We start from the raw sequence: 115,343 nt of genomic DNA on the forward strand, positions 1-115,343 counted from the left end.
ACATGCGGAAGACTGTTTTATATCGAAGTGCGATTGCGTAGCGAATATCTTGATCCAATCGAGTATCGCTCATATCAAGCAGCATTTCATCTAGCTCCTTACGAAGAACGTAGTCAAGTTCCTTGCATTCTTTTTCGTTAAACAGCATTCCCAACATATGACCATACTCCCTTATCAGCAGATTATAAAGTACTTATATTTGCTCAACTATTGTTCCAATCTTTACCTGTTTTTAAACTCAACTGCTAAGGTTTCAAACTTACCCCGATTAATCTTTAGCTTCTCTTTAGGCTCTCCCCTTTGTTATGTTCAATTTTCAAGAAATATATAAATAATTGGCCATAATATTTTATTGTGACAATAAACGATAAGTTATGCCACTCTCAATTGCAGCTGCTATAAGCAGTAAGATGACAGACCATATAGACACCCTCAACGTTTGTTTCATAAATACATCCCACGACAGGCCAGTTTCTTTACGCTTTAGCCCTATGCTTGTACCTATAGTAGACATTATGTTGATTCCGAACTTCAATCCGAAAGCACAGGCGATAATCAAAACTGGCAATTCAATCACACCATGAGGCAGTAACCCTTTTACAACAACCTCATAGATACTTCTTCCTATATCTGTCTGCAAGTGTACTACGAACCCTAATACCATACCGTTCACAATCAAAAATATAAACGGTACGATTCCAAATACAGCCCCCATAAATATAACCAGCACACATTTAATTGCATTATTGAAAAAGATAAATACAAAAAAACTCCATTGTGGATGCTCAGAATTCTGCAAGCGCTGCGCTACTTCTCCCAGCCCCTTCATTTGTTGCGCCAGCATGGATTGAATAGTGCCTGTACTTAACCATCCCACTATAATACTTGTGCAGAAAAGAATTGCAGAGATAAAAATTAGCCGTCTTGTCGTGTGTAAATCGTGAAAAAAAGCTTTTAGTCCCATTTGATAATTCCTCCTATTAGTCCAATGGAATAATTGACAACCCCCGGCATAGCTTTAAGTAAACAAGCACTTCTAGGATGAAAGGAGCGTTATTAACCATGAATTCTTTTTTCTATGTATTAAACGGTAAAAAAATCAAACGATTCTTAATCGTAATGGCTGCAGCCGTCTTTACCGTTGGAGTCATTTATGTAGAAACCGATAATGTTACGGTTTTTTCCGAGGAAGCACCAACCGCTATTTATAGTGTACCCACGGACAAAAAGTTGATCGCTCTCACCTTTGATATTAGTTGGGGAGATAAGCGTACTGCCCCCATCTTAAAAGTCCTTGAGGATAAAAAAGTGACCAAGTCCACCTTTTTCCTTTCTGCCCCTTGGAGTAAAACACATCCAGAGCTTGTGAATCAGATTAAAGAAAGTGGATTTGAAATCGGCAGTCATGGCCATAAACATGAAAATTACAGTAGCTTAAGCGATGAAGATATTCGTAAGCAGATTTCAATTGCTCATACCACATTAACCGAACTGACGGGACAGTCCCCGAAGTTGATCCGTATGCCTAATGGCGACTTTGATAAAAGGGTCCTTCAGGTTGCCGGCACTTTAGGCTACAAAACCATTCAGTGGGATACAGATTCCCTGGATTGGAAAAACCCTGGTACTCAGGTCATAATCGACCGTGTTGTAAATAAAGCGCATCCTGGCGATATCGTCCTTCTGCATGCCAGTGATTCCTGTAAACAAACGCATGAAGCCTTGCCCGCCATTATCGACAAGTTGCGTGCACAGGGCTATGAATTCGTGACTGTATCTGAACTGCTTCAACAGGGTACAGTAAAAGGCAAAGAGGTACGCGATCAGGCACTGGGTCTTTAAGGAGTTATTTTACATCGTTCTCAGCTAAAAACCAAAAGCAAATCGACATATTTCTCCCCATTCATCCGCATACTATCCACATTCATGATGAAGGAGGAATACGGCCATGAATTGGACTCGTTTGCGATTTGTTAGCACGGTATGCGTACTGGGCGTTGCACTGAGTGGATGCGGCTCGGATCAGGGTTCTGCGCCCCCCCAGAACAGTTATAAAGAGATGAAAACGATGGTTGTCGATATCCTGAAAAGTGATGACGGAAAAAAAGCGGTAGAGGAAGCTTTAACTGGGGAAAACAGTTCATCCAAAGAAGGACAATCCGGTCAAAGCAGTGAAGAGGGTGGATCTGGTGGTGGGGCTGGTGGCAGCATGGGAATGAAGATGCTTATGCCCATGCAATCGGCTGAGCAGATGAAGATCGCAGTCAAAGATACTTTGATATCACCTGAATATAAAAAAGAAATCGAAAAGATTATGACTGATCCGCGTTTTGCCGGAGAATTTGCCAAAGCCATCAACAGCCAAAGCAAACAGCTTCATATGCAACTTATAAAAGACCCTTCTTATCAAAAATCAATTGAAGCAATGCTCAAGTCGCCAGAATTAACCAAAATGTATATGGACTTAACTAAAACCCCTGAATATCGCAAACAATCTATGACAGTCATGCATGATGCCATGCAAAATCCGATTTTCCGACTTGAGGTTATGAATTTACTCAAAACCGTCGTACAAGAGGAGCTTCAACCCAAGGTTGAGAAAAAAAGTGGTGAGCAAGGCGGTGCAGGCGGCGATAAGCAAGGTGGTGGGGGCGGCGAAGGTGGGGGCGAAGGAGAACAAGGAGGAAGCCAATAATAAAAAGGCTGGTTTAAAAACCAGCCTCAGATTGTCGAGAAACCCCGTCATTTTGAGACGTGGGTTTCTTTTTTACATCATAATGCTCTGGTCTCTGGAGAAGCAGGGGGGGTTACCCCTGTTTCTCCAGGCGATCTAGGTGGATCGCCATCTTCTTCATGTTCTGCACGGCTGCCGTCATAAGGGCTTGTTCCCTGACGTTTGGAAGACCGCGCAAACGGCAATAGCGAAACCCATGGAGCTCTTTGGCATCCGCGAAGCTTCGCTCAATCGTCTCTTTTCGTTTGCGGTACAGCTTTTTACCAGATGGGCTCAGCCGGTTGCTCCGTACCCACTCTTTGCTGTCTTCCCAGACATGCCGAGTCACCACTTTGCGGTGGTTTCGAGACTGGGTACACTGACTTAGCAGTGGGCAATGCTGGCACTGAGCTGGGTCAGAGGCATACTGCCGGTATCCCTTACGGTCCGTCGTTCGGTAGGGCAGTTCCTGTTGGGCTGGGCATCTATACGCATTGCGTTTGGCATCGTATTCAAACTTCCATTTCGGAAACAGTCCTTGTCTGGGATGGAATCTTCGGTGAGCAATCACGGCAAAAATCTTTCGGTTCTGCAAACCTCGGCAAATCGGCGTTGTTAAATAACCTGAATCTAGTGCAACAGCTTCTACTTGAAAACCAAAACGTTCTCTTTGGCGATCCAAACGGGACAAATAGGGGACAGAATCATGTACATTCCCTGGTGTCACATGCACGTCCGTAATCAGATTGTACTTCATATCCACCGTGCGGTGGTCCAGATAGAAGAAGCCTTCGGGCTTGCCATCACGGATCATATAGCCGCTGTCCGGGTCTGTTTTGCTCACTTTAATTTCTTTTTCTTCGTTCACTTCCTCTCGGGATTTTAAGGCTTTTTTCCGTGGTTTCTCCGGTCATCCTTCACCGCTTCGTTCAGCTCGTCCATATAGTCTTTAGTATTCTGCAACACTTGTTCTTTGATGTACTGGTGCCTGTTAGCATTGGCTTTGACGTGTGTGGAATCGGTGACGAGAACACGCCCACCCACCATTCGGTGAGAGATCGCCTGCAGCACAATTTCATCGAAGATATCTTGAAAGATCGTGGTGTCTTTAAAGCGAGTGCGACGATTCCAGCTAATCGTCGTATGGTCCGGAACTTTATCCGTTAAGCCCAACCCCAGAAACCAACGATAAGCTAGGTTCGTCTGAATTTCTCGCTCGAGTTGCCGTTCTGAGCGAATGCCATAGAAATAACCGAGAAAGATCATTTTAAACAATACGGTAGGATCAATGGCAGGACGCCCGTTGTCTGCACAATACAGTGGCCGAACTTTATCATCGATAAACGAAAAATCGATATACTTATCTACTTTGCGGAGCAAGTGATCTTGAGGAACCAGATCTTCGATGGAAACAAATTCGTAGGATTGTTGTTTTTCGCGGTTGGAACGTAGCATATCAACACCATCCCTTCTACAATAGTTACCTATATTATACAACATTAACGCGGTGTCGTCTTAAACAAAATTAACATAAAATAGGCTGTCGAGACTTTCTCGACAGCCTGAGGCTGGTTTAAAAACCAGCCTTTTTTCTTTATTTAGATTTCGTGTGCAAGATCATAATTTGAGCAGCAATATCATTGTAAATGGCTCCTGTCGCCGACTCGGATTTATATACTGATGGAGAAAAGTCGGCTTCTGACGGATGATTATCTGGAATACCCAGCGGAATTTGAGCAAGAAGTTTTGTATGAAGAGTGTCTGCCAGCATACCCCCTCCTCCTCGCCCAAAAACATAGTCCTTTTCTCCAGTGGAGGACACATAATAAGACATGTTCTCCACAACACCGATGACCTTATGATCCGTTTGAAGCGCCATTGCGCCTGCACGTGCAGCTACAAAAGCCGCCGTTGCATGTGGAGTAGTGACAATGATTTCTTCACTCTGCGGAATCATTTGATGTACGTCAAGCGCTACATCGCCAGTGCCTGGTGGTAAATCGAGAATCATATAGTCCAGTTTTCCCCATTCGACATCACTAAAAAACTGTCTGAGCATTCTCCCCAGCATGGGACCTCTCCAGATCACCGGGTTGTTCTCTCTGACAAAGAAGCCCATAGACATGATTTTGATACCAAATCGCTCCACTGGCTGAATGATACCCTCTTCGACAGAAGGCACATCCTCTACTCCAATCATATCCGGCACACTGAATCCATAGATATCCGCATCAATTAAACCCACACGCTTCCCATGTCTAGCTAAAGCAGCAGCCAAATTTACAGCTACTGTCGATTTTCCGACACCACCTTTTCCGCTTGCAATAGCAATAAACCGGACGCCAGATGCTGGGTTAAGCAGCTCATGTTCTTCCATACCGACAGCATGTCCTTTGGTCAAAACCGGGTCAGCGGCGTCCTCGGTATTCTCCCCAGCTTGAATTGCGGACTTTTCATGCTCAGATGCCTCACGAATACGAATATGGACGTGACTTAATCCCGCCTCTTCTAAAGTCTGCCGGATTTCCCGCTCCAGTTCTGCAAGCGTCTCTTCCTGGTTATTCAGACTAATAGCGGTCAAGGATACACGATCCTCTTTAACAACCACATCCCGAATAAAATGGAGATCGACTAGACGGCGTCCTGTATAAGGCTCCCGTACTTGTTGAAGTAACTCTATAACTTGCTCTCTTGATTGCATGATTTATCAGCACCTCTGCTTTGATGAATTTACGGAGTGGTAAACACTTACAGTATACCACTATCTGGCCTCAGGTGCTGGTGAGATCCCCTTTTCCCCGGCACAGTAACGCAAAATCCCCTTATATATGGACGCCGCCACCTGTCTTTGATAGTTCACGTCACTTAGTCGTCTGGCCTCCTCTGGATGGGACAAAAATCCGACTTCAACAAGGGCTGATGGCATTTTGAGAGCTTTCAATAAATAAACTGTGTTCACGGTCTTAGCCACTCTGTCCGTATTTTCCAAGTTACGTTTGATCTCTTCCTGAATTAAAGACGCCAAATTCTCGTTATCTGCATGGTTAGGTACGTAAAAGGTCTGGGCTCCACTCCAACGGCTCGACGGGATACTGTTCATATGAATACTTAGAAAGAGGTCTGCTTTCTGCTCCTCAATTATACGCACACGCTGCTTCAAATCCTCCGTTTTTCTTTTGGAATAACCTTTCGTTTCTTGCTGCGCCAGGTCACGGTCATCCTCACGTGTCATGACAACAACAGCACCTGCTTGCTGTAAATAATCCCGCAAATAAAAAGCGATTGCCAGATTAATATCCTTTTCAATAATCCCTTCTTTGCTAACCGCCCCTCCATCAGGCCCTCCGTGTCCAGCATCTATGGCAATTACTTTACCTGTAAGGGGTAAACTCCAATGGGTCCAAGCTCTCGAAGCAGGTATCTCATACAATGCCAGCGTAATAAATAGAACGGCGAGGCAACAGCCCAACAGCATTTTTTGCAACGTCCGATAGCGAATCCACAGTGTAACCTCGTTTTTACGATTATTTTTTTGCATAACAAAACGCCTCCGTCCTATACAGATACTAATAATCTATATGGGACGAGGCGTGTAGATAGTACAACTCAGGCATGAACAAATTCCTTCATACCTTCAATCAGCACTTGAGCAACTTCCGGTCGTGTAAATTCAGGTGGCGGGCAAACCCCAGAGCGCAACAATTCCCGTACCTTGGTGCCCGAGAGCGTTAAATGTTGCTCCTTGGGATGTGGGCATGTTTTACTTGAAGCCATGTTTCCACATCGGGTGCAATAAAAGCTGTGTTCAAAGAACAATGGAGTAATCCCCAGCTCTTCAGGTGTAAAGTGCCTGAAAATTTCCTGTGCCTCGTAGGTACCATAATAGTCTCCTACACCAGCATGATCCCTTCCAACAATAAAATGGGTGCAGCCATAGTTCTTTCGCACAATAGCATGAAAAATGGCCTCTCTAGGGCCCGCGTATCGCATGGCAGCAGGAAATACCCCCAGAAAAGTCCGATCAGCCGGATAATAATTGTCCAGCAGCACCAGATAGCTCTTCATACGCACATCTGCCGGAACGTCATCTGACTTGGTTTCACCAACGAGTGGGTTTAGAAACAATGCATCCACAATCTCCATCGCGCTTTTTTGGATGTACTCATGTGCTCGGTGTACCGGATTTCGTGTTTGAAAACCGACCACTGTTTTCCAGCCTTTTTCTGCAAAATAGTCGCGTGTCTGTGATGGTGTATAGTAAAACTCACTAAATTGTGTGGCCTCCGGCCGATTCAGCACTTGCACAGATCCACCAACATACGTAGCAGGTCGATCTAACAGTTTGTTTACGCCAGGATGAGCCGGGTCATCCGTCTTGAATACTCTTCTGGCTTCCTCAGCCTGATCTACCTGATAAATACTTTCAATATTAAGTACAGCATAAATGGTACCGTCTGTTTCCCCCACTAAAGCCACCTGCTGACCTAATTTCAATTCACTGGCTATACTTTCTGCAACTGCAAGAGTAATGGGAATACTCCAGACTGTACCATCGGCAAGACGCATATCTGTTACCACTGACCGATAGTCAGATTCATTCATAAACCCCGTCAAAGGAGAGAAAGCCCCCACTCCAATCAAATCCAGATCAGAAATGGTCCATGAGTTTACACGGATAGGAAACAAATCCTCTGCGGCCTGCAAAAGTGCTTTTTGCTTCGGTCCTGTAATGATTTTATCAACAAGTGTTCCGCCATGCGGAAGAATTGCAGTCATAATGCACTTCCCTTCTTCTTCATAAATATGACTCATAGCTACCTGAATATCATTTTATTGATGGAGCCCGCACTCCGTTTTCTCATTGCCAGACCAGCGACCTGCACGAGGATCTTCACCTGGTAGGACCTCACGGGTACATTGCTCACAACCGATACTGGGATAATTGCGGTCATGCAATGGATTATACAGCACTTCATGAGTGCGGATATAGTTCCATATATCCTCGGATGTCCAGCTTGCCAAGGGGTTAAATTTGACGAGTCCAAACTTTTCATCATACTCTATCTTTTTTGAATTCGCACGGGTAGGGGCCTGATCGCGGCGAATACCGGTAATCCATGCATCGTATTGCGACAAAATGCGTGTCAGCGGCTCAACTTTGCGTATACCACAACATGTGTTAGGATCTGTTTTCCACAGTTCCTCTCCATGTTTAGCCGCTTGCTCTTCGGGAGTAATTAAGGGAGAGACTCTAACAAAATCCAAGTTGTACCTGGCCTTCATCTGATCTCGCGTATCGTAAGTTTCTTGAAAATGAAAGTCGGTGTCCAAGTAAAAAATGTCGGTGGAAGGGCTAATTTTTTGAAGCATGTCTACTAGTACTACATCTTCTGCTCCGAAGCTACAAGCAAAGGTAAGATTGGGAAATGTAAGAACAGCATACTGGATAATTTCCTCTGGCGTAGCATCTTCCAGTTCAATTGCCTTGACTCTAATCAACGCTTCTTTCTCCAATAAATTCATTATCAATGCGCCTCCATATGAAGATTCATAAATAGTGTTACTCCAATACCGACTAAACTAATAAGATTAAATATAGTATAAAACTTTCTTAATCATTGTCAATCCAAGGCAAAATGTCCTGCTGCAAGCATTTATCCACCCAAACTTGTAGGAATGTTGTTCTGTCAGCATTCTTTAATGCTTTCTTGCGTATCCAACCAAGTTCATTGACTTTATATAAAATATTCTTATACCAACCATTTGGAATGGCCCATAGGCACATTGCGCGGCAGCATATCGGTAATGCTGAACAGCTTTGGGTTGCTTTGATCAAGCAAGAACCATCTGTAGAAGAAAGCAAGCATCGTTTCTGAATCTAAGATTATCGAAGGATGCTAACCGAGGAAAGTGAAAATAACTTTAGGTTTCAGAGCTCTTATTTTGCATTCCAAAGATGAAGTTGGTATGTGGACGAGGTTCAGATGAATTCAAAGGCAAAATAGCCTTTACTCAAATTTTTTTACCAGATGAAATACTATACTATTCTGGAGCTCTAGCGTCAGCGATGCCTTCATTCTGAAAATTACAAAAGAAATGACTGCACGCTGAACTCTTATTACACCTCTATTCAATCCTAAAGCGCTCGTAGCGGCAATTCCCGAGGAATTGATCACTGAACACAAGCAAGACTCTTATCGCTACTGGAAGCCTATTTAAAGCCTGTCATCAATGAGGGCGATTTTATGAGGGTAGACAGTCGGACAATACATTGTGCTCCCAGTTATAGTTTGAAGCGATTACTGAATAGACTATTTCCATTACCAGGTCATCGCCGTTGCAATTGCAGTAGCTAGGAAGGGGCAGTGCTAGGCTAAGGACCGTCGTTCTGCCCCGTGCACACAAATAAAAAGAGGTATTCCTTGCTGTATCCCTAGCTACGCACAAAACAGCTGTACAAGAGGCATAGACAGTGCCAGCCAGAACATATCAAGGAGGACTTCACATAAACAAGTGAAAGCAAAGTATCCCTCGTGAAACAGCAATTAGCAGAGAATATTAAAATGAGGCTATATTGAACAGCCGAACATTATATTTTTAGTCACAGGTTATACACATTACAGAATAAACTGCGTTGAAATTGCAAACTGTATTTGTGTATAACAATATCATCTTCAATTCGATCGTGGATAACTTTTCGTGTTCCGTGCATTTGCATGCGGTTATTTATGTATTCGCTGAAACATGCTGAAGCTTGTAATTTATAGAGTAGGTCTCCTTATCCACATGTGGATAAGGATCAGGAAATGACTAAATAAAAAAGAACCCTTTCCATAAGGAAAAGGTTCTTCTGTATTCGAAATATTAACGTTTCGAGAACTGTGGTGCACGACGAGCGGCTTTGAGACCGTATTTTTTACGTTCTTTCATACGTGGGTCACGAGTCAAGAAGCCTGCTTTTTTCAAAGCTGGACGGAATTCTGGATCTGCTTTCAACAGAGCACGGGAAATACCGTGACGAATTGCGCCGGCTTGACCAGAGATACCACCACCATGAGCAATAACGAGTACGTCATAGCTGCCAACTGTTTCTGTAAGGTTCAGTGGTTGTTTTACGATCAGTTTGAGAGTTTCCAAACCGAAATATTCATTAATATCACGCTTATTGATGACAATGCGTCCTTCACCCGGTACGAGACGAACACGAGCTACCGAATGTTTACGACGACCTGTCCCATAGTATTGTACTTGTGCCATGAAACTGTCCTCCCTTTTAATTATCCGCGAAGTTCGTAAACTTCAGGTTTTTGTGCTGCATGTGGATGCTCAGTGCCTCTGTAAGCTTTAAGTCTCAGCTTCATTTTCTCGCCTTGACGAGTTTTAGGAAGCATACCGTGAACAGCCAATTCCAACATACGCTCAGGCTTGTTCTTAACCATTTCTTGTGCAACCGTTACTTTCAGACCACCTGGATGCAGGGAGTGACGGTAGTATTTCTTGTTCTCCATTTTTTTACCGGTCAATACGATTTTTTCCGCATTGATTACAACAACAAAATCACCTGTGTCCACATGTGGTGTAAATTGTGGCTTGTGTTTGCCGCGAATCAACGCAGCCGCTTCGCTTGCCAGACGGCCGAGCGTTTTGCCTTCGGCATCAATGATGTGCCAGTTGCGCTCAACTTCATTTGGCTTCGCCATATACGTAGTACGCATGAAAAGTATCCTCCTTAAGTTCGTTAACAGAAATCATCATTTATCTTCGTTCGTTAAGTTGCTGCATTATTGATGGATTAGATGTTACTTTAAAGTGATTATCTTAATTGGGGCTGTGGGAAAGCCATTAAGAAAACACAACTTTTATATTACAGGATAACCATCAATTCCGCAAGAGTAAAATCAATGTTTTTTGATGTTTTCGTCGTACTCTACATTCCAGAGAGTTAAAGCGTGTCCGACGGCCGTAGGTCCAGCCTTTGAACGATTTTTCGCCTCCAAAATGGAAGGAATATCATCCGACGATTTTTTGCCTTCTCCCACTTCCAGCAAAGTCCCCATAATAATCCGAACCATGTGCTGCAAAAATCCGCTACCTGTAATATAAGTATGGATAATTCCCTGATCATCCGAGCCCGGACGTGAAAAGGAATGGTCTACTGTCATATAGGCTTCGTAAATAGTGCGAACATGATTCGTCTTTTGGGAACGTCGAGATGCGAACGAAGTATAATCAAAGGTGCCAACTAAATGAGCCAACCCTTCCTCCATCGCTCTTACATCCAGACTCGTTGGATGATGGGCCTGTGTACGACGGTGAAAGATGTCCGGAAACCGGTTCGCATTAATACTGTACCGATATGTCTTCCGCTTCGCCATGCGGCGTGCATGAAAGGACATTGGCACCTCTCTCGCATCCGTAACGATGATATCACGAGGCAACCAGGCATTAAGTGCCAGACACCAGCGCTGTATTGGAATCGGCGATTCAGTGTGAAAATTGAATACCTGCCCGTATGCATGTACACCTGCATCTGTACGGCCTGAGCCTGTAATTTTAAGACGCTCGCCCGTCAATGAGTAGATAGCATGTTCAAGGCAGTCCTGAATAGTGTTACCGTTAGGCTGCGTCTGAAAGCCATCATAGTGGGTTCCGTCATAGTTCACCTTCATGCACAAGTTCCGCATGCTTCTCACACCTTTATAGGGGTATTCTCTGGCCTTACAAGGAATAACCGAACATAACAAAGGAGAAGTCCCTCAAGGACTCCTCCAAGAGAAAAAAAGGGTTGTTCAGAATCAAGCCGATTCTGTCCACCCTTCCCTCATCTTCGCCTGTTTACGCGCGGTCAACCAATTCCAGATATACCATTGGAGCGGCGTCGCCACGACGAGGTCCCAATTTCAAGATACGAGTGTATCCACCTGGACGCTCAGTGTAACGTGTAGCCAATTCGCTAAACAGCTTTTGGATTGCATCCTGCTCACCATCCAAAGTTTCACGGCGAACGAACGCAGCCACTTGACGACGTGCGTGCAGATCTCCTTTTTTCGCTTTGGTGATCAGTTTTTCAGCAATAGAACGAACTTCTTTTGCTTTAGCCTCAGTAGTTTGGATACGCTCATACAAGAACAGATCGGTTACCAAATCACGAAACAAAGCTTTACGGGCACTGGAGTTACGGCCCAATTTTTGGTATGCCATGTAATTTCCCCTCCTTCACAAAAACGTTGCTGTACTATTCTTCCGTACGAAGTCCTAAACCAAGTTCCTCGAGCTTCTCTTGTACTTCTTCCAAAGATTTGCGACCCAAGTTACGGACCTTCATCATATCTTCTTCAGATTTAGTCGTGAGTTCTTGTACCGTATTGATACCAGCGCGCTTAAGGCAGTTATAGGAACGGACGGAGAGATCCAGCTCTTCGATCGTCATTTCAAGAACTTTTTCTTTCTTGTCTTCTTCTTTTTCAACCATAATTTCAGCATCTTTAGCCTCGTCCGTGAGACCCACGAACAACATCACATGCTCGGTCAAAATTTTGGCTCCAAGGCTCACTGCTTCCTCGGGACGAATACTTCCGTCAGTCCAAACCTCAAGTGTCAGCTTGTCATAATTCGTAACCTGGCCGACACGCGTATTTTCTACGCCGTAGTTCACGCGTGCAATCGGAGTGTAGATGGAGTCGACGGGAATGACGCCGATCGGCTGGTCATCACGTTTGTTCCGATCCTGCTTAACGTAACCGCGACCGCGATTGGCAAAAATACGCATGTGAAGTCTCGAACCCGGTCCGAGCGTAGCAATGTGAAGATCCGGATTAAGAATTTCCACATCACTATCCGCACGGATATCTCCTGCCGTTACAACTCCTTCGCCTTCCGCATCGATTTCGAGTACTTTCTCTTCATCCGAGTGGATTTTAAGCGATAAAGCTTTCAAGTTCAGAATGATCTCCGTTACGTCTTCCTTCACACCGGGAACCGTTGCAAACTCGTGCAGAACCCCATCGATTTGAACCGATGTGACTGCTGCCCCCGGTAACGAGGATAACAGAATACGGCGAAGCGAGTTTCCAAGCGTCGTACCGTATCCGCGTTCCAGCGGTTCTACTACGAATTTTCCATAGGTGCCATCATCATTGACGTCAACCGTCTCAATTTTCGGCTTTTCGATTTCTATCACTGCAATATCCCTCCTTCAAAACGTCGCTCCTATATGAAACATTCACCTTATCCATAGTCTATCATGCAGTATACCTAAACATCCATTCTTGGCAGTTTGTGCCGGATCTATACTACACGCAGAGGAGAAATCTCATTAGACGCGACGACGTTTTGGAGGACGGCATCCGTTATGAGGTACCGGAGTTACGTCTTTGATCAGGTTAACTTCCAAACCAGCAGCTTGCAAAGAGCGGATTGCTGCTTCGCGACCTGCACCAGGTCCTTTAACCATGACTTCGACAGTTTTCATGCCGTGTTCCATAGCAGCTTTAGCAGCAGTTTCTGCGGCCATTTGCGCTGCGAATGGAGTAGATTTACGGGAACCACGGAATCCCATGCCGCCTGAGCTGGCCCAAGAGATTGCGTTACCGTGTGGATCTGTGATCGTAACGATCGTGTTGTTGAACGTGGAACGGATGTGTGCCACGCCAGTCTCGATATTTTTACGGTCACGGCGTTTTGTACGTACAACTTTTTTCGGTTTAGCCATTGAATGTTATCCTCCCTTCTTATTTCTTTTTGTTCGCTACAGTCCGACGAGGACCTTTACGCGTACGAGCATTAGTTTTAGTACGTTGTCCGCGAACAGGCAACCCACGACGGTGACGAACACCACGGTAGCAGCCAATCTCAGTCAGACGTTTAATATTCAAGGAAATTTCACGACGCAGATCGCCTTCTACTTTAACTTCTTTGTCGATCGTTTCACGTAATTTGCTCACTTCATCTTCAGTCAAATCACGAACACGCGTGTTTGCACTGATGCCTGTTTCCTTCAAGATTTTCTGAGAAGTCGTTTTACCGATTCCGAAAATGTAAGTCAAGGCGATCTCAACGCGTTTGTCACGTGGCAAATCCACACCAGCTATACGAGCCATTTTACGCTACACCCCCTTCTATTAACCTTGTTTTTGTTTGTGTTTCGGATTTTCGCAAATAACCATTACATTCCCTTTGCGGCGAATGACTTTGCATTTTTCGCAAATAGGTTTTACAGAAGGTCTTACCTTCATGTTGATTACCTCCTCCAAGCTTTACCCTGGTAAAACTCGCTTCGTGAACATTCACATCGTTTTGCCGAGCAAAACAAGTTTTTTTAAATGATATACGTTTAATAAAAACCTGCATGAATTACTTGCGGTACGTTATACGGCCTTTGGTTAAATCGTAAGGCGATAACTGTACAACCACCTTGTCGCCTGTCAAAATACGGATAAAGTGCATCCGCAGCTTTCCGGAAACATGAGCAAGAATTTGATGACCGTTCTCCAGCTCTACCTTGAACGTAGCGTTCGGCAGTGGCTCGATTACCGTACCTTCAACCTCAATGACATCTTCTTTGGCCAAAGTCAGTCTCCTTTCTCTTCAGCTTGGTATTCGGACGAATCCAGGAAAGTTTTCACTGCATGGCGCAGCTTTCCATTCGTCACCCGACCGCTTTCGTTTAAACTGTTTACAATCTCGCTACTAATCTTTGGCTGAGGCACCAAATGAAGAACATTTTTCTTCTTCGCTTGATCAAACTTTCGTTTATCCCCATCCGCAATATATACAAACCTGCTATCTGCTACTGAAACGACAACCGCAATCTGTCCGGCACCTCTGCCTTTCAGAATCTTCACCAGCTGACCGATTTGCAGGTTTCCTTGCTGAATCATTCCAATCACCTACGCACTCAGTTTCGTGAAAATGTCCATGCCGCCCGTTTCGCACGTCACCGCTTGCTCGTTATGAGCACATGAGGTTACGTTCATCGTAACGACCGTCCAGTTGTCTTCCAGCGTCCCTACATGGTGAGAACCTATTTGAATCATAGATTCAATAGCCAGCACAATGCCGGTTTTCAGCCTCGGCCCCTGCTCAGGAATACCACGGTTTGGATTCTCAATATATTGCCGAATGGCATGCGACATTGTAAACTGGCGAGTTTTCGCGATGATATCGCCTTTGTTTAACTTGCGTTTGCCGGGAAATCCGTGCACCAGTTGTTCGTTGACTGAAGCGCAAATGCTAGCAGGAAAACCGTTATAACCTTTAAAAGACGGCACAGCTCCCTGACTGCGAATATACCGATCAGCTAAATGATCAAGTTCACCGGTCGTAATACCGGGCTCGATGTGTCCTGCCAAGAAATGATCCGTTTCCGTAACTATTCTCTCAGCTTTCCTCATAAAGCTTGATTCCGCCCCCGACTTGCAAATGATCATTACAGCTAACCCCGCAACAAGGACACGATATTTTGGGAAACCACATCAATATCCTGTTCTCCGTCGATATGACGCAGAAGATTCTGGTTCTCATAAAACGTGAGGAGTGGTGCTGTTTTATTACTATATTCGTCAAGTCGTGTTCTTACGCTATCTTCATTATCGTCAGGACGCTGATAGAGTTCCCCACCGTCTTTGTCGCAAATGCCTTCAACCTTAGGAGGATTAAAGACAATATGATAGCTAGTTCCGCAGGTTTTACAAACCCGCCGTCCTGTGATTCGTGCCAACAAGTTGTCACTATCCACTTTCAAGTTAATAACGTCATCTAGCTTCGTATTCAAACGACCCAAAATTTGATCCAAGGCTTCAGCCTGAGCCAAAGTTCTTGGAAAACCGTCCAGCAAGAACCCTTTCTTGCAATCTGGCTGTTGCAGCCGTTCTTCAACGATGCCGATTGTTACGTCATCCGGAACAAGTTCACCCTTGTCGATATATTCTTTAGCTTTAATGCCAATAGGTGTTCCCTGTTTCATCGCTAGGCGAAAAGCATCACCTGTCGAGATATGAGGAATGCCGAATTCCTTCACAATGACATCTGCTTGTGTACCTTTACCAGCCCCCGGAGGGCCCATGATCAAAATATTCACAATCTGTCACTCCTCAAGACGACCCCTACACAAGAAACAGCACAAAAGGTGCCGGTAAGCATGCGAACATCCTAAGCCGGTACCTATTGCCTATTTGTTGATGAAGCCTTTGTAATGGCGTTTGATCAGTTGGCTTTCGATTTGCTTCATTGTATCCAATGCTACACCAATGATGATGAGCAATGAAGTACCGCCAATTTGCACGGAACGAGGCAAGCCCGAAAGCGAACCGAAGAATACCGGCAAAACGGATATGACTGCCAGAAACAAAGCTCCTGTCATTGTCAAACGTGACATTACTCGTGTCAAGTATTTCTCCGTGGCTTTACCCGGACGAATTCCCGGAATATAACCGCCGTTTTTCTTCATATTGTCGGCCATTTGCTGCGGATTCATCTGTACAAAGGTATAGAAGAATGTGAAACCGATAATCATTACGACATACAAAACCATGCCCAGCGGCTTGTCATAATACAAGTAAGTGGTAACCCACTTAGCCCAAACATGATCTGCCCAGAAACTCGCAATAATTGTCGGGAATTGCAGCAATGATACCGCAAAGATTACCGGAATAACGCCTGCCGCATTAATTTTCATCGGAATATGCGTATTCTGGCCACCGTACATTTTGTTGCCAACTACACGTTTCGCGTATTGTACCGGGATTTTCCGAATACCTTGCTGGATGTAGATAACACCAACAATAATCAGAACAATCACCAGAGCAATTATAATTGCCTTCAGAATATTCATAAACAGCTGATCCGCCTGAATAAACTGAGATTCTACAACCGTCCGAATATGTCTTGGAATACCCGCCGCAATCCCTGCGAAGATAACAATAGAGATACCATTGCCGATTCCCTTTTCGGTAATTTGCTCACCGAGCCACATAAGGAACGTAGTTCCTGCTGTAAGCACAATGGCAATGACCAGATAATCTGCAAAAGTGGCTCCTGGAATCATCGCTGCACCGTACAGTCGATTAAAGCCAATCGACGTTCCGAATGCTTGAATCAGGCCAAGTATTACCGTACCATAACGCGTAATTTGAGCCAACTTCTTTTTACCATGCTCTCCTTGTTTAGCCCATTCCGCAAGTTTCGGAATCACGTCCATTGACAGCAACTGTACAATGATGGACGCTGTAATATATGGCATAATCCCGAGGGCAAAGATCGAAAACTGATACAATGCGCCCCCTGAGAAGGTGTTAAGGAGTCCAAACAACTCGCTTCCTGCTTGATCCTGAGAAGTAAAGACTTGCTTGTTCACGCCGGGAACCGGCACGAAGGAGCCAATACGATATACAAAGAGTATAAACAGGGTGAACAGGATTCGGGTTCTAAGATCCTCAACCCGCCATATATTTTTCAGGGTCTTGAACATTAGATCACCTCGGTTTTACCGCCGGCAGCTTCAATTTTCTCTACCGCAGATTGAGAGAACTTGTTCGCTTTAACTGTCAATTTCACAGTGATTTCACCGTTACCCAGAATTTTAATTCCGGATTTGGCGTTTTTCACAATGCCATTGTTCAGCAAAAACTCAGGGCTTACTTCTGTACCCGCTGCAAAACTGTTCAAATCTTCGATATTCAAAACCGCATACTCTTTACGAGTAGGATTTACGAAACCGCGTTTAGGCAAGCGACGATACAGTGGGTTTTGACCACCCTCGAAGCCCGGACGTACACCACCGCCGGAACGAGCGTTTTGACCTTTATGACCACGACCAGAAGTTTTACCCGTACCGCTACTAGGACCACGACCCAAACGTTTACGTTCTTTGCGGGAGCCTGGAGCTGGGGAAAGCTCATGTAACTTCATCGTTCGTTGCACCTCCTTGATTATTGTTAAAATACTTTATTACTTAAGCCTCAATTTCTTTAACAGAAACCAAATGGCTAACTTGATTAATCATCCCGCGAATAGCTGCATTGTCGGGTTGAACTACTTTATGGTTGATTTTACGCAAGCCGAGCGTTTTAACAGTCGTTCTCTGATTACCAGGACGGCCGATCAACGAACGAACGAGGGTAATTTCTAATTTCGCCATGATATTCCCTCCTTAGCCCAGCAGCTCTTCGATGGATTTGCCGCGCAATTTTGCAACTTCTTCAGCGCGTTTCAAACGGGACAAACCTTCCAAAGTCGCATTGACCATATTCATGGAATTCGAAGAACCCAAAGATTTTGTCAAGATATCACCTACACCAGCAAGTTCCAGTACAGCACGAACCGGACCGCCAGCGATAACTCCAGTACCTTCCGATGCCGGTTTCAACAGAACCCGGCCAGCACCGAACTTACCTGTAACAAGGTGAGGAATTGTTGTTCCTACGAGTGGAACGTGAACCAGGTTTTTCTTAGCATCTTCAATACCTTTGCGAATTGCATCAGGTACTTCGCCAGCTTTACCGATTCCAGCGCCTACCCAGCCGTTGCCGTCGCCCACTACTACCAGAGCACTGAAGCTGAAACGGCGTCCGCCTTTGACAACTTTAGCTACACGATTAATATTTACTACTCTTTCAGTCAGTTCCAAAGTATTCGGATCTACACGCAAGTCGTTAACCTCCTTTTGAGAAATGTCTTAGAATTCAAGGCCTGCTTCGCGAGCTGCATCAGCCAAAGCTTGAATCCGTCCATGATACAAGTATCCACCACGGTCAAATACGATGTTAGCATGACCTTTTTCTTTCGCACGTTTAGCAACGAGTTCGCCAACCTTACGAGCTGCTTCTACACTACCGCCGTTTTTGATTTCGCTGCTCAGTTCTTTATCCATAGTGGATGCAGATACCAATGTTACACCAGCTACATCATCAATCAGTTGTGCGTAGATATGCTTGGAAGAGCGGAATACGTTCAAACGAGGACGTACAGCCGTACCTTCGATTTTCTTACGTACACGCAGATGTCTTCTGACACGTGCTTTATTTTTATCTTGTTTTGTAATCATCTCAAGTTTTCACTCCCTTCAGTTTGCCTTTTAAAACTTTATACTAAGACGCACTGGGTAAAAAAGAAGTACGAAGTCCTTCCAGCAGAAAGACCGCACAAAGTCGGTAAGAAACTTATTTCTTCTTACCGGCTTTACCTTCTTTACGGATGATGCGCTCGCCTTCGTATTTAATCCCTTTACCTTTGTACGGTTCAGGTTCACGAACGGAACGAATTTTAGCAGCGTAGGCACCTACACGCTCTTTATCAATTCCGCGAACGATGATTTTAGTGTTCGAAGGAACTTCGAATTCGATGCCCGCTTCCGGTGTGATTTCAACCGGATGAGAATATCCAACGTTCAGAACGATTTTATCTCCGGATTTGCTTGCACGATATCCGACCCCAACCAGCTCCAGAGATTTTGAAAATCCTTCAGTTACACCACTTACCATGTTGCTGACAACGCTGCGGGTTGTTCCATGCAAAGAGCGGTGAAGTTTGTTGTCCGAAGGACGAACTACATTAATTTCATTGTTTTCCACAGTAACGGACATGTCTTTATGAAGCTCACGAGTCAATGTTCCTTTAGGACCTTTAACTGTGATCGCTGTGTTGTTCAAAGTCACGTCAACACCACTTGGTACTGTGATTGGTTTACGACCAATACGGGACATATCTGTTGCACCTCCTATCTTTTAAACGTTATCTTACCAAACGTAGCAAACAACTTCTCCGCCGGCTTTAGACTGACGTGCTTCTTTGTCGGTCATGATACCCTTGGATGTTGAAATGATTGCGATCCCGAGTCCACCCAGTACGCGTGGAATCTCATTGCTCTTCGTGTAAACGCGAAGACCTGGTTTACTGATTCTTTTCAAACCTGTGATAACACGCTCGTTGTTCGCACCGTATTTCAAGAAAATACGGATGATCCCTTGTTTGCTATCTTCAACAAATTCCGCATCACGAATGAATCCTTCACGTTTCAGGATGTCGGCGATTTGTTTTTTCATTGTAGATGCAGGCATTTCTACTGTTTCGTGACGAACTGTGTTCGCGTTACGAATACGAGTAAGCATATCTGCAATTGGATCAGACATAGTCATTGTGTATAAACCTCCTTCCCAAACAGGACTTTTTACCAGCTTGCTTTTTTCACGCCAGGAATCTGGCCTTTATAAGCTAATTCACGGAAGCAAATTCTGCAGATCTTAAACTTTTGCAGTACCGAATGTGGACGACCACAACGCTCGCAACGAGTGTAAGCACGAACTTTAAACTTTGGTGCGCGTTGTTGTTTGACTTTCATCGAAGTTTTTGCCACTTAGCCTGACACCTCCTAAATAGTTTCGGAGAACAGGGTGTCTTTAAAATCAGACGCCCGAAACGTTATGCCAACATTATTTTGCGAAAGGCATGCCCAGCTGAGTCAGAAGCTCACGGGACTCTTCGTCAGTTTTGGCAGTCGTTACGATAACGATGTCCATACCACGAACTTTATCAACTTGATCATACTCGATTTCCGGGAAGATCAACTGTTCTTTCAGACCAAGCGTGTAGTTACCACGTCCGTCGAAAGCTTTTGTTGATACACCATGGAAGTCACGTACGCGAGGAAGAGTAATGTTGAACAATTTGTCCAAGAAATAATACATACGCTCGCCACGAAGTGTTACCTTTACACCGATTGGCATGTTTTCACGCAATTTAAAACCTGCGATAGATTTTTTCGCGCGAGTGATTACTGGCTTTTGACCAGCGATCAGCTGCATGTCGTTGAGAGCTGAATCAAGCACTTTGGAGTTTTGGACTGCGTCGCCAACACCCATGTTGATTACAACTTTCTCGATTTTAGGCACTTGCATCACTGTTGTATAGTTGAACTTCTGCATCAAAGCAGGAGTGATTTCTTTCAAGAAACGTTCTTTCATTCTTGTTGTAGCCATGAATCATATACCTCCTTTCTTTAAAAAATAATTAGTCGATCACTTCGCCAGAACGTTTTGCAATGCGCACTTTTTTTCCGTTGTCCAAAACTTTGTAACCAACACGGGTTACTTTTCCGCTCTTCGGATCAATGTGCATAACGTTGGAAACGTGAATCGGAGCTTCTTTCTCGATGATGCCGCCTTGTGGATTCAGCTGATTAGGCTTTTGGTGTTTTTTAATCATGTTAACACCTTCCACAAGCACACGGTTTTGACGAGGGTAAGCAGCGATAACGCGACCTTTTTTACCTTTATCTTTACCTGTAATCACCAGAACAGTGTCGTCTTTTTTGACGTGCAGCTTGTTGTTATGGGATTCCAGAACTTTTTTCACTTTTGGCATTTCGTACACCTCCTACGGGCACATTTTAAGGTGAGTTTAGATCACTTCCGGAGCCAAGGAAACGATTTTCATGAAGTCCTTGTCACGAAGTTCGCGAGCAACTGGTCCGAAAATACGAGTACCACGTGGGCTCTTGTCTTCTTTAACGACCACTGCTGCGTTCTCGTCAAATCCGATGTAGGAACCGTCTTTACGGCGGATAGAACGTTTAGTACGAACAACAACCGCTCTTACTACATCACCCTTTTTGACAACGCCGCCTGGTGTTGCTTGTTTTACGGAACAAACGATCAGGTCACCAATTTGAGCTGTACGACGTCCCGTACCACCGAGCACACGGATACACATCAGTTCCTTCGCGCCGGAATTGTCAGCTACAGTCAAACGTGTAAATGGTTGAATCATTTATTTATCCTCCTTTCGGAAAAACTACACTACATTAGATTATAACAGCTTTTTCAACGATTTCGACCAGTCTCCAGTTTTTGTCTTTGGACAAAGGGCGAGTTTCCATGATTTTAACAGTATCACCGATTTGTGCAGTGTTGTTTTCATCATGAGCTTTGAATTTCTTAGTTACTTTAATGCGTTTATGGTAGAGATCATGTTTTTTGTAAGTTTCTACAGCAATCACAATCGTTTTATCCATTTTGTCGCTGACTACTTTACCGACTAATACTTTACGGGCATTACGTTCGCTCATTGTTGGCCTCCTTCCTAATTACAGGCGGATTTTCCACCCGGTCTGATATCTTAGCTAATCCCAAGTTCTCTTTCACGGATCACAGTTTTAGCACGAGCAATTTCCTTACGCACAGCGCCGATCCGAGTCGGGTTATCAAGCTGACCGGTAGCGAGTTGAAAACGAAGGTTAAAAAGTTCTTCTTTAAAACCGGAGATCTTTTGTTCGATTTCAGCAGTGGTTAGGTTGCGGAATTCACTAGCCTTCATTTGCTTCACCACCCAATTCTTCACGTTTCACAAACTTAGTTTTGATTGGCAGTTTGTGAGCGGCAAGACGCATTGCTTCACGAGCAATCTCTTCCGGAACACCAGCAAGTTCAAACATAATCTTGCCTGGTTTCACTACTGCAACCCATTTTTCTACGTTACCTTTACCACTACCCATACGAACCTCAAGAGGCTTCTGAGTAATTGGTTTATCAGGGAAAATTTTAATCCAAACCTTACCACCACGTTTGATGTAACGAGTCATCGCAATACGAGCAGCTTCGATTTGACGGTTAGTAATCCATGCAGGTTCAGTAGCTTGCAAACCGTACTCACCAAAGTTCAGTGTAGTACCGCCTTTTGCACGACCCTTCATATGACCACGTTGTTGTTTACGATGTTTTACGCGTTTTGGTACCAACATGATTAGTTGCCTCCTTCCTGAGGAGCTTGTTTCTTAGCTGGAGGAAGAACCTCTCCACGATAGATCCATACTTTTACGCCAAGACGGCCGTAAGTAGTATGAGCTTCCGCTGTACCATAGTCAATGTCGGCACGAAGCGTATGCAGTGGAACAGTTCCTTCGCTGTACCCTTCGGAACGAGCGATTTCGGCACCGCCAAGACGTCCGCCTACTTGAGTTTTAATTCCTTTTGCTCCGGAACGCATAGTTCTTTGAATCGCTTGTTTCAAAGCACGACGGAAAGAAACACGACGTTCCAATTGTTGTGCAATGCTTTCAGCAACCAAGATTGCGTCCAGTTCAGGATTTTTAATTTCAGAAATATTGATGTGCACCTTTTTACCGCCTGCGATTTTAGTAATTTCATTACGCAGATTTTCAACTTCGGAACCACCCTTACCGATAACCATACCTGGTTTCGCAGTGTGAATCGTTACATTGACACGGTTAGCTGCTCTCTCGATTTCAACACGGGATACAGCGGAGTCTTTCAATCTTTTTTTCAGATGTTCACGAATTCTAACGTCTTCCAGCAAAAGATCACCGAAATCTTTGCCTGCATACCATTTGGATTCCCAATCACGGATAATACCGATTCGGAGTCCGACGGGATTTACCTTTTGGCCCACACGTTTTCCCTCCTTATTTTTCAGATACCACCAGAGTAATATGACTGGTGCGTTTGTTAATACGGCTTGCACGACCCATTGCACGCGGGCGGAATCGTTTCATTGTAGGACCTTGGTTTACAAAAACCTGAGATACTACCAATTTATTTACGTCCAAAGAGTAGTTGTGATCTGCATTTGCAATCGCAGAATTCAACAATTTCTCAACGACTGGAGAAGCGGACTTTGGAGTGTGACGAAGAATTGCAATCGCCTCACCAACCTGCTTACCGCGAATCAAATCGATAACAAGTTTCACTTTGCGAGCAGAAATCCGTACGGATTTAGCATGTGCTTTTGCTTCCATTGAGTTTACCTCCTCTCAAACACTACGCTGTGTTGATTATCTTCTTGTTTTCTTATCGTCATCCGTATGGCCTTTGTACGTACGTGTTGGAGCAAATTCGCCCAATTTGTGTCCGACCATATCTTCCGTTACGTATACTGGCACGTGTTTACGGCCATCGTATACACCAAACGTATGTCCGATAAATTGCGGGAAAATCGTAGAGCGACGGGACCAAGTTTTGATTACCACTTTTTTCTCCGACTCGTTCAAAACCTCTACTTTTTTCAACAGGTAACCATCAATGAATGGTCCTTTTTTGAGACTGCGACCCATTTATGAATCCTCCCTTCGTTAAAACGTAGTCGTTCCTTAATATGTTAACGTGCGACTTAAGCGCACGTTTTATTACTTAGTACGACGACGAACGATGTACTTATCAGATGCTTTACCTTTTTTACGTGTCTTGTAACCAAGGGTTGGTTTACCCCATGGAGACATTGGAGATTTACGTCCGATTGGAGCGCGACCTTCACCACCACCGTGTGGGTGATCGTTAGGGTTCATTACAACACCGCGAACTTCAGGACGTTGTCCCAACCAGCGACTACGACCAGCTTTACCGATTTTCACCAGTTCATGGTCTTCGTTACCTACAGAACCGATTGTCGCGCGGCAAACTTTCAGAATGCGGCGAACTTCACCAGAAGTCAAACGAATTGTAACATACTTTTCTTCTTTACCAAGAAGTTGGGCTTCCGTACCAGCGGCACGAACGAGTTGGCCACCTTTACCCGGTTTCAATTCGATGTTGTGGATAACCGTACCTACTGGAATGTTTTCCAATGGCAAAGAGTTACCGATTTTAATATCGGAACCTGCACCGGATACCACTTCGTCTCCTACTTTCAGACCTTTAGGAGCGATGATGTAACGTTTTTCACCATCCACATAGTGGATAAGTGCGATGTTGGACGTACGGTTTGGATCATATTCGATCGTAGCAACGCGGCCCGGTATTCCATCTTTGTTACGTTTGAAGTCAATAATACGGTACTTACGTTTGTGTCCGCCGCCATGATGACGAACCGTAATTTTACCTTGGTTATTGCGTCCAGCTTGCTTGCTCAGAGGTGCCAGCAACGATTTCTCGGGCTGATTAGTTGTAATCTCCTCGAAAGTAGATACAGACATAGCACGTCTGGCCGGGGACGTTGGTTTATACTTTTTAATTGGCACTGAGTTTCCCTCCTTACTTTACAGTTTCAATTATACCGTTTCAAAAAACTCAAGCGGCTTACTGTCTTTGCTCAGCGTTACGAACGCTTTCTTCCACTCGCTCGTATAGCCGGAATGACGTCCGTAGCGTTTTGGTTTTGCAGGAACACGAAGCGTATTTACGTTACTTACTTTCACGTTAAAAATGGCTTCGATTGCTTTTTTAACTTCGACTTTGTTAGAACGAATGTCAACCTCGAAAACGTATTTCAAGTCATTCATCATACCAGCCGTACGTTCGGTGATAACCGGACGTTTGATAATATCACGAGGATCCTTCATTACGCGAGCACCTCCTCTACCTTCTGAACTGCTTCCTTCGTAATGATCAGTTTGTCGTGTCCGAGCACATCAAGAACATTAATGCCATCTGCGGCTACAAACTTCACACCAGGAATATTACGAGCGGACAGTGCTACATTATCATCATAGCTAGGAGCTACGATCAATGCTTTACGATCAGCTTTAAGGTTATTCAAAATGGCTGCGAATTCTTTCGTTTTAGGTCCGTTCAGTGTAAGAGCGTCCAATACGATAATTTCATTCTCAATCACTTTGGATGACAACGCCGATTTGATCGCCAGACGACGAACCTTCTTAGGCAATTTGTATGCATAGCTGCGTGGAGTCGGACCAAATACAGTACCGCCACCAACCCATTGCGGTGCACGGATCGAACCTTGACGAGCGCGGCCAGTACCTTTTTGTTTCCAAGGTTTACGTCCGCCACCACGTACTTCAGAACGTCCTTTTACTTTGTGAGTACCTTGACGCAGGGAAGCCAATTGCATAACAACAGCGTCATGAAGAACGTGCTTATTCGGCTCGATACCGAACACTGCGTCGTTCAATTCAATTTCACCAACTTGGCTGCCGCTAATATTAAATAGTGCTACTTTTGGCATTTCGTGTTCCTCCTTTCTTCAGTTGTTTATTTTTTCACCGTTTCTAATACTTTAACGAAGCTATTTTTAGGTCCTGGAATGGAACCTTTCACGAGCAACACATTACGTTCTGTATCGATCTTAACAACTTCAAGACGTTGGATAGTTACCGTTTCATGCCCCATGTGTCCTGGCAGGTGTTTACCTTTAGGAACGCGGTTAGCTTGAATGGAACCCATAGAACCTGGACCTCTGTGGTAACGCGAGCCGTGTGCCATTGGTCCGCGGCTTTGTCCCCAACGTTTGATAACGCCGGCAAAACCTTTACCTTTAGAAATACCTGTTACGTCAACGAACTCGCCTTCTGTGAAGACATCAGCCTTCAGTTCTTGGCCAACCTCGTACGCAGCAAGGTCGATGCCACGAAGTTCACGAACGTAGCGCTTAGGTGCAGTATTTGCTTTTTTCGCATGTCCTGCTTCAGGTTTGTTGGATCTTTTTTCTTTTTTATCAGAGAAACCGAGTTGGATAGCTTCGTATCCATCGTTTTCCAGATCTTTCTTTTGCAGAACAACACAAGGACCTGCTTCGATAACCGTAACAGCAAGTACGTTACCTTCAGGGGTAAACACTTGAGTCATTCCGAGTTTTTTTCCTAAGATACCTTTCATGTTGACACCTCATTTCTTTTCCTAATTACATATTACAATTTAATTTCGATATCTACACCGGACGGCAGGTCCAAGCGCATCAAGGCATCCACAGTTTGTGGAGTCGGGTTAACAATGTCGATCAAACGCTTGTGTGTGCGCATTTCGAACTGCTCCCGGGAATCCTTGTACTTGTGTACCGCACGGAGAATAGTAATGATTTGTTTTTCAGTTGGCAGCGGAATTGGCCCGGATACACCTGCGCCCGAACGTTTTGCTGTTTCAACAATTTTCTCAGCGGATTGATCAAGAATTCTATGATCGTAAGCTTTCAAACGGATACGAATTTTTTGCTTTGCCATTTTAGTCCCTCCTTCTATCGCCCAATTTGGTATCGGACATACTCCGTGAAAATTTTCCGACAGCCCTCCCATGGCAAAGGGGCCGGGTGTGTCAGTAACCTCTCACATCATCGCACAGTCACAAACAACATTAGTTATTATATCGAATAGTTCTGCCTATTGCAAGCAAAAACGAAAAAAACAATGCATCTTATTTTCAAAAGATACAATTGTGCTCGCAGCTCGCGATTTTTTCAAGAGAAAAGCCCCCGCACCAGGGCAGGGGCTCGTTAAGCTTCGTTCCAATACAACGTTACTCGTTCCAGTACACTGTTGCTCTATTTAAAGGCAAAAGCCTTCTTATTTGGAGATTGTTGCTACGGCACCAGCGCCAACTGTACGTCCGCCTTCACGAATAGAGAACTTAGTTCCTTCTTCGATAGCGATCGGGTTGATCAGTTGAACAGTAACCGTGATGTTATCACCAGGCATTACCATTTCGGAACCTTCTGGCAAAGTAATGATTCCAGTTACGTCAGTTGTACGGAAGTAGAACTGTGGACGGTAACCAGTGAAGAAAGGTTTGTGACGTCCGCCTTCTTCTTTAGTCAAAACGTAGATTTGAGCTGAAAATTCTGTATGTGGGTTAACAGAACCTGGTTTAGCCAATACTTGGCCGCGCTCGATTTGTGCACGATCTACACCGCGAAGCAGTGCGCCGATGTTGTCACCAGCTTGAGCGGAATCAAGCAATTTACGGAACATTTCTACGCCTGTTACTACGGATTTACGGGATTCTTCTTGAATACCGATGATTTCGATTTCGTCGCCCACTTTAACTGTACCACGCTCTACACGGCCTGTAGCAACTGTACCACGACCAGTGATGGAGAATACGTCCTCGACAGGCATAAGGAAAGGCTTGTCAGTGTCGCGTTCTGGAGTTGGGATGTAAGTGTCGATTGTTTCGAACATTTCAACGATTTTCTTAGCCCAGTCGCCATCTGGGTTTTGCAGTGCTTCACGAGCGGAACCACGAGTGATTGGAGTGTCGTCGCCTGGGAAGTCATACTCGCTCAGCAAGTCGCGAACTTCCATTTCAACCAATTCCAGCAACTCTTCGTCTTCAACCATGTCGCATTTGTTCAAGAATACAACGATATAAGGAACACCAACTTGGCGGGACAACAGGATGTGCTCGCGAGTTTGCGGCATTGGGCCGTCAGCTGCGGATACAACTAGAATCGCTCCGTCCATTTGTGCAGCGCCAGTGATCATGTTTTTAACATAGTCGGCGTGACCTGGGCAGTCAACGTGTGCATAGTGACGGTTAGGTGTTTCATACTCCACGTGTGCAGTGGAGATTGTGATACCGCGTTCGCGCTCTTCTGGAGCTTTATCGATTTGATCGAATGCTACAGCAGCACCACCGTAAGTTTTGGACAATACAGTTGTGATTGCAGCAGTCAAAGTAGTTTTACCATGATCGACGTGACCAATAGTACCGATATTAACGTGCGGTTTGTTACGCTCAAACTTAGCCTTTGCCATTTGAACAATTCCTCCTCAATAACTTGTATTATTTTAGGCTGCCGGATGCCCTTTTGGTAAAACCCAGAGCATACCGGTCAGCTGATACATTGTATTACTCGCCGCCTTTGGTTTTGGCAACGATTTCTTCAGCAATGCTCTTCGGAACTTCTTCATAATGAGAAAGTTCCATGGAGAACACACCGCGTCCTTGTGTACCGGAGCGAAGTGTAGTCGAGTATCCGAACATTTCGGACAAAGGCACCTTCGCACGAATGATTTGAGCTCCACTGCGGGAATCCATACCTTCAATCCGACCACGACGGGAGTTCAACATACCCATTACGTCACCCATATATTCCTCAGGAACCGTTACTTCAACTTTCATAATCGGCTCGAGCAATACTGGTTTACATTTGTCTTTCGCTGCTTTCAGCGCCATTGATCCGGCAATTTTAAATGCCATTTCATTGGAATCGACATCATGGTATGATCCGTCCACGATTGTAGCTTTAACGTCCACAAGCGGGAAGCCTGCGATAACGCCGTTTTTCATTTGTTCCTCAATACCAGCAAGAGCAGGAGCGATGTACTCTCTAGGAACAGAGCCGCCGACTACCTTACTTTCGAATTGACTACCAGTACCTGGCTCAAGCGGTTCGAACTCAACCCATACGTGACCATATTGACCACGACCACCGGACTGACGAACGAATTTACCTTCGACACGTGCTGGAGCACGGAACGTTTCACGGTAAGCAACCTGTGGTTTACCCACATTTGTTTCTACCTTGAACTCACGACGCATACGGTCAATGATGATGTCCAAGTGAAGCTCACCCATACCCGCCAAGATGGTTTGACCTGTTTCTTCGTTAGTATGAGCGCGAAGAGTCGGATCCTCTTCAGTCAACTTACCGAGAGCTACAGACATTTTATCTTGGTCAGCTTTGGTTTTAGGCTCAACCGCGATTTCGATAACCGGATCAGGGAAGTTCATGGACTCGAGAATAACAGGACTCTTCTCATCACACAGTGTATCACCTGTACCTGTATCTTTCAAACCTACGGCAGCCGCAATATCACCAGAGTAAACTACAGTGATTTCTTGACGACTGTTCGCATGCATTTGAAGAATACGTCCGATACGTTCGCGTTTACCTTTTGTTGCATTCAATACGTAAGAACCGGATTGAAGAACACCGGAGTATACGCGGAAGAATGTCAACTTACCAACGTAAGGATCCGTCATGATTTTGAATGCCAATGCGGAGAATGGCTCTTCATCGGAAGAGTGACGTTCAACTTCCGTACCGTCTTCCAAATGCCCTTGAATACTTGGCACATCAATAGGAGCCGGCAAATAGTCGAGAACAGCATCCAACATCAGCTGAACACCTTTATTGCGGTAAGAAGATCCACAGATAACTGGGAAGATTTTAACTTCTACAACACCTTTACGGAGAGCGGCTTTAATTTCGGCAACCGAAATTTCTTCGCCTTCCAGGTATTTCATTGTCAATTCTTCGTCCAGTTCAGCAACCTTCTCGATCAATTCATTACGAAGTTCTTCAACTTGATCTTTGAATTCCGCAGGAACTTCTACTTCTTCGATATCTTGACCAAGATCATCTTTGTACATATGAGCTTTTTGTTCAACGATATCGATAATACCAGTAAAATCATTTTCTGCGCCGATTGGCAATTGAATCGCAACTGCGTTCGCTTGAAGGCGATCACGCATGTCAGAGACAACATTCAGGAAGTCGGCACCAATGATATCCATTTTGTTTACATATGCGATCCGTGGAACGCCGTAGCGATCAGCCTGTCTCCATACGGTTTCGGACTGAGGCTCAACGCCTTCTTTCGCACTGAAAACACCAACTGCTCCGTCCAATACACGAAGGGAACGTTCAACTTCAACAGTGAAGTCAACGTGCCCCGGGGTGTCGATGATATTGACGCGATGACCTTTCCAGGCAGCGGTCGTCGCAGCGGAAGTAATCGTGATTCCGCGCTCTTGTTCTTGTTCCATCCAGTCCATTGTCGCAGCGCCTTCGTGAACTTCACCGATTTTGTGCGTACGGCCTGTGTAGAACAAGATCCGCTCTGTTGTTGTGGTTTTACCCGCGTCAATATGAGCCATGATCCCGATATTACGTGTATTTTTCAAGGAGAACTCTCTTGCCATGAAATGGGTCTCCCTTCAAAATTGAAGTTATTTTTTTGAGCTGAATCCTACCAACGATAGTGAGCAAACGCTTTGTTCGCTTCAGCCATTTTGTGCGTGTCTTCACGTTTTTTCACGGAAGCGCCTGTGTTGTTGGAAGCATCGATAATTTCAGCCGCCAAACGCTCTTCCATGGTTTTCTCACCGCGGTTGCGGGAGTAGTTTACGAGCCAACGTAATCCCAGGGACGTACGTCTTTCTGGTTTTACCTCGATTGGTACTTGGTAGTTGGCACCGCCGACACGGCGTGCTTTAACTTCCAGGACTGGCATGATATTCTTGATAGCTGCTTCAAAAACTTCCATCGGGTCATTCCCCGTACGTTCTTGGATAAGCTTGAACGCATTGTACAGAATGCTTTGAGCAACGCCTCGTTTTCCGTCGAGCATGATGCGATTGATCAAGCGGGTAACCAACTTGCTGTTGTATACCGGATCTGGCAACACGTCTCTTTTGGTAACTGGACCTTTGCGTGGCATGGATATCCCCCTTTCTTACATGTTAAACCGACATACGCGGTTTATATTCATTAGGATTTTTTAGCTTTAGGGCGTTTTGCGCCGTATTTGGAACGAGCTTGCATGCGGTTGTTTACGCCTGCAGTATCCAAAGCACCGCGAACGATATGGTAACGCACACCCGGAAGGTCTTTTACACGACCGCCGCGAATCAGCACTACGCTGTGTTCTTGAAGGTTATGTCCAATACCTGGAATGTAAGCAGTCACCTCTACACGGTTCGTCAAGCGAACACGAGCATATTTACGAAGTGCGGAGTTTGGTTTTTTCGGAGTCATAGTACCTACACGAGTGCACACTCCGCGTTTTTGCGGGGCACTGATGTCGGTAGCTTCACGTTTCAAGGCATTAAAACCTTTTTGCAAAGCCGGTGATTTCGATTTCTCGATTTTGGCTTGACGTCCTTTACGAACCAGTTGGTTAATAGTTGGCATGTTGGTTGCCACCCCCTTCCTCAATTTTTGCTGTTACTTTACAAACCTTATCTAAGCCCACAGACCCAGGCGGTTCATAAAAGAACAAATGAAAAGTCTTTGCCGCCAAGAATAACGATTCCTTAGACAAAAACGTTCCTTACCCTATTGTTTTACGATAGCAGCCATTGCGGCTCCCACTTCAATCCCACATGCAGCTCCGAGATTTTTCATTGTGTCTACGAGAGTCACTTTGACTCCTTGCTTGTTGCACAAAGCAATGATGTTGGAAGTGAGACGCTGATCTGCGTCTTCTGCCACATATACTTCTGAGGCAAAGCCCAATTCTACCATACGAATGGTTTGTTTGGTACCGATTTTGACATGAGCATCTTGCAGTCCCTGTTCTTTAGACATATCTCATTCCTCCGAAAAGACCCAATAGCATATAGGCTGCTCACGCACCTTTGCTATATTAGCATTGACTATAATTAATGTCAAGACAAATATAAACCATAATTCATTTAAACAGAATAACACGATTCATTTTTGAAAAAAGCACCGGAGCACCGTCTACTGCAGCTTTTATGCAAAGCTTATGTCAGCGGTGTTCCGGTAATCATACTATTTTTGTATTACTCTGCCGAAATTGGTTCGAGCTCCTCAGATGGAGGCTGCCCCTCTTCCGGCTGGGCAAATTTCACGCTACGGTAACGGTTCATACCTGTTCCCGCAGGAATCAATTTACCAATAATTACGTTCTCTTTCAGTCCAAGCAGCTGATCAACCTTGCCTTTAATAGCTGCATCAGTCAGGACACGAGTAGTTTCCTGGAAGGATGCTGCTGACAAGAAGGAGTCAGTTTCCAGAGATGCCTTGGTAATACCGAGCAGTACTGGCTTAGCTACCGCTGGTTCTTGGCCGCTGAGAATCGCTATCTTGTTCGCATTTTCATACTCATGGACATCAACAAAGGAGCCTGGAAGTAAGATTGTGTCGCCCGCATCAATGATACGGATTTTACGCAACATTTGACGAATCATAACTTCTACGTGCTTGTCGTTGATTTCTACGCCCTGGTTCCGGTATACGCGTTGAACTTCCTGAAGGATATAGTTCTGTACCCCGCGAATACCTTTAATACGCAGCATTTCTTTAGGATCAATTGAACCATCCGTCAGTTCGTCCCCAGCTTCAACAGTCATACCTTCGCTTACGCGCAGGCGGGAACCATACGTTACTGAGTATGTTTTCGTTTCAGCTTCACCCTGAATGTCGATCTCACGGCGGTCTTTACCTTCACGAACTTCTTTAACTGTACCGTCAATTTCACTAATCGTTGCCTGACCTTTAGGATTACGCGCTTCAAAAAGCTCCTGGATACGAGGCAAACCTTGTGTAATATCGTCACCCGCTACGCCGCCTGTGTGGAACGTACGCATAGTAAGCTGTGTTCCCGGCTCACCGATGGATTGTGCAGCGATGATACCAACTGCTTCACCAATCTCAACGTGTTTACCAGTCGCCAGATTGCGACCGTAACATTTCTTGCAGACGCCATGTTTAGCACGGCAACTTAATACAGAACGTATTTGAACTTTGTGTACGCCAGCTTTAACAATCGCTTCAGCTTTGTCGGAGTCAATCAATTCGTTACGTCTAGCCAAAATCTCGCCAGTCTCAGGATGACGTACCGTTTCAAAGCAATAGCGACCTTCCAGACGGTCATAGAGATCTTCAATTACTTCTTTACCATCCTGGATACGACTTACTGTGAAGCCTTTATCCGTTCCGCAGTCTTCTTCACGCACGATAACATCCTGTGCCACATCTACGAGACGACGAGTCAGGTAACCCGAGTCAGCCGTACGAAGGGCAGTATCCGCCAAACCTTTACGCGCTCCGTGAGTGGAGATGAAGTACTCGAGTACTGTCAGACCTTCACGGAAGTTTGATTTGATTGGGAGTTCGATAATACGTCCGGATGGATTCGCCATCAGACCACGCATACCGCCGAGCTGAGTAATCTGTGATTTGTTACCCCGCGCTTTGGAGTCCACCATCATCATGATGGAGTTGTAGCGATCCATGGACTTCATCAATACTTCAGTAATATCATCTTTCGCTTTAGACCAAATATCGATAATCCGGTCATAGCGTTCTTCATTCGTAATCAGACCACGACGGTACTGATTCGTTACAACTTGCGCTTTGTCTTCGGATCCCTTAAGAATCTCTTGTTTTTCCACCGGCACGATTACGTCCGATACAGCAACCGTTACCCCTGCACGAGTGGAATACGTAAAGCCAAGCTGCTTGATTTTATCCAGAATTACAGCTGTTTCTGTTGTATGGTAAGTCTCAAAACAACGGGCAATGATATTACCAAGGTAATCCTTGCCTACCCCGCTAGCTTGCGGAGCGTTTTGAATGGCTTCTGTAAGATTTACACCCTTCTCGTAAACAAAGAACTCCTCCGCAGTACCATAAAGCAGGTTCGCACGGGTAGCATCATTGATGTACGGGAAGCTTGCCGGGAAAATTTCATTAAAGATAATTTTACCAACCGTTGTGATCAACATCGCTTCCTGTTGTTTTTCCGTAAAGCTCGTTTTATTCAAAGCTTTAACCGGAATAGCTACACGAGCATGAAGTCCAGCTGTACCACGTTGGTAAGCCGATATAGCTTCATTCATGTTGCGAAGGATCATATTACTTCCTTCTTCTTCTTTGTTATCCATAGTCAGATAGAAAGAACCAAGAACCATATCCTGGGAAGGTGTAACAACTGGCTTGCCGTCTTTCGGATTCAAAATGTTGCCGGATGCCAGCATAAGCAAACGAGCTTCAGCTTGGGCTTCCGCAGACAACGGAACGTGAACAGCCATTTGGTCACCGTCAAAGTCGGCATTATATGCAGTACATACGAGCGGATGCAGACGAATCGCACGACCTTCAACCAAAATCGGTTCGAACGCCTGGATACCGAGTCTATGCAACGTAGGGGCACGGTTCAGAAGAACCGGATGCTCCTTGATTACTTCTTCCAGCACATCCCATACTTCTGCACTCACACGCTCTACTTTACGCTTCGCGCTCTTGATATTGTGCGCCAAACCTTTGTTCACCAGTTCTTTCATAACAAAAGGTTTGAACAGTTCCAGCGCCATTTCTTTTGGCAAACCGCATTGATACATTTTCAAGTACGGACCTACAACGATAACGGAACGACCAGAGTAGTCAACACGTTTTCCGAGCAAGTTTTGACGGAAACGTCCTTGTTTACCTTTCAGCATGTGGCTGAGGGATTTCAAAGGACGGTTACCTGGACCTGTAACAGGACGACCACGACGACCATTATCAATCAAGGCGTCAACAGCTTCCTGCAACATCCGTTTTTCATTTTGTACGATAATATCTGGCGCACCCAGATCTAACAGACGTTTCAGACGGTTATTACGGTTAATAACACGACGATACAAGTCGTTAAGGTCAGATGTAGCGAAACGACCACCATCCAACTGTACCATTGGACGAAGCTCAGGAGGAATAACAGGAAGTACGTCCATGATCATCCAATCCGGTTGGTTGCCTGAGTTACGGAAGGCCTCAATAACTTCAAGGCGTTTGATCGCACGGTTACGACGTTGTCCTTGAGCTGTACGCAGCTCTTCTTTCAAAAATTCTAGCTCTTTGTCTATATCCAAATCTTGAAGAAGCTTTTTAACCGCTTCAGCACCCATACCTGCCTGGAAGCCATAGCCGTATTTCTCACGGTAGCTACGGTATTCTTTTTCGGACAGGAGTTGTTTTTTCTCCAAAGGCGTATCTCCTGGATCGGTTACAACATAAGATGCGAAGTAAATGATCTCTTCCAGAGATCTTGGAGACATATCAAGAGCAAGACCCATACGACTTGGAATGCCTTTGAAGTACCAAATGTGCGATACAGGAGCAGCCAACTCAATATGGCCCATACGCTCACGGCGAACCTTAGCGCGAGTAACTTCTACTCCACAACGGTCACAGACAACACCTTTATAGCGTACACGTTTGTACTTACCGCAATGACATTCCCAGTCTTTCGTAGGTCCGAAAATTTTCTCGCAAAATAGTCCTTCTTTTTCCGGTTTAAGCGTACGATAGTTAATCGTCTCCGGTTTTTTGACTTCTCCGCGGGACCAAGAACGAATCTTTTCGGGGGAAGCAAGCCCGATTTTCATATATTCGAAATTGTTAACGTCCAACAAGGAGCAACCCTCCTTAACCAAATCCTGAGTTTTTAGGTTTGATACCGCCCAGCAGCACCGGGCGGTATCAAGAAACCTGACCCATCCTAGAATGGATCAAGGTATATAACAAAGCTGATATGAGTCAGTTAGCAGTCAAACTACTCTACGCCAACCTCAGAGCCTTCCAGATTCAAACTCAGCTTATCGCCGCTTGTGTCATCCTCATCATCAAGCTCTCTCATTTCAATCTCTTGTTCGTCTTCAGACAGAATCTTCACGTCCATACCCAAGCTTTGCAGCTCTTTGATCAAGACCTTAAATGATTCTGGAACACCCGGTTCAGGTACATTTTCACCTTTGACAATGGATTCGTAAGTTTTAACACGTCCAACCACATCATCGGATTTCACAGTCAAAATTTCCTGAAGCGTGTACGCCGCGCCGTAGGCTTCCAATGCCCATACTTCCATCTCCCCGAAGCGCTGTCCACCGAATTGAGCTTTACCACCCAATGGTTGCTGCGTAACGAGAGAGTAAGGACCTGTAGAACGAGCATGGATTTTATCATCGACCATGTGCGCCAGTTTGATCATGTGCATGACACCGACAGTAACTTCACGTTCAAAACGATCACCCGTACGTCCGTCATACAACACAGTCTTACCATTACGCTGCATGCCTGCCTCTTCCATTGTATCGAACACGTCATACTCCTTGGCACCATCGAATACTGGAGTTGCCACATGAATACCAAGACGCATTGCAGCCATACCCAGATGGACTTCAAGCACCTGTCCGATGTTCATCCGTGAAGGTACCCCCAGCGGGTTCAGAACGACCTGTACTGGTGTGCCATCCGGCAGGAACGGCATATCTTCTTCAGGCAAAATACGGGCAACGACACCCTTGTTACCGTGACGTCCAGCCATTTTATCGCCTTCGGAGATTTTACGTTTTTGAGCAATATATACACGAACCAACTGATTTACACCTGGTGGCAGTTCATCACCATTTTCACGTGTAAACACCTTTACATCTACAACAATCCCATCTGTTCCGTGAGGAACTCTCAAAGAAGTATCGCGAACCTCGCGTGCCTTCTCACCAAAGATTGCGTGTAAGAGACGTTCCTCAGCTGTCAATTCAGTCACACCTTTAGGTGTAACTTTACCAACAAGAATGTCACCTGCACCGATTTCGGCACCAATACGAATGATTCCACGCTCATCCAAGTTGCGAAGCGCCTCTTCACCGACATTTGGAATGTCACGAGTGATTTCTTCAGGTCCAAGTTTCGTGTCACGAGCCTCGGATTCGTATTCCTCAATATGGATCGAGGTGTATACATCCTCCTTGACCAGTTTCTCACTCAGCAGGATCGCATCCTCGTAGTTGTAACCTTCCCAAGTCATGAAGGCAACGACAACGTTACGTCCCAACGCCAACTCACCCATCTCCGTAGATGGACCATCTGCAAGAATATCGCCAACTTTGACAATATCTCCTCTGTTCACAATCGGACGTTGGTTAATGCAAGTTCCTTGGTTAGATCGCATAAATTTGTGTAATTTATACTTAACAATGTCGCCCTTCACTTCAGCACCATCTACAGTTTCGATACGACGCAACCAAATTTCGTTAGCCGAAGAGCGTTCGATAACTCCGTTGTATTTGGATACAATGCAAACACCAGAATCTTTTGCAGACTTGTGCTCCATTCCTGTTCCGACCAATGGAGACTTCGGAATCAATAGTGGGACAGCCTGACGTTGCATATTGGAACCCATCAATGCGCGGTTAGAGTCATCATTCTCCAGAAACGGAATCAGTGCTGTCGCAACTGATACGACCTGTTTAGGTGATACGTCCATGTAATCAACACGGCTACTAGCCATTGGAATAATGTTATCAGACTGTTTGTTATAACGGACAATGACGACCTCATCCTTAAAGGTGTTTTCCTCCGTCAATTCCGCGTTCGCCTGAGCTACGATGTAGTTATCTTCTTCATCAGCAGTCAGGTAATCAATCTGGTCTGTAACTTTTCCGGTTTTCGGATCTACCCAACGATAAGGAGCTTCGATAAATCCGTACTCGTTGATACGTGCAAATGTGGACAAAGAGTTGATCAAACCAATGTTTGGTCCCTCTGGTGTCTCGATAGGACACATACGGCCGTAGTGACTTGGATGGACGTCACGCACTTCCATGCCTGCGCGTTCACGCGTCAAACCGCCGGGTCCGAGTGCGGACAGACGACGTTTGTGCGTTAATTCAGCAAGCGGGTTTGTCTGATCCATAAACTGTGACAGCTGCGAGCTACCAAAGAACTCTTTAATCGAAGCAATTACTGGACGTATGTTAATCAACGCTTGTGGCGTAATTACATTAGCATCCTGAATCGACATTCTTTCACGCACCACGCGTTCCATACGGGATAAACCGATACGGAACTGGTTTTGGAGCAACTCACCTACAGAACGTAAACGACGGTTACCCAAATGGTCAATATCGTCCGTACTTCCGATACCGTGAAGCAAGTTAATAAAATAACTGATGGAGGAAATAATATCGGCAGGCGTAATATTCTTAACCGATTTATCAATATTTCCGTTAGCAATCAGTTTTACTACTTTACCGTCCTCGATTGGCGAGAACACATCAATCGTTTGAAGTGGAATATCATTGCTTTCCAGCACGCCGCTAGCAACATGATACGTGCGGTGTCCTACTGATTCCTCCAGTTGGGCCAGAATCTCGTCCAACAGGCGACGATCCACCATTTGTCCTGCTTCAGCGATAATTTCACCAGTTGTTGTATCAATCAATGTCTCAGCAAGACGTTGATTGAACAGACGGTTTTTGATGTGAAGCTTTTTATTGATTTTGTAACGGCCTACGTTGGCCAGATCATAACGTTTTGGATCAAAGAAGCGTGCAACAAGCAAGCTCTTTGCGTTATCCAGTGTAGGTGGCTCACCCGGGCGAAGACGCTCATAAATTTCAATCAGCGCTTTCTCCGTGGAATCCGTATTGTCTTTATCAAGTGTGTTGCGGATATATTCGTCATTGCCGAGCAAATCCAGAATCTCAGCATCAGTGCCAAAGCCAAGTGCACGCAGCAACACCGTAACCGGAATTTTACGGGTACGGTCAATCCGGACATAGATAATATCCTTCGCATCCATCTCCAGTTCGAGCCAAGCCCCCCGGTTAGGAATTACCGTTGCGGTGTATGTTGTTTTCGCATTCTTGTCGACTTTTGTGCTGAAATAGACGCTGGGAGAGCGAACCAACTGGCTGACAATAACCCGTTCCGCACCGTTAATAATAAACGTACCCGTTTCAGTCATCAGCGGGAAGTCTCCCATGAATACTTCCTGCTCTTTCACTTCCCCGGTCTCTTTATTAATAAGCCGGACTTTTACCCGAAGCGGTGCTGCATACGTAACGTCGCGTTCCTTTGCGTCGTCAACGGTATATTTGGGTTCTCCGAGAGAATAGTCGATAAACTCCAAAATCAGATTTCCAGTGAAATCTTGAATTGGTGAAATATCCCGAAACATTTCCCGTAATCCTTCCTCCAAAAACCAATCATAGGATTTTTGTTGGATCTCAATCAGGTTCGGAACCTCGAGTACCTCATTAATACGTGCATAACTGCGCCGAGTGCGTCGACCATATTGAACAAGATGTCCTGCCAACTTAAACTCACCCCTCATGTCTACTCACTTTAAAAATACATTGCGAACCTCTGTTTGTGACCTTATAATAAGACACATACAGAAGATTCAATCTTACAAATACAGAAAAGCCCTTACTCGAATGCATTCGAAAAAAGAGCAACGTATCTGCAGAATCTTCTTACCGGAAGATCTTCATCACTTGTAGATTTGCCCAAAATGGTTGTATTATACGTAATAGTGATAAATACTATACCTACTACGCATAAATCTATTGACATTTCAACAAACTAAAGCCATGGAGGGCATCCTAATACTGACATTTTATAATGATATCACAGACCAGGATTCAAGTCAATGGTCCTATTGCATTTTCTTAAAAACTTTTTTTGGCCTTCAAAATTCGATAGCCTTTATCCTTTGTAACTTCCTCCACATGACCGAAAAGACTCTCTATCTTAGCACTCGCCGAAGGGGCCCCCTGCTTTTTCTGAATGACTACCCACAAAGCTCCACCCTCATTTAAATGCTCATAAGCAAGTTCAAAAATGGTATGCACTGTTTCTTTTCCTGCACGTATAGGAGGATTCGTCAAAATCACGTCAAAACGTTCATTCTTCACTTCCGCAAACAAATTGCTTTGCTTAATGGTGACATTCTTAACCCCATTACGTTCCGCATTCTCTATCGCTAGTTGAACGGCTCGCTCATTAATATCAACCATTGTGACGTGTCCTTCTGGGACAAGCGCGGCTGCCGCCAAACCAATCGGCCCGTAACCGCATCCTACATCTAATACCGAGGCTTGTGCAGGAAGCTGCATCGCTTCAATCAGCACGCGACTCCCATAATCAATGCCCTGCTTCGAAAAAACGCCTGAATCGCTGACAAAACGGTATGACCGCCCCCGCAGCACTGTTTCCAGGCTCCGTCTTTCATGCGCCGTCTCTGGCCGCTTGGAGTAGTAATGATCAGCCATTCATGCCCACCTCTTTCGGTTGTACTACCATCATAGCCTTTACAATTACCTTTCAGACATGCTGGCACTACCGTTTTACAGCAACAAACCCCTTGAAGATCACCTCAAGGGGTTTGTTTTAGTTCATTGTCTGCTAGAAAGCAGTCAATTATTTCACTTCTACAGAAGCGCCTGCTTCTTCCAATTTTGCTTTAATGGATTCAGCTTCTTCTTTAGCGATTTTTTCTTTCAGTGGTTTTGGAGCGTTGTCAACCAGTTCTTTTGCTTCTTTCAGGCCAAGACCTGTGATTTCGCGAACTGCTTTGATAACGTTGATTTTGGAACCGCCAGCGCTTGTCAAGATTACGTCGAACTCGGATTGCTCAGCTTCAGCTGCGCCACCTGCTGCGCCACCTGCTACAGCTACTGGAGCTGCTGCAGTTACGCCGAATTCTTCTTCGATTGCTTTCACGAGATCGTTCAGTTCCAATACGGACATACCTTTAATTGCTTCCAAGATTTGCTCTTTACTCATGGTTGAACCTCCATTTAAATTCGTATTTTTTTGTTCTCAACTGCTATACAGCAGGTTTAATCCCTAACTTATGCGCTTTGCTCTTCTTTTTCTGCAACAGCTTTAACTGCAAGCGCGAAGTTGCGCACAGGAGCTTGAAGCACGCTGAGGAGCATGGAAAGGAGACCTTCGCGGGATGGCAGTTCTGCCAGTGCTTTGATTTCCTCAACACCGATAACGCGACCTTCTACAACTGCACCTTTCAGTTCCAGTGCATTGTTCTTCTTAGCGAAATCGTTCAAGATTTTAGCTGCAGACACTGCATCATCTTTGCCGAACGCGATTGCAGTAGGACCTGTCAATACTGCGTCCAGTTCAGTCAATTCTGCTGCCGCAGTTGCACGGCGGAGCAGTGTGTTTTTCAGCACTTGAAATTCGATTCCGGCTTCGCGAAGCTGCTTACGCAGCTCAGTTACTTGGGCAACATTCAGACCGCGATAGTCTGCAACCACAGTCGTTACGCTCTCACGTAATTTTGCAGCTACAACTTCAACAGCTTCTTGTTTTGCTTGAATCACCTTTGCATTTGCCAAACTGTACACCTCCTGATCAATTTATCCGCTTTGTTCGAAGCACCCGATCTGGTGATCTCACAAAGCTTGCTTTCATAAGCATGAAAAAAGCCTCCGTAGAGTACGAAGGCTTGATAAATCTACATGGACGGGACAAGCCCGTCACATGAAACGTTCTATCATAACACCTCGGTAGGAAATTAAGCCCTAAGGCACCTACTGTCTACGGTAAGCATATTCAACTTTAATGGTCAGTCACAAGGACTCACAACTTTTATAGAATAACAATTTTGATTGAACATGTCAATCAAAATATTATCTGTAAACAGATGCGTTCACACGTGCACTTGGTCCCATAGTCGAAGAAATAGCGATGTTTTTCAGGTATACACCTTTAGCAGCCGCTGGCTTCGCACGGTTCAAGGCTTCAACCAAGGCTTTAAGGTTCTCGTTCAGCTGTTCAGCACTGAAGGAAGCTTTGCCGATTGGTGCATGAATTTGACCGGCTTTGTCGAGACGGTATTCGATTTTACCGGCTTTAATTTCTTGAACAGCCTTGGCAACGTCGAAAGTAACTGTGCCTGCTTTAGGGTTAGGCATCAAACCTTTACCACCGAGCAAACGACCCAGTTTACCAACCTCACTCATCATATCAGGTGTCGCAACGCAGACGTCGAATTCAAACCAGCCTTGTTGGATTTTGTTGATCATATCTTGATCGCCAACAAAATCAGCGCCAGCAGCTTCCGCTTCTTTCATTTTGTCACCTTTTGCAAATACCAGAACGCGTTGTGTTTTACCCGTACCATGCGGCAGGACAACAACACCACGAACAGCCTGGTCTTGTTTACGGGAATCTACGCCCAGACGAACTGCAGCTTCAACGGTTTCGTCGAATTTAGCAGTCGCAGCCTTTTTCACCAGTTCAACGGCTTCTAAAGGCTCGTAAGTTGCTTCGCTGTCAATCAGCTTAGCAGCTTCCAGGTACTTCTTACCATGTTTAGCCATAATGTTTTCCTCCTTATGTGGTATTAGCGGATATTCCTCCCACACTTGCCGGACAGTCAAACTGCCGGCACACGTAGATTAATAAAATTAATCTACGATGGTGATACCCATGCTGCGAGCAGTACCTTCAACCATACGCATTGCCGATTCTACGGAAGCTGCGTTAAGGTCAGGCATTTTTTGCTCTGCAATTTGACGAACAGCAGCGCGATTTACAGTTGCAACTTTCGTTTTATTCGGTTCACCGGAACCTTTTTCGATTTTAGCAGCAACTTTCAACAGAACAGCAGCCGGTGGAGTTTTGGTGATGAACGTAAAAGAACGATCCTCAAATACCGAAATTTCAACCGGAATAATCAGGCCTGCTTGATCAGCAGTACGAGCATTGAACTCTTTACAGAATGCCATGATGTTGACACCTGCTTGACCCAAAGCTGGACCTACTGGAGGCGCTGGATTAGCTTTCCCTGCAGGAATCTGCAGTTTTACCATTTTAATTACCTTTTTTGCCATGGATGACACCTCCTTGACTCAATAGTGGTAGACGGACCTATCGATCCTCCCACAAGAAACCTGTAAGAAAAATCTATATTTTCTCCACTTGAGTATAATCCAACTCAAGCGGGGTTTCCCGTCCAAACATGTTGACGTGAACTTTAAGCTTGCTCTTCTCAACCAAAATTTCTTCCACGGAGCCCACAAAATTCGCAAAAGGACCAACTTTAATTCGCACGGATTCCTTAACATCGAATTCAATCTTCGGTTTCGGCTCTACCATGCCCATATGCTTCAGAATCTGTTCAACTTCTTCTGGAAGCAATGGCGTCGGTTTGGAACCCGAGCCTGTTGACCCTACAAATCCCGTAACACCTGGTGTGTTGCGTACAACATACCAAGAGTCGTCGGTTTGGACCATTTCGACTAAGACATAACCAGGGTAGACTTTACGCATAACGGTTTTTTTCTTACCGTCCTTGGTTACCAGTTCTTCTTCCATAGGAACAAGAACACGGAATATCTTGTCTTCCATGCCCATGGACTCAACGCGTTTTTCCAAATTGGCTTTGACTTTGTTCTCATACCCTGAATAGGTATGAACGACGTACCATCTTTTTTCCATATCAAGCCACCTGGAACCCTTCCTAGATAATCGCTTCGATCACAGCGGAAATGCCGATGTCGAGAACCCAAAAATAAATCGTGACGAACGCAATTGTCCCTATGACAATCAGCGTATAGTTGGTCAGTTCTTTACGATTGGGCCAGCGAACCTTCTTGAGTTCAGCCCAGCTTTCAGAGAAAAAGGAAAACAGAGACTTGAAACTGCGTTTCACGCCGACTACACCTCCAAAAACTATCTGGTTTCCCGATGAGAAGTCTGTTCGTTACAGGACTTACAGAATTTCTTCATCTCCATGCGGTCGGGGTGATTACGCTTGTTTTTCGTCGTTGTGTAATTTCTTTGTTTGCATGTTGTACAAGCCAAAGTAATAATTACCCGCATGATGTGCACCTCCCGAAGACATCCAACACCGGAAGTCTCATAATTGATCCTAAAAAAAACCGCGAATTTAGGCCTACCTAAAACACTTTATCACACGGGGTTTTCCATGTCAACGAATGTTTGCATACAATTCGCAGTCCCGACTGTGGTGCATTTTAACATCTGTGCATCCTTTTAAACTGTTCTCTGAAAAGCCGCTTCAAAAATCAAGGCGATATCTATTATTCGTCTTTTTTAGTATAAATCATTTGTAACACTTATAAACCTGCATAGCCTACCTATAACGAATAAAAAAAGACTCGGACTCGAGCCTTTTTCCCTGTCAGCCTCTACTTTCAACTATCTCTTACTTCCAGATACTTTTCAAGTTTACGCTTGACCCGTTGCAGCGCGTTATCAATGGATTTCACATGGCGGTCAAGATCCTCTGCAATCTCCTGATACGAACGTCCGTCCAGATACAACATAAGTACCTTGCGTTCCAGTTCGCTCAGAATCTCGGACATCTTGTCCTCAAGGCCCACAAATTCTTCCTGATTGATGATCAGCTCTTCAGGGTCACTTACTTGTGTTCCGCAAATCACATCGAGCAACGTCCGGTCTGACTCTTCATCATAGATGGGCTTGTCCAGAGACACGTAAGAGTTCAGAGGGATGTGCTTTTGTCGTGTAGCCGTCTTAATTGCCGTAATAATCTGTCGTGTAATGCACAACTCGGCGAAAGCCTTGAACGAAGCAAGCTTGTCTCCCTTAAAATCACGAATGGATTTGTAGAGACCAATCATACCCTCCTGAATAATATCCTCGCGATCAGCACCAATCAGGAAGTAGGATCTGGCCTTGGCCCGCACAAAGTTCCGGTATTTGTTGATCAGAAACTCCAGCGCTTCCCCATCACCTTCATGGACTGCTCCGACAATGTCTTCATCATTTTTGTAATCAAACTTTGACAACATGATATCCTTGAGGTCCACACTCACTAACAATCCCTCCGGCTGCAACGCAAGGTACCCGTTACTCTCTCAAATATACGACAAGTATACGCGATGTAACCTAATACCGTCAACCACAACAACCTAAAAAAGAAGAGCGCTAACAAAATTGTCAATGGTTTCAAAATGGAGTGGCGTCCAATTATTGGTTTATTCTCTTCTCCATCGTTCAAACAACTTTCGAAGCTCCGGGCTCAGTTTGGCATCTAGCGAGTTACGGGACAATTTAGCACTATCCTGCTGGATTCGCTTCTGCACTTCTCTTTCGGATTCCTCAATCTCGATCAGTAATTCTCGCGCCGACACCCTAAGTGCACCTTGCCCAAATGCGACATGTTGCTCTACCTGATCGCTTGTCGCTACGTAAATACTTCTTCTTTTACTGCTCAGCTCCCGAACCAATCGCTCGATGCACTCATCAGCAGTTTCTTTTTCTCTGGTAAAATAAATCTGGACTTTGCTCTGAGCAAAAGTTTTACCTAATCCTGGCACCCTGTAAGCATCAAATACGACGATGACTCTTCTGCCGGAATACGCCTGATGATCCGCCAGTCGTTCAAGAAGTCTGTCCCTCGCTTCCTGCATACCAGATTGTACCAGTGCGGAAAGTTCGGGCCAGGCTCCAATCATGTTGTAACCGTCCACAAGCAGAACATCCCGCGTGTCAGCCATATCGTTAGCCCCGTGCCTGTCGTCCGCGCAATACTTCGTACATGACAACACCTGCAGCTACAGAAGCATTAAGGGAATTAATTTGCCCCGCCATTGGCAGCTTGACGAGTACATCGCATTTCTCACGAATCAAACGGCCCATACCTTTATTTTCGTTACCAATGACAATGGCTACTGGTCCCGTGAATACTCCATTCCCAAAGACAGGGTCTGTCGCTGTAACATCCGTGCCAACTACCCATACACCTTCTTCTTTAAGACGATCAATGGTTTGTCCCAGATTGTTTACACGCGCCACCGGAACGTACTCCACAGCACCTGCCGATGTTTTGGACACCGTTACAGTTACAGCTGCAGAACGCCTTTTCGGCACAATAACACCATGCGCTCCAGTACAGTCCGCTGTACGAAGGATGGAGCCCAAATTATGAGGGTCTTCAATCTCATCCAGCAAAATCAAAAACGGCTCTTCTCCCTTATCACGAGCAGTTGCGAGCAATTCTTCCACTTCAACATAGGCAAAAGGCGCAGCTTGCGCGACCACTCCCTGATGTTGAATGCCCGGAACCATTTGATCCAGCTTACGCTTGTCCACCTGCAAAACAATAATTCCTGCTTTTTTCGCCTCAGCTGTAATCGGCAGTGTCAAATGTTTTTGCGCATTATCCGCAATCCAAATTTTATTTATTGTTCTGCCTGAACGCAATGCCTCCGTTACCGAATGCTTACCGGCAATCCATTCTTCTTCCATCTCTAGCTTCCTCCCGGGAAACGGCTGATACTTGTTCCATCCAGTCCATTCCCATTTATTATTTTCCTGTATTTTCCATTTGTGCAATTCCGTACGTAATCAACTCTCTTAATCTGTCCAAATGTCCATCACAATAAAGAGATCCAATCAACCCCTCCAGTGCAGTGGCGTGCCGATACTCAAGCACATCAGCATTTTTGGGCAAACTTCCTGATTTAGCATTTCTTCCTTGTCGGACAATATCGCGTTCTTCTTCCGTCAGTACATTTTCCAATAGCCCTAACATGCGACTCTGCGCCTTGGCGGAGACTAGCCCTGTGGCTCGCCGATGCAGATGATTTGGACGCAGGTTAGGCTGTGCCAACAAATATTGCCGGACAGCTACCTCGTACACTGCATCACCAATGTAAGCTAGTGCAATGGGAGGCATCAAACGTGCTGGCTTGGACGCAGGGTACGGGAACCAGTTCCCCGTACCTTCCGATGCTCCTGAGTTCAGTGGCTTATCATTCATTTTCGCCGCCACCGCATCCCCTGCGCCGTATCTTCAAGCACAATGCCTTTTGCAGCCAACAGATCGCGAATTTCGTCAGCTCTACCCCAATTTCTGGTCTTACGAGCTTCGACACGTTCTGCAATTAACTGCTCAATTTCGTCATCCAGCAACTCTTCACTCGGCTCCGAATAAATGCGAAGCACGTTATTCATCGAATGAAAGGTATGCAATACAGCTTGTAATTCTGCCTGATGTACGACATCTCGTTGCAACAAATGGTTTGCTTCGCTAACCCAATCGAATACAGCAGTAATCGCATCAGGTGTGTTGAAATCATCATTCATTTTTTCGCCAAACTGCTGCAAAATTCCGTCGAGCTTCGTTTGCAGTTCCGTCGATACTCCCTCATTACCTTTCAGCGCATTAGCTAAACGATGCTTCACATTGGCAACTGCATTGGCGACCCGTTCGACACTGTTCTCCGCCTGACTCATAGTCTCTTGGTTGTAGTTTAACGGATTTCGGTAATGCGTCGACAACATAAAATAACGTATAGCCTCAGGCTTGTGATGAGCGCGCAAATCTTTAACTAAAATACCATTACCGAGTGATTTCGACATTTTTTCATTATCTATGCGAATATATCCGTTATGCATCCAGTAGCGGGATAATGGCTTACCTGTAATCACTTCGGATTGTGCGCATTCACATTCATGATGCGGAAATTGCAGATCCTGTCCGCCCCCATGAATATCCAGTGTATCCCCCAAATAATGGCGAGCCATAGCAGAGCATTCGATATGCCAGCCTGGTCGTCCATTTCCCCAAGGGCTCGACCAATGAATTTCGCCCGGCTTCGCTGCCTTCCAGAGTACAAAGTCCTCGGCATTTTCCTTGCGTTCATCCACATTGATACGAATTCCGAACTGAAGCTCTTCCAGATTTTGACCTGACAGTTGTCCGTAATCTTTGAACTTTTTGGTCCGATAGAACACGTCGCCATCATTCTCATAGGCATAGTCTTTGTCTACCAATTCCTTAATAAAATCAATAATCAGATCCATGCTCTCTGTTACACGAGGGTTCATACTGGCAGCAGGAACATTCAATCCTGTCAGATCCTCATGGTAGGCAGCAATAAATTTCTCAGCAACTGCCGAAACATTCATGTCAAGTTCCCGAGCTTTGCGGATTAGTTTATCATCGACATCCGTAAAATTCACCACATAGTTTACATCATAGCCCAAGTACTCCAGGTAGCTACGCACCACATCAAATACAATTACAGGTCGTGCATTGCCAATATGAATGTAATCATACACGGTAGGACCGCATACATACATTTTAACCTTTCCAGGCTCCAGTGGCACAAAAGGCTCCCGACTCCTCGTCATTGTATTATAAATTTGAAGCGGCATTGTTATGTTCCTCCCTCATGAAAATCATTTTTCTAATGTATTCTCTTGGGCCACCTGATGTTTCTGAGCGGATGCCCCATCCTTCAAATCAGACATTTCTGCACGCAAACGTTCTATTTCCCGTTGAAGCTCTCGCATAGAATCCACAACCGGATCAGGCAACTGATGACTAAGTCGGTCTGGACGCCTACCATCCTGTCTGACAACTCGCCCCGGGATGCCCACCACCGTACTGTTTGGTGGAACTTCTTTGAGCACAACCGAATTAGAGCCAATGTTGGATTGTGCCCCAATCGTGAAAGAGCCTAATATCTTCGCACCAGAGCCGATAACAACATTATTCCCAATGGTCGGATGGCGCTTCCCTTTCTCTTTCCCAGTCCCGCCGAGTGTGACCCCCTGATACAATACGACATCGTCGCCAATCTCACAGGTTTCCCCGATGACAACTCCCATGCCATGGTCAATGAACAGCCGATCTCCGATACGAGCGCCAGGATGAATTTCAATGCCTGTCATAAACCTTGATACCTGGGATATAACACGGGCTAGAGTACACCAGTTTCGCAAATAAAACCAATGTGCGATTCGGTGTGCCCAAAGGGCATGAACACCGGAATACGTAAAAATGACCTCCAGCTTACTCCGGGCGGCCGGATCATTATCCAAAACAGTCTGAATGTCGGATTTGAAATGTCTGAACATGTCGCCCTCCTATTCCCTTCATATCCTTGCCGCATCATCACAACACTTCACGTTCCGCCAATTTTCGCATCCACCAGCACTCTTCGACATTTTTCTATCTATAACGAGTCTGAGTCTGATAAAAAAGAAAAAGCGCCTCCGCAGCCTAAGCTGCAGAGACGCATGAACGTGGTCCCACTCTGCTTTCGAACATATCTGCTGCATAAAAAGCAGATAATCCGTCTTTGGCGTCCTGTAACGGGAACGAATCGGCACGCCCTTGTCACATCAGCATTTGATGCTAATGAGGGTTCGGGCGCACGGCTCCCAGGCGCATTTCCTCCGCAGGTCAACTGGACGGCTCTCAGCCTGGGGTTTCCCCTCGACCGTCCTCTCTGGCAGATGCCCTTATGCAGTGTACTTCTCCTGTTCGCAGCCTTTACACGTAAATATCAATCCGTATCAATGGAGTCATTATAGCGAAAAGACAACAAATTGACAAGAAATATCAGCCTTTAATTTGTGCCTTGAGACGATCCAGTACCTTGTCACGTCCAAGCAAAAAGATAGTTTCATTCAGATCCCGTCCATGCGTTTGGCCTGTAAGAGCCACACGAATCGGCATGAATAATTGTTTCCCCTTAAAACCGGTTTCCTTTTGAACTTCTTTGATCAGCTTAGCCATTTGTGGAGCTGTAAATTCCTCACTCGTTTCAACTTTACCTGCAAAAGCTCTAAGTACCTCAGGAACCTGCTCTTCGGCCAATACAGCTGCTGCTTCAGCATCCAGTTCCAGATGTGAACGGAAAAACAACTCAGACAACGTTACAATATCGGACGCAGATGTCATCTGTTCCTGGTATAAGCGAACAAGGGCCTTAGCCCAATCCAGTTGTTCCGCAGACAGCTCAGTAGGCAACAGCCCCGCTGTCTGGAGATGTGGAATCGCCATGCTGGCAATTCGCTCAGGATCAGCCTTTTTAATATAGTGATTGTTCAAATAAGCAAGCTTATTTGTATCAAACACAGCTGGACTTTTGGACAAACGATTAGGATCGAAAATCGAAATCAGTTGTTCCCGATCATAGATCTCTTCTTCGCCTTCTGGGGACCAACCCAGCAGTGCGATGAAGTTGAATATAGCTTCTGGCAAATAGCCCAACTTGTCATACTGCTCCATAAACTGAATAATGGATTCGTTACGTTTACTGAGCTTTTTGTGATCCTCACCTACAATCAGCGTCATATGACCGAAGCGTGGCGGTTCCCACCCGAGAGCTTCAAAGATCATCAACTGCCGCGGTGTATTGGAAACATGGTCTTCGCCCCGTAGTACATGCGATATTTTCATCAAATAATCGTCAACTGATACAGCGAAGTTATATGTCGGAATACCGTCTTTTTTGACGATAACAAAATCGCCGCTTTCCTTGGAATTGAACGTAATTTGTCCTTTAACGATATCGTCAAACGTATATTCACGATCTTCCGGTACACGAAAACGAATACTTGGTACACGGCCCTCTGCTTCAAATGCCTGGCACTGTTCTTCTGTTAGATCACGATGTTTTCCAGAATAGCGCGGTGTCTCCCCACGTGCCGTCTGCTCTTCACGCTCGCGCTCCAGCTCTTCTTCAGTGCAGTAACAGCGGTAAGCCAAACCACGATCCAGCAAATCCTGCCAGTATGTTTTATATATGTCCAAGCGTTCAGTCTGACGATAAGGTCCAAACTCTCCTCCCACGTCTACGCTCTCATCCCAGTCCATACCCAACCATTTCAAATATTTAAGTTGGCTTTCTTCTCCGCCCTCAATATTGCGCTTCACATCTGTGTCTTCGATACGAATAATAAATTTCCCACCTTGATTGCGGGCAAACAAATAATTAAATAATGCCGTTCTGGCATTTCCAATGTGCAGATGCCCTGTAGGGCTTGGTGCATAACGTACACGAACTTCCGTGCTCATATAATCTCCTCCAAATTGAATTACTCAAGATGATAGCATTTACTTGATAAGACAGACAACCGATTGAGCCGCGATTCCTTCACCCCGGCCGGGAAACCCGAGTTGCTCTGTCGTGGTCGCCTTGACGTTCACCTGGGATAGCTCCTCTGCTTCCAGCGCCCGAGCGATGACTTCATTCATCTGCGGAATATACGATGCCATTTTGGGCTTTTGTGCGATAATCGTAGAATCGATATTCCCCAAGCGATATCCTCGCTCTTTAGCTAGCCCCCACACATGCTCCAGTAGCTTAAGACTGTCAGCATCCTTAAATTCTGGGTCATTATCTGGAAAATGCTTCCCGATGTCTCCCAAGCCAAGCGCGCCCAGGATAGCATCGCTAATGGCATGCAGCAGTACGTCTGCATCGGAATGGCCCAATAAACCTTTTTCATACGGAATATTCACACCTCCGATGATGCATGGCCTTCCTTCCACCAGCTGGTGGACGTCAAATCCTTGTCCCACTCTGATCATTTGATATCCTCTCCCTCTGTTTTCACCCATAGCGCCGCCATATCCAAATCCTCCGGTGTAGTAATTTTGATGTTCTTGTAGCTGCCTTGAACGACAGTAACCGGAATGCCTAGCCGCTCTATCAGCATAGAATCATCTGTTCCCAAGAATCTCGACTGCTCCGCTTCCTCATAGGCTCGCAGCAGATCGGAAAGACGAAAAGTCTGTGGCGTTTGAATACTCCACAGACTTCGGCGATCCGGCGTTGCTGTAATGATACCATCCCCGTTCACTTGCTTGACCGTATCCTTTACAGGTACTGCCGCTACAGAAGCACCAGTACGCTGGGCTGCCTCAAGGCATGAACGTACAAGCTCAGGTTGAATGAGTGGACGCACACCATCATGCACCATCACCCAATCCGCTTGTAAGTGGCGCAGACCGCGATAGACCGAATGCTGGCGTTCACTGCCACCAGCTACCACCCGTACATTTTTACCGATTTTGTATTGATGAATCCAATCTCGGCAGCGTTCCACATCTGCTGTCCCAGTCACCATCACCATTTCATCCACTTCGGGCATAGCTGCGAATATTTCAAGTGTATGTATGAAGATGGGCTTGTCCCGCAAAAGCAGAAATTGCTTGCTCTCCTGCGTCCCCATACGGGAGCCGCGCCCTGCTGCCACAATGACAACTCCTACCCGATTGTTCATTCAAATAACTCCTGCCCTGATCGCACTTGGACGATCCGTATGATAACACATCTACTTCATCATACCGCGTTTATTGAGCTTTTTCCAATAATTTCGGTTTGGCAAAGATCATACGTCCGGCAGAGGTCTGAAGTACACTCGTGACCAGCACCTCCATAAGAGAGCCAATATAGTCACGTCCGCCTTCCACAACAATCATCGTACCATCATCCAGATAGGCTACACCCTGCCCATGCTCCTTGCCGTCTTTAATAATCTGCACCATAATTTCCTCACCGGGTAGTACGACAGGCTTCACTGCATTCGCCAAATCGTTAATATTCAGCACTGATACACCTTGCAGTTCGCATACTTTATTCAGGTTAAAATCGTTAGTTACAACTTTACCCTGTAACACCTTTGCCAGCTTGACCAACTTACTGTCAACCTCTGAAATTTCCTCAAAATCACCTTCGTAAATGAGCACATTCACATCCAGCTCTTTTTGGATTTTATTCAAAATATCCAGGCCCCGTCGTCCACGATTACGCTTAAGTAAATCTGATGAATCTGCAATATGCTGAAGCTCCTCTAACACAAATTCAGGAATCACAATCGTTCCTTCAATAAAACCTGTCTTGCAGATATCTGCAATACGCCCATCTATAATGACGCTGGTGTCCAAAATTTTATGTTCCTCCAGCTTGCGTTCTTCTGCACCCGTTCCCCGACCAAAAAAGCCAGAACTCCAAAAGGATGACAGCTCGTCCCGCTTTTCTAGTCCAACCATCAATCCCACATATCCACATATCACGGTAACAGCCGTCTGGATAAGTTGACCCGGGGCCCCCAACCATGAAAAAAGCGGATAGACTGCTAAGGAAAGTATCAATCCCACCGCTAAACCAATCACACCTGCCATCATCTCGTTCATCGGAATTCGTACCAAGCCTTCAATGCCCTGTTGCAACCGGTTCGCCACGGATGCTCCTGCGAATGAGCACCCGGCCATAAATAACACTGCTCCCGCCATCATCCAAACAACCATTCCCGGTAAAGACCCATCACTCAACCATTCTGGCATCCACGATACAATGCCCCCTACCCGCTGGTATAACGTATAGCCAAACCATGCTCCGCACAATCCTGTAAAAGTTAAAATAGCCTTTCTCCACATTGAATCTCTATACCTCCTTTATTTTCTTTTCATTAGTCTGCTATTTATTGGATACATAGCATTTCTCTTACCAGTATGATCCATTTCCCACATAACTAACCCTGTGTTTTCACTTTTTATGCATAAAAAAAGCATTTATCTCCTTGAAATAATTCAAGGAAATAAATGCTTATACTTGCTTGATACTACCGCTGTGAATGACGATATTGATCGTCCTGTTCTTCCTGACTGGAACGATCCCGATCACGCCCACGTCTGCGTGATAGTTTACGAATGTTCAGCTTCATACCATACAATGCATACAGCACCAGTGGCACAAAAATCAGCTTCGACAGCTGGTCAGGGAATTTAACAGCCAACACCACCGCTGCAATTACGACCCATGGAGCCACCCAAATTGCTTTTTTCGGGAGGCCAACCTTTTTAAAATTTGGATATTTCATGGAGCTGACCATCAAATAAGAGACCAGCAACATGGCAATCGACATGTATAACAAAGAAATATCGTTATGGAATAAGGACAAAGTGGCTAATACGCCACCTGCTGCCGGAATTGGTAGACCCGTAAAATAACCTGGTACACCAGGACGTACGTTAAATCGAGCCAAACGCAACGCTCCGCACATCGGGAAAATGGCAGTAACCGTCCAAGCGAGAGCCGAATTCGCATCATGAAAAGCAACCATGTACATAATAACTGCGGGAGCAACACCAAAAGATATCATATCTGATAAGGAGTCCAGTTCTTTACCGAATTCGCTTTGGGCATTCAGGACCCGGGCCATTCTTCCATCCAGTCCGTCCAACAACATGGCGACAATAACCATAATAGCGGCAAGACTGTATTTTCCGTCTACAGCCAATAAAATGGCGATCATTCCGAGAAACAAGTTACCTAAGGTACACAAGTTCGGAATTGATTTGGTAATCATCTCTTCACCTCAATGTATGAATTGTTCCATTATAATCCTTTCACTGTATTACATTTACATTTGCCTGTCAATGAAAACTTGTTCCTGCAAACGTTTAAGACCTTCTTTAATCGTACGCGCACGAACCTCTCCAATACCATCCACTTCATCCAGTTCTTCTATCGTTGCTGTGATGACATGTGGAAAACGTCCAAACCGCTCTACCAGATTATGAATAATCACATTCGGTAAACGCGGTATCTTGTTCAGTACCCGATAGCCGCGTGCAGCAATATACTCCTCTGATGTCGCAGCTGAAGAAGGGTAGCCTAGTAAACGTACAATATGATTCACATCCAACAATTCGTCGTCCGTAGAACGTTTGAGTCCCAATATAATTTCACGAATCTTTTCGTCGCTATCGTCTTTGGCATAATCCTTATACAACAACCATGCTTCTTCCTCAATATTGCTGACAAGCTCTTCCATCTGCATACTAATTAGACGGCCCTCATTTCCGAGCTCGTTAATAAATCGTTTGATCTCCATTTTGATGCGCAGCACCATTTCGATCCGTTGGATGACATTAACGACCTCCGGCATGGTAACCAGCTCTTCAAATTCAGATGCTGTCAAATTCGTAGAGGCTTGCCCCAACACAGATCTATATTTTTCTAACGTCTGAATAGCCTGATTGGCTTTCGTTAAAATAACCCCGATTTCCTTGAGCGCATACCGTAATGTCCCCTGATACAAGGTAATAATATTACGCCGCTGGGAAATAGACACAACTAATTTGCCAGTCTGCTTTGCAACTCGTTCTGCTGTCCGGTGCCGAATTCCTGTTTCAATTGAAGAAATGGAGGAGTCCGGAATCAGTTGCGTATTGGCATATAAAATTCGTTTTAAATCCTCGCTTAATATGATTGCGCCGTCCATTTTAGCCAACTCATATAAATAGTTCGGTGAAAAATCACAATTGATGGAGAAACCGCCATCCACGACTTCCATAACTTCTGGGCTATAGCCAACGACCAGAAGAGCACCCGTTTTGGCACGCAAAACGTTTTCCAACCCGTCGCGAAAGGGAGTTCCCGGTGCCACAAGCCGCAGCAAATCGTTCATTTTATCCAGTTGGCTCGCTTCTTTCATTCTCAATGCCCCCTAATCTAATGCGGCTGCTAGTGCATCTGCCACCGTTCCTACTCCTATAATTTGTATCCCTTTCGGATGTGTCCAACCCTTCAAGCTTTTCTCCGGCATGATCACCCGTTTGAAACCTAGTTTCTCCGCTTCTCGTACTCGCTGTTCTGCTCGGGATACCGCGCGCACCTCACCTGTCAGTCCCACCTCGCCAAAAATCACATCATACGGCTTTGTAGGAGCATCCCTAAAGCTGGAAGCAATGCTCACAGCTATAGCCAAATCCACCGCCGGTTCATCCAACTTCACGCCTCCGGCTACGTTGAGATAAGCGTCCTGGTTTTGCAAAAACATGCCCATCCGCTTTTCTAGCACGGCTATGATTAATCCCATTCGATGATGGTCGACTCCTGTGCCCATTCGGCGTGGAGATGGAAAATGTGTAGCTGCAATCAATGCTTGCAGTTCAACCAATACAGGTCGGGTTCCTTCCATACTGGCTACAACAGTAGAACCTGCCACCCCCAGTGGCCGTTCAGACAGGAATAGTTCAGAAGGATTCGAAACCTCACGCAAACCGCTTTCAGCCATTTCAAAAATACCAATTTCATTTGTAGAACCAAAACGATTTTTAACTGCACGCAAAAGCCGATACGTATGGTGACGCTCTCCTTCAAAATAAAGTACACAATCAACCATATGTTCCAACAAACGCGGACCTGCAATGGCCCCTTCCTTGGTCACATGTCCTACCAATACCGTAGCAATACCTAGCCCCTTGGCAATTCGCATAAAGCGTGAAGTACACTCTCGCACCTGAGCCACACTACCTGGTGCACTCGTCACCTCAGGCAAATATACAGTCTGTATCGAGTCGATGACCAAAAATTCCGGCTTCAAGCTGTCCACCGCTTCTTCAATCGTCTCCAAATTCGTCTCACATAATACGTATAGGCTGGGGGACAAGGCACCGAGTCGATCTGCACGTAGTTTCGTTTGACGGACAGATTCCTCACCAGACACGTACAGCACCTTTAAACCAGTTAAAGCCAGCTCATTAGATGTTTGCAGCATAAGCGTAGATTTACCGATTCCCGGATCACCGCCCACCAAAACGAGTGAACCCGGCACCACACCTCCACCGAGTACTCGATTCAATTCGCCAATTCCCGTCAAAATTCGTGCTTCTTTACCGCTCTCCACCTCTATAATAGGGAGTGGCTTGTCTTTTGTGCTATGAGTAAGAAGGGAAGACCCCATTCCTTGAGTTTTTACAACGCTTTCTGTTTCTTCGACCATGGAATTCCATGCCTGGCATCCAGGACATTTTCCGTACCATTTGGGCGATTCATAACCACATTCCGTACAGGAAAACTTAGTTTTCACTTTAGCCATACTTTGTTCCTTGGCTCCTTATTGACGACGATGATGTCAAATTTATGTTCATACAGCCCAGAAAGAGCTGTAACAATAAAAGTTTACCATTGAAGCTTGGCGGACGTAAAGCAATATCACAAACTTTCCCAAAGCATTTACCCAACCTTTTCACCGTGTTTTATACACAAAAAGGGTGCCTTCGCAATAGCTTTCCAGCCTGCGAGACACCCTTTTCTACTGTTTATTTAGTAAACTGCTTTAGGACTTGGCAGATACATTATCCTTTTTGGTTACAGTCAATGTACCGTTCTCCTCATCAATGAAGAGAGAGTCACCTTTAGTAATGTTGCCAGTCAACAATTCCTCGGACAGGCGATCTTCGATATGCTTCTGGATTGCACGACGCAATGGACGCGCACCATACGCTGGATCAAAGCCTTCCTTCGCAAGGAATTTTTTAGCGTTGTCTGTCAACTCGAAGTCAACCTCATACTCATTCAGGCGTTTACGCAGCTCCTCAGACATGAGTGACACAATTTCAGCAATATGTTTTTCTTCGAGAGAATGGAAAACGATAATTTCATCAATCCGGTTCAAGAACTCAGGACGGAAGCTTTTCTTCAGCTCATCCATCACTTTGCCCTTCATATTATCGTAATCCGCTCCAGCGTCCACTACAGCTGTAAAGCCAAGCGTGGAGTTACGTTTAATCGCCTGTGCACCAACATTTGATGTTAGGATGATGAGTGTATTACGGAAATCAACGACACGACCTTTGGAATCTGTCAGACGACCGTCTTCCAGTACTTGCAGAAGAATATTGAATACTTCTGGGTGTGCTTTTTCAATTTCATCCAGCAATACAACAGAGTAAGGCTTACGACGTACCTTCTCGGTCAGTTGACCGCCTTCCTCATATCCAACGTACCCTGGAGGCGCTCCTACCAGACGGGACGTGGAGTGTTTCTCCATATATTCAGACATATCAATACGGATAACCGCATTTTCATCTCCAAACATGGATTCAGCCAAGGCGCGTGCCAACTCTGTTTTACCCACCCCAGTTGGACCGAGGAAAATAAAGGACCCAATTGGACGCTTCGGATCTTTCAGTCCGGCACGTGCCCGGCGAATCGCCCGGCTTACTGCCTTAACTGCTTCGTCCTGTCCGATTACCCGCTCATGCAGCAACTCTTCCATATTCAACAAGCGGTGTGTTTCTTCCTCTTTCAGCTTGCTGACTGGAACACCTGTCCAGATTGCAACGACTTGAGCGATATCCTCTGGTGTAACTTCAGAATCTGTACGACCCTGTTGTTCTTTCCATTGGTTTTTGGTCACGTCTAGCTCTTCACGGATTTTTTGCTCTGTATCACGCAGGGCTGCCGCTTTTTCAAACTCCTGACTTTGTACCGCTGAATCCTTTTCCTTCCGGATATCTTCCAGACGGTTTTCCAGCTGTTTCAGGTTTGGCGGTACAGTGTAAGAATTCAGTCTTACTTTGGAGCCCGCTTCATCAATAAGGTCAATAGCCTTATCTGGCAGGAAGCGATCAGTGATATAACGATCTGACAATTTTACGGCTGCTTCAATAGCCTCATCTGTGATCTTTACACGGTGATGCGCTTCGTAACGGTCACGCAGACCATACAGAATTTGAATCGCCTCTTCTGGAGAAGGTTGATCCACTGTAATGGGTTGAAAGCGACGCTCCAAAGCAGCATCTTTCTCAATATATTTGCGGTATTCATCCAGCGTGGTCGCACCGATGCATTGCAGCTCGCCACGTGCTAGAGCAGGTTTCAGGATGTTGGACGCATCAATTGCGCCTTCCGCTCCACCAGCACCAATCAGCGTATGCAGCTCATCAATGAACAACACGATATTACCCGCTTGACGAATCTCGTCCATAATTTTTTTCAAACGATCCTCGAATTCGCCACGATACTTGGTGCCTGCTACCACAGAGCCCATATCCAGTGTCATTACGCGCTTGTCGCGCAATGTTTCGGGAATCTCATTCGCTATGATTTTTTGAGCCAATCCTTCGGCAATCGCCGTTTTACCTACCCCAGGCTCACCAATCAGAACCGGATTGTTCTTTGTACGGCGGCTGAGCACCTGAATTACGCGTTCAATTTCCTTGCTACGCCCAATAACAGGGTCCAGGTTGTTTTCCTTCGCAGATGCCGTCAGATCGCGTGCCAGACTGTCCAGGGTTGGCGTGCTGACATTAGCTGGAGCACCGTGATGGCTGGAAACAGCCTCGCTGCTGCCGAGCAATTGAAGCACTTGCTGACGCGCTTTGTTCAGACTGATGCCCAGGTTGTTCAGTACGCGTGCTGCTACGCCTTCGCCTTCACGAATAAGACCAAGCAAAATATGTTCTGTACCTACATAGGTATGGCCCAGTTTGCGGGCTTCATCCATAGACAGTTCGATGACTTTTTTGGCACGTGGAGTATAGGCAATGTTCGTCGGTTGCTCTTGACCGCGTCCAATCAACGTTTCCACTTCATCCTGGATTTTTTCCAGTCCCAGGCCCAAACCGATTAAGGCTTTCGCTGCTATTCCTTCACCTTCACGAATGAGGCCTAGCAAAATGTGCTCTGTACCAATGTTGTTGTGTCCCAATCGAACTGCTTCTTCCTGAGCCAAAGCAAGCACTTTCTGTGCACGTTCCGTAAATCTTCCAAACATCATATATCCTGCACCTCCACAGTGTGTATTTCAGATCATTTTATATATTAAAGGGTTGTGCCTAATTTTTGCCGGATCAGCTTCGCCCGGTACATATCGCGCTCTTCGGTATTCATTTTATCCCCAAAGCTTTTTTGCAGGAACCCGGGTTGTGTCATCACATTCAGCTCATTCATCGCTGCGGTGGAAGGACGCTCCAAAATCCCCAAATCTACGCCAAGACGTACATCAGACAGCCGCTGTGCAGCCTCCTTGGAATCCAATACTGCTGCATACGACAAAATACCGAATGAACGCATCACCCGATCTGTAATTCGCAGCATAGATTCATTCATTAGCCTTTCTCTGGCAGAACGCTCGTGCTCAATAATTTGTAGCACCACGCCATGTAGATTCTCAATAATCTCCGCTTCGGTTTGTCCCAGTGTAATCTGATTAGACACCTGAAACAAATTTCCGACCGCTTCGCTGCCTTCACCGTAAATGCCGCGAACTGTAAGACCTACCTGTGAAACAGCAGACAATATACGATTGATTTGATGAGTCATGACTAATGCGGGCAAATGCATCATCACCGAAGCTCTCATACCTGTGCCGACATTCGTTGGACAACTGGTTAGAAAACCTCTCCGATCATCAAATGCATAATCAACATGCGCTTCAAATGCATCATCAATAACCATAGCGCGTTCCCAAGCTTCTCTAACCTGACATCCCGGATATAAGCACTGGATACGCAGATGATCCTCTTCGTTTATCATAACACTAACCGATTCATCATCGCTAATTAAGACAGCACCGTTACGAGATTCGTTCGCCAAATTAGGACTAATCAAATGCTTCTCAACCAGCACCTTCTTGTCGATCTCATCCAACTCGGATATTTTCAACGTATGAAAAGTACCAAAACCGCCTAAATCATCATACTGAAGGATATCCGTCAAGCGCTGAAGTGCTTCTGCCGACTGCTGATTGGTAGCAAGCATGGGAAAAGGCAGATGCTGCAAGTTACGCGCAATTCTTACCCGGCTGCTAATGACAATCTCCGAATCCGCAGCATCACCACGCATCCAGTCACTTAGCGGCTTCTCCGTAAACCGAACATTGGGCATTACGCATCCCTCCTACTCTTCACAAACTTTACTCTTCAGTCATTTCTTTTTCAAGCTCTCTGATTTGATCCCTAAGCTCAGCAGCTGATTCAAACTCTTCCTGTACAATATGCTGTTGCATCTCTTTTTTCAAATCGTCAATTTGCCGTTTAACCTTCAGTCGGCCACCAGTGCGAACCGGAACTTTACCAACATGATTCGTACTGCCATGCACACGCTTGAACAGAGGGTCCAGACGATTATCAAAATATTGATAGCACGACGGGCATCCGAAACGTCCCAGCTTACTAAACTGTGCATAGGTCATGCCACAATCCTTGCATTGCAGGTTCTGCGGACCACTGTGGCCTGGTGACTGGCTCTTTGTACTGGAGTCAAAATCCAACATCCCCGACAGCAAGCTATGAATTGAAAAGCCGTTAGGTGTTCCAGGGATCATCTCCCCTTTTTCCTTCGCACACGTCTCACAAATATGAAACTCTGTCTTTTCGCCATTCACAATTTTGGTGAAATGCAAAGTTGCCGGCCGCATATTACATTCTTGGCACAGCATAAAAGCACCTCCTTCAATGTCAGGATTTAATACCCACCCTACATCCAAAAATTAGTCTCTATTCACACATTATTTGGTCGCCAGCAATGAGATCAGCATAGCCTTAAGCAATCTTGCTCGCAGTTGATCACGATAGGGAAGCTTCAGTAATAATGTATCCCTCGATAAAGCAGCCTTCATTAGATTAGCTTCCCTTTTGCTTAAAAAATGGGCTTCCTCTAACTGATAAATCAGTCCTTCTGCTGCTGATTGGCTAATTTCCTCCCCGATGCTCTGATGAAGATGTGTATGGATGGCATGCTGTGCGGGTAGCTGAATTCGCTGAATACGAATGTAGCCTCCACCACCGCGTTTACTTTCCACCACATAGCCTTTTTCCAGCGTAAACCGGGTGCTAATTACATAATTAATTTGCGACGGCACGCAGGAAAAGCGGTCAGCCAGATCATTACGCTGAATCTCCACTAAACCTTGGGGACTTTCCAGCAATATACTCTTCAAATATTGTTCAATAATATCGGAAACATTGCGCATTTCATCATCCTCCACTAACGGAAACGCAAGTATTCAAGTACATTTCACGCTCCACAGAGTCCGCCGTATATTGAACTTAACCAAACGGTAAAGTCACGAATCTAAGCTGTATTTAGGCTATTGCCTGTTCTACATTCATTGAAATGTACCGTTTTGTCTCTAGTGTGGCCTTTATTTGCGATTAATCATACACTTCTCTTATGTTCATAAGAGTCAGCTCCTAACTATACGCAAATCATTTCAATCCTCGTTTGCTTCTTTACTATCGAAATTACTTCATACGGCCAATCCATCAGCATAATACTTTTACAGAATCACACTAGGTTTGATTGACTTTGACTTTCTTTGACTATATTCACATTATAGCACATTATTCATTTTTGCCAAGGGGTCAATACCATTTTTCGCAATCTAATTATGTTTTATACAATACCATAAAAAAACTCTTCCCATTACAGAAAGAGTTTTGAAAATAATGATAACCACACAAGTTATATTCTCTGAAAGATGAGCTTAAAAGATCTAAATAGGCCTTTATCAGAAAAAATCTAATAAAAACGTTTGATTTACTGGTATTACGCGTTTAAGGGCAGACACAGACTCACTACTCCCTTCAATCCGCTCCCACTTATACAGATCATCAGCCTGCTGATAGCCAAGCATCAGAGTCGTCAGTGACTGAATCCCAAGTTTCAAGTCAGCTACTATGACGTTTTCAGATGAATTGCTTATATCCACTCTCTCCAGATGTCCTTGCCCCTCCGTAGTAATCGTTAATCTCCATAATCCATCATTCCATGGAGCATACCGATCTGTCAGATTTAAGGTTAAACTTGTTTCCTCTTCAAGCTGTTCAAAAGGGAATCTTTCTACAAAAGCAGCTGCATCCACAATACGCCCCATAAAATAAGGCACAGTTTCCTGTTGAATTCGAGGATCATCAAGTAAAAATGGCAAATTGTCATCTGCTGGAACGTAAATAAATTTACCTTGGGTTATCATTGAGTCATGATTTGCAAAATAAGTCCATAAAGCCCGACGAGCCGTCTCATTTTCATATACCAACTCATCACAATTCAACTGTTTATCTTCAATTTTGTATAGTGCATATCCTTGCGGATCGCCTGTTTCTGAGTAATATACCGCAGTTCGATAGTTCTCACTTAAAATCCGCTCTTGCCACCATTCCTTATCTCGTACCAGCGTGCCATTATAACGAGATGCATACGCTTGATACACTTGGTCCAGTTCTGAAATATCCTTGATATCGCGTTTGACTATACCTTCTGTTTTAAGTTTTGCAGGGAATTTATCAATGGGAATGACGTATTTTTTGTACTCTGTATACGTTTCCCATCCAAATTTACGGTAGAAGGCAAAGGAGAATGGATGCAAAAAAGAAAGACTTTGTCCCGCAGACTTCATCTCTTCAAGTGCATGCGTCAATAAACGTGATACCATGCCTCCGCGACGCTTTTCTGGCCACGTCGCCACACCAGCAATGCCCCCCATATCAAAAACCTGACCATTTATGTATACCTGAAGCGGTAACAAAGTCAGTTTAGCATTTAAGTCATGTCCGTCGAATATTCCCCATGTTTGTTCTGGTTTGAATTTCTTCTTGGCCTTTTCCAGATCCTCTAGGGACATTGTAAACTGAAAAGCATATTGAGATAATTCAATAGCCGCTTCAAATTCCTCACGCTGTAATTGTCTGATCTCCATATCTTCATCACCTCGCTCGTATACTTGGACATCCATAAAAAAGATTACACACTTAGAGTGTGGCAAACCCCATTCTCTCTGTCAACCTTAGAAGCAGGTGGCCATCTAAAAATGCATAAAAAAGGATGATAATCTCATTGAGATTATCATCCTTTTCACTTTTGCTTGGCGACGTCCTACTCTCCCAGGACCCTGCGGTCCAAGTACCATCGGCGCTGGAGGGCTTAACGGTCGTGTTCGGGATGGGTACGTGTGGAACCCCTCCGCTATCGCCACCAAACATGAATTTGCTATGCAAATTCTATCGTACGGTTATTCGCTTCATCACTTATCGTGTGAATGAATAGCCATGCGCTTGTCGTATGTCTCTTGTACATACGTTCAAGGTTACACCCTGAAAACTGGATCCGAAACTCATTTGCGTTTTATCTTAGGATAAGCCCTCGACCGATTAGTATTGGTCAGCTCCATGCATTACTGCACTTCCACCCCCAACCTATCTACCTCGTCGTCTTCAAGGGGTCTTACTAATTGGGAAATCTCATCTTGAGGGGGGCTTCACGCTTAGATGCTTTCAGCGCTTATCCCTTCCGTACATAGCTACCCAGCGGTGCTCCTGGCGGAACAACTGGTACACCAGCGGTACGTCCATCCCGGTCCTCTCGTACTAAGGACAGCTCCTCTCAAATTTCCTACGCCCACGACAGATAGGGACCGAACTGTCTCACGACGTTCTGAACCCAGCTCGCGTACCGCTTTAATGGGCGAACAGCCCAACCCTTGGGACCTACTTCAGCCCCAGGATGCGATGAGCCGACATCGAGGTGCCAAACCTCCCCGTCGATGTGGACTCTTGGGGGAGATAAGCCTGTTATCCCCAGGGTAGCTTTTATCCGTTGAGCGATGGCCCTTCCATGCGGTACCACCGGATCACTAAGCCCGACTTTCGTCCCTGCTCGACTTGTAGGTCTCGCAGTCAAGCTCCCTTCTGCCTTTGCACTCTTCGAATGATTTCCAACCATTCTGAGGGAACCTTGGGGCGCCTCCGTTACTCTTTAGGAGGCGACCGCCCCAGTCAAACTGCCCACCTGACACTGTCCTCGCACCGGTTTACGGTACCAAGTTAGAACCTAGATACGATCAGGGTGGTATCCCAAGGATGCCTCCCTTCAAGCTGGCGCTCAAAGTTCGACGGCTCCCACCTATCCTGTACAGATCGTACCCAAATTCAATATCAAGCTGCAGTAAAGCTCCATGGGGTCTTTCCGTCTTGTCGCGGGTAACCTGCATCTTCACAGGTATTAAAATTTCACCGGATCTCTCGTTGAGACAGCGCCCAAGTCGTTACGCCATTCGTGCGGGTCAGAATTTACCTGACAAGGAATTTCGCTACCTTAGGACCGTTATAGTTACGGCCGCCGTTTACTGGGGCTTCGGTTCATAGCTTCGCCCCGAAGGGCTTACCACTCCCCTTAACCTTCCAGCACCGGGCAGGCGTCAGCCCGTATACTTCGCCTTGCGGCTTCGCACAGACCTGTGTTTTTGCTAAACAGTCGCTTGGGCCTTTTCACTGCGGCCCCCTCGGGCTATTCACCCTACCGAGGCACCCCTTCTCCCGAAGTTACGGGGTCATTTTGCCGAGTTCCTTAACGAGAGTTCTTCCGCGCGCCTTAGAATTCTCTTCTCGCCTACCTGTGTCGGTTTGCGGTACGGGCACCTTCTCCTGGCTAGAGGCTTTTCTTGGCAGTCTGAGATCATGACCTTCGCTACTATAATTTTCGCTCCCCATCACAGCCCAGCCTTAATGATATGCGGATTTGCCTACACATCAGCCTCACTGCTTAGACGGACATCCATCAGTCCACGTCACTACCCTACTGCGTCACCCCATCGCTCATAACGGATTACGGTGGTACAGGAATTTCGACCTGTTGTCCTTCGACTACGCCTATCGGCCTCGCCTTAGGTCCCGACTTACCCTGAGCGGACGAACCTTCCTCAGGAACCCTTAGGCTTTCGGCGGATCTGATTCTCACAGATCTTTTCGTTACTCATACCGGCATTCTCACTTGAATGCAGTCCAGCGCTCCTTACGGTACACCTTCAACCCGCATTCAACGCTCCCCTACCCCTGATGCAAAGCATCAAGCCATAGCTTCGGTGGTGTGTTTAGCCCCGTTACATTTTCGGCGCAGAGTCACTCGACCAGTGAGCTATTACGCACTCTTTCAATGGTGGCTGCTTCTAAGCCAACATCCTGGTTGTCTGTGCAACTCCACATCCTTTCCCACTTAACACACACTTGGGGACCTTAGCTGATGGTCTGGGCTGTTTCCCTTTCGACAATGGATCTTAGCACTCACTGTCTGACTCCCGGAACTAAATCTATGGCATTCGGAGTTTGACTGAGCTTGGTAACCCTTGCGGGCCCCGCACCCAATCAGTGCTCTACCTCCACGATTCTTCTTTCCGAGGCTAGCCCTAAAGCTATTTCGGGGAGAACCAGCTATCTCCGGGTTCGATTGGAATTTCTCCGCTACCCCCACCTCATCCCCGCATTTTTCAACATGCGTGGGTTCGGGCCTCCAGTGCGTGTTACCGCACCTTCACCCTGGACAGGGGTAGATCACCCGGTTTCGGGTCTACGTCCACGTACTCATTCGCCCTATTCAGACTCGCTTTCGCTGCGGCTTCAGCTCTTCACCTTAACCTTGCACGGGAACGTAACTCGCCGGTTCATTCTACAAAAGGCACGCCATCACCCATAAATAGGGCTCTGACTTCTTGTAAGCACACGGTTTCAGGATCTATTTCACTCCCCTTCCGGGGTGCTTTTCACCTTTCCCTCACGGTACTGCTTCACTATCGGTCGCCAGGGAGTATTTAGCCTTGGCAGATGGTCCTGCCGGATTCATACGGGGTTTCACGTGCCCCGCACTACTCGGGATCCGTCTCGGAGAGAACAAGTTTTGAACTACAGGGCTTTTACCTTCTCTGGCGGGCCTTTCCAGACCTCTTCATCTAACCGGTTCCTTTGTAACTCCATGTGAGACGTCCCACAACCCCAAGGAGCAAGCTCCTTGGTTTGGGCTAATCCGCGTTCGCTCGCCGCTACTGACGGAATCACTATTGTTTTCTCTTCCTCAGGGTACTTAGATGTTTCAGTTCCCCTGGTCTGCCTCTATTCTGCCTATGTATTCAGCAGAAAGTGACTGTCGATGAAGACAGCCGGGTTTCCCCATTCGGACATCCCCGGATCAAAGCTTGCTTACAGCTCCCCGAGGCCTTATCGTTGTTCGCCACGTCCTTCGTCGGCTCCTGGCGCCTAGGCATCCTCCGTGTGCTCTTTGTAGCTTAACCTAGACTTTTCTTTCAAATAAAGAAAATGTCGATGTTCGATAAAGAATGATTTTTTCCAAAGGCAAAAGATCTTTCCTTACCTGCTACCTTTATTTCACTTGTTTACACAAGATCAGCTTAAAGGAATATTCTAAAACGCAAATTCGTTTCGGTATCCAGTTTTCAAGGTGCAAGGCTGTTTGATTATCAATCAATCTCCAAGGAGTTAACGATTCTCTTACAGTTTATGATGAAATTGTAATTGGTGGAGCCAAGCGGGATCGAACCGCTGACCTCCTGCGTGCAAGGCAGGCGCTCTCCCAGCTGAGCTATGGCCCCTCACAAGTTCCATCAAAACTGAACAAATGGAATGATGAATTTTGAAGCTTACGCTTCATATTTGAATGTTTCCGTTGCAGGAAACGATTCTCCATAGAAAGGAGGTGATCCAGCCGCACCTTCCGATACGGCTACCTTGTTACGACTTCACCCCAATCATCTACCCCACCTTCGGCGGCTGGCTCCCTTGCGGGTTACCCCACCGACTTCGGGTGTTGTAAACTCTCGTGGTGTGACGGGCGGTGTGTACAAGACCCGGGAACGTATTCACCGCGGCATGCTGATCCGCGATTACTAGCAATTCCGACTTCATGTAGGCGAGTTGCAGCCTACAATCCGAACTGAGACCGGCTTTTCTAGGATTGGCTCCACCTCGCGGCTTCGCTTCCCGTTGTACCGGCCATTGTAGTACGTGTGTAGCCCAGGTCATAAGGGGCATGATGATTTGACGTCATCCCCACCTTCCTCCGGTTTGTCACCGGCAGTCTGCTTAGAGTGCCCAGCTTGACCTGCTGGCAACTAAGCATAAGGGTTGCGCTCGTTGCGGGACTTAACCCAACATCTCACGACACGAGCTGACGACAACCATGCACCACCTGTCTCCTCTGTCCCGAAGGAAAGCCATATCTCTACAGCGGTCAGAGGGATGTCAAGACCTGGTAAGGTTCTTCGCGTTGCTTCGAATTAAACCACATACTCCACTGCTTGTGCGGGTCCCCGTCAATTCCTTTGAGTTTCAGTCTTGCGACCGTACTCCCCAGGCGGAATGCTTAATGTGTTAACTTCGGCACCAAGGGTATCGAAACCCCTAACACCTAGCATTCATCGTTTACGGCGTGGACTACCAGGGTATCTAATCCTGTTTGCTCCCCACGCTTTCGCGCCTCAGCGTCAGTTACAGCCCAGAGAGTCGCCTTCGCCACTGGTGTTCCTCCACATCTCTACGCATTTCACCGCTACACGTGGAATTCCACTCTCCTCTTCTGCACTCAAGCTCCCCAGTTTCCAGTGCGACCCGAAGTTGAGCCTCGGGATTAAACACCAGACTTAAAGAGCCGCCTGCGCGCGCTTTACGCCCAATAATTCCGGACAACGCTTGCCCCCTACGTATTACCGCGGCTGCTGGCACGTAGTTAGCCGGGGCTTTCTTCTCAGGTACCGTCACTCTTGTAGCAGTTACTCTACAAGACGTTCTTCCCTGGCAACAGAGCTTTACGATCCGAAAACCTTCATCACTCACGCGGCGTTGCTCCGTCAGGCTTTCGCCCATTGCGGAAGATTCCCTACTGCTGCCTCCCGTAGGAGTCTGGGCCGTGTCTCAGTCCCAGTGTGGCCGATCACCCTCTCAGGTCGGCTACGCATCGTCGCCTTGGTAGGCCTTTACCCCACCAACTAGCTAATGCGCCGCAGGCCCATCCACAAGTGACAGATTGCTCCGTCTTTCCTCCTTCGCCCATGCAGGAAAAGGATGTATCGGGTATTAGCTACCGTTTCCGGTAGTTATCCCTGTCTTGTGGGCAGGTTGCCTACGTGTTACTCACCCGTCCGCCGCTAGGTTATTTAGAAGCAAGCTTCTAAATAACCCCGCTCGACTTGCATGTATTAGGCACGCCGCCAGCGTTCGTCCTGAGCCAGGATCAAACTCTCCATTAAAGACCAACCGAAGTTGGTTTATAGAAAGAGCGATAAGCTCATTTTTTAATGCTAGCGATCCTTCTTTATAAAAGAAGAAATCTTTGTTTCATCATCCATTTGTTCAGTTTTCAAAGAACTTGTCTGTTCTCGTTCGTTCAACGAGCCAGGAATTAGATCATATCATGTTAGTTACTTTCTTGTCAAATCTTTTTTTCGATTATCTTTTCAGCAACCTCGCTTCAAGAAATGATACTCTCAAAGCAACGTCTAATAATATATCATGCCTAAAGTTATTTAGCAAGCATTTATTTATATCTATTTTATTTCCTACTATACAACAGATAATAAGGCAGCCACCCCGCCCCAGAGCGGAATGACTGCACTCATTGCAAAACTATTATTCTTGTTCCAGCAGTCTGATAAATTCATCCTCATCTTCTATGGTGTCAATTCCGAGCTGTTGGGCCTTAGCCAGCTTACTCCCAGCCTTTTCACCAGCTATGACTAGATCCGTCTTTTTCGATACAGACCCCGCAACTTTGGCTCCCAGTGCCTCCAGCTTGGATGCAGCTTCGTCACGCGTAAGCTGATGCAAGGTACCTGTAAGCACGACCGTTTTGCCGCTGAAAAAGCTGTCTGTCTTCTTCTCCTGCGGAGCTTCAGGGGCCTGAGCTTTCACCCCTAGAGACAGCATCTTTTCAATTCCCGCCTGAGTAAATGGATCTGCAAAGAAAGCAACAATGCTTTCGGCTACAATCCCGCCCACATCCGGTAGTTCTATCAGTTCTTCCACCGTAGCGGACATCGTCTTGTGCAAATCACGGTAGTGTTCAGCCAACATGCGTGTTGTTGCTTTACCGGTATTCGGTATACCCAGAGCATAAAGGAAAGAAGCCAAATCTCTCTCTTTACTCTTTTCAAGTGCCGCCAAGAGGTTACTGGCCTTTTTCTCACCAAACCGCTCCAGCTTCACAAGATCATCATATTGGAGTGTATACAAATCCGCAGGCTCGCGCACTTCCAGTTCGTCATGCAGCTGTATGGCCGTTTTGTCACTGAATGTCTCAATATCCATAGCATCACGTGAAGCAAAATGGGAAATACGAGCTACAATTTGTGGTTTACACCCCAGCTTATTGTCGCAAAACAAATGGGCACCTCGCTGCTGTAACGGAAACCCGCAGGCTGGACAATGATCTGGTACGACAATTTCCTCCCCGTCGTTCTCAGACGTTACCTTTCCTAATATCTCCGGAATGACATCGTTTGAGCGACGGATAAACACACGTGCACCCAAAGCAAACTTCAGGTTTTTGCGCTCGATGTCACCAGCATTGTTCAGTGTACAATTTTGTACAGTGACTCCCGCCAGCTCTACCGGCTCTACCCTTGCGAGTGGGGTGATTTTACCGGTTCGTCCTACATTCCACTCAACCGAGTTAAGCACCGTTGTCGTTTCCTCGGCTTCGAACTTATAGGCCACCGCCCAGCGCGGGAATTTATCGGTATACCCGAGAGCCTCACGTGTGCGCATATCTGTAATTTTCAATACTGCCCCATCAATGAGGTAATCCAATCCGGCACGAGATTTTTCAATCTCAATCAGTTGCTCCATTACATCTTCAAAATTATCAAAGTAAGTCAGGTAAGGGTTTACCTTAAAATGATTTTCACGCAGGAAAGTCATCATTTCCTGGTGGCTGTTAAACTGGATACGGTCTGCATATCCCACATTGTAGAAAAATGCATTCAAGCGCCGCTCTGCTGTCACTTTGGGATTCAAGTTGCGCAAAGCACCAGCTGCGGCGTTGCGTGCATTTTTAAGAGGGTCCACGGCAGTCTCATTATATTTGGACAATACAGAGAGATTCATGATCCCTTCTCCCTGTACTTCAATGGTTCCATTTCGAAAAGGAATTGTAAGTGGCACAGATTTAATGGTCTTCACCTGTGCCAGTATTCCCTCACCCACTACGCCATTACCGCGGGTAGAAGCCTGTACAAGCTGTCCATCTGTATACGTCAGGTTCAGCGTCAGTCCATCGAATTTAAGTTCTATCGCATAGCCTGGAGATGGCAAAGGTTTCTCCGGGTTCTTGGTATTGTAATCATTAACCAGTTTCACAACACGCGCGTTCCATGCACGCAGCTGTTCCATATTCTGAGCTTTATCAAGGCTCCATAATGGGGCAAGGTGGCGATGCGGTGTGAAACCTTTGAGTAACTCCCCACCCACACGCTGTGTCGGCGAATCCGGCAGCACAAGACCGCTCGTCTGTTCGAGCGCTACCAGCTCGTCATAAAGCACATCATATTCTTTGTCGCTGATCTTGGGTTCATCCAGTGTGTAGTAATGATAGTTATATGTGTTCAGTTCAGCAACAAGCTGCTCCATTCTGTGCATTGGGTTCATGCAGGCGTATCCCTCCGGGAACTTCATCAGGGCAGAGGCCTAAGCCAAACTGCCACTCATGAGGTTCGAGATTTAATGATGTTTGAGATTTATTCTACTTTTGTAATAGGTGCAAAGCCAGCCAGCAGTCGTTTAACCCCTACCGGAGCCGGGAAAGCAATTTGAAGTTCCATATCATTGCCAGTCCCTTTTACAGCTACAATGGTTCCAATTCCCCATTTGCCATGCTGCACCTTGTCTCCAGCAGCAAAAATGGAGGGGCCTCCTGCCGAAGCAGCCGGAGTCGGTTTCGCGGATGAAGATGTCGTTACGGTTACGCGGGGTGACGCGGAAGCGGACGAACCACTGCGGCTCATCGTATCAAACGAGCGTTCTCCACCAAAGTTGCTGCCACTACCTTTATTCAGTCCGCGCCCACCATAAGATCCGCCTACATTGCCTGAACGGCGGTAGCGGTCACGTTTGATGATCGTATCCTCTTTTAACTCGTCTGGAATCTCTTCGAGAAAGCGGGAAGGCGGGTTAGCCGTGGTGCGTCCAAACAAAGTGCGCATCTGTGCACATGTAAGGAACAGTTGCTCCTCTGCACGGGTTATGCCGACATACGCCAATCTGCGCTCTTCTTCCAGTTCTTCGTTATCCAGAAAGGCACGACTATGAGGGAACACTCCCTCCTCCATACCGACAATAAATACAATGGGAAACTCCAGACCTTTGGCGCTATGCATGGTCATCAATACAACCGCATCGCTTTGCTCTTCTTCGTCGTCATTCATGGAATCAATATCAGCAATCAGCGCAAGGTCGGTCAGGAAGGAGACGAGTGACTTGTCTTCCGCACCTTTTTCAAATTCCATGGTTACCGACAGGAACTCATCAATATTCTCCAAACGCGAGCGTGACTCGAGTGTATTCTCGTTTTGCAGTTCCAATCGATATTGGGTGGTTTCCAGCATTTTTTCTGTTAACTCGGTAACCGACAGGTAGTCTACCATACGACTTAAACCTTCGATCATATCGTAAAACTCTACCAACGCATTACGCGTACGTCCTGCAAAGCCCAAATCATCTACCACTTGAAGGACACGGAAAATCGAAACTCCACGTTCCGCTGCAGCTGCCTGCAATTTGCCGACAGTTGTGTCTCCGATGCTTCGTTTTGGCACATTAATGATTCGGATCAAACTGATGTCGTCGTCAGGATTGGAGAGCAGGCGAAGATACGCCAGCAAATCCTTAATTTCCTTCCGATCATAGAACTTGATACCGCCCACGATCTGATAAGGAATATCTGATTTAATCAGAATTTCCTCGACAACCCGAGACTGAGCATTCGTACGGTACAAAATGGCATGATGGCTATAGGTTTTGCCCGCTTTAATATTCTTATGAATTTCTGAGGCGATAAAGTAGCCCTCATCATGTTCAGAATCAGCACGGTAAACCTTAATCTTGGCGCCGCCTTCTTTGTCAGTCCATAGTTTTTTCGGCTTGCGGCCTGTATTTTGACCAATGACTTCATTGGCAGCATTGAGAATATTCGAGGTGGACCGGTAGTTCTGCTCCAGCAAAATGGTACGCGCTTCCGGGTAGTCCTCTTCAAAATTCAAAATGTTGCTAATATCGGCACCTCGCCACCGATAGATGGATTGGTCACTGTCACCTACTACGCAAATCCGGTGATGCTTGTCGGCCAGCATTTTGCACAGCATGTACTGCGCACGGTTTGTATCCTGATATTCATCAACATGAATGTATTGAAATTTCTTCTGGTAGAAGTCCAGTACCTCAGGTACTTCTTTAAACAGCTGAATCGTTGCCATGATCAAATCATCAAAATCAAGAGAGTTGTTGTTTTTGAGCCGCTGTTGGTACTTGGTATATACCTTCGCCACAATCCCTTCAAAATAGTCGCCAATCTTGCGCTCATACATTTCGGGAGTGACCAGTTCATTTTTTGCCGTACTCATCATAGACTGAACCGCTTTGGGTTCAAATTTTTTGGTGTCTATATTCAGATCCTTCATGCAGCTCCGAATGACAGACAATTGATCCGTAGAATCCAAAATGCTGAAATTCGAGGTAAATCCAATCCGCTCGATATCCCGACGTAAAATACGCACACACATCGAGTGGAAGGTGGATACCCACACATCTCTTCCCTGTGGGCCAATCAGCTTGGATACGCGATCCTGCATCTCACGCGCGGCCTTGTTCGTAAAGGTAATCGCCAAAATGCCCCATGGAGCCGTCTTGCGGGTTGCGATGAGGTAGGCTATTCGGTGCGTGAGCACCCGTGTTTTACCACTGCCTGCGCCAGCCATAATCAGCAGCGGACCATCTACCGCCTCCACAGCCTGACGCTGAGGCGGATTAAGGCGAGCTACCGCCTCGTGTATATCTATTGATTGCATGCGTGCATGCTCCTTTCCCTGAGCTTCCATAAAATCACGTTCTATACTTCCAATTTCACAGCTACCGTCTCCAGCGCTTTCGCCAAGTCACGATAAATGATGTTTCCTACTACAATGGTGTCACAAACGGCAGCCGCTTGTAACGCGGTAGATTTATCCACGATTCCTCCCCCGTATAGGACACGAGAGCGCTCTGTACTGCGATGTATTTTTTGCACCAGCTCCATATCCCCAAAAGCACCGCTATATTCCACATATACAATCGGCAGATGCATGAGCTTGTCAGCAATCTGTGCATATGAGGTGGCAGACGAAATATCCAGCGAAGTATCTGCTCCGGTAAGCTTAGCGACTGTAGAATCACCGTTCAAAACAATATATCCTTCCGTCACAAGCAAATCCCAAGGGATCATATAACCAAACTGTTCAATCGCACGTTGGTGCTGTCCTAGAATCCAATTACTGTCAGCGGTATTCAGTACCATAGGAATCATATATAGATCAAACCCTGGTACTACAGCTTCCAGATCGGACACCTCAAGCACACACGGCACCTCATAACGTCGAACCCTCGACAGCAAATCCACCGTATTTTCGTAGGTAATACCTGATGAACCTCCTACCATAATCGCATCCGTACCAGACATACACACGGCGTCAAGTGCCTCATCATCCAGTTCCTTTTCAGGATCAAGCTTAAACACATGCCTCCATGATTGAATTGAATCTGCCAACACACATTCCTCCAGCATCCATTGCTTTTGTCATGATCCAGTCGAACCGAATTCCAATATCCAAAAGCGTTCTATGCTAAGTCTATGACAGTGCTTAAAAGGTGTCAATGTTCGTATCAAATGGGAACACCCCGTTCAGACAGCTTAGGGGCGTAGCGCATACAACCAACTGCGTTTACTAAGTTCTTTTTCCGTTAAAATATCTGTATAGAAACCTTGCACACCCATCTGTTCATACTCAGCCGCATCCTTCAACTCATTAATGGTATTTACGTAGCATACCGCTCCGGCCTGACGCAAACTTTCCACTAGAGCACCACTCACCCGATTCTCTGGTAAAGTTACTGCCGTTATATCATTTTGTTGTACAAATCGAATAATCTGGTCATCTTTATCCTCTGTGGCGTAGAGCGTATAAATAACGGATGGATAGGGATAAATACTCCGCAACATTTGCAGCATTTCTTCATTATAAATTTGGGGAACAATACGAGACAAAAGCTCGGGGTTTTTCTCCTGCGCCTGACGGGTCAGTTGTGCAAACAACTGTTTGATCTGGGCAGGGTCCTGTTCTTTCGTATCGGTCACAATATAAGCATCCGGGTATGTTTCCAATAAATCCAATACATCCTTCCAATCTACTGGAGTATAAGAACCGTGTATGGGGGTGTTCTTAAATTGATGGTAGCTCCACGGTTTTCCGCCCTGTTCTGTAGCAACTGCTTGTTCCTGTTGCATTTGCTCTGTAAAAGATTCTGTCCATTCATGGCGCGCCACCAATTGTCCATCCGAAGTAAACATCAGGTCGACCTCGAATACGCGGCTGCCTTTTTTATAATTTTCCACAAACGCTTCACGCGCATTAGTATAGGCCAAACCATTAACGGCTCCCATGGCATGCGAAATTACGCGGTGCGTGGTAAAGTCAGTCTGTTCTTCTGTAGATTGCCCTTTGTAAGCCAGTAAAAATGTGCCGGTTAACATTAAAAGAATGACCGCAGCAATCAGTCGTTTCATAGGGTGTCACATCCTTTTCGTACAGGTCAATACCCCACATACGCATGCTCAAAACAACTGCCAGACGCAGAAGCACCCTCCGGCTAAACCGAAGGGTGCTTCTGTATTAATACGCGTTCTTGAAACCGTTGCGAATCGTGCGGAAAATAATTTTAATATCAAATAAGAGCGACCAGTTCTCAATATAGAAGATGTCATGCTTAATCCGTTCCTCAATAGATGTATCTCCGCGCAACCCGTTGCTCTGTGCCCAGCCTGTGATTCCGGGACGAACATGATGCTTCACCATGTATTTTGGAATTTCCTCACGGAACTGATCCACATAATAGGGCCGCTCTGGGCGTGGACCAACGACACTCATATCACCCAGCAGAACGTTGAAAAACTGCGGCAGCTCGTCGAGACTCGTTTTACGAATAAAAGTACCAAAACGTGTGCGTCTTGGGTCATTAGCAGTCGTCCAGCCCGTATCTTCAGTTCCAGGTGGTAACACCTTCATCGAACGAAATTTGTACATTCGGAAGGTGCGACGATTCAAGCCTACCCGCTCCTGCTTAAAAATGATGGGCCCTCTGGATGTAATCATCACACCAATCGCTACTGCTAGCATGATCGGAAAGGTCAGGAGAATCGCGAATAAAGAGAATAAAATATCGAATAGGCGCTTAAACAATCGATTCCCCGCTACATCCAGTGGAATATCCCGCACATTGATCATCGGCATACCTGCAAAGTTATCAAAGTACGGGCGAGCCGGCAAATAATCGAAAAAGTCGGGGATTATAAGCGTGCGCACTCCAGCCTTTTCACACATGTTGATAATCTTGGGGTACTTATCATGAGCATCCAGCGGCAGCGCCAGAATGACCTCGTCAATCATCAGACGCGACAGCGTAGCCTCCAATTGATCTAAGCCTCCAAGAATCGGGCGGAAATGCGCCTCTTCCTCTTCACTCCAATGCCGCTTATCATCCAGAAAACCCACTACCTCGTATCCCAGATCAGGATATTGTCCAAGGTTATGATAAAATCGCTGCCCTAGAGTACCCGCCCCGAGAATAAGCATGAATTGTTTGTTGTACCCTTTTTGACGGAGAGCTTTAAGAACTTGCTTCAAGAAAAATCGATAAAACAAAATAAGCAGCACGTTTCCAACCATATAGATTGCCAGATAGGACCGCGAGATGTCGATTTGTTTCACGAAGAACATCACACTCAACAGCACGAACAGTCCAACGATATGAATCTGGGTGACGCGAAATACATCATCTGCAAATCGTTTTTTGCGTTTGGGCGAATAGAGCGAAAACAACATCCCCAGCACTACGGCAATCAGGCCGTAGATTAAGCTCCAGCCTCCATATACTTGAATAGGAAGCGGTTCTGTATAGGTGATCCATTCACTTTCAAATTTGAAAAACCAAGCGATCAGAAAGGACAACTGAATGACCGCGAAATCCGCCACAATATATAATTGGGTTAAAAAACGCTGATTTCTGCGTATCATGCTTTCACCTCAGTATGAGATTGTTCCCCGCCGTCCGGCTTGACCGGTGCGGACAACTTATTTTTTAGGAAAGCCATTCCAAATTTCACGGCAATCCCCGCATATACAGCCATATTGGTGATCCAACTGTATTGCTGTTTATAATGCTTACGATGAAATACCCACATAGCTCTATGAAACTCATAAATAATTTTCAAAGGACGACGGCGAGCGCTGCCCCCTTTGATATGAATAATATATGTGCGCGGGTAGTAGTAAATGCCCCACCCGGCTTGCTTAATCCGGTAACACCAGTCAATGTCCTCACCATACATAAAAAAGGTTTCATCCAAGCCACCGACCTGGTCAATCGTTTCTCGGCGCACCAGCATAAAAGCACCTACCAGTACATCTACTGGATACTCATCATCCGGGCTTAGATGCCCAAGCTGATATTGATTGTACTTCGGGTTATCCGGGTAACGCTTCGACCAGCCAAAAGCATAGTAAAAAGAAGCTGATGGCGTTGGAAAACCACGCTTACAAGCCTTGTCTAATGATCCATCCGGCAGGATGACCTTACAGCCCGATGCCCCCATCTCCGGATGCGTATCCATAAACTGGATCATTGTATCCAGCGTGTCCGGTTGCACCAACGTATCGGAGTTCAATAACAATACATAACGCCCGCTGGCTACTTCCATCCCCTGGTTGTTCGCCTTGGCAAAACCTGTATTATCCTTATTGGCTATCAACATAATCTCCGGGTATGCAGCACGAATAGCCTCAACAGATCCGTCACTGGAGTGATTATCAATAACAATCACTTCATATCGGTATTGCGTCTCGGACGCATACACCGACTGCAAACAATCCAGCGTCAATTGACACGTATTATAGTTGACGACCAGTATGCTTACATCCATATTTAAAACGCTCCTGACAAATTCAGTAATCTATTCTACTATCGCCTATTATAGCATACCGCGCAGACCACGGGGCGCAAAAAAGCACATAACTTGTAACCTTACATAGTTTAGAAGGATTATGCAAAATTCGATTCCTGTCACTCCAAAGCGCAAATATAGACAAACGAAATCATTTCGATCTATATATTGTTCATTGGAAGTCGTTTATTAGATTTTTGTAAAATCCTCGGTTGAGGTCTAAAATTCATCGTGGTAAGATATACATGGAAAAAGGGCTGGTGCCAGCCAGCCCCTGCGCAACCAACGCTCCAAGAGCGGACGGTTTTGGAACAATCAGGCCGAAAATAGACCCTTCCTTGCGGGGGCGGTCTATTTTCGTTTGTTAAACTCTAACAGTGTGACGATTAACGCCCCGAACGTCAGCATTAAACTGAGCGCCTCAAACACTGTCACAGGCTTCACCCCCCTCCTCGGGAGAGTTAGCCGACCGCTCTTGGCAGCTCTATCGGTTGCACGTTTCAATTATACTATATTTTTCCATAAAGGAACACGCATTCGATGGTATTTTGATAAATTCAATGTATTATTGAGCTTTTGATTTATTTTGATGATGATGAAGGGTAATCTTCTTTCTAAGTTGCCTTCTTTTCCCCCTAAGCTCGGGCAGTTCTTTAAAAAAAGTCTTCCAAGCTACAAGTACTTTTGGCTCTCTGAAAAGAAAATACAGATTACTTGCTATCTCATATGAAAGGAGAAAAATAATATTTTTCATCCATTCAGAGAAAGTATCATTTTTATACATCATTTTATAACGATTAATATATGAAAGTCTTCTCACAAACAACGATTGGGATGTACGACTCGTTTCCTTCCAACCACGTTCATGGTAGGCTATTGCTCTAGCATCATAGTAAGCTTCCCAGCCGAGCAAGGCTGCTCGCCAAGCCACATCTACATCTTCTTTGTATGCAAAAAAGCTTTCATCAAAAAACTCACCATTTAGACCAATGTCATTAATCATTCGCCGTGAATACAAAGCTGCTGCGCCTGAAACACCAAATACCTTTCCTGACTCTGACCACTGAACTGAAGGCTCTCCTGCTCCTCGATCAAAAGCTCTTCTGGCTGAATTCATAACAATACCCGTGCTATCTATCATCTCCCGGTTCGCTTTACGCAGCAATTGACCTGTAGCGCTGCCTATACGCTGATTATGCTCCATCACTGCAACCAGGCGCTCAATGTAATCAGGTTCTATAGTAACGTCTGGGTTAAGTACTAGCACATAGTCCGTATCGTCCAACGCTATTGCTTGATTATGGCCAGGGGCAAAACCAACATTTTGGACATTAGAGACAAACTTGAATTTTGAACCAAACAAATGCGCTATTTCTTTAACTTGTTCCTCTGTCTGATCCTTGGATTGATTATCTATGATAACCACTGCTTGTAGGGGGTAGCTTTGCTTGCTGACAGCCTTTAAGCACTCTTGGATATCTTTTTCACTGTTATACGTTACAATATGAACACTTACGGATTTAATCATAGATTCATGTTCCTCGTTTATGAGATTTTGGCGTATTTACTCCAGATGTTCTTATTCCTATCATAGAGCAAACCAGCATAATTTCAAAGAGCTGCTACAGTCTATAGATTGTTATATACCACAATAGATGCAGTGATATGGAAAATGTTTCAATAAAACAAAAAAAGCCGAGTATGAACTCGACTTTTTCAGATGATTATTGAGACCAAATATATTTGAAGTTAGGCCTATTTCTAAGCTTATAGGTGCACAGTAAAATCTCCCTTATGATTGACTGCAATAATTCTGTATAAAATCACGCAATCCCTCACGCCAGTCGCGCAAATCATTCAATCCATTGGTTCGAATCGCTACATGCTCCATAACAGAATTACGTGGCCGCGCTGCTGGTCTGGGGAATTGCTCTGTGCTGCATGGCTCCAATTTCGCTGTGATCTTGGCATCTAATATTTCCGCCGCATCCTGTAAAATAGCTTGCGTAAATTCATACCAGGTACAGGAGCCGCTATTGGATGCATGGTATACGCCGTACTTCTCCGTTTGAATCAATTCCGCCAAAAAGCGTGCCAGATCCACCGTATAGGTAGGTGAACCCTTCTGATCATTCACTACCTGGAGGAGCGGCTTCTCCTGTCCAAGCTTCAGCATCGTTTTGACAAAATTGTTTCCGTGCATTCCATATACCCAAGATGTACGAACAATAAAATACCTAGAGGAAAGTGTTTGGGTCAATACCTCTCCCGCCCGTTTGGACTTTCCGTAGATACTCTGCGGATTGGTATTATCGTACTCATGATATGGCTGCTTTGCCGTTCCATCGAACACATAATCTGTGCTGATATAAACCAGCTTGGCTCCTACCTTTTCCGCAGCCAGTACCATATTACGTGTGCCTACCGCGTTGACTTGATAAGCCCCGTCTACATCGGTCTCCGCTGCATCCACAGCCGTATACGCTGCACAGTGGATTACGGCATCAGGTTGGGACTGTTCAACGATCTTCACAGCCTGCTCCAAATCCGTGATATCCAGCTGTTCCCGATCGTATCCAAGAACATCATGTCCTTGACCCTGAAAAACGTTTACTACATCTTTACCAAGTTGACCGGATGCTCCAGTAACCAGCACCTTCATTTTACGCATCCCCCAAGCGGGAACCGTACTGTTTAGCATAGTATTGTTGGTATTCGCCGGATTGAATGCGAATCCACCATTCTTCGTTGTCCAAGTACCAGCGAATCGTTTCTTTAATGCCTGTTTCAAAAGAGTGCTTTGGCTTCCAGCCCAGCTCATTCATGGTCTTCGTTGGATCAATGCCATAACGGCGGTCATGTCCTGGACGATCCTGCACATACGAAATCAGAGATTCTGGCTTGCCCAGCTCCTCTAATACTGTTTTGACGATATGCACATTTGTCCGCTCGTTATTTCCCCCGATATTGTATACTTCACCCAGTTTACCCTGATGAATGACTAGATCAATTGCGCTGCAATGATCCTCTACATACAACCAGTCGCGAATGTTCAAGCCATCCCCGTATACAGGTAGCTGTTGGTCGCTCAATGCACGTGAGATCATTAGCGGGATCAATTTCTCAGGAAACTGATATGGGCCGTAGTTGTTAGAACAACGCGTGATATTCACTGGTAAACAGAAGGTTTCATGATATGCACGAACTAGCAGATCGCCACCTGCCTTGGATGCAGAATAAGGACTATTAGGCTGCAACGGAGTTTCCTCCGTAAACAAGCCTGTTTCTCCCAAAGATCCATACACCTCATCTGTTGATACCTGTACAAACTTGGCCACGTTATATTTCTTGGCCGCGTCCAGTAGCACTTGCGTACCCAATACGTTTGTTTTCACAAACACTTCCGGTTCCAGAATACTCCGATCCACATGTGACTCCGCTGCAAAATTAACCACCACATCAATTCCCTGCTGCATCAGCTGGTCAATCGCTTGAGTATCAGTGATATCTGCCTTGATGAAGCTATGTTTGGGGTTACTTTCAATGGATTTCAAATTTTCCAGGTTACCTGCATAGGTAAGAGCATCTATATTTACAATTTCATAATCTGGATGCTGTTTAAGCATATACAATACAAAGTTACTGCCTATAAATCCGGCCCCACCGGTAACAAGAAGTTTCATACAGACCTCCTAAGCTGAGCAATGTCTAAAGTATATTAGACTTCTGACTCATTTTCTTAACTCAAAAGCATTCAAAGTATTAATTTGTGTTAGCTTCTAATCAAAATTGATTTCCGCATCTGTCAGAACAGGCTGCTGTTTATCCTTCTCTGACAGTATCGCCTTGGAGGTAGGCCAGTCAATACTCAATGCAGGGTCATTCCACCGTATCCCTCTGTCGTGCAAAGGAGAGTAATATTCATCAACCTTATACAACACCTGAGTATTGGGAACAAGCGTACAAAAACCATGAGCAAACCCCTTAGGTACCAGTAACTGGCGACGATTATGCTCACTTAGAATGACACTCATCCATTGCCCAAACGTAGGAGAACTTTTTCGAATGTCCAAAATCACATCATAGATAGCCCCTGTGAGTACCCTGATAAGTTTCGTTTGTGCCTTCGGATTTAATTGGTAATGCAACCCACGTATAACTCCTGCATCAGCAGAAAGAGATTGGTTATCCTGAACAAAAGTATGATTAATCCCCTCACTTTGCATTACCTGTTGATTATAACTTTCCATAAAAAAACCGCGTTGATCACCATGAACAGTCGGCTCCATTATACTTGCACCTGTTAATTTTAAAGGTATCACTTTCATGCTATACGTCCTTCCCTCAATGCTGTGAAACTTTGCATTACAACTTTAACTTACCAAATTCCTCACCAAATATAATATTTTGCGCGAGTTCATTTGCTCTGGCAAGCGAAGTATGCGTTCCTGCATCCGTCCACCAACCTTGAAGAATATCATAGGTCAATGTTCCGTTAGCAATATACGCATTGTTAACGTCTGTAATCTCTAATTCTCCACGTGTCGAAGGTTTTAGGGTTTTCACAATATTAAAAACATTATGATCAAACATGTAAATGCCCGTAACTGCATAATCGCTTTTAGGCATCTGAGGTTTTTCTTCTATAGATAGAATACGTTGATTTTGAATTTCTGCCACACCAAATCGCTGCGGATCATGGACCTTTTGCAATAATAATTTAGCACCAACATTCTGTTTACGAAAATTTTGCACAAACGGAGAGATATCATCCTCAAACACATTGTCCCCCAAAATAACGACCATTTGATCTTTGCCAACGAAATGCTCTGCCAGATCTAACGCCTGCGCAATGCCACCCGCTTCGTCCTGTACCTTATATGTAAAAGTTACGCCCATCTCACGACCGCTTCCAAGCAGATTTACAACATCCCCCATGTGTTCTTTACCTGTTACAATAAGGATGTCCGTAATATCAGCTTTTTTTAGCTTATATATGGAATGAAAGATCATGGGATACTTACCGACAGGAAGCAAGTGCTTATTGGTTACCTTGGTTAAAGGAAAAAGGCGAGAACCAGTCCCGCCCGCAAGAATAATACCTTTCATAGCGCCCTCCTTGTACTAATACATATATTAATATGATTTTCAGAAAAAATTAATTAGATGAAACATCTTTACGACCTTAAGACTTAATTTTTAGTAAAGTAAAAAGTTTATCACGGAACCAATTTGATAACCGTTTCTCTAAAAATTCGTGAGCAACTGCCGCAAAACAAATACTTAGAACAGTTAGAAAAATGATATATGACATATCCTGTAAAGAATTTCTTAGCGATTCAAACTCCCATGCAATATTGGCAAGAGGATGAATTACTAAAGGGTGGATTAGATATAATGAAAAAGAAATATTACCAAGCCACACTAAAAAATAAGGGCTTTTAATCTCGATACTTTTGCTTGAGATCACCAAAATAGAAAACAAAATTACATAAGGCAGTCCCCAATTAACTATTCCAAAGCCGGGGTTAATACCCCCAAGAAAATACCACATTGTAAAGGATAAAGCCAGTAAACAGAGCAACCAACATATTTTAGTGTTTTTTATTCTGAGTTTAGAAAAATATATCAATCCTATGATGACGCCTACAACAAATTCCCAAATCAAAGGGGAAGTGATTAAATTAAGATATCCCCAGTCCCAACCATAATAGTGCTTGGGATCTAAAGAAATGTCCCCTGCCATACTCGGAAGTAATATTAGAGTGAATATTACCCAAGAAAAAAACAATAGCCATTTATACCTTCCAAACAGTAACGATATTGCAAAGAATGAATAAAAGTACATCTCAAAATTAAGAGTCCATCCCGTATGAAGAACAGAACCTCCCCAGAAAGGCCCGTCACTTTTGTCTAAAATTAATGGAATAAAGAATAGGGATTTAAGTATGTCTGTGACTGAAGGATCGACATCCACTCGGTTAATAATGTAAGCACTTAGCAGCATAAGTATTATGTATAAGAAAGTCAATACAAGATACATAGGCCAAATTCTCGCAAATCTTTTTAGCATAAATTTAGAAAAATACAAAAAAGAACCGTTACTATTCCTAGTTGTATACACCATAATGAAGCCACTAATCATAAAAAATATATCTACACCAGACGATGCAGCAGAAAACAGCCACTGGGAAAAAGGCGATTGACTAGGAAGATGGCCTCTCGCATGAAATATTGTTACAGAAACAGCAGCAATCCCTCGTAACATCTGTATAAAATCGATTTTCCCATCTTTTACAGTCAATAAAATTCATCCTCTTCTACGATGTATGCAAGAAAGTCCTCATATTACAATAGTGATATATTTAAAGAATCAAAACAAACGCTCCGCAAATTATCAAAAGCACCCCCCCAATCTTTGTAACACTTATAGTTTCTTTTAAAAATATTTTGGAAAATATTAATGTCCATATATAAGTGAAGGCGGTTAAAGGATACACAACTGTATATGGAATAAACTTTAATAATATAATATTGAGAAATGCCCCCAAAGCGTAAAGAAAACCTGCCAAAAAAAAATGCATTAAAAAAGGTTTATTGATTCCTATTGTGTACAAAGAGAGTTTTTTAAGAAAAAGTCCTCCCAAAGCACCAAACATGGTCATTAAAACAAAGAGTAATATTTCATTTTCTCTCCACACTGATTAAGACAGCCCCCAAAACTATCATAATTATACCTATGATTTCCTTGAATCCTATCTGTTCCTTTAAGAAGTAACTACCTATTAATACAGCAAATATATAGCCAAAACTTAAAAGCGGATGAAGAACAGATAAATCTCCAAACCTAAAAGCAATCATCATTAAAACAGCACCACATACATACAGAATTAATCCTAAAGCTAAAATATATAAATTATTGGTTCCAGAAACCTTCCATAATGCTTGTCCAACAGCAGTAAGTAAAGCAGAAAATAAAATAAGTATTATTCCCAAACTGCTATTTCTATAAAAAAAGTTAAATCTTTTAATTACCAATACGCCTCCTTAATGAACTGCCTTCTTTTCAAATTTCAGAAAAGATGTAAGAAAAACAACAATAGAAACAAGCAAATTTGCATATAAATATCTAAAATCCTGAGCTGGTGTTGCAGCCATGATGGTTAGAGTATTAAGCGTTACAGGCAGTGCTACTATGACTAACGCATAGTTTCTACGCCGTACAATTATATATAGGGATAATATAATCAATACATTGTACAAGGCAGCTCTCCATATTATACTATTTCTTGAAAATTCTAAAATCCGAGATACATTTTCTGTCAACCCGACACTGATGGTCTTATTTGATAAACCATATTTAATTGAGTTATTATTTTCGGTTATTGATGTTGAATATAGTGATGTAACACCATCGTTAAATTGTGTTATCTGCCAAACATTCGAAACTTGTTTTAGATAGCTTTTTATTACAATATTAGGATTCTGTATGCACAATGTTAACCACTTCTTAAGAAACTCACTTCTATTCTCTCTGAGGAATCCTCTATTAAATTCCTTATTGAATTTCAAAGGGTCTACTGTGTATGGATTATATTGACTTTTCCAGACATCTATCGGCAATATGTTGGCGAAAAATTCTAATTGTTCATTGGTCATTTTGCCATCAAGTGCAATAACACTAGCAACTTGTTGTGTGGGTATTGCAAGAGCTTCGTTAGGGTCTGAGGAGGTGACTTTCAAAGCATTAAAAACAGGAATTGTAACGATAAAATAAATTAACAGTACCGGAATTGACCATAAATAGAATTTCATAAGCTTCTTTTTGAAAACTACGATTGAAATAAGCAATGTCAATAAAAAAATTATAAATCCGTTATGTCGAAAAAGTGTTACTCCAACCGAAGCTATAACGAATAAAATTCCATTCAACTTAGAATCAAGCCATAGTCCATTAGAAATAACAATATTAGCAATATATAAGCTTATTAAGCAAAGAAGCCCACTATACAAAATATCTTTCCACATCGTGATGGAATAAATTCCATTAATAGGAACGAAAGATAGAAAAACAACAGATAAATAAACAAAAATCTTCTTAACTCCATACCTCTCAAAAGTATACCCACAGTATCCTATTATCAAGGACATAATAATTATTTGGATAATTGAGAAAGCTGCTGGTGTGTCCCCTAACAGAGTCGTAAACATGATGAACCACGTATGTGCTACTGGATGCCAATCATCAAATTTTCCGGTGAATATTTGAGACCATTGATCTAAAGAATCTGGCGACAAAACTCCAGGATAAAAAGCCAGAAAGTAAACTAAAAAAATAACAAACGAGGGGGTCGCAAAAAACAAAATTTTAATTTTTCTTCCTTCAACGCATGAAATTCCTGACCTTGATTTCATTAAAAACTGAGTTAAAGCGAGTACAATACAAAACAAAGCAATAAATGCAGTAATACTTATGAACGCAAAACCAAATAAATTGTAACCACGTTTAAAAAAAGATCCCATTAAACTAACAAATAGAAAAAGAGTAAGTGCTAGACAAAAAATATAATTATACCATGATTTCAGCGAAGGCTTTATTTCTAAATTATTCAAATTCTTACTTATAACAAGGTGAATTAAAGAAACGAAAACAATTATTATGCTCAATAACCATTTTATTAACGAAACATTAGTAGTGAGAAGATACACCAAGCCACTACCTAAAGCAATAGACAGAACTAAACAAAAGAAATTAACCTTAGTTGCTAGATTATTAAACAAAATCATACCTTTATACCTACCTCTTGCTTAATACGATGCAATTCCAATTCATACTGTTTTCGATAGTTCGCTACCACTGTATCTAGTATTAAACCACAAGTAAAACTAATGATAGACAGTAAAACAAAACCCACCGCTAAAACAGCTGATGGTAATTTTGTAACAAAACTAGTATATATATATTCAATAATAACGGGTGCCCCCACTAAAAGGCCTAATATAAGAAGAAGAGCAGACCAAATATTGAAAAAAAACAAAGGTTTAAACTCTTTAAAAAGCATAAGTATTGTTTTCAGAACTTTATAGCCATCTCTTAATGTATTTAATTTAGATTCGCTACCTTCTGGCCGATCCCTATAATCAATTTGAACTTCTTTTAGGGAGAAGCGTTTATCCAACGTATGAATGGTTAGTTCAGTTTCAATCTCAAATCCCGGGCTCATAACCGGAAATGATTTAACAAAAAATTTGTTAAAAGCTCTATAACCTGTCATAATATCCTTTACATTACTTTTATAAAGAAAGTTAATCATATTTTTGACTAAATCATTACCAAAGCCATGGAGGTTCCGCTTATTTTCATTCGCATAAGTCCCATTTGAAAGTCTATCTCCAATAACCATATCTGCTTTATTCTCTTTTAATGGCTCGATTAATCTATGCACATACTCAGCCGGGTAAGTGTCGTCCCCGTCAACCATAATATAATAATCAGCTTCAATGTCCATAAACATAGATCGAACTACACTACCTTTACCTTGTCTATACTCATGCTTTACAATGGCTCCATTTTCAAGCGCAACCTTCACTGTCTTATCTTTAGAATTATTATCATAAACATAAATCTTCGAAAAAGGTAATTCTTTCCTAAAATCTTGTATGACTTTTCCGATCGTTTGTTCTTCATTATAACAAGGAATTAAAACTGCAATTTCCATTTACATAGGTCCCCTTATGAATTTTAGTAAACTATTTTTTTATATAAATACTGACCAAAAAGAAAATACTCAATAATAAAATAAAAGCCATAAACAAATCAGAAATCCGTCTTATATCAGAAGGATGATTCTCACTTCCATTCACTTTGTATTCATAACTAGATGCTTTGGAAGAGTAGAGATCCAACGATTTCTCTTTACCGCCATCTTTAATCACAACAATGCCTGACCACTCATGCTTCAAAAATTTCACCCTTATATCTTTTGAAGCCGGCAGTTTAATCTTTAATGACTGCGGTACTTTCGCAGAACTTAATAAAGCTTTGTCTTTTACTTGCCAACCACCACTCCAAGGCAAATAATCGAAATTAGCTTTATCTCCATTAATAAAAATGTCGGTAACCCATACTTCTGTTGATTTAGATTCAACATTTTTTTCCCCACTAGCTACTATTTCAAGAGTTGATGGTTTATACAAATGATTCACCAGCATGGAATTCCCCAGTACAAGCAATATAGCTGCACTTATTACAGAAAAAAGTAATTTTTTCCTATAACTCGAACGAGAGGTTTCTTTCTTAATCTTAATAACAGTAAAACAAAATATAATAGAAAACAGCAAGAAAAAATACAGTAAGACAAAAGTATACTGTAACATCGAATTAACAGTAAATCGAGTCAGCACATCCGTTAAATAAATCGAATCAGCTAATATTACAAAAAAAAGTATGATTACTAGTAGCCCGTATTTTTTAACCATCATTTTTTATCTTCCTTATCAAGGCGCTAATTTTCCTTAATGGTGAGGTAATCTTCCAAGATAATGTGTTTTCATACGTGTGAATGAGCTGCTGATATTTTTGAATCTCACTTTGTATATCTGATGAAGTATAAACATGATTCTTAAAATAATCCTGTAAAACGACATTTTTGTAGGATACCTCATCTTTTACATCCCACCAAGAAGCATCAAAATGATGCACCGCTAAATTCTTTCCGTCATATACATCAATGGTTAGCTTGTTTGCAGGATAAACTTTGACATTATCCCTTAACGTCTGCATTTGTCCATTTAACTTTATTTTATAGTCTTTCCTCAACAATCCTGTAAGACGGATTACAATATTATTACTCATATTATATGTCCCGTCTTCCTTTTTAAACGTTTCTTCCTGGTATGTCTTCAACCATTTCTTTGCTAACTCAAATCTAGGTATTCCTCCAAATATAGCCGCATTAATATTATCTCTTGTTTCGAAAGCAAAAAAGAAATTGCTTGTTCTTAATGAGTCCAGCGGGGCTTTAAGTTCTACATCCGTGTCCATGTAAAACCCACCCTGTTCATATATCACCTTAATCCGAAAATAATCGGCTACGAATGCCCACTTTTTTGCCTCATATGCCTCTTTTACAAATTGACTTTCGTTAATATCACAATTACTTTCATTCCATTCAATAATTTCATACGTACCTGCATACTTTTCCCAAGATGCCATACAACGCTTAATCAGTTCACTCTTCTCGCCATGTCCAAACCAGAAATAATGTAACTTTTTAGGAATTAGCCTCATCTGAAATAAATCAACTATCGATTTACTTCGCGTATTCTTTTGATAGTAATCATTTTGTTGAAACAACTCTTGTTTCTGATGAGCGTATTCCAAAAAATCATCCGCAAATGCTGGCTTGAATTCTATAAATGTTGCTATGCTCTTGTATACTGCAAATATGGCTTCTTTTCTAAAATTGTTGTGAACGTTATCCAGCACCCGCTGCCAAGAACTAATTACATCCTTCGTTCTCTCATCTGCACTATAAGTGATTGAACCACTTCGCTGTCTATAATTATACAAAGCCAGCTCCAAATAACCCACACTATGAGCATATGAAAGCAGGATTGGAGTCGTCCCAATATCCTCATACCACCCATCAGTAAACTCAGCAATTTGGAAAAACTTTCTGTGGTATAGTTTATTACAGGCTGTCGCTGGATCAATCGAATTAATAACTACTTCCTGGGGATTGAAATGTGTCCCTCGAAAGCCTTTTGCGACATGACCAGTCTCCCATCCATCTTGCACCACCATAAAGTCACATAACACAATGTCATGGCCTTGCTTCGCCATCCCATACATCGCTTCAAACATCTTTCGATCTACCCAATCATCGGAATCCACAAACCCGATATATTCCCCTTTAGCAAACTTTAACCCATAATTACGAGTACCGCCTAATCCACTATTCGGTTTTGTCAGGGAAACAATCTTATCAGGATGTGCCTCTTTATATTCTTTGATAATTTCGGATGATTGATCCGTGCTTCCATCGTCAACTACAATAATTTCAATGTTCTCCATCGTCTGGTTGACCAGAGACTCTAGGCATTTTCGCAAGTATTTCTCTACGTTATATACCGGTACTATAACTGACACACTAATATCATTTCTCATAATAACCGCCTATTCTTTCGATTATAGCTATTCTACTTATAATTTTTCGAAAATATAAAAATCGGATGGAGAAGTCATATCTTCATTACCTAATTCAAAAGGATATTTATTAGCTATAAAATCGATCATTTTCCAATCTTTTTCATTTTCCTGAACATACCTCATAAATTTCCGATTTCTAAATTCCGGCCATCTCGTAAATTCCTCATGATTACTCGAGTAAATTATCACGTACTTACTTGATGCATTAAATAAATCTTTCATATACTCTATATAAACATGGTCCTCAACCAAGTGGAAAATCACATCTAAAGACAAAGCAAGGTCATGCTTTTTTTTCATATATTTATCTTTTTCATCTCTATGAAAAAAAACTTTATTATCAAAGTCAGCAAATTTATCTTTGTTTTTCTTGATAATTGTTTCAGAAACGTCTATTCCTATATACAGGGGATAGTTCATAAGTGAAAGTTGATTTCCATCACCACAGCCAAACTCAATTACAGAATTAATCTGGTGGCTTGCAACAAATTCATTTATTATATTGGCTTTGAACTCAGCAAGATGATTGTATGACCCTGTTCCAGAGGTATAGCCTTCTTTATAGTGACTATCCCAAAATTCACTTGAACTTATGTCCAAAATTTTCTTTTCTTGCTGTTTAAGTTTGAAATTCTCTTGAATTAACTCTTCATTAATACGCGATAAATCGTTCACTTTATCTAATAAATTTTCATTTTCACTGATAAGCAACTCAAGCTTTTCTCCGAGAATGTTCTTCTCTTTGAAAAGAACGCTATTCTCGCTTTGTAAATTTTCATTTTGGAGATGGAGTTTTTTTAAGGTATTGTTCAGTATTTCATTGTCTCTAACGAGTTGTTCGTGCTCTCTAATTTTATCTTCAAGTAACCGATAAAGATTACTAGATGACTCATAGTAAGTTTCCCTCTCCTGAATAACCTTTTTTAGAGGAGGTAATGAATTAATAATTATCTTTTTTATACTCAAATTCCCCAATCCTCCCTCTCATTATCGTCATTTAAAAATACTTTTATAAATTTTAAATAAAGCCTTTAAAACTAAATCCAATATTCTAGATGTTAAATCAGAGTTAGTTGAAATTCTATTTTTTAACTGGTGGTAATTTTTTTTAAGCACACCTCTGGGGTATTCCCAGTTAAAGAATCCTTTATTAAAATAATCCTGTAAAACGACATTTTTGTAGGATACTTCATCTTTTACATCCCACCAAGAAGCATCAAAATGATGCACCGCTAAATTCTTTCCGTCATATACATCAATGGTTAGCTTGTTTGCAGGATAAATTTTGACATTATCCCTTAACGTCTGCATTTGTCCATTTAACTTTATTTTATAGTCTTTCCTCAACAATCCTGTAAGACGGATTACAATATTATTACTCATATTATATGTCCCGTCTTCCTTTTTAAACGTTTCTTCCTGGTATGTCTTCAACCATTTCTTTGCTAACTCAAATCTAGGTATTCCTCCAAATATAGCCGCATTAATATTATCTCTTGTTTCGAAAGCAAAAAAGAAATTGCTTGTTCTTAATGAGTCCAGCGGGGCTTTAAGTTCTACATCCGTGTCCATGTAAAACCCACCCTGTTCATATATCACCTTAATCCGAAAATAATCGGCTACGAATGCCCACTTTTTTGCCTCATATGCCTCTTTTACAAATTGACTTTCGTTAATATCACAATTACTTTCATTCCATTCAATAATTTCATACGTACCTGCATACTTTTCCCAAGATGCCATACAACGCTTAATCAGTTCACTCTTCTCGCCATGTCCAAACCAGAAATAATGTAACTTTTTAGGAATTAGCCTCATCTGAAATAAATCAACTATCGATTTACTTCGCGTATTCTTTTGATAGTAATCATTTTGTTGAAACAACTCTTGTTTCTGATGAGCGTATTCCAAAAAATCATCCGCAAATGCTGGCTTGAATTCTATAAATGTTGCTATGCTCTTGTATACTGCAAATATGGCTTCTTTTCTAAAATTGTTGTGAACGTTATCCAGCACCCGCTGCCAAGAACTAATTACATCCTTCGTTCTCTCATCTGCACTATAAGTGATTGAACCACTTCGCTGTCTATAATTATACAAAGCCAGCTCCAAATAACCCACACTATGAGCATATGAAAGCAGGATTGGAGTCGTCCCAATATCCTCATACCACCCATCAGTAAACTCAGCAATTTGGAAAAACTTTCTGTGGTATAGTTTATTACAGGCTGTCGCTGGATCAATCGAATTAATAACTACTTCCTGGGGATTGAAATGTGTCCCTCGAAAGCCTTTTGCGACATGACCAGTCTCCCATCCATCTTGCACCACCATAAAGTCACATAACACAATGTCATGGCCTTGCTTCGCCATCCCATACATCGCTTCAAACATCTTCCGATCTACCCAATCATCGGAATCCACAAACCCGATATATTCCCCTTTAGCAAACTTTAACCCATAATTACGAGTACCGCCTAATCCACTATTCGGTTTTGTCAGGGAAACAATCTTATCAGGATGTGCCTCTTTATATTCTTTGATAATTTCGGATGATTGATCCGTGCTTCCATCGTCAACTACAATAATTTCAATGTTCTCCATCGTCTGGTTGACCAGAGACTCTAGGCATTTTCGCAAGTATTTCTCTACGTTATATACTGGTACTATAACTGATATTATCACCTTTCCATTCATCAAATACCGCCTACTTACTATTTAAATTCGCAATCTAGTTAAATCTTTTGATTATTTTTTTCACTAATCTCTTAAATGAATTAACAAATCCAAACGATAACATTGTAAAACCTAAAATAAAATATCCACCTTTAAAAATCTTACGGAAGTATTCCATTCTTAATTTATAATCATATTGAATATGTTGCTGTATATTTGAATTATTATAACTTGAATTATCATAAACAATCCTTTTATGATAATTAGATAGAGGTTCAGTTATTACACCAACATTACAATTAAAAATAAATCTAATGTTAAATTCCCAATCACCCAAAACCGGTAGATCTTCTCTGTATTCTCCAGTCAAACCCAAAGCCTTTCTTCTATATACAAAAGAATTTGTGGTAAACAAGTTGCCTTTTGCAATTTTCAACAGTGAAACTCTCTTTAGTTTTGGATTGAATATAGTTTTAAACTTCTGAGTAATGTTTCCATTAAATATCTCTTCATGAATTAGATAAGTTAAAGTCACAACTCCATCAAATTCTTTGTTTTCTTCTAGACTTTCTATACAAACCCTTAAAAAGTCAGGACTCCAAGTGTCATCGTCATCTAATAAAGTAATATACTCAGCTTTACTATTGGCCAAACCAATATTAGTAGCAACTTCCATATATAAATCACTCTTAGTATGAGTTACTTTTATTTTTTTAAGAACATCAGAGCCATATTGCTTTAAAAGGTGTTGAAGTTGAACGATATCACCACCATTATTAATCAATTGAATCTCCCAATTATCATAGGTTTGACTTATAACACTCTGAATTGCTCGATTTAATAAAATAAGTCTGTTTTTTGTTCTCATAATGATGGCTACTTTAGCTTCCACTCAATGCACCTCTCTAAAAGCAATTCTCTGACATTAGACCATTGAGTATTGATCAACTACCTCGTCAGCTGTGCCTGCCATTATAATTTTCCCCTTTTCAATCCAAATTGCTTTATTACAAATCTCTTTTACCTGTGCAGAAGAATGTGAAACGAATAATACAGTTGTCCCTTTACTAAGTAAGCTGTTAATTTTGATTTTACATTTCTCCTGAAACTTATAGTCACCGACGGCTAAAACTTCATCTACTATAAGTATATCTGGCTCAATTATAGTTGCGATTGAAAAAGCCAGCCTGGCAATCATACCTGAAGAAAAATTTTTAATAGGAACGTTCATAAATTCATGTAACTCAGAAAAGTCAACAATTTCATTATATTTCTGTTTCATAAAGTCTCTAGAGTATCCCAATACAGCCCCATTAAGATAAATATTTTCTTCTGCAGAAAGATCAAGATTAAATCCTGCTCCTAACTCTATTAATGGAGCCATGCTTCCTTTAACAGAAACGTTTCCTGTTGTGGGTTTAAGCACACCTGCAATGATTTTTAAGAGCGTACTTTTGCCAGCTCCATTTAGACCAACAAGACCTAGAATATCACCTTTCTCCACTTTAAATGACACATCTTTAAGAGCAATAAACTCATTATAAAATAATTGTCTTTTAAGCAACTTTACAAAGTATTCTTTGAAGTTATCAATTTTTTCTGAGCTTAAATTAAACAACATGGAAACATTCTCGACCTCTATAATAGATTCCTTCATTAATTCGCTCCTTACTAAACATGTAAGATAAACTTATCTTGTTTCTTATAAAAAACGTAAAAACCAACAATGAATGTTAAAAACCCTATTGAAAAACAGATCGCATTTTCAAAAATGCTCGGAAAAGTTCGGTACATTACAATCTGTCTAAAAAAATCAACCATATAGTATAACGGATTTATATAAAAAATAAACTGATATTTCTCAGGAAGTACAGACGCAGGATAAAATAATGGAGTGAAATACATCCAGGCCGTCAGTATAACTTCGTACAAATAACTAATATCTCTGAAAAACACTGTGTAGGCAGATAACAATAAGCCTACTCCGGTTGCGAATAAGAAAACGTAAAATATAGCTAGCGGGACCAATAGAAGCACAGGAGTTATTTTCACACCTACAAATAACATAACAACCAATAAAGCTATTAGAGAGAATCCTGAATTGACCAATGTTGATAGACATTTAGCAAGAGGGAAAATATATTTAGGAATATATACTTTCTTTATTAGTGATGCATTTCCTACAATTGAATTCATAGACATGCTCGTGCATTGTGAGTACATATCCCATATAATCCTACCCGTAAAAACGTATACCGGAAAATACGGAACATCACTTTTGAACAAATTAGAAAAAACCATTGTAAGAACAAACATCATCATTAGCGGATGAAGCACACTCCAAATAATACCTAAAACTGATTTCCGATATCTTAACTTGATATCATTAACGACTAATTCACGTAGAAGAAATCTATATTTAGTAAAATTTTGCCAATAAGTTTTCATTAAAAGTCCTTTCCTCATATAAACTCGTTATTAATTGTTTCTCTTCTGTAATAATCAAAAGTATCTTTCAATGCTTCTTCTAAAGAGTACTTAGGCTTCCAGTTAAGATGTGAAATAGCGGAACTGTTATCAAGACAGCTATGGATAATATCCCCTACTCTACTTTCTTGATAGACCAATTCCACTTTCTGGGAATTAAACTCAGACATAATCCTCACAAGTTCATTCAAACTAATTGTAGTATTTGTACTCACATTAAATACTCCATTAATCTCGCTATCAATAGCTGCGATATTGGCACTAACAACATCTTGGACGTAAATAAAATCTCTTGTCTGCTCTCCATTACCATAAACAGTAAGGGATTCGTTTTTTAACATCTTGTTTATGAAAATAGAGACTACTCCTCCTTCACCAATATGATCTTGTTTAGGTCCAAAAACGTTAGAATACCTTAAAATCGTATATTTAAGTCCGTAAAGAGCAGCATAAGTTTTAATATACTGCTCAGGTACAAATTTGGATATGCCGTAAAAAGAAATGGGGTCTATAACGTGACTCTCAGCAATAGGTAAGTTTTGAGGCACACCATAAACCGCCGCAGAAGAAGCATATATAATTTTTTTAACACCATGCTTCTTGCAGTTTTCCAATATGTTAACTGTTCCTTTAATATTAGTCTCCTCATCCAACAGAGGGTCCTCAATTGATCTATTCACATTTACTTGGGCCGCAAAATGTAATACTTGATCAGGCTTAATCTGATTGAATAATTTATCCAGTTGTTCAGATGTAATGTCAGCTTCAAAGAAAACAGCTCTGTCATCTAAATTGCCTAGTTTTCCAGTGGATAAATTATCAATTACAAAAACATGATGCCCTAAATTTAGCAATTGTTCAGCAACATTTGACCCTATAAATCCTGCCCCACCAGATATTAATATCTTCATTATCAATCACTCCATAACAAATTTGTACTTTATGCGCTCATTATTATTCAAAAAGGATTCACGGAAAAAACACCTAACTCCCTAATTTTATCCGTCCCATATGTGTCGGCAATCTGTTTGTAATAAGTAAATTTAGAGTTTTGGGTAATGTAATCGATCTCCATTTGAGGATTATCGCCAGATTCCCAGATAATAAATGAAGTGATCAACTTATCAAGATTCTGGATAATAAGCTCTCTTTTATCTTCGAAAAAATGATAAAAAACAGTTAAAAATATCGCAACATCGTAAGTTCCACTCGTTTCATACTCTTCAATTTTATCTTGAAGTAACGTAATATTTGTATGTGTAAGCTCCGTTAATAATTTTGCCAAATCATAGTGTTGTTTGTCAGGTTCCAAAGCAGTAACTTTTGCTCCTTCTCTGCTAAAAAATTGTGAATAATATCCTAGGTTTGAACCAATATCTAAGATCTTATAATTACTAAACCTCTGCGAATTGAAAAATTCAAGTATATGGTCTAATCTTGATTTATACGAATTATCACGATAAGCAGGCCTATCATAAAAATATGGATTACAAATAGGTGTATAAAATTCGCTTCTTTCCTGTTCATTAATTAATTCAAGACATTCCAAAGCTTTTTCTTTATTTCTCCAATTTATAAACTCTTGGACGCTAACTTTTGCTGGAATCAACCTCATTCCAGAACAGTAAAGAAACATTGCGCGATGATGACCATCGATTATATTAAAATAACCGCTAGGGTTCCATCTGACTTCTATTGGATTATCCGCAAAAAAATCAATTCCTTTATTTAGCTCCTTGCTCATGCATTGAAATTCTCTATGACGTCTATCTATTACAGCTATTGAAGATTCCGAAATTAGCCCTCTTGAAGAAAATAAGTTTTCAAACCATTTAATATAGGCATCAGGGCTCTTTTCAAGGCCTTTAAAAAAATTCATTAGGTCCCGATGAGGTTTTAATCTAACCAAATTAATATTTTCCCAAACTGTGTTTTGATGCTCCCAATTCGCCGTTATTTGATCCACTTTGGAATATGCTGTAATTTTGTCTTCCGTGAAAAGTAGCTCAACTGGAATGAACGCAACAACATGTTGATCTTCTGCAAGTCTAATGAAGGAATGATCTATGATACTCCCGTCTCCGTCTAAATAGCTTGAAATTTGATTTTCAAGCCTGTTCTCTTTACACTTCCATTTAACAATTTCATTTTGCTTCAACAAGTCATCTTTGAAGCTCCTATCCAATGCAATTCTAGACACTAAGTCTGCGTTAATACGTTCCAATTCTAAAATCTTCTCATATTTCTTCTCGCTATCAAGAGCATATCTATTTCTCTCATCAACTATCTTGTTTAATTGTGGAATTTTTTTTGCTATTTTCTTTAACATAAAGTCAACCCCATCTCCAAGCAGAGCTTTATTTTTCAATACAATCTTTAGGCATAATATCCTCGGTTATTGGAACAAGTCTACCTTTAATAATAAAACATTAAGTTTAGTATAGGCCGGACACAACTGTCCCCAAGCTCTAACATTATCTACACTCTCTAGGAGCAGAGCTATGTAGAAGCAAATTTTTATGCTAAAATATTGACGTATCTACAAGAAAAGGAGATTGTAAACCTTGTCGAATCCAGTATACGGGAAACAGGCCAAAACGTCGACCCGTGACGATAAAAGGCCGGCTATGTTTTGGGTGTTAATTGTTGGCATGATTTTGTTCTTAGCTTGGGCCCCCTTCCAGGCTGCACTTTTTAATGGTCAAATGCTCGATTTTGAGAAACCTCTGTATTGGGCTTTGATCATCAGCACGATTCTATTGATTTTAGGAATCGTAACCTATTATAAAAAATTCAAGCTGGAAGAGCAAAGGGATTGGCTGGCTGTATTAGTACTACTGCTTCCTCTGACTTATGTGCTTTCACTGACTTCAGCAGCTTCACATTACCTGGCCATGAATATGGTGGTGGTACAGTGCATATATGCCGCCCTGTTTATCATCTCAATCTATCTACTCCAGGATCGTTTAGGCAATAAGATTATTCACAACCTGATTATGACTGTTGCTTATGTCATTGTAGGCTTTGGCTTCATTAACTGGTTTGGACAGTGGGTACTTGCCGGCAAGATGGTAGGCTGGTTTACCCAATATGTGTACCAGTATCGCTATATCAATGCAGTTATGACAGATACAAATGGTCTCCGGCTAACATCAGTGTTTCAATATGCGAATACATACGCTGCCTTTCTAATGGCCATCCTATTCGCTGCCGTTTTCTGTTTGATGAAATCAAAACTATGGTATGGCAAGGCTATTCACAGCTTCATGTTGGTGCCTATTCTGGTCTCGCTATTCCTGACTTTGTCTCGGGGCGGTCTGGTTATGTTGCCTGTCGTATTCGTGCTGCTTTTGCTTTTCCTTAAACCAGCACGCCAAATTATATGGATTTTACATTGCGCCATTGCTGGTATAGCGTCAATATCTATCTTGGCGCCGATTACAAATATGGGTTTACAGCTCAACAAGACCTACAACGGCGGAGAGGCTGCGAAGGCTTGGGGGTTACTAATTGGTGTCTCCCTGGCTGTAACTGTTGTACTGTGGCTTGTTGAACGTTATCTGGCACCAAAGCTGGAAAATGTCCTCAAAGGATGGACCTCCCGCAAATTCTCCAACCTGTGGCTACCTGTCGGATCAGTTGTGGTGATTGGCTTGCTGGCTTTTCTGTTAATAGGAACTGGCCTGCGCAGCGTACTGCCGGAGAATGTTCAGGTCCGGTTGGAAAACATTAATTTTCGCCAGCATAGTGTACTTGAACGAATTGCATTCTATCAGGATGCTGCCAAATTGATTAAAGATCATCCTGTTATTGGCACTGGCGGCGGCGGTTGGGCATCTTTATACGAAGAATATCAGGATTATCCTTATAGCAGCCGTCAGGCCCATAACTTTTTCATGCAGTACCTAGTTGAAGTAGGTATTTTCGGTTTTGTAATTTTAATGTTATTTATCTTATATATTTTCTACAAATATACTCGTAGCTATATTAGACAAAATGATGAAGAGCGGGATTCTCACTTTCTGTACCTTATTCTGGCACTCTCAATCTTACTCCACAGCTTACTGGACTTTAATATGAGTTACGTGTTCATGGGCATACTGGTATTTGTGAGTCTAGGCGGCATGGCCGTTGCTATGGACAGCAAGCCTCTTAAACGCTTATCCATGAGTGCTTCCGGTTTTCGGATCACGTACAGTGTAGTCATTGGTATTCTGAGTATCGTCGTGCTATTCTCAGGTTTTCGCTTTGTGCAATCGGCTAATGCCGCTTCATATGGCAAACAGATCATAGCGGTCAGCACATCTTTTGAGGAAATTCAAAGTGCTATTAATAAAGATCTTGAACTTCGCCCTACACACCCCGATTCTGTTCTGAGATTGGCTGCACTATACAAAAATGTGTATGATCAAACGAAAAAAGAGGAATTTTATAATGCTGCAATAGAGATACTAAATACGGGCTTGAAGGCAGAACCGTATAATAAAACCATGTATAACTTCAAAGTTAACCTTTTACAAGCAAAAGGTGAGAATGAGCAAGCTTTCAGCATTTTGGAAAATAATATTCACAAATTTAACTGGGACAATGATTGGTACAATATGTTGATTACCCAGGCCTACACTATTGGTAATAAGGCACGTGAGCAGAAGGATACAGCCAAGGAACGGAAGTATTTCCAAGCAGGTCTTGCTGCTTATCAGAATGTTCTTGATGGGGTAGCCCATCTTAAGACGATTCCACCTGAAATTGAGTTGACACGTACCTTTGAAGTAACCTCAGGTATTGCGCTTAGTACTGGCAAGATTGAGTTCATGTCAGGTAAGCCTGCTGAGGCTGCAAGCATCCTTAAAAACGGCCTGAAGGACGACCTGAGCGATGTTACGAATCGTGAGGTTGCTCGTTATTACGTTGCTGCCCTACAGCAGCAGGGCCAAGACGACGAAGTTTTATATAACAAACTGATTCAAACTGATCCGAAAGAGAAGGAGCAAATTGAGAAGTTAAAGTCCTTAAAGCTCTAGGTATACCGTTTAACATTGAATGCAAATACAGAGCTACATCAACCAAAAAAAAAGGAACATCAGAAGTTTTTCACTTCTGGTGTTCCTTTTTTCATCCTAACTTTTACTTCCTCCTGCTATGTGATTAATAAGCTCCTTCCCCAAAAACTTTCCTCGGATTCAAGGCTATCCAACAAAGTCATAACAATACCTGAAACACCATCCAATAAACCTACGAAATCCAAATGTTTGACCGATTGGGTATCCTTAACGATATCACAAAAACCGAACGCTAATTCACTATCAAACTTTTCAACGACTTCTAAAAGCAAACCTCGGGCATATTCACACAGCTCGATATCTCCCGTATCCAGATACATCTGATGGGTAAGCTTTATTAATCCCGAATAGCCATGACATACCGTTGGAGAATATATACTCCAACGTTCGCGGGGACGTGCGTATATGGATTTAAAGGCATCCACAGCAAGCGACTTTAAGTCTTCATTCTCTAGTGCCCTCCCTGCCAACCATAAGCTTCTAGCAACCCCTGGAGATCCATAACACCAGGCTTCACGTTCTGTTTCATCGGGAATGATTCCGTTCATATACTCTTTGTAGCTTATATTATTGGGCCAATACCACCCATAATCATTTTTTTGCTTCCAATGGTCCAACCATGAACTGTATCGCTCTATAGCCTCCTTATGGCCTGATACTCTCACATTTTGGTGCCAGGCTATCGACAGTAAGGCCAACGGACCAGGAATGCCATGGGCCAACCCCATGTTAAAATATCCTTCGGGATACCTCAACTGCTCATGTGAGGGTAAATTGTGAACAGGGATATACCAGCCTGGAAGAACCTCACCCTTCCAAGCTCTCTCTCCACTTAACATGACAAGATAGCTGAGAACATCTTTAAGGAGATCTCTCATCTCAGGTACATCTGGGAACAATAACAGATATCTACCTATTCCACTCCACCCTGAAATGACATCATAGTCATGAAAATTGACCCCTGTTTCTAGATTGTTTCTTGAGCTCTCCAACAGAGCTGGGCCATAGCGAACGATTATATGATTAATCTGTTGAATAAAACCTTGGTATTTACGAAGCTTGTCAGATAACGCATAAGCCGTAAACCCGATGCCCGACAGCCCGCTCCATAGCGATAATGAGATGTTCTCCTCTAGCTTAAGTGCTTCTCTTGTATTTATAAGATATTGATGTGCATATCGTGTAAAAGTATCCTCTTGAAATACAGCTCCCAACCTCCCGAACAGTAGACTCACTGCTGGAAATCCACTCGCAAGACTTATGTCATCCCATTTATAATCCTCTTGTAAGGCTGTTTGATTTGTCTTTGATGAGCATACAGAAATTACATATTCTGGGTCTTCCAATCTTCTTGCAACTCTTTGTACAATCTCCAGAATAGTCTGACGCAAATCTTCCGATATTCCTGTTGTGATCATATTTCAGTTCTCCTTATTATTCATTCGCTTTGTGTACTTCTGAGCACGATTCAGATGATAAAGGGCATGACTCAATAGTGACATTACTTTCGCCTCTTTCATTCGATCCGTGCCTATCAGTCTGTTCAGGTGCATGTGAATAAAACTTTCCATAATATCCAATAAAGGTTCACCCCCGTATGTTTCCTCTTTTATCTGAAGGAAGCTCTCCTTATATTGCTTTAGTTTTTCCCTACGAGGTTGAAAGCGCTCTATCATAAATTCACCATAATCATATGCTCTCAATGAACTCCATTGATCTGAAACATCGGATATTGACATGTACCATATACGATTTTTTTGAAATGTTTTGGTGTGATTATTGTTCCAATCTTTCTGTTGAGACCATTCAGCCTGTTTAGCTAATGAAGGTATCCATTGATTTAACATATCAACCACACTAATAAACGCAATATGTTCCAAATCAATCTTCAACTTCTTGTTATATTGCAAAAAGATGAATTCAGAAGTAAGTTTGGAATCCTCGGCAAAAATCTCTTCTGCCAGTTGAATCAGGCTTTCTCCGCCGTATCTTTCCACCTCTGGCACGTATGTATCATACACAACTTGGTTCAGCAGTCCTTCCTGCTTGAGCTTGTTCGCCCACGATTGAATAGCAGGAATTAGTTGTGCACACAACCTTGCTGCATCTCCATGAAATCTCACACGTACATGATCGTCAGAATCTCTATATCGAACGATAAAATATCGATCAATAATTTTTTGTTTTTCTGCCAACTCACAAAACGGTCTGAGGTAGTTCCCAATAAATTCCCTTTCACGCTCAGACATGCCATACAGCTTGACGTAAAGCCATTCATCTCCCGGAAAGTAGACATTCATCCTACTAGTACTGATGGGGTTTTGCATAGCACTAGGCTGAACAAGATCCTTTATACCAGACGGGACTATTCCATTCATTCTCACTAAAGGAATGACATACTCAGCAATGTGGTGTCCTTTAGTGGACTCTCCCCATACTTCATTCCATTCAAAACCGCATTCAGTCAACCAAAGGGATGCAGGACCTGAAAGCTTTTGATATTTATCATATAGTTCGGATATACAAAAATCATGTGTAGTATCCATTAATAATCTGTTATCATCAATGGTTATATACACGTGCCGCGGAATACTCCACTCCTTCCTATACCTTTCAAATGCATGAGCCCAATCACTTTTGGTATGACATCCCTGAAAAGCCTCCATACCTGCATTAAAGGACCACATCGCTGGTGAAAGAATAGTATTACCGTACCTTACGCGGGGCAGAAACGGAAATCCTGAGAGGCTTCCCCATTGAAACGATGAAATATTTCTTTGCCCTTCCTGTTGAATTTCACGTAAAAATCGATAAATATTAGGCGCCCTATAATAATTCAGCATATTTGTAGATATAGGAATCACTCTCTTATTCAAAGAACGTGATATTAAATAAAAAGAGTTGTGTGTACAACCTACATATAAATCAGATAAAGGGATGGTTGCCGCTCCATCATCTGTGTAATTATTCGTTCCAAGGATAATCTGATGAGAACAAGATCGATTTGTTATAACAACGTTTGAATGCCTATTATTAGTTGTTAAATAAATAAGTTCCGCAAAAACTACGTTTGGATCCTGATCAGATTGTAGCTCATAAATACTGGAGATTTTCCCTTGTGCAACTTCATTTAGAATCGGACCAAATCTGCCAAATGCTTTGCCTGCACCTGGGTCTCCTGAATTGGGATTTATAATCAATTTATAACTCTTCTTTTCCAGATCATTCGAATTCGAAGCGGCAATGGTAACATACATCTCTAAAGATGGCGGAGGTATGAGATCAGATGGAACACTTTCTATTTTTTTGATCTTTTCATCTGTAAGCTCAATCTCGATACTACCTTGTTTGATCGCTTCTCCAACCCAACATGCTAATTGTTTATCTCTGTCAGTATTGGTAGCAGGTATTTCCCAACTTCGTCTGCTCACAGGATATTCATAACCTGGAGGAGCTCCTAATCCCATATCTTCATCCAACAGTTCTAACAAGGGAATCTGCCGATGTAATCCATACTTCTCAATAAAAGCACTCCGATAGGTCTCAAGATGCGGATTGCACACATCATTCGATAGTCTCCATAAAATTTCGGCAGCTTCGGCAACCTCTTCAGCTATACTGTGGCTTAAAGTTGCACTTATTATAGATGTTTCCATATCAATTTGGAGTGGATCTTTGCAAGGAAACATTTTATTCATACTGTTGCTTATGTCTATATATAGCTCTTCCCCCTCACCTACAGAGGTTCGATTATATTGTTGTACGTGGTTATGAATCTTTTGAATGGAAGTCTTGAGATCGTCTATACCTGTTACGGATGCTAGTTGCCCTTTTAAATATTCAAACGGCATTTCAGAGTTACGAATGGATAGAGGCGGCCTTAAATCACTTATTAAAAACTCTTGCTCTACTAACTTCATCAAAAAATCAAATAACTGCTCTCGATTTATAGTGGGGAACTCTTCTTGCATCTTAATCATTAACAACTTTATGGGAATAGGCTCTTTCGCACAGTGAACGGCATAGTCCACAAACTTGGAAATGCGGATTGAACTACTTTTGATTTCATTAGTGGAATCACTATGATCTATATAATTAAGATAAGGTAACTTCATACGCGATCCGGAAACATAAAAGATCGGATTCATACGTACTTTGATTTGCTTAACGACATGCCTCATACGTTCCAAACTCTTTACGAGATTCATTAACCATTGCATATCTGGACGTGCTACTTTTCTGTTACAGCTCAGATCTCCTAATACAAGTTTGTTTTCATTATCAAAGGAACCCACAGCAACACCAGCAAAAAGACCATAAGGGGTAGCTCGTGTTGAAAGCCTAATCATATAATAAGCTAATGCTTTGATAACCTTATCTACTTTCTTTAAATTTGAATTGTCCATTATTTGATTAACAGAGTTCATTAATGAGGGACTGGCAATCAAAAGTGCCTCACGGATAATCGGATCTTCCAAAATATGGAATAGTCTATTCTGCAAACCTTCATTCCAAGGTTCATTGAATAATTCTTTGTACTGTTCAATAGACAACAACGGAATTCTAACTAAAAAAAATTCCAAAGCTTTGAACATATTCATATCTGTATTCCTGCTCTCAGCGTTCTTCATAGCTCATGAGCCTCCTTAACGTAAATAACCCCAGATATAAGAATCATATCTGGGGTTGTTTTGTTAACTAAACACAGCAGTTGCAAGTTACGTATTTATTCCAACTATAACAAGAAGAAGCAGCACAGGAAACAGAGCGAGTAACACTACATTGAGGTGCAGAATTAACTGATAAAGCACTAATCTGCAAGTCCAAATCAAGGGTGTCTTTTTGTTGCAAAGTGAATAGATCTAAAGGGTTCATCTCTATACCTCCTTCGCTAAAATAAGATAATATTTGGAATATCCCTCTCTTATTTTAATATAATACTCAAAAATCCAAAAAATCTTTTTATCGCATACAATTACAATTTTGTTACATTACCATCAATTTTTTCAATAACCTGTCTCATATAAGCCAGTACTTCATCCTTGATTTCGTTATGCTGCAGAGCATAATGAATAGTAGTTTCAATGAATCCTAATTTCTCGCCAACGTCATGGCGATTGCCGTCAAATTCGTAGGCTAGGATCGGATTCTTTTCTCCCAGTTTGGACAATGCGTCCGTCAACTGAATCTCCCCGCCTACTCCCGCCGATTGCTGACCCAGGATATCAAAAATATCAGGCGTCAGAATATAACGTCCCATGATCGCCAAGTTGGAGGTTGCTTCTTCCTTCTTTGGCTTTTCTACCAATCGTTCCGCCTCAGAGATTTTGGAAGTAAGTGCATGACCTTCAACTATGCCGTAACGATGTACCTCGTTCCAATCCACTTGTTTTACACCTACAACAGAACGCTGATACTCATCGAACACGTCAATCATCTGTTTGAGGCATGGATTCTCAGACTCAACGATGTCATCCCCTAAAAGGACGGCAAAGGGTTCGTCACCGATAAACTTACGTGCACACCAGATGGCATGCCCCAACCCTTTAGGTTCCTTTTGACGAATATAGTGGATATCTGCCATCTCCGATGGTTTACGCACTTCATTGAGCAGATCCCATTTTTCCTTCGCAGTCAAATTATGCTCCAGCTCAAAGGAGTAGTCAAAATGATCCTCAATCGCCCTTTTGCCTTTACCAGTAACGATAATGATATCCTCTATACCAGATGCAACAGCCTCTTCAATAATATATTGAATTGTTGGTTTGTCTACAATGGGAAGCATCTCTTTAGGCATCGCTTTTGTAGCAGGAAGGAACCGGGTTCCTAATCCCGCAGCAGGAATAATCGCTTTACGGATTTTCATAGGTTAAAACTCCTTTTGTCTTCAATATAACGGGATAGATATACTGTCTATGATTATAACAGGAAGATAGATGAATTTGATAGGTTAAAGAAGAAGACATCTTCCCTCAAAGAGAACATGTCTTCTAATCACTTGCTTTCTATATGAATATATTATGCTGCCGGAATCTTTCTGGCTCCCGAACAAATATACAGTTATTTACTTCACCAGCTGCCCACGTGTAACACCCAACTGATTCGTCGCTTTCAGCGTCTTCCATACTTGTGTTCCACTGATTTCTCCGCGCAGGGCACGGTTATAGAGATCAATAACCTCATGCACTTGCTCCGGTGTCTCCTCCAAAAATTCCACGCGGTAATGGGACACGCCCAGCTCCAGGAAGTTGGACAGATATTCCGCGCCGGATTGCTCAATCGCGTTGTACACCGTGTTGCGGCAGCCTTCGTCCACACGGACCGGATGAGACATACCAATTCGATCACGCAGGGATGCGCGATGGTCCTCACATGGACGTCCACAGTTAGTGTAGTCGGTGCCTTCACTCATAAAGGTGCAGTATACGCAATGTTCAGTATGGAACATTGGCATATGCTGCTGGATCACGATCTCCAGCTTATCAGTACGTGTACGTCTGAGCATATCGACCATTTGCTGAATGTTCAGATCGTACGAAGGCGTAACCAGGTCGCAGCCGGAATCCAGGAACAGATCAGCCGCTTTATGGTTGGCTATGTTCAGCGAGAAGTCACCAATCAATTGCGGGTGATGTGCGTCCGGGTTCTCCAACCGATGTCGCAAGTAGAAATACAGTGCCCCTGGATTGCGTACCAACACAGCATCCGGCTTCAAGCGCAGGATGTTGTTGTGGTAGCCATTTTCACCCGGCATGTGAATACGCGGGGTCGCCAGCGCAATTCGGCGGCCTGCAGCGTGCACAGCCTCTACGGCTGCTGGGAATTGCTTGATGAACTCGAAGTCGGCGTAGATGAATTCCACGCCGGCCTCGAGCGCAGCCTCCACCTGAGGGAGGCTGCGGCACAACGCGGTCAGCTCTGCCTGACCGCGTGCCACAGACGATGCCGGAGCCGATGCATCGTCATACACCTCGACCGCCCGTTTCGTGTACACGGGCGGTTTGGGACGCTCGCCCGCGAGCAGTTCCACCGCCTGACGGCGGATACCGTTCAGCTCGCGCATCGGCACGATGACGTCCCCATGCAGATGGACGTCCAGTTCTTCCAGCTGGAACACCGTTCCGCCCAGTCGGCCGAACTGCTCTTCGAGCAGTTCGTGCGTCATCGGACGCTTCTGGGCAATTTCGAGTTCCAGCTCGGAGTCCACGCGGACCGTTGTGCCCTTTTGCACATCGGTCCACCACGTCGACAGCGGTTGCCCTGGGGAGCCGCTGACTCGCACATGTACCGGGAAGACCCGGTACGGCTTGTCCGTGTCGTACGACTGGCGCAGACGTTTATCCAGCGCTGGGTCGTTGGTCTTCCAAATGCGGTCGCCCACGTGCACACGGCGCAGATCCACATCGTTTCGTCCCGCTACGATGTCAATGATCCAGCCTTCTCCGGCTTCGCCTTCAATCTTCACGCCCTTGCGACGGATATCGTATACGCGTCCGCCTTCTTCCTTTTGCGTGGGATCTCCCGCATCGAATACAATCCCATCGCCACGCTTGAGTGGGGCATCAATACGGCACACTACACCATCACGAAGGATTTGTTCCACTCGGCCCAGATACACCCCCCGGCTTTTCGGGAACGTACCGTCAACCAGCTTCTTGTTATTGGTCCCTTCGAGAAAACCGTGCGTAAAGCCGCGTGAAAAGCTCTGTTGCAGCTCGCGGATATCTTCTTTGCTGGTCTTGGACGTATCGCCATCAAAATACTTATCAATGGCCTTGCGGTACTTGCTGACCACATTCGCCACATATTCAGGTGTTTTCAGTCGCCCTTCAATTTTAAAAGAAACAACACCCGCGTCGATCAGTTCAGGCATCAAGTCAATCGCTGCCAGATCCTTAGGTGACAGCAGATACGTCACATCTGCCATTGGTTTCTGCTCTCCGTCCACCATCAGATCGTAAGGTAAACGACATGCCTGTGCACACTCACCACGGTTAGCAGAGCGGCCGCCCCACATTTCTGAAGTCAGGCATTGGCCAGAATAAGATACGCATAACGCTCCATGTACGAATACCTCCATTGGAAGTCTCGCCTGGTCGCCTATTTTTTGGATCTGTTTCAGGTTGTTTTCGCGTCCAAGCACGACCCGTTCCATATTGTACGGCTTTGTAAACTCTACCGCTTCCGGCGAGGTAATCGTCATTTGGGTAGAACCATGGATCGGGAAATCCGGTGAAATGTCGCGGATCATTTTCACCAAGCCCATATCTTGGACAATTAAGGCGTCGACTCCGGCATCAATACAGGCATCGACCAGCTCCTTAGCGTCCTCCAACTCGTTTTCAAATACCAATATATTGAATGTTAAAAAACCTTTAACTCCATAGCTATGCAAAAACGCCATAATTTCAGGCAGTTCCTCCATGCGAAAATTATTCGCTCGTGCTCGTGCATTGAACTTTTCCACCCCGAAAAAGATCGCATCAGCCCCGTTTGCCACCGCCGCACGCATACAATCCCAGTCACCGGCTGGTGCCAGAAGCTCGACATCTTCTCTTCGTACTGCTGATTTCATTATTGCCCTCCCCATATGCTGAAAACGAATGATCCCCCGAGGAATAATCGTTGTTTTCAGGGCAGCTATGCTGCTTACTTGGTAATCTCATGGATGTTCCATAGACTCATTCCAAAGCTGATCATGTTTAGTCAGGGGAATGGAAGCCTACTAAGAATCATATTTTAAATCCTATCCGTCTCTATCATCTTGTCCGATCATCCACACACTGAACCATCGGTTCCTCGCGTGAATTACATCTAACTCAAAAAATCCGCATCACAAACATCTGCGGCAGAATCATTCTTATCTTGTAACTAATCTAGTGTACCAGACTGCGACCTAAGCTTCTACACTTTCCAAGCGATTCCTTTAAAAAATAATACTAAAAACACCTCCAATCCCGTCAAACGGTGCTTTGGAGGTGAGTCATCCTATCATTAACTAGGCAAACCTATACTTCGCAAGCATTTCTCCCCAGGGTGATATTCCCTTCTCCCTGAAGCCTGATTTACTATATAGCTTTCTAGCTAGTTCATTGTCTGGTTTATACCCAATCATGATAACATCCGTCCTATCACTGGCTTTCCTTATTTCGTCGATAACCAGCAACATCGCATTGTAGCCATAACCTTGACCTTGAAATTTTTCGTCAATCATAAATCGGTAAACCCAGTAATTTCCGTCATCCGGGTCTAAACCATACATTGTAAAACCAATTAATTCGTCATCATTATAAATTGCTTTAGATAAAAATCCATCTAAAAACTGACATTCCGCAATCGAAAAAAGGTTAGATACCATAAATCTTTTTTGCTCAGGTGTCGGTTCAAGTTCGGCACATGCTTCCCAATTATGTTTGTCGACTGCTTTTAGCGTAATCATTTTGGATTCCTCCTATACGGGGAAATCCGTATCGACTTCCCTAGTGCTTACTTCACTCATTATAAGATTGGCGGTATTTGGCGGGCGCCAGTGAAGCGGGCCATTTGAATCCGAAGAAGCGTCAGCGCTCGTAGGCTCAAATGGCACGCGTAGCGCTTCCCCCACAACCTCGCTAATCTCTTACCTACACCCTCTTACTTCACAAAATTAAACGAATTTAACGTCGAATCCAGTGCGTTAGACTGTACAGCCGTGTTGTTCGCATCATTCAATGTCGTTGTCACGGTATACGTTTTTCCATCACGTTCTAAAACCAATTGGTGGCCTGTGTAGCCAATGCCTTCCTCGATACGATGGAATGTAAAGGACACTGCCGGAACACCAGCAAATGTTACGTCCTTAACTTCCTCAACTTTGAGGTTTTTGTAGTTCTTTGCTTGCTTATCGTAGAAGTCCTTGAGCTGGGATACCGTTAGTTCAAATGATTGGTCGTTGTCGATTTTGATGGAAAAGCGTCCTCCGGTAAACTGGTACTCTACATCGCCCAATTCAAATTGATCGCTAATCGCGGTCCAATATCGTGGGATATTCACTGTATATTCATAGGCTTTTGACGTCTTTTTGACCGTTTTCGTTTTGTCTGTCAAATAGTCGTCTTCTTCCAACTGTCCAAAGTTACTCGCTACGGTTTGAAAATCGATTTGAAGCGAGGAAATGAGCGCGTTGAACTGATCATTTCCTTTGCTTACTTTTTCAGGCACTGCGTATTCAGCCAAGTAGCGGTATCCATTTTGCTGAATCAGCACATTGTACTCTTTGACCCATCCATCGCCAAAATTATAGCGGTACTCCTGTACTAACCCTTGAACGCCTGCAACCTCCAGCGGATACGTCTTCTGTGCCTCATAAGCCGTGGACACAAATGAATCGCTCAGCCATTTTTGCAGCTGCTGGCCCCAGTTCTCCAATTTTCCATCTGCTGGAGCTGAGGTTACTTTCACACGGAAGCTCGATCCATCATTACTTTCATATTGCATCCGTTGATCGTCCATTTTCCAGCCTGCGGGTATGCTGAGTGACACACCGTAGTCTGGATTCCCGGCCTCGCGTGTGCCTCCTACGACAGTAGACAAGTCTTTAATACTTTTATCCTGCGCATTAAAGGAGGTCTTGAAGGAATTTAAAAGTCCCGCATACTGGGCCAGATCTTTATAATTCGTTGCTTTAGCATCGGAAAAATAAACTACATACAATCGTCCGTTGTCATAGTACTGACGATTTTCCCACAGCACGCCGTCCCCATCCTTCGTAATGACACGAGCATAAGGTACCTTCGCTTTCGGGAAGGATTTTCGATCGATCACAGTTTCTCCCGTTTCCTTGGCTGCCTGCACCAATTGTTGCAGCAGATCGTCCGCATTCAGTGGAACCGGCTGTGACGCTGTGTGCACTTCCATATAATACGCACTGTTCTCGTCCATAAATGTGGAAATACTCTCATCTCCACCTCCCTGACCGATGACGAGCCCTGTTGGATAGTTCATAGACCAGTCATAGTAACTGTTCCCGATCTGTGTCTTACCCTCATCATTATCAATGTTCGGTGTCTCTTCAGCTACCGTGCCTGCCTCTTCTTGTGCTTCCATCCGAATAATGATTCCGGCACCATTCTTCTCCAACTTACCGCCAAGCCCTTCTGCTACTTGACGCAGAGGCACCATGAGAATACCTGATGACATTTCCGGTGGAGCTGGAAGTGTCACCTTGTGACCTCTCACCCACGCTGTACGGCTACCAATGGTTAGCGATACAACATGAGTTCCGCTAGTGATTTTAACCACATTATCTTCAGCTAATCGAATTTTGCTGTTAAATGCCTTTTTAAACACACCAGCCGGAACCATCAGTGCACCACTTTTGGAATACGGCTTCGTAATATTGGCATTATGACCGTTCACGATGGCTGTATTGCTGCCGCTTTGCAACCGTAATTCCAGCATGGTTTTATCATGATCTGCTGCAACTGCTGGCAAAGCGGAAAGCAGAAGGGACAATGCGACAGCGCCGACCCCCAGCTTACGCATCATTTTTCTTTGAATATGCTTCACAGTAAATCTCCCTTTAGCTTTATTTTATAGATTCAAGAGGCATTATTGTTCACTTTCCAGTAGTTGCTCCTTGAGCTGGCTCCGATGCTTCCTTAGAAGGCGCTACACCACCATCTTCAGCGGCTTCCGAACCGTTCGAATCTTCACTATCTTCTCCAGACTGAATGGACTCATAGATTTCACCATTATCCTGTGTCAGTACCAGCTTGCGCTTCACAATATCACCGTCAGACTGCATAAGTACACTCACCGTTTGACCTGGTTGATAGTTTTTAAGCAGTTCATTGACATCAATAGCGGAAGCTACACGCTTACCGTTAATACTATACAGCTCATCGCCTTCCTTGATTTTGGCCTGAACGGCATTGGCTGAAGTAATTTTCGTAACTTTCAAAGGATCCTCGGTAGGTAATCCGACGATAGCTGACCAGCTTTCTTCCAGCCCTAGACCAAGACTAGCGCGCCGAACCTCTCCGTATTTGAAAAATTGGCCGATGACATATTTCACCGTATCCGCCGGAATCGAAAAGCCCATATTTTCAATGCCGACCGCCGAGAATTTCATCGTATTGATCCCAATGACCTCACCCTTGAGATTGACCAGCGGACCGCCGCTGTTACCAGGATTGATCGCGGTATCACTTTGGATCAAACGATAAGCAGCGTTGACACCACGGTTCAGCCCGCTAACCACACCTGAGGTTGCCGAATTGCGAAGTGAAAAGGATATAGGCGTACCAATAGCCACTACCTGCTCCCCTACCTGTAGACTGTTCGTTGAAGCTGCCAAGGTAGCGGGTTTGAGGCCGCTTGCCTTGATTTTAACTAATGCCAAATCACTGATCGGATCGCTATAGCTGTCGGTGATTCCGTAAGATTTTCCGTCCGAGGTTACGACCACGGCATCACCTAATCCTTCGATAACATGCGCATTCGTCACAATCCATCCATCTGTACGAATGATGACACCCGTGCCGTGAGCCAGGTTGTATCGATCTCCTCCTGCTACGGTCTCTCCCGTGGCTGAACGGCCAATAATACCGACCACAGAAGGAGATACATTTTTAACCACCTGCGGCACACGACCGGCCGATAACGTATATGTACCATTTGCGCTGTTATATGCGCCGCTGGTTCCTAATGCCTTATTCATATCGCTTACGTTAACATAGACCCCACCATTAATGACTTTGGCCTTTAACGCAGTCCCACTGCTGGCTGCACCTGCCGTACCAGAAACACATAGAGCGCTGCCCAAAGCCAGAACAACTGCCCTTTTCCCCATCTTACGCATATACTCACCATTCCCTCTCTTACATGACCCTGTTCTATCAGTTAGTCCAAATCTACCATAGAGGGGACACGTATACAATCGCTTTAAGCCCTATCTTTTTCTAAAAGGCGCCGTTTGCTGCATCCCTGTCCTCTCATGCTATTTATATTATAAATTTTCCAAATCCTTATATCAAAAAAATAAGCAAAAACGATAAATAATCGTTATACCGTTTAGGTCATTCCTTCATTTACGGGCATAACCAACTATGATACCATCACATTATATCTTAGTTTTATTGTCGGAAATAAAGAATAAAATCATGAGTCCTCTATCCAAAACACTAAAGTATAAATAAGCACCTACAGGAGGTTAAAAGAATGGCCTACGAACCAATCTGGAACGCTCATCCCGATAAGCTTAACAAATTCGAGTTAGTCAAGCTGGAAAAGGACGGTCTCGACGTTATCCGTACCATTATTGAAAACTATGCCAACGAAGGCTATGACTCGATCTCTGCGGACGATATGGATCGTTTCAAATGGGCTGGGGTATATCAGCAAAAGCCCAAGGATGGTCATTTCATGATGCGAGTCCGCATCAACACAGGGATCATGACTTCAGCACAAGCACATGCACTGGCAGACATATCCGCGCTATACGGACGCGGTCTTGTGGACGTCACCACTCGCCAGGCGATTCAATTCCACTGGCTGACAGTCGAAAGCTTGCCCGATATTTTTGAAAGACTGGAAAAAGTCAACTTGTATTCCTTCGAAGCCTGTGGAGACTGCCCGCGTACCATTGTCGGTAATCCGCTGGCTGGTATTGATCCCAATGAATTGGTGGATACCCAAGAGATTGTAGATGAAGTAAACCGTTTTTTCTTATTAAATCGAGACTTCTCCAATCTGCCGCGTAAGTACAAAATGTCTATCTCCGGTAATACGTACAACAATGCACAGGCTGAAATTAACGACCTGTCCTTCACTCCGGCCACCAAGATCCTCGACGGAAAAGAAGTGATCGGCTTCCATGTGATGGTTGGTGGAGGTTTGTCCGCCAAGCCGCATATGGCACAGTCTCTGGATTTGTTTGTTCGTCCAGAGGAAGTACTGAAGGTTGCTATTGCTGTCACCACCATTTTCCGTGATTACGGCTATCGGGAAAAGCGGCACCATGCCCGCTTGAAATTCCTCGTTACCGATTGGGGCTCAGACAAATTTCTGGCTAAGCTCACCGAGTACATCGGTGAAATGCCCGGACGAGGTGAAGACAAAACGATTGGCTGGCAAGCCGCCTATTTTGACGGTGTGCACCCTCAAGCCCAGAAAGGCCTGAACTATGTCGGTCTGAACGTGCCTGTCGGTCGCCTTAGCGCTGACGAGTTGCATGAACTGGCCGAACTGGCTGACCGCTATGGCGATGGTCAGATTCGTACCACGATGTCGCAAAATATTTTGCTGAGCGGCGTGCCGGATGAGCAAGTGGATGAACTACTGGAAGCTCCCGTGCTGCAACGCCTGACACCACGACCCAAGCATTTTATGAGTCGTACGGTATCGTGCACAGGAAATGAGTTTTGCAATCTGGCGATTGTGGAAACCAAAAAACGGGCGGTTGACGTTGCCGAGTATTTGGATCAGCACGTACAATTGGATGAAAAGGTGCGCATTCATTTTATCGGTTGCCCAAATTCCTGCGGTCAAAAGCATATTGCGGACATCGGTCTGCAAGGCTCGCTCATAAAGACACCGGAAGGCTTGGTCGACGCGTTCGACATCGCTGTCGGCGGAGCGCTTGGGGCAGGCGCCCAGTTTAACAAGGCGCTCAAAGGTCGCGTACGTGGGGATCAGGTTGGACCTGTGCTGGCGGAGCTCATTCTGTTCTACAAAGAAAACAGGAGCGCTGGCGAAAGCTTTTACGCATATGTACAGCGTGTAGGTATTCCGACTTTCCAGGAAAAGCTGTCTGCCATTTTACAGTCCAGCCACGTTGCATCCTAAATATAGAGCCTATTAACAGCCTGCTTGTATCCCATATACAAGCAGGCTGTTTCTTATCGCCATACAGCCCCGCAATATCGTCTCCCTCACTTTCACAAAAAAAAGACACCGGATTACTCCGGTATCAATATTTTCGCAAAATCAAGCACTGTCGGTTTATGAGCGCCTGTTGTAGATGTCACCACCGCGTAGCCTGAAGGTATCTTATATATCAATCCCGTATCATACCGGATGCCGAAGGAATTGTCCTCCTTATAATGAGTCCTCGTTTCCCACACCTTCGTACCGTTTTCTTTCAAGCCTGTAATGGTGATGCCATGCATCTTCGTCGTTTTCCCCAGTGGATCATATTGATCACTGAACTGGACATACAGCTGCTCCTCAGGCAGATACACCTGGTCAGCCCCGTAGTCCGCTGTATTGCTAAATAATTGCAGACTATTACTTAGCACCTGTGTACGCTTGCTGTTTCCTTTAAGCCCTGTTACAGCAATATGACCGCTCGGCAACTCACGTACTGCGGCAATTTCTTTACCTGATCCCAAGTCCAGATGGATGTCACGGATATCGCGACCATATACATCTGCTTGTACCCC

Annotated in this window: 110 protein-coding genes, 1 tRNA gene, 3 rRNA genes and 1 other annotated feature (2 of these 115 cut by a window edge); of the genes, 4 read left to right on the plus strand and 110 right to left on the minus strand. The window is 43.8% G+C overall.

Annotation, left to right across the window (positions count from 1 at the left end; genetic code table 11):
• Positions 1-157: the 5' portion of a hypothetical protein gene (locus NSQ57_RS21865; protein ID WP_013312131.1), read on the minus strand. It extends 74 nt beyond the left edge of the window; only the first 157 of its 231 coding nucleotides appear in the window; it begins with the start codon at positions 155-157; the stop codon falls past the left edge of the window.
• 192 nt (positions 158-349) lie between these two features.
• The gene (locus NSQ57_RS21870; protein ID WP_029517533.1) at positions 350-964 is read right to left on the minus strand and encodes a stage II sporulation protein M; all 615 of its coding nucleotides are present in this window, start codon (positions 962-964) and stop codon (positions 350-352) included.
• Positions 965-1,062: 98 nt separating this feature from the next.
• Here NSQ57_RS21870 and pdaB point away from each other — a divergent pair, with 98 nt between their 5' ends.
• Both pdaB and gerD read left to right on the plus strand, forming a co-directional pair.
• On the plus strand, positions 1,063-1,842 hold the full coding sequence (gene pdaB, locus NSQ57_RS21875) for a polysaccharide deacetylase family sporulation protein PdaB (RefSeq protein WP_342425300.1): 780 nt from the start codon (positions 1,063-1,065) through the stop codon (positions 1,840-1,842).
• A 106-nt stretch (positions 1,843-1,948) separates the two neighbouring features.
• Complete coding sequence (gene gerD, locus NSQ57_RS21880) at positions 1,949-2,695, plus strand: spore germination lipoprotein GerD (protein WP_029517534.1); 747 nt, start codon at positions 1,949-1,951, stop codon at positions 2,693-2,695.
• A gap of 112 nt (positions 2,696-2,807) precedes the next feature.
• Here the strand turns inward: gerD and NSQ57_RS21885 are convergent.
• The 100 genes from NSQ57_RS21885 to NSQ57_RS22380 all read right to left on the minus strand — a co-directional run bounded on the left by NSQ57_RS21885 (position 2,808) and on the right by NSQ57_RS22380 (position 97,187).
• Positions 2,808-4,168, minus strand: a protein-coding gene (locus NSQ57_RS21885) for an IS1182 family transposase (RefSeq protein WP_340954273.1) whose coding sequence is annotated in 2 segments (ribosomal slippage) — positions 2,808-3,601 and positions 3,601-4,168 — 1,362 coding nt in all. Because the reading frame shifts where the segments join, the coding sequence is not laid out codon by codon here.
• Positions 4,169-4,307: 139 nt separating this feature from the next.
• Positions 4,308-5,414 carry an Mrp/NBP35 family ATP-binding protein gene (locus NSQ57_RS21890; protein ID WP_342425301.1) on the minus strand — a complete coding sequence of 369 codons (1,107 nt, stop codon included), beginning with the start codon at positions 5,412-5,414 and terminating at the stop codon, positions 4,308-4,310.
• Positions 5,415-5,474: 60 nt separating this feature from the next.
• Positions 5,475-6,251 carry an N-acetylmuramoyl-L-alanine amidase CwlD gene (cwlD, locus tag NSQ57_RS21895; protein ID WP_029514481.1) on the minus strand — a complete coding sequence of 259 codons (777 nt, stop codon included), beginning with the start codon at positions 6,249-6,251 and terminating at the stop codon, positions 5,475-5,477.
• Between the two features lie 68 nt (positions 6,252-6,319).
• On the minus strand, positions 6,320-7,489 hold the full coding sequence (sat, locus tag NSQ57_RS21900) for a sulfate adenylyltransferase (protein WP_342425302.1): 1,170 nt from the start codon (positions 7,487-7,489) through the stop codon (positions 6,320-6,322).
• A 54-nt stretch (positions 7,490-7,543) separates the two neighbouring features.
• Positions 7,544-8,236 (minus strand): phosphoadenylyl-sulfate reductase, encoded by a 693-nt coding sequence (locus NSQ57_RS21905; protein ID WP_342425303.1) that lies wholly within the window; start codon positions 8,234-8,236, stop codon positions 7,544-7,546.
• Positions 8,237-9,577: 1,341 nt separating this feature from the next.
• Complete coding sequence (gene rpsI, locus NSQ57_RS21910; RefSeq protein ID WP_013312140.1) at positions 9,578-9,970, minus strand: 30S ribosomal protein S9; 393 nt, start codon at positions 9,968-9,970, stop codon at positions 9,578-9,580.
• A gap of 20 nt (positions 9,971-9,990) precedes the next feature.
• Positions 9,991-10,428, minus strand: a complete 438-nt coding sequence (rplM, locus tag NSQ57_RS21915; protein WP_013312141.1) for a 50S ribosomal protein L13 — start codon at positions 10,426-10,428, stop codon at positions 9,991-9,993.
• A gap of 183 nt (positions 10,429-10,611) precedes the next feature.
• A complete protein-coding gene (truA, locus tag NSQ57_RS21920) occupies positions 10,612-11,397 on the minus strand; it encodes a tRNA pseudouridine(38-40) synthase TruA (protein ID WP_029514484.1) in 786 nt (261 codons plus the stop codon).
• A gap of 151 nt (positions 11,398-11,548) precedes the next feature.
• Positions 11,549-11,914: a 50S ribosomal protein L17 gene (rplQ, locus tag NSQ57_RS21925; RefSeq protein ID WP_013312143.1), complete on the minus strand. Its 366-nt coding sequence runs from the start codon at positions 11,912-11,914 to the stop codon at positions 11,549-11,551.
• 34 nt (positions 11,915-11,948) lie between these two features.
• The gene (locus tag NSQ57_RS21930) at positions 11,949-12,893 is read right to left on the minus strand and encodes a DNA-directed RNA polymerase subunit alpha (protein ID WP_007432558.1); all 945 of its coding nucleotides are present in this window, start codon (positions 12,891-12,893) and stop codon (positions 11,949-11,951) included.
• A gap of 135 nt (positions 12,894-13,028) precedes the next feature.
• A complete protein-coding gene (gene rpsK / locus NSQ57_RS21935; RefSeq protein WP_013312144.1) occupies positions 13,029-13,424 on the minus strand; it encodes a 30S ribosomal protein S11 in 396 nt (131 codons plus the stop codon).
• 19 nt (positions 13,425-13,443) lie between these two features.
• Positions 13,444-13,812: a 30S ribosomal protein S13 gene (gene rpsM / locus NSQ57_RS21940; protein WP_007432560.1), complete on the minus strand. Its 369-nt coding sequence runs from the start codon at positions 13,810-13,812 to the stop codon at positions 13,444-13,446.
• 21 nt (positions 13,813-13,833) lie between these two features.
• Positions 13,834-13,947 carry a 50S ribosomal protein L36 gene (gene rpmJ / locus NSQ57_RS21945; RefSeq protein WP_003333770.1) on the minus strand — a complete coding sequence of 38 codons (114 nt, stop codon included), beginning with the start codon at positions 13,945-13,947 and terminating at the stop codon, positions 13,834-13,836.
• A 118-nt stretch (positions 13,948-14,065) separates the two neighbouring features.
• Positions 14,066-14,281 carry a translation initiation factor IF-1 gene (gene infA / locus NSQ57_RS21950; RefSeq protein WP_006212898.1) on the minus strand — a complete coding sequence of 72 codons (216 nt, stop codon included), beginning with the start codon at positions 14,279-14,281 and terminating at the stop codon, positions 14,066-14,068.
• A 2-nt stretch (positions 14,282-14,283) separates the two neighbouring features.
• A complete protein-coding gene (locus NSQ57_RS21955) occupies positions 14,284-14,592 on the minus strand; it encodes a KOW domain-containing RNA-binding protein (RefSeq protein WP_013312145.1) in 309 nt (102 codons plus the stop codon).
• Positions 14,593-14,601: 9 nt separating this feature from the next.
• Positions 14,602-15,141: a M24 family metallopeptidase gene (locus NSQ57_RS21960; RefSeq protein ID WP_069011496.1), complete on the minus strand. Its 540-nt coding sequence runs from the start codon at positions 15,139-15,141 to the stop codon at positions 14,602-14,604.
• Between the two features lie 5 nt (positions 15,142-15,146).
• A complete protein-coding gene (locus NSQ57_RS21965) occupies positions 15,147-15,791 on the minus strand; it encodes an adenylate kinase (RefSeq protein WP_029514486.1) in 645 nt (214 codons plus the stop codon).
• 90 nt (positions 15,792-15,881) lie between these two features.
• Positions 15,882-17,180 carry a preprotein translocase subunit SecY gene (gene secY / locus NSQ57_RS21970; RefSeq protein WP_013312148.1) on the minus strand — a complete coding sequence of 433 codons (1,299 nt, stop codon included), beginning with the start codon at positions 17,178-17,180 and terminating at the stop codon, positions 15,882-15,884.
• Positions 17,180-17,620 (minus strand): 50S ribosomal protein L15, encoded by a 441-nt coding sequence (rplO, locus tag NSQ57_RS21975; protein WP_013312149.1) that lies wholly within the window; start codon positions 17,618-17,620, stop codon positions 17,180-17,182. The genes secY and rplO overlap by 1 nt, the downstream gene beginning before the upstream one ends.
• Before the next feature lie 43 nt (positions 17,621-17,663).
• On the minus strand, positions 17,664-17,849 hold the full coding sequence (gene rpmD, locus NSQ57_RS21980) for a 50S ribosomal protein L30 (RefSeq protein ID WP_013312150.1): 186 nt from the start codon (positions 17,847-17,849) through the stop codon (positions 17,664-17,666).
• Between the two features lie 12 nt (positions 17,850-17,861).
• Entirely contained in the window at positions 17,862-18,359 is a 498-nt protein-coding gene (gene rpsE / locus NSQ57_RS21985; protein WP_013312151.1) for a 30S ribosomal protein S5, read from the minus strand.
• A 27-nt stretch (positions 18,360-18,386) separates the two neighbouring features.
• Positions 18,387-18,755, minus strand: a complete 369-nt coding sequence (gene rplR / locus NSQ57_RS21990; protein WP_007432568.1) for a 50S ribosomal protein L18 — start codon at positions 18,753-18,755, stop codon at positions 18,387-18,389.
• A gap of 115 nt (positions 18,756-18,870) precedes the next feature.
• Positions 18,871-19,413 carry a 50S ribosomal protein L6 gene (gene rplF / locus NSQ57_RS21995; RefSeq protein ID WP_029514488.1) on the minus strand — a complete coding sequence of 181 codons (543 nt, stop codon included), beginning with the start codon at positions 19,411-19,413 and terminating at the stop codon, positions 18,871-18,873.
• 33 nt (positions 19,414-19,446) lie between these two features.
• A complete protein-coding gene (gene rpsH / locus NSQ57_RS22000; protein ID WP_007432570.1) occupies positions 19,447-19,845 on the minus strand; it encodes a 30S ribosomal protein S8 in 399 nt (132 codons plus the stop codon).
• Between the two features lie 32 nt (positions 19,846-19,877).
• Complete coding sequence (locus tag NSQ57_RS22005) at positions 19,878-20,063, minus strand: type Z 30S ribosomal protein S14 (RefSeq protein ID WP_010348808.1); 186 nt, start codon at positions 20,061-20,063, stop codon at positions 19,878-19,880.
• 76 nt (positions 20,064-20,139) lie between these two features.
• The gene (gene rplE, locus NSQ57_RS22010; protein ID WP_007432571.1) at positions 20,140-20,685 is read right to left on the minus strand and encodes a 50S ribosomal protein L5; all 546 of its coding nucleotides are present in this window, start codon (positions 20,683-20,685) and stop codon (positions 20,140-20,142) included.
• A gap of 31 nt (positions 20,686-20,716) precedes the next feature.
• The gene (gene rplX / locus NSQ57_RS22015) at positions 20,717-21,070 is read right to left on the minus strand and encodes a 50S ribosomal protein L24 (RefSeq protein WP_013312155.1); all 354 of its coding nucleotides are present in this window, start codon (positions 21,068-21,070) and stop codon (positions 20,717-20,719) included.
• A gap of 36 nt (positions 21,071-21,106) precedes the next feature.
• Complete coding sequence (gene rplN, locus NSQ57_RS22020; RefSeq protein WP_007432573.1) at positions 21,107-21,475, minus strand: 50S ribosomal protein L14; 369 nt, start codon at positions 21,473-21,475, stop codon at positions 21,107-21,109.
• 34 nt (positions 21,476-21,509) lie between these two features.
• Positions 21,510-21,773 (minus strand): 30S ribosomal protein S17, encoded by a 264-nt coding sequence (gene rpsQ / locus NSQ57_RS22025; protein WP_007432574.1) that lies wholly within the window; start codon positions 21,771-21,773, stop codon positions 21,510-21,512.
• Positions 21,774-21,823: 50 nt separating this feature from the next.
• Complete coding sequence (gene rpmC, locus NSQ57_RS22030) at positions 21,824-22,021, minus strand: 50S ribosomal protein L29 (RefSeq protein ID WP_007432575.1); 198 nt, start codon at positions 22,019-22,021, stop codon at positions 21,824-21,826.
• The gene (rplP, locus tag NSQ57_RS22035; RefSeq protein WP_007432576.1) at positions 22,011-22,445 is read right to left on the minus strand and encodes a 50S ribosomal protein L16; all 435 of its coding nucleotides are present in this window, start codon (positions 22,443-22,445) and stop codon (positions 22,011-22,013) included. The genes rpmC and rplP overlap by 11 nt, the downstream gene beginning before the upstream one ends.
• Positions 22,446-22,447: 2 nt before the next feature.
• The gene (gene rpsC / locus NSQ57_RS22040) at positions 22,448-23,113 is read right to left on the minus strand and encodes a 30S ribosomal protein S3 (protein WP_013312156.1); all 666 of its coding nucleotides are present in this window, start codon (positions 23,111-23,113) and stop codon (positions 22,448-22,450) included.
• Positions 23,114-23,126: 13 nt separating this feature from the next.
• Positions 23,127-23,459 (minus strand): 50S ribosomal protein L22, encoded by a 333-nt coding sequence (rplV, locus tag NSQ57_RS22045; protein WP_013312157.1) that lies wholly within the window; start codon positions 23,457-23,459, stop codon positions 23,127-23,129.
• 36 nt (positions 23,460-23,495) lie between these two features.
• Positions 23,496-23,774 (minus strand): 30S ribosomal protein S19, encoded by a 279-nt coding sequence (rpsS, locus tag NSQ57_RS22050; RefSeq protein WP_029514489.1) that lies wholly within the window; start codon positions 23,772-23,774, stop codon positions 23,496-23,498.
• A gap of 72 nt (positions 23,775-23,846) precedes the next feature.
• Complete coding sequence (rplB, locus tag NSQ57_RS22055; RefSeq protein ID WP_029514490.1) at positions 23,847-24,677, minus strand: 50S ribosomal protein L2; 831 nt, start codon at positions 24,675-24,677, stop codon at positions 23,847-23,849.
• Positions 24,678-24,707: 30 nt separating this feature from the next.
• Complete coding sequence (rplW, locus tag NSQ57_RS22060; protein WP_013312159.1) at positions 24,708-24,998, minus strand: 50S ribosomal protein L23; 291 nt, start codon at positions 24,996-24,998, stop codon at positions 24,708-24,710.
• Positions 24,998-25,621, minus strand: coding sequence for a 50S ribosomal protein L4 (gene rplD / locus NSQ57_RS22065; RefSeq protein WP_013312160.1), 624 nt, complete (start codon positions 25,619-25,621; stop codon positions 24,998-25,000). Before rplD ends, rplW begins: the two co-directional genes overlap by 1 nt.
• A gap of 26 nt (positions 25,622-25,647) precedes the next feature.
• Positions 25,648-26,271, minus strand: a complete 624-nt coding sequence (rplC, locus tag NSQ57_RS22070; protein ID WP_013312161.1) for a 50S ribosomal protein L3 — start codon at positions 26,269-26,271, stop codon at positions 25,648-25,650.
• 32 nt (positions 26,272-26,303) lie between these two features.
• Positions 26,304-26,612, minus strand: a complete 309-nt coding sequence (gene rpsJ, locus NSQ57_RS22075; RefSeq protein ID WP_005544556.1) for a 30S ribosomal protein S10 — start codon at positions 26,610-26,612, stop codon at positions 26,304-26,306.
• Positions 26,613-26,951: 339 nt separating this feature from the next.
• Positions 26,952-28,142: an elongation factor Tu gene (tuf, locus tag NSQ57_RS22080; RefSeq protein WP_023990558.1), complete on the minus strand. Its 1,191-nt coding sequence runs from the start codon at positions 28,140-28,142 to the stop codon at positions 26,952-26,954.
• Positions 28,143-28,236: 94 nt separating this feature from the next.
• Positions 28,237-30,315: an elongation factor G gene (gene fusA, locus NSQ57_RS22085; RefSeq protein ID WP_029514491.1), complete on the minus strand. Its 2,079-nt coding sequence runs from the start codon at positions 30,313-30,315 to the stop codon at positions 28,237-28,239.
• Between the two features lie 47 nt (positions 30,316-30,362).
• Positions 30,363-30,833 (minus strand): 30S ribosomal protein S7, encoded by a 471-nt coding sequence (gene rpsG, locus NSQ57_RS22090; protein ID WP_007432586.1) that lies wholly within the window; start codon positions 30,831-30,833, stop codon positions 30,363-30,365.
• Positions 30,834-30,883: 50 nt separating this feature from the next.
• A complete protein-coding gene (rpsL, locus tag NSQ57_RS22095; RefSeq protein WP_007432587.1) occupies positions 30,884-31,306 on the minus strand; it encodes a 30S ribosomal protein S12 in 423 nt (140 codons plus the stop codon).
• 144 nt (positions 31,307-31,450) lie between these two features.
• Positions 31,451-31,702 (minus strand): ribosomal L7Ae/L30e/S12e/Gadd45 family protein, encoded by a 252-nt coding sequence (locus tag NSQ57_RS22100; RefSeq protein WP_007432588.1) that lies wholly within the window; start codon positions 31,700-31,702, stop codon positions 31,451-31,453.
• Positions 31,703-31,920: 218 nt separating this feature from the next.
• The gene (gene rpoC, locus NSQ57_RS22105; protein WP_342425304.1) at positions 31,921-35,535 is read right to left on the minus strand and encodes a DNA-directed RNA polymerase subunit beta'; all 3,615 of its coding nucleotides are present in this window, start codon (positions 35,533-35,535) and stop codon (positions 31,921-31,923) included.
• Between the two features lie 140 nt (positions 35,536-35,675).
• Positions 35,676-39,221, minus strand: a complete 3,546-nt coding sequence (gene rpoB, locus NSQ57_RS22110; protein ID WP_029514493.1) for a DNA-directed RNA polymerase subunit beta — start codon at positions 39,219-39,221, stop codon at positions 35,676-35,678.
• A 355-nt stretch (positions 39,222-39,576) separates the two neighbouring features.
• A complete protein-coding gene (locus tag NSQ57_RS22115; RefSeq protein ID WP_341071267.1) occupies positions 39,577-40,179 on the minus strand; it encodes a class I SAM-dependent methyltransferase in 603 nt (200 codons plus the stop codon).
• A gap of 148 nt (positions 40,180-40,327) precedes the next feature.
• Positions 40,328-40,693, minus strand: a complete 366-nt coding sequence (rplL, locus tag NSQ57_RS22120; RefSeq protein ID WP_029514495.1) for a 50S ribosomal protein L7/L12 — start codon at positions 40,691-40,693, stop codon at positions 40,328-40,330.
• Positions 40,694-40,761: 68 nt separating this feature from the next.
• Positions 40,762-41,265, minus strand: a complete 504-nt coding sequence (gene rplJ / locus NSQ57_RS22125; protein ID WP_013312168.1) for a 50S ribosomal protein L10 — start codon at positions 41,263-41,265, stop codon at positions 40,762-40,764.
• Positions 41,266-41,339: 74 nt separating this feature from the next.
• Positions 41,340-41,491: a sequence feature (ribosomal protein L10 leader region), on the minus strand.
• A 68-nt stretch (positions 41,492-41,559) separates the two neighbouring features.
• Positions 41,560-42,252 carry a 50S ribosomal protein L1 gene (rplA, locus tag NSQ57_RS22130; protein WP_209950199.1) on the minus strand — a complete coding sequence of 231 codons (693 nt, stop codon included), beginning with the start codon at positions 42,250-42,252 and terminating at the stop codon, positions 41,560-41,562.
• Positions 42,253-42,339: 87 nt separating this feature from the next.
• Positions 42,340-42,765, minus strand: a complete 426-nt coding sequence (gene rplK, locus NSQ57_RS22135) for a 50S ribosomal protein L11 (protein WP_007432595.1) — start codon at positions 42,763-42,765, stop codon at positions 42,340-42,342.
• A gap of 73 nt (positions 42,766-42,838) precedes the next feature.
• A complete protein-coding gene (gene nusG / locus NSQ57_RS22140) occupies positions 42,839-43,372 on the minus strand; it encodes a transcription termination/antitermination protein NusG (protein ID WP_007432596.1) in 534 nt (177 codons plus the stop codon).
• 22 nt (positions 43,373-43,394) lie between these two features.
• Positions 43,395-43,586 (minus strand): preprotein translocase subunit SecE, encoded by a 192-nt coding sequence (gene secE, locus NSQ57_RS22145; RefSeq protein WP_013312170.1) that lies wholly within the window; start codon positions 43,584-43,586, stop codon positions 43,395-43,397.
• A 20-nt stretch (positions 43,587-43,606) separates the two neighbouring features.
• Entirely contained in the window at positions 43,607-43,756 is a 150-nt protein-coding gene (gene rpmG, locus NSQ57_RS22150) for a 50S ribosomal protein L33 (protein WP_023990562.1), read from the minus strand.
• Between the two features lie 335 nt (positions 43,757-44,091).
• Complete coding sequence (gene sigH / locus NSQ57_RS22155) at positions 44,092-44,736, minus strand: RNA polymerase sporulation sigma factor SigH (RefSeq protein WP_016324748.1); 645 nt, start codon at positions 44,734-44,736, stop codon at positions 44,092-44,094.
• Positions 44,737-44,898: 162 nt separating this feature from the next.
• Positions 44,899-45,420 (minus strand): NYN domain-containing protein, encoded by a 522-nt coding sequence (locus NSQ57_RS22160; protein ID WP_007432599.1) that lies wholly within the window; start codon positions 45,418-45,420, stop codon positions 44,899-44,901.
• A gap of 4 nt (positions 45,421-45,424) precedes the next feature.
• Positions 45,425-46,171 carry a 23S rRNA (guanosine(2251)-2'-O)-methyltransferase RlmB gene (rlmB, locus tag NSQ57_RS22165; RefSeq protein WP_013312173.1) on the minus strand — a complete coding sequence of 249 codons (747 nt, stop codon included), beginning with the start codon at positions 46,169-46,171 and terminating at the stop codon, positions 45,425-45,427.
• A 58-nt stretch (positions 46,172-46,229) separates the two neighbouring features.
• A complete protein-coding gene (locus NSQ57_RS22170; RefSeq protein ID WP_342425305.1) occupies positions 46,230-46,685 on the minus strand; it encodes a ribonuclease III domain-containing protein in 456 nt (151 codons plus the stop codon).
• Positions 46,682-48,085 carry a cysteine--tRNA ligase gene (gene cysS / locus NSQ57_RS22175; protein WP_340933291.1) on the minus strand — a complete coding sequence of 468 codons (1,404 nt, stop codon included), beginning with the start codon at positions 48,083-48,085 and terminating at the stop codon, positions 46,682-46,684. The genes NSQ57_RS22170 and cysS overlap by 4 nt, the downstream gene beginning before the upstream one ends.
• Positions 48,086-48,109: 24 nt before the next feature.
• On the minus strand, positions 48,110-48,790 hold the full coding sequence (gene cysE / locus NSQ57_RS22180) for a serine O-acetyltransferase (protein ID WP_029514499.1): 681 nt from the start codon (positions 48,788-48,790) through the stop codon (positions 48,110-48,112).
• Positions 48,791-49,277: 487 nt separating this feature from the next.
• A complete protein-coding gene (gene gltX / locus NSQ57_RS22185; RefSeq protein WP_342425306.1) occupies positions 49,278-50,738 on the minus strand; it encodes a glutamate--tRNA ligase in 1,461 nt (486 codons plus the stop codon).
• A 39-nt stretch (positions 50,739-50,777) separates the two neighbouring features.
• Positions 50,778-51,254 (minus strand): 2-C-methyl-D-erythritol 2,4-cyclodiphosphate synthase, encoded by a 477-nt coding sequence (gene ispF, locus NSQ57_RS22190; protein ID WP_025723806.1) that lies wholly within the window; start codon positions 51,252-51,254, stop codon positions 50,778-50,780.
• Positions 51,251-51,949, minus strand: coding sequence for a 2-C-methyl-D-erythritol 4-phosphate cytidylyltransferase (gene ispD / locus NSQ57_RS22195; RefSeq protein WP_029514501.1), 699 nt, complete (start codon positions 51,947-51,949; stop codon positions 51,251-51,253). Before ispD ends, ispF begins: the two co-directional genes overlap by 4 nt.
• Before the next feature lie 70 nt (positions 51,950-52,019).
• Complete coding sequence (locus tag NSQ57_RS22200) at positions 52,020-53,105, minus strand: PIN/TRAM domain-containing protein (protein WP_029514502.1); 1,086 nt, start codon at positions 53,103-53,105, stop codon at positions 52,020-52,022.
• 185 nt (positions 53,106-53,290) lie between these two features.
• Positions 53,291-54,037, minus strand: a complete 747-nt coding sequence (gene pssA, locus NSQ57_RS22205) for a CDP-diacylglycerol--serine O-phosphatidyltransferase (protein ID WP_069011498.1) — start codon at positions 54,035-54,037, stop codon at positions 53,291-53,293.
• 54 nt (positions 54,038-54,091) lie between these two features.
• Complete coding sequence (disA, locus tag NSQ57_RS22210; RefSeq protein WP_013312183.1) at positions 54,092-55,168, minus strand: DNA integrity scanning diadenylate cyclase DisA; 1,077 nt, start codon at positions 55,166-55,168, stop codon at positions 54,092-54,094.
• Between the two features lie 12 nt (positions 55,169-55,180).
• A complete protein-coding gene (radA, locus tag NSQ57_RS22215) occupies positions 55,181-56,554 on the minus strand; it encodes a DNA repair protein RadA (protein ID WP_029514504.1) in 1,374 nt (457 codons plus the stop codon).
• A 240-nt stretch (positions 56,555-56,794) separates the two neighbouring features.
• Entirely contained in the window at positions 56,795-59,239 is a 2,445-nt protein-coding gene (gene clpC, locus NSQ57_RS22220) for an ATP-dependent protease ATP-binding subunit ClpC (RefSeq protein ID WP_340933292.1), read from the minus strand.
• A 44-nt stretch (positions 59,240-59,283) separates the two neighbouring features.
• The gene (locus NSQ57_RS22225) at positions 59,284-60,348 is read right to left on the minus strand and encodes a protein arginine kinase (protein ID WP_340886521.1); all 1,065 of its coding nucleotides are present in this window, start codon (positions 60,346-60,348) and stop codon (positions 59,284-59,286) included.
• 28 nt (positions 60,349-60,376) lie between these two features.
• The gene (locus NSQ57_RS22230; protein ID WP_029514506.1) at positions 60,377-60,901 is read right to left on the minus strand and encodes a UvrB/UvrC motif-containing protein; all 525 of its coding nucleotides are present in this window, start codon (positions 60,899-60,901) and stop codon (positions 60,377-60,379) included.
• 69 nt (positions 60,902-60,970) lie between these two features.
• Positions 60,971-61,435, minus strand: a complete 465-nt coding sequence (locus tag NSQ57_RS22235; protein ID WP_013312188.1) for a CtsR family transcriptional regulator — start codon at positions 61,433-61,435, stop codon at positions 60,971-60,973.
• A gap of 537 nt (positions 61,436-61,972) precedes the next feature.
• Complete coding sequence (locus NSQ57_RS22240; protein WP_342425307.1) at positions 61,973-63,160, minus strand: GNAT family N-acetyltransferase; 1,188 nt, start codon at positions 63,158-63,160, stop codon at positions 61,973-61,975.
• 163 nt (positions 63,161-63,323) lie between these two features.
• Positions 63,324-63,440 (minus strand): 5S ribosomal RNA (gene rrf / locus NSQ57_RS22245).
• Positions 63,441-63,591: 151 nt separating this feature from the next.
• A 23S ribosomal RNA gene (locus NSQ57_RS22250) occupies positions 63,592-66,520 on the minus strand.
• A gap of 242 nt (positions 66,521-66,762) precedes the next feature.
• Positions 66,763-66,838 (minus strand) — tRNA-Ala (locus NSQ57_RS22255).
• 97 nt (positions 66,839-66,935) lie between these two features.
• Positions 66,936-68,491, minus strand: a 16S ribosomal RNA gene (locus tag NSQ57_RS22260).
• The 16S, 23S and 5S rRNA genes sit together here with 1 tRNA gene alongside, the layout of an rRNA operon.
• A gap of 379 nt (positions 68,492-68,870) precedes the next feature.
• A complete protein-coding gene (ligA, locus tag NSQ57_RS22265; RefSeq protein WP_039271371.1) occupies positions 68,871-70,886 on the minus strand; it encodes an NAD-dependent DNA ligase LigA in 2,016 nt (671 codons plus the stop codon).
• 89 nt (positions 70,887-70,975) lie between these two features.
• Positions 70,976-73,300 carry a DNA helicase PcrA gene (gene pcrA / locus NSQ57_RS22270; protein WP_029514509.1) on the minus strand — a complete coding sequence of 775 codons (2,325 nt, stop codon included), beginning with the start codon at positions 73,298-73,300 and terminating at the stop codon, positions 70,976-70,978.
• A 41-nt stretch (positions 73,301-73,341) separates the two neighbouring features.
• Positions 73,342-74,052, minus strand: coding sequence for a heptaprenylglyceryl phosphate synthase (locus NSQ57_RS22275; RefSeq protein ID WP_341040127.1), 711 nt, complete (start codon positions 74,050-74,052; stop codon positions 73,342-73,344).
• 126 nt (positions 74,053-74,178) lie between these two features.
• Positions 74,179-75,051 (minus strand): phosphatidylinositol-specific phospholipase C/glycerophosphodiester phosphodiesterase family protein, encoded by an 873-nt coding sequence (locus NSQ57_RS22280; RefSeq protein ID WP_165146362.1) that lies wholly within the window; start codon positions 75,049-75,051, stop codon positions 74,179-74,181.
• Between the two features lie 106 nt (positions 75,052-75,157).
• Entirely contained in the window at positions 75,158-76,558 is a 1,401-nt protein-coding gene (locus NSQ57_RS22285) for an undecaprenyl-phosphate glucose phosphotransferase (RefSeq protein ID WP_029514512.1), read from the minus strand.
• On the minus strand, positions 76,555-77,463 hold the full coding sequence (locus NSQ57_RS22290) for a glycosyltransferase family 2 protein (RefSeq protein WP_165146359.1): 909 nt from the start codon (positions 77,461-77,463) through the stop codon (positions 76,555-76,557). The genes NSQ57_RS22285 and NSQ57_RS22290 overlap by 4 nt, the downstream gene beginning before the upstream one ends.
• Before the next feature lie 586 nt (positions 77,464-78,049).
• Positions 78,050-79,012 carry a glycosyltransferase family 2 protein gene (locus NSQ57_RS22295; RefSeq protein ID WP_340933305.1) on the minus strand — a complete coding sequence of 321 codons (963 nt, stop codon included), beginning with the start codon at positions 79,010-79,012 and terminating at the stop codon, positions 78,050-78,052.
• Between the two features lie 264 nt (positions 79,013-79,276).
• On the minus strand, positions 79,277-80,146 hold the full coding sequence (rfbD, locus tag NSQ57_RS22300; RefSeq protein WP_340933307.1) for a dTDP-4-dehydrorhamnose reductase: 870 nt from the start codon (positions 80,144-80,146) through the stop codon (positions 79,277-79,279).
• 1 nt (position 80,147) lies between these two features.
• Entirely contained in the window at positions 80,148-81,167 is a 1,020-nt protein-coding gene (rfbB, locus tag NSQ57_RS22305; protein ID WP_340933309.1) for a dTDP-glucose 4,6-dehydratase, read from the minus strand.
• A 96-nt stretch (positions 81,168-81,263) separates the two neighbouring features.
• Complete coding sequence (rfbC, locus tag NSQ57_RS22310) at positions 81,264-81,812, minus strand: dTDP-4-dehydrorhamnose 3,5-epimerase (protein WP_340933311.1); 549 nt, start codon at positions 81,810-81,812, stop codon at positions 81,264-81,266.
• 37 nt (positions 81,813-81,849) lie between these two features.
• On the minus strand, positions 81,850-82,593 hold the full coding sequence (locus NSQ57_RS22315; protein ID WP_340933313.1) for a sugar phosphate nucleotidyltransferase: 744 nt from the start codon (positions 82,591-82,593) through the stop codon (positions 81,850-81,852).
• Between the two features lie 76 nt (positions 82,594-82,669).
• Positions 82,670-83,788: an acyltransferase gene (locus tag NSQ57_RS22320; protein WP_340933315.1), complete on the minus strand. Its 1,119-nt coding sequence runs from the start codon at positions 83,786-83,788 to the stop codon at positions 82,670-82,672.
• A gap of 61 nt (positions 83,789-83,849) precedes the next feature.
• Positions 83,850-84,185, minus strand: coding sequence for an EamA family transporter (locus NSQ57_RS22325; RefSeq protein WP_340933317.1), 336 nt, complete (start codon positions 84,183-84,185; stop codon positions 83,850-83,852).
• The gene (locus NSQ57_RS22330; protein WP_340933319.1) at positions 84,169-84,522 is read right to left on the minus strand and encodes an EamA family transporter; all 354 of its coding nucleotides are present in this window, start codon (positions 84,520-84,522) and stop codon (positions 84,169-84,171) included. Before NSQ57_RS22330 ends, NSQ57_RS22325 begins: the two co-directional genes overlap by 17 nt.
• A 9-nt stretch (positions 84,523-84,531) precedes the next feature.
• Positions 84,532-86,271, minus strand: a complete 1,740-nt coding sequence (locus tag NSQ57_RS22335; protein WP_341071269.1) for a DUF6020 family protein — start codon at positions 86,269-86,271, stop codon at positions 84,532-84,534.
• The gene (locus NSQ57_RS22340) at positions 86,268-87,203 is read right to left on the minus strand and encodes a glycosyltransferase family 2 protein (RefSeq protein ID WP_340933321.1); all 936 of its coding nucleotides are present in this window, start codon (positions 87,201-87,203) and stop codon (positions 86,268-86,270) included. Before NSQ57_RS22340 ends, NSQ57_RS22335 begins: the two co-directional genes overlap by 4 nt.
• Positions 87,204-87,234: 31 nt before the next feature.
• Complete coding sequence (locus NSQ57_RS22345) at positions 87,235-87,966, minus strand: hypothetical protein (protein ID WP_340933322.1); 732 nt, start codon at positions 87,964-87,966, stop codon at positions 87,235-87,237.
• Entirely contained in the window at positions 87,956-89,653 is a 1,698-nt protein-coding gene (locus NSQ57_RS22350; RefSeq protein ID WP_341071270.1) for a glycosyltransferase, read from the minus strand. Before NSQ57_RS22350 ends, NSQ57_RS22345 begins: the two co-directional genes overlap by 11 nt.
• A gap of 36 nt (positions 89,654-89,689) precedes the next feature.
• On the minus strand, positions 89,690-90,661 hold the full coding sequence (locus tag NSQ57_RS22355; RefSeq protein WP_340933325.1) for a methyltransferase domain-containing protein: 972 nt from the start codon (positions 90,659-90,661) through the stop codon (positions 89,690-89,692).
• Between the two features lie 27 nt (positions 90,662-90,688).
• On the minus strand, positions 90,689-92,392 hold the full coding sequence (locus tag NSQ57_RS22360; protein ID WP_340933328.1) for a glycosyltransferase: 1,704 nt from the start codon (positions 92,390-92,392) through the stop codon (positions 90,689-90,691).
• A gap of 34 nt (positions 92,393-92,426) precedes the next feature.
• On the minus strand, positions 92,427-93,263 hold the full coding sequence (locus NSQ57_RS22365) for a glycosyltransferase (protein ID WP_342425308.1): 837 nt from the start codon (positions 93,261-93,263) through the stop codon (positions 92,427-92,429).
• Between the two features lie 33 nt (positions 93,264-93,296).
• Entirely contained in the window at positions 93,297-94,028 is a 732-nt protein-coding gene (locus NSQ57_RS22370; protein WP_103047484.1) for an ABC transporter ATP-binding protein, read from the minus strand.
• Between the two features lie 805 nt (positions 94,029-94,833).
• Complete coding sequence (locus NSQ57_RS22375) at positions 94,834-95,769, minus strand: NAD-dependent epimerase/dehydratase family protein (protein WP_342425309.1); 936 nt, start codon at positions 95,767-95,769, stop codon at positions 94,834-94,836.
• Positions 95,770-95,816: 47 nt separating this feature from the next.
• Positions 95,817-97,187 carry a class I SAM-dependent methyltransferase gene (locus tag NSQ57_RS22380; RefSeq protein WP_340933334.1) on the minus strand — a complete coding sequence of 457 codons (1,371 nt, stop codon included), beginning with the start codon at positions 97,185-97,187 and terminating at the stop codon, positions 95,817-95,819.
• Between the two features lie 235 nt (positions 97,188-97,422).
• Between NSQ57_RS22380 and NSQ57_RS22385 the strand changes: the two genes are divergently transcribed.
• Positions 97,423-99,882 carry an O-antigen ligase family protein gene (locus tag NSQ57_RS22385; RefSeq protein WP_342425310.1) on the plus strand — a complete coding sequence of 820 codons (2,460 nt, stop codon included), beginning with the start codon at positions 97,423-97,425 and terminating at the stop codon, positions 99,880-99,882.
• Between the two features lie 116 nt (positions 99,883-99,998).
• Here the strand turns inward: NSQ57_RS22385 and NSQ57_RS22390 are convergent, their stop codons facing one another.
• The 7 genes from NSQ57_RS22390 to NSQ57_RS22420 all read right to left on the minus strand — a co-directional run bounded on the left by NSQ57_RS22390 (position 99,999) and on the right by NSQ57_RS22420 (position 112,762).
• Entirely contained in the window at positions 99,999-101,339 is a 1,341-nt protein-coding gene (locus NSQ57_RS22390) for a lanthionine synthetase C family protein (protein ID WP_342425311.1), read from the minus strand.
• 3 nt (positions 101,340-101,342) lie between these two features.
• Positions 101,343-104,552 (minus strand): lantibiotic dehydratase, encoded by a 3,210-nt coding sequence (locus tag NSQ57_RS22395; RefSeq protein ID WP_342425312.1) that lies wholly within the window; start codon positions 104,550-104,552, stop codon positions 101,343-101,345.
• A gap of 344 nt (positions 104,553-104,896) precedes the next feature.
• Complete coding sequence (galU, locus tag NSQ57_RS22400; protein ID WP_340933341.1) at positions 104,897-105,787, minus strand: UTP--glucose-1-phosphate uridylyltransferase GalU; 891 nt, start codon at positions 105,785-105,787, stop codon at positions 104,897-104,899.
• Between the two features lie 198 nt (positions 105,788-105,985).
• Positions 105,986-108,496 carry a DUF3656 domain-containing protein gene (locus tag NSQ57_RS22405; RefSeq protein ID WP_340957026.1) on the minus strand — a complete coding sequence of 837 codons (2,511 nt, stop codon included), beginning with the start codon at positions 108,494-108,496 and terminating at the stop codon, positions 105,986-105,988.
• A gap of 423 nt (positions 108,497-108,919) precedes the next feature.
• Positions 108,920-109,360 (minus strand): GNAT family N-acetyltransferase, encoded by a 441-nt coding sequence (locus NSQ57_RS22410; protein ID WP_039271408.1) that lies wholly within the window; start codon positions 109,358-109,360, stop codon positions 108,920-108,922.
• 194 nt (positions 109,361-109,554) lie between these two features.
• Positions 109,555-111,468, minus strand: a complete 1,914-nt coding sequence (locus NSQ57_RS22415; RefSeq protein ID WP_165146332.1) for a stalk domain-containing protein — start codon at positions 111,466-111,468, stop codon at positions 109,555-109,557.
• Between the two features lie 49 nt (positions 111,469-111,517).
• The gene (locus tag NSQ57_RS22420) at positions 111,518-112,762 is read right to left on the minus strand and encodes a trypsin-like peptidase domain-containing protein (RefSeq protein ID WP_029514532.1); all 1,245 of its coding nucleotides are present in this window, start codon (positions 112,760-112,762) and stop codon (positions 111,518-111,520) included.
• Positions 112,763-113,121: 359 nt separating this feature from the next.
• Between NSQ57_RS22420 and NSQ57_RS22425 the strand changes: the two genes are divergently transcribed.
• Positions 113,122-114,747, plus strand: coding sequence for a nitrite/sulfite reductase (locus tag NSQ57_RS22425; protein WP_342425313.1), 1,626 nt, complete (start codon positions 113,122-113,124; stop codon positions 114,745-114,747).
• Between the two features lie 113 nt (positions 114,748-114,860).
• Here the strand turns inward: NSQ57_RS22425 and NSQ57_RS22430 are convergent, their stop codons facing one another.
• On the minus strand, positions 114,861-115,343 hold the final stretch of the coding sequence (locus tag NSQ57_RS22430) for a hypothetical protein (RefSeq protein ID WP_029514534.1). Its footprint extends 729 nt past the window's final position; 483 of the gene's 1,212 nt are visible here — the last part of the coding sequence; its start codon lies beyond the right edge, outside the window — the gene reads right to left on this strand; it ends in the stop codon at positions 114,861-114,863.

Origin of the sequence: Paenibacillus sp. FSL L8-0502 (assembly GCF_038593055.1) — a bacterium.
GTDB classification, from domain to species: Bacteria; Bacillota; Bacilli; order Paenibacillales; family Paenibacillaceae; genus Paenibacillus; species Paenibacillus polymyxa_D.

Excerpts from the sequence above, each read along its gene's own strand:
- rpmG (WP_023990562.1), bottom strand. The coding sequence starts at position 43,756 with ATGCGGGTAATTATTACTTTGGCTTGTACAACATGCAAACAAAGAAAT.
- NSQ57_RS21890 (WP_342425301.1), bottom strand. The coding sequence starts at position 5,414 with ATGCAATCAAGAGAGCAAGTTATAGAGTTACTTCAACAAGTACGGGAG.
- ligA (WP_039271371.1), bottom strand. The coding sequence starts at position 70,886 with ATGAACCCAATGCACAGAATGGAGCAGCTTGTTGCTGAACTGAACACA.
- fusA (WP_029514491.1), bottom strand. The coding sequence starts at position 30,315 with ATGGCAAGAGAGTTCTCCTTGAAAAATACACGTAATATCGGGATCATG.
- cysE (WP_029514499.1), bottom strand. The coding sequence starts at position 48,790 with ATGTTCAGACATTTCAAATCCGACATTCAGACTGTTTTGGATAATGAT.
- rpmJ (WP_003333770.1), bottom strand. The coding sequence starts at position 13,947 with ATGAAGGTAAGACCTTCTGTAAAACCTATTTGCGAAAAATGCAAAGTC.
- NSQ57_RS22410 (WP_039271408.1), bottom strand. The coding sequence starts at position 109,360 with ATGATTACGCTAAAAGCAGTCGACAAACATAATTGGGAAGCATGTGCC.
- rplW (WP_013312159.1), bottom strand. The coding sequence starts at position 24,998 with ATGAAGGATCCTCGTGATATTATCAAACGTCCGGTTATCACCGAACGT.
- rplM (WP_013312141.1), bottom strand. The coding sequence starts at position 10,428 with ATGCGTACTACGTATATGGCGAAGCCAAATGAAGTTGAGCGCAACTGG.
- rpsM (WP_007432560.1), bottom strand. The coding sequence starts at position 13,812 with ATGGCTCGTATAGCTGGTGTGGATTTGCCACGTGACAAACGCGTTGAG.
- NSQ57_RS22420 (WP_029514532.1), bottom strand. The coding sequence starts at position 112,762 with ATGCGTAAGATGGGGAAAAGGGCAGTTGTTCTGGCTTTGGGCAGCGCT.
- rplN (WP_007432573.1), bottom strand. The coding sequence starts at position 21,475 with ATGATTCAACCATTTACACGTTTGACTGTAGCTGACAATTCCGGCGCG.
- clpC (WP_340933292.1), bottom strand. The coding sequence starts at position 59,239 with ATGATGTTTGGAAGATTTACGGAACGTGCACAGAAAGTGCTTGCTTTG.
- rplK (WP_007432595.1), bottom strand. The coding sequence starts at position 42,765 with ATGGCAAAAAAGGTAATTAAAATGGTAAAACTGCAGATTCCTGCAGGG.
- NSQ57_RS22295 (WP_340933305.1), bottom strand. The coding sequence starts at position 79,012 with ATGATTAAATCCGTAAGTGTTCATATTGTAACGTATAACAGTGAAAAA.
- NSQ57_RS22350 (WP_341071270.1), bottom strand. The coding sequence starts at position 89,653 with ATGAGAAATGATATTAGTGTGTCAGTTATAGTACCGGTATATAACGTA.
- rpsS (WP_029514489.1), bottom strand. The coding sequence starts at position 23,774 with ATGGGTCGCAGTCTCAAAAAAGGACCATTCATTGATGGTTACCTGTTG.
- tuf (WP_023990558.1), bottom strand. The coding sequence starts at position 28,142 with ATGGCAAAGGCTAAGTTTGAGCGTAACAAACCGCACGTTAATATCGGT.
- radA (WP_029514504.1), bottom strand. The coding sequence starts at position 56,554 with ATGGCTAAAGTGAAAACTAAGTTTTCCTGTACGGAATGTGGTTATGAA.
- NSQ57_RS22370 (WP_103047484.1), bottom strand. The coding sequence starts at position 94,028 with ATGAAGGAATCTATTATAGAGGTCGAGAATGTTTCCATGTTGTTTAAT.
- NSQ57_RS22360 (WP_340933328.1), bottom strand. The coding sequence starts at position 92,392 with ATGAATGGAAAGGTGATAATATCAGTTATAGTACCAGTATATAACGTA.
- rpsH (WP_007432570.1), bottom strand. The coding sequence starts at position 19,845 with ATGACTATGTCTGATCCAATTGCAGATATGCTTACTCGTATTCGTAAC.
- NSQ57_RS22405 (WP_340957026.1), bottom strand. The coding sequence starts at position 108,496 with ATGAAATCAGCAGTACGAAGAGAAGATGTCGAGCTTCTGGCACCAGCC.
- rplA (WP_209950199.1), bottom strand. The coding sequence starts at position 42,252 with ATGGCTAAACATGGTAAGAAGTACCTGGAAGCTGCTAAGCTGATTGAC.
- galU (WP_340933341.1), bottom strand. The coding sequence starts at position 105,787 with ATGAAAATCCGTAAAGCGATTATTCCTGCTGCGGGATTAGGAACCCGG.
- NSQ57_RS22235 (WP_013312188.1), bottom strand. The coding sequence starts at position 61,435 with ATGCGCAATGTTTCCGATATTATTGAACAATATTTGAAGAGTATATTG.
- rplC (WP_013312161.1), bottom strand. The coding sequence starts at position 26,271 with ATGAAAGGTATCTTAGGAAAAAAACTCGGAATGACTCAAGTGTTTACC.
- rplD (WP_013312160.1), bottom strand. The coding sequence starts at position 25,621 with ATGCCAAAAGTAGCACTATTTAATATTAGCGGCAGCCAAGTTGGTGAA.
- rpmC (WP_007432575.1), bottom strand. The coding sequence starts at position 22,021 with ATGAAGGCTAGTGAATTCCGCAACCTAACCACTGCTGAAATCGAACAA.
- rfbB (WP_340933309.1), bottom strand. The coding sequence starts at position 81,167 with ATGAAACTTCTTGTTACCGGTGGGGCCGGATTTATAGGCAGTAACTTT.
- NSQ57_RS22225 (WP_340886521.1), bottom strand. The coding sequence starts at position 60,348 with ATGCCCAATGTTCGGTTTACGGAGAAGCCGCTAAGTGACTGGATGCGT.
- NSQ57_RS22390 (WP_342425311.1), bottom strand. The coding sequence starts at position 101,339 with ATGATCACAACAGGAATATCGGAAGATTTGCGTCAGACTATTCTGGAG.
- NSQ57_RS22290 (WP_165146359.1), bottom strand. The coding sequence starts at position 77,463 with ATGGATGTAAGCATACTGGTCGTCAACTATAATACGTGTCAATTGACG.
- rplF (WP_029514488.1), bottom strand. The coding sequence starts at position 19,413 with ATGTCCCGTATTGGTCGTAAACCAATCACAGTACCAAGTGGTGTTGAC.
- secY (WP_013312148.1), bottom strand. The coding sequence starts at position 17,180 with ATGTTCAAGACCCTGAAAAATATATGGCGGGTTGAGGATCTTAGAACC.
- NSQ57_RS22335 (WP_341071269.1), bottom strand. The coding sequence starts at position 86,271 with ATGATTTTGTTTAATAATCTAGCAACTAAGGTTAATTTCTTTTGTTTA.
- gerD (WP_029517534.1), top strand. The coding sequence starts at position 1,949 with ATGAATTGGACTCGTTTGCGATTTGTTAGCACGGTATGCGTACTGGGC.
- NSQ57_RS22170 (WP_342425305.1), bottom strand. The coding sequence starts at position 46,685 with ATGAATGATAAGCCACTGAACTCAGGAGCATCGGAAGGTACGGGGAAC.
- NSQ57_RS22380 (WP_340933334.1), bottom strand. The coding sequence starts at position 97,187 with ATGTTAAAGAAAATAGCAAAAAAAATTCCACAATTAAACAAGATAGTT.
- rpmD (WP_013312150.1), bottom strand. The coding sequence starts at position 17,849 with ATGGCGAAATTAGAAATTACCCTCGTTCGTTCGTTGATCGGCCGTCCT.
- rpsI (WP_013312140.1), bottom strand. The coding sequence starts at position 9,970 with ATGGCACAAGTACAATACTATGGGACAGGTCGTCGTAAACATTCGGTA.
- cysS (WP_340933291.1), bottom strand. The coding sequence starts at position 48,085 with ATGCCGCTTCAAATTTATAATACAATGACGAGGAGTCGGGAGCCTTTT.
- NSQ57_RS22395 (WP_342425312.1), bottom strand. The coding sequence starts at position 104,552 with ATGAAGAACGCTGAGAGCAGGAATACAGATATGAATATGTTCAAAGCT.
- NSQ57_RS22340 (WP_340933321.1), bottom strand. The coding sequence starts at position 87,203 with ATGGAAATTGCAGTTTTAATTCCTTGTTATAATGAAGAACAAACGATC.
- pssA (WP_069011498.1), bottom strand. The coding sequence starts at position 54,037 with ATGATTACCAAATCAATTCCGAACTTGTGTACCTTAGGTAACTTGTTT.
- disA (WP_013312183.1), bottom strand. The coding sequence starts at position 55,168 with ATGAAAGAAGCGAGCCAACTGGATAAAATGAACGATTTGCTGCGGCTT.
- rpsQ (WP_007432574.1), bottom strand. The coding sequence starts at position 21,773 with ATGAGCGAACGTAATGCCCGTAAAGTATTAGTCGGTAAAGTAGTCAGC.
- rplX (WP_013312155.1), bottom strand. The coding sequence starts at position 21,070 with ATGCCAAAAGTGAAAAAAGTTCTGGAATCCCATAACAACAAGCTGCAC.
- rplO (WP_013312149.1), bottom strand. The coding sequence starts at position 17,620 with ATGAAGTTACATGAGCTTTCCCCAGCTCCAGGCTCCCGCAAAGAACGT.
- rplR (WP_007432568.1), bottom strand. The coding sequence starts at position 18,755 with ATGATTACAAAACAAGATAAAAATAAAGCACGTGTCAGAAGACATCTG.
- gltX (WP_342425306.1), bottom strand. The coding sequence starts at position 50,738 with ATGAGCACGGAAGTTCGTGTACGTTATGCACCAAGCCCTACAGGGCAT.
- cwlD (WP_029514481.1), bottom strand. The coding sequence starts at position 6,251 with ATGCAAAAAAATAATCGTAAAAACGAGGTTACACTGTGGATTCGCTAT.
- rfbD (WP_340933307.1), bottom strand. The coding sequence starts at position 80,146 with ATGAAGGTGCTGGTTACTGGAGCATCCGGTCAACTTGGTAAAGATGTA.
- NSQ57_RS22285 (WP_029514512.1), bottom strand. The coding sequence starts at position 76,558 with ATGATACGCAGAAATCAGCGTTTTTTAACCCAATTATATATTGTGGCG.
- rplL (WP_029514495.1), bottom strand. The coding sequence starts at position 40,693 with ATGAGTAAAGAGCAAATCTTGGAAGCAATTAAAGGTATGTCCGTATTG.
- NSQ57_RS22345 (WP_340933322.1), bottom strand. The coding sequence starts at position 87,966 with ATGATGGTTAAAAAATACGGGCTACTAGTAATCATACTTTTTTTTGTA.
- truA (WP_029514484.1), bottom strand. The coding sequence starts at position 11,397 with ATGCGGAACTTGTGCATGAAGGTGAACTATGACGGAACCCACTATGAT.
- NSQ57_RS22230 (WP_029514506.1), bottom strand. The coding sequence starts at position 60,901 with ATGCTGTGCCAAGAATGTAATATGCGGCCGGCAACTTTGCATTTCACC.
- NSQ57_RS21960 (WP_069011496.1), bottom strand. The coding sequence starts at position 15,141 with ATGATCATTTGCAAGTCGGGGGCGGAATCAAGCTTTATGAGGAAAGCT.
- rplP (WP_007432576.1), bottom strand. The coding sequence starts at position 22,445 with ATGTTGGTACCAAAACGCGTAAAACATCGTAAACAACAACGTGGTCAT.
- rfbC (WP_340933311.1), bottom strand. The coding sequence starts at position 81,812 with ATGAAAGTGATACCTTTAAAATTAACAGGTGCAAGTATAATGGAGCCG.
- rpsK (WP_013312144.1), bottom strand. The coding sequence starts at position 13,424 with ATGGCTAAACCGAAAAAAGTTGTACGTACAAAACGCCGTGACCGTAAA.
- pdaB (WP_342425300.1), top strand. The coding sequence starts at position 1,063 with ATGAATTCTTTTTTCTATGTATTAAACGGTAAAAAAATCAAACGATTC.
- NSQ57_RS22315 (WP_340933313.1), bottom strand. The coding sequence starts at position 82,593 with ATGAAAGGTATTATTCTTGCGGGCGGGACTGGTTCTCGCCTTTTTCCT.
- sat (WP_342425302.1), bottom strand. The coding sequence starts at position 7,489 with ATGACTGCAATTCTTCCGCATGGCGGAACACTTGTTGATAAAATCATT.
- rplE (WP_007432571.1), bottom strand. The coding sequence starts at position 20,685 with ATGGCTACAACAAGAATGAAAGAACGTTTCTTGAAAGAAATCACTCCT.
- NSQ57_RS22160 (WP_007432599.1), bottom strand. The coding sequence starts at position 45,420 with ATGGCTGACACGCGGGATGTTCTGCTTGTGGACGGTTACAACATGATT.
- ispF (WP_025723806.1), bottom strand. The coding sequence starts at position 51,254 with ATGATCAGAGTGGGACAAGGATTTGACGTCCACCAGCTGGTGGAAGGA.
- NSQ57_RS21905 (WP_342425303.1), bottom strand. The coding sequence starts at position 8,236 with ATGAATTTATTGGAGAAAGAAGCGTTGATTAGAGTCAAGGCAATTGAA.
- NSQ57_RS22115 (WP_341071267.1), bottom strand. The coding sequence starts at position 40,179 with ATGGCTGATCATTACTACTCCAAGCGGCCAGAGACGGCGCATGAAAGA.
- NSQ57_RS22100 (WP_007432588.1), bottom strand. The coding sequence starts at position 31,702 with ATGTCTAAAGAACAGGGACTGCAAGATGCTCATGTCAAAATCGGTACC.
- rlmB (WP_013312173.1), bottom strand. The coding sequence starts at position 46,171 with ATGGAAGAAGAATGGATTGCCGGTAAGCATTCGGTAACGGAGGCATTG.
- nusG (WP_007432596.1), bottom strand. The coding sequence starts at position 43,372 with ATGGAAAAAAGATGGTACGTCGTTCATACCTATTCAGGGTATGAGAAC.
- NSQ57_RS22280 (WP_165146362.1), bottom strand. The coding sequence starts at position 75,051 with ATGAAACGACTGATTGCTGCGGTCATTCTTTTAATGTTAACCGGCACA.
- rplV (WP_013312157.1), bottom strand. The coding sequence starts at position 23,459 with ATGGAAGCAAAAGCACATGCTAAATCCGTACGGATTTCTGCTCGCAAA.
- NSQ57_RS22200 (WP_029514502.1), bottom strand. The coding sequence starts at position 53,105 with ATGTGGAGAAAGGCTATTTTAACTTTTACAGGATTGTGCGGAGCATGG.
- rpsJ (WP_005544556.1), bottom strand. The coding sequence starts at position 26,612 with ATGGCAAAGCAAAAAATTCGTATCCGTTTGAAAGCTTACGATCATAGA.
- NSQ57_RS21955 (WP_013312145.1), bottom strand. The coding sequence starts at position 14,592 with ATGATTCAGCAAGGAAACCTGCAAATCGGTCAGCTGGTGAAGATTCTG.
- NSQ57_RS22375 (WP_342425309.1), bottom strand. The coding sequence starts at position 95,769 with ATGAAGATATTAATATCTGGTGGGGCAGGATTTATAGGGTCAAATGTT.
- NSQ57_RS22425 (WP_342425313.1), top strand. The coding sequence starts at position 113,122 with ATGGCCTACGAACCAATCTGGAACGCTCATCCCGATAAGCTTAACAAA.
- rplQ (WP_013312143.1), bottom strand. The coding sequence starts at position 11,914 with ATGGCATACCAAAAATTGGGCCGTAACTCCAGTGCCCGTAAAGCTTTG.
- rpsL (WP_007432587.1), bottom strand. The coding sequence starts at position 31,306 with ATGCCAACTATTAACCAACTGGTTCGTAAAGGACGTCAAGCCAAAATC.
- pcrA (WP_029514509.1), bottom strand. The coding sequence starts at position 73,300 with ATGCAATCAATAGATATACACGAGGCGGTAGCTCGCCTTAATCCGCCT.
- rpsG (WP_007432586.1), bottom strand. The coding sequence starts at position 30,833 with ATGCCACGCAAAGGTCCAGTTACCAAAAGAGACGTGTTGCCAGATCCG.
- NSQ57_RS21870 (WP_029517533.1), bottom strand. The coding sequence starts at position 964 with ATGGGACTAAAAGCTTTTTTTCACGATTTACACACGACAAGACGGCTA.
- NSQ57_RS22275 (WP_341040127.1), bottom strand. The coding sequence starts at position 74,052 with ATGCTGGAGGAATGTGTGTTGGCAGATTCAATTCAATCATGGAGGCAT.
- ispD (WP_029514501.1), bottom strand. The coding sequence starts at position 51,949 with ATGAACAATCGGGTAGGAGTTGTCATTGTGGCAGCAGGGCGCGGCTCC.
- NSQ57_RS22240 (WP_342425307.1), bottom strand. The coding sequence starts at position 63,160 with ATGGAGATCAGACAATTACAGCGTGAGGAATTTGAAGCGGCTATTGAA.